Annotated in this window: 98 protein-coding genes (2 of these 98 cut by a window edge); 45 read left to right on the top strand and 53 right to left on the bottom strand. The window is 70.2% G+C overall.

Annotated features, from left to right (window positions below; all coding sequences use genetic code 11):
• Together ABD798_RS13200 and ABD798_RS13195 are read left to right on the top strand one after the other, a co-directional pair.
• Window positions 1–368, top strand: partial view of an AMP-binding protein gene (locus tag ABD798_RS13200; RefSeq protein WP_344874319.1) — the 3' portion only. 1,171 nt of this gene lie to the left of the window's left edge; 368 of the gene's 1,539 nt are visible here — the last part of the coding sequence; its start codon lies beyond the left edge, outside the window; the stop codon is at window positions 366–368.
• 299 nt (window positions 369–667) lie between these two features.
• Entirely contained in the window at window positions 668–2,035 is a 1,368-nt protein-coding gene (locus tag ABD798_RS13195) for an NlpC/P60 family protein (protein ID WP_344874317.1), read from the top strand.
• Between the two features lie 28 nt (window positions 2,036–2,063).
• Here the strand turns inward: ABD798_RS13195 and ABD798_RS13190 are convergent, their stop codons facing one another.
• A complete protein-coding gene (locus tag ABD798_RS13190; RefSeq protein ID WP_344874315.1) occupies window positions 2,064–3,848 on the bottom strand; it encodes a serine/threonine-protein kinase in 1,785 nt (594 codons plus the stop codon).
• 234 nt (window positions 3,849–4,082) lie between these two features.
• Here ABD798_RS13190 and ABD798_RS13185 point away from each other — a divergent pair, with 234 nt between their 5' ends.
• Window positions 4,083–5,291, top strand: a complete 1,209-nt coding sequence (locus ABD798_RS13185; protein WP_344874313.1) for a cytochrome P450 family protein — start codon at window positions 4,083–4,085, stop codon at window positions 5,289–5,291.
• Window positions 5,292–5,303: 12 nt separating this feature from the next.
• Complete coding sequence (mobA, locus tag ABD798_RS13180) at window positions 5,304–5,855, top strand: molybdenum cofactor guanylyltransferase (protein ID WP_344874312.1); 552 nt, start codon at window positions 5,304–5,306, stop codon at window positions 5,853–5,855.
• A 309-nt stretch (window positions 5,856–6,164) separates the two neighbouring features.
• Here the strand turns inward: mobA and ABD798_RS13175 are convergent, their stop codons facing one another.
• The 4 genes from ABD798_RS13175 to ABD798_RS13160 form a co-directional block, all read right to left on the bottom strand.
• Window positions 6,165–7,145 (bottom strand): VWA domain-containing protein, encoded by a 981-nt coding sequence (locus tag ABD798_RS13175; RefSeq protein WP_344874404.1) that lies wholly within the window; start codon window positions 7,143–7,145, stop codon window positions 6,165–6,167.
• A gap of 8 nt (window positions 7,146–7,153) precedes the next feature.
• Complete coding sequence (locus tag ABD798_RS13170) at window positions 7,154–8,035, bottom strand: DUF58 domain-containing protein (protein ID WP_344874402.1); 882 nt, start codon at window positions 8,033–8,035, stop codon at window positions 7,154–7,156.
• Window positions 8,036–8,127: 92 nt separating this feature from the next.
• Window positions 8,128–9,216, bottom strand: coding sequence for an AAA family ATPase (locus tag ABD798_RS13165; protein WP_344874310.1), 1,089 nt, complete (start codon window positions 9,214–9,216; stop codon window positions 8,128–8,130).
• A 142-nt stretch (window positions 9,217–9,358) separates the two neighbouring features.
• Window positions 9,359–9,733, bottom strand: a complete 375-nt coding sequence (locus ABD798_RS13160; RefSeq protein WP_344874308.1) for a hypothetical protein — start codon at window positions 9,731–9,733, stop codon at window positions 9,359–9,361.
• An 87-nt stretch (window positions 9,734–9,820) separates the two neighbouring features.
• On the opposite strand from ABD798_RS13160, the gene ABD798_RS13155 reads away from it, so the two are divergent.
• Entirely contained in the window at window positions 9,821–12,745 is a 2,925-nt protein-coding gene (locus ABD798_RS13155) for an AfsR/SARP family transcriptional regulator (protein ID WP_344874307.1), read from the top strand.
• Window positions 12,746–12,911: 166 nt separating this feature from the next.
• On the opposite strand, the gene ABD798_RS13150 is transcribed toward ABD798_RS13155, so the two are convergent.
• Entirely contained in the window at window positions 12,912–15,881 is a 2,970-nt protein-coding gene (locus ABD798_RS13150; protein WP_344874305.1) for a type 2 lanthipeptide synthetase LanM family protein, read from the bottom strand.
• A gap of 776 nt (window positions 15,882–16,657) precedes the next feature.
• Here ABD798_RS13150 and ABD798_RS13145 point away from each other — a divergent pair.
• Complete coding sequence (locus ABD798_RS13145) at window positions 16,658–17,020, top strand: beta/gamma crystallin domain-containing protein (protein WP_344874303.1); 363 nt, start codon at window positions 16,658–16,660, stop codon at window positions 17,018–17,020.
• A 51-nt stretch (window positions 17,021–17,071) separates the two neighbouring features.
• On the opposite strand, the gene ligA is transcribed toward ABD798_RS13145, so the two are convergent.
• On the bottom strand, window positions 17,072–19,075 hold the full coding sequence (gene ligA, locus ABD798_RS13140) for an NAD-dependent DNA ligase LigA (protein ID WP_344874301.1): 2,004 nt from the start codon (window positions 19,073–19,075) through the stop codon (window positions 17,072–17,074).
• 59 nt (window positions 19,076–19,134) lie between these two features.
• Between ligA and ABD798_RS13135 the strand changes: the two genes are divergently transcribed.
• Together ABD798_RS13135 and ABD798_RS13130 are read left to right on the top strand one after the other, a co-directional pair.
• Window positions 19,135–19,665 carry a hypothetical protein gene (locus ABD798_RS13135; protein WP_344874299.1) on the top strand — a complete coding sequence of 177 codons (531 nt, stop codon included), beginning with the start codon at window positions 19,135–19,137 and terminating at the stop codon, window positions 19,663–19,665.
• 10 nt (window positions 19,666–19,675) lie between these two features.
• Window positions 19,676–20,032: a hypothetical protein gene (locus ABD798_RS13130; protein WP_344874297.1), complete on the top strand. Its 357-nt coding sequence runs from the start codon at window positions 19,676–19,678 to the stop codon at window positions 20,030–20,032.
• A gap of 3 nt (window positions 20,033–20,035) precedes the next feature.
• Here the strand turns inward: ABD798_RS13130 and ABD798_RS13125 are convergent, their stop codons facing one another.
• Entirely contained in the window at window positions 20,036–21,013 is a 978-nt protein-coding gene (locus ABD798_RS13125) for a GlxA family transcriptional regulator (protein WP_344874295.1), read from the bottom strand.
• A 104-nt stretch (window positions 21,014–21,117) separates the two neighbouring features.
• On the opposite strand from ABD798_RS13125, the gene ABD798_RS13120 reads away from it, so the two are divergent.
• Both ABD798_RS13120 and mmuM read left to right on the top strand, forming a co-directional pair.
• On the top strand, window positions 21,118–21,708 hold the full coding sequence (locus tag ABD798_RS13120) for an isochorismatase family protein (protein WP_344874293.1): 591 nt from the start codon (window positions 21,118–21,120) through the stop codon (window positions 21,706–21,708).
• Between the two features lie 12 nt (window positions 21,709–21,720).
• Entirely contained in the window at window positions 21,721–22,659 is a 939-nt protein-coding gene (gene mmuM, locus ABD798_RS13115; RefSeq protein WP_344874290.1) for a homocysteine S-methyltransferase, read from the top strand.
• On the opposite strand, the gene ABD798_RS13110 is transcribed toward mmuM, so the two are convergent.
• Complete coding sequence (locus ABD798_RS13110) at window positions 22,592–23,209, bottom strand: LysE family translocator (RefSeq protein ID WP_344874288.1); 618 nt, start codon at window positions 23,207–23,209, stop codon at window positions 22,592–22,594. The genes mmuM and ABD798_RS13110 overlap by 68 nt on opposite strands.
• A gap of 109 nt (window positions 23,210–23,318) precedes the next feature.
• Here ABD798_RS13110 and ABD798_RS13105 point away from each other — a divergent pair, with 109 nt between their 5' ends.
• A complete protein-coding gene (locus ABD798_RS13105; RefSeq protein ID WP_344874286.1) occupies window positions 23,319–23,780 on the top strand; it encodes an Lrp/AsnC family transcriptional regulator in 462 nt (153 codons plus the stop codon).
• A 212-nt stretch (window positions 23,781–23,992) separates the two neighbouring features.
• Here ABD798_RS13105 and ABD798_RS13100 read toward each other — a convergent pair whose 3' ends face one another.
• Window positions 23,993–24,970: a hypothetical protein gene (locus ABD798_RS13100; protein ID WP_344874284.1), complete on the bottom strand. Its 978-nt coding sequence runs from the start codon at window positions 24,968–24,970 to the stop codon at window positions 23,993–23,995.
• A 21-nt stretch (window positions 24,971–24,991) separates the two neighbouring features.
• Complete coding sequence (locus ABD798_RS13095; RefSeq protein ID WP_344874282.1) at window positions 24,992–25,468, bottom strand: TspO/MBR family protein; 477 nt, start codon at window positions 25,466–25,468, stop codon at window positions 24,992–24,994.
• Between the two features lie 261 nt (window positions 25,469–25,729).
• Between ABD798_RS13095 and ABD798_RS13090 the strand changes: the two genes are divergently transcribed.
• On the top strand, window positions 25,730–27,103 hold the full coding sequence (locus tag ABD798_RS13090; RefSeq protein WP_344874280.1) for a M28 family peptidase: 1,374 nt from the start codon (window positions 25,730–25,732) through the stop codon (window positions 27,101–27,103).
• A gap of 36 nt (window positions 27,104–27,139) precedes the next feature.
• Window positions 27,140–27,943 (top strand): DUF3592 domain-containing protein, encoded by an 804-nt coding sequence (locus tag ABD798_RS13085; protein WP_344874278.1) that lies wholly within the window; start codon window positions 27,140–27,142, stop codon window positions 27,941–27,943.
• Here ABD798_RS13085 and ABD798_RS13080 read toward each other — a convergent pair.
• The 6 genes from ABD798_RS13080 to ABD798_RS13055 form a co-directional block, all read right to left on the bottom strand.
• On the bottom strand, window positions 27,940–28,866 hold the full coding sequence (locus tag ABD798_RS13080; RefSeq protein WP_425549214.1) for a TAXI family TRAP transporter solute-binding subunit: 927 nt from the start codon (window positions 28,864–28,866) through the stop codon (window positions 27,940–27,942). The genes ABD798_RS13085 and ABD798_RS13080 overlap by 4 nt on opposite strands.
• Before the next feature lie 23 nt (window positions 28,867–28,889).
• Window positions 28,890–30,281: a sensor histidine kinase gene (locus ABD798_RS13075; RefSeq protein WP_344874274.1), complete on the bottom strand. Its 1,392-nt coding sequence runs from the start codon at window positions 30,279–30,281 to the stop codon at window positions 28,890–28,892.
• Window positions 30,282–30,284: 3 nt separating this feature from the next.
• Window positions 30,285–30,944: a response regulator transcription factor gene (locus ABD798_RS13070; RefSeq protein ID WP_344874272.1), complete on the bottom strand. Its 660-nt coding sequence runs from the start codon at window positions 30,942–30,944 to the stop codon at window positions 30,285–30,287.
• A 22-nt stretch (window positions 30,945–30,966) separates the two neighbouring features.
• Window positions 30,967–31,500 carry a DUF4333 domain-containing protein gene (locus ABD798_RS13065; protein WP_344874270.1) on the bottom strand — a complete coding sequence of 178 codons (534 nt, stop codon included), beginning with the start codon at window positions 31,498–31,500 and terminating at the stop codon, window positions 30,967–30,969.
• 87 nt (window positions 31,501–31,587) lie between these two features.
• Entirely contained in the window at window positions 31,588–32,493 is a 906-nt protein-coding gene (locus ABD798_RS13060; RefSeq protein ID WP_344874268.1) for a hypothetical protein, read from the bottom strand.
• A 4-nt stretch (window positions 32,494–32,497) separates the two neighbouring features.
• Window positions 32,498–33,538 (bottom strand): trypsin-like serine peptidase, encoded by a 1,041-nt coding sequence (locus ABD798_RS13055; protein ID WP_344874266.1) that lies wholly within the window; start codon window positions 33,536–33,538, stop codon window positions 32,498–32,500.
• Between the two features lie 289 nt (window positions 33,539–33,827).
• On the opposite strand from ABD798_RS13055, the gene ABD798_RS13050 reads away from it, so the two are divergent.
• Together ABD798_RS13050 and ABD798_RS13045 are read left to right on the top strand one after the other, a co-directional pair.
• Window positions 33,828–34,646, top strand: a complete 819-nt coding sequence (locus tag ABD798_RS13050) for an AraC family transcriptional regulator (RefSeq protein ID WP_344874264.1) — start codon at window positions 33,828–33,830, stop codon at window positions 34,644–34,646.
• A gap of 36 nt (window positions 34,647–34,682) precedes the next feature.
• Window positions 34,683–35,438: a phytanoyl-CoA dioxygenase family protein gene (locus ABD798_RS13045; RefSeq protein ID WP_344874263.1), complete on the top strand. Its 756-nt coding sequence runs from the start codon at window positions 34,683–34,685 to the stop codon at window positions 35,436–35,438.
• 276 nt (window positions 35,439–35,714) lie between these two features.
• On the opposite strand, the gene ABD798_RS13040 is transcribed toward ABD798_RS13045, so the two are convergent.
• Both ABD798_RS13040 and ABD798_RS13035 read right to left on the bottom strand, forming a co-directional pair.
• The gene (locus tag ABD798_RS13040) at window positions 35,715–36,947 is read right to left on the bottom strand and encodes an HNH endonuclease signature motif containing protein (protein WP_344874261.1); all 1,233 of its coding nucleotides are present in this window, start codon (window positions 36,945–36,947) and stop codon (window positions 35,715–35,717) included.
• Window positions 36,948–37,535: 588 nt separating this feature from the next.
• On the bottom strand, window positions 37,536–39,371 hold the full coding sequence (locus tag ABD798_RS13035; RefSeq protein ID WP_344874260.1) for an FUSC family protein: 1,836 nt from the start codon (window positions 39,369–39,371) through the stop codon (window positions 37,536–37,538).
• 32 nt (window positions 39,372–39,403) lie between these two features.
• Between ABD798_RS13035 and ABD798_RS13030 the strand changes: the two genes are divergently transcribed.
• A complete protein-coding gene (locus ABD798_RS13030) occupies window positions 39,404–39,655 on the top strand; it encodes a hypothetical protein (RefSeq protein WP_344874258.1) in 252 nt (83 codons plus the stop codon).
• Window positions 39,656–39,755: 100 nt separating this feature from the next.
• Here the strand turns inward: ABD798_RS13030 and ABD798_RS13025 are convergent, their stop codons facing one another.
• From ABD798_RS13025 to ABD798_RS12985, 9 genes are all read right to left on the bottom strand, one after another.
• Window positions 39,756–40,367, bottom strand: coding sequence for a superoxide dismutase (locus ABD798_RS13025; protein WP_344874256.1), 612 nt, complete (start codon window positions 40,365–40,367; stop codon window positions 39,756–39,758).
• A 44-nt stretch (window positions 40,368–40,411) separates the two neighbouring features.
• Complete coding sequence (locus ABD798_RS13020; RefSeq protein ID WP_344874254.1) at window positions 40,412–42,685, bottom strand: glycosyl hydrolase family 95 catalytic domain-containing protein; 2,274 nt, start codon at window positions 42,683–42,685, stop codon at window positions 40,412–40,414.
• A gap of 257 nt (window positions 42,686–42,942) precedes the next feature.
• Window positions 42,943–43,929, bottom strand: coding sequence for a malate dehydrogenase (locus ABD798_RS13015; protein WP_344874252.1), 987 nt, complete (start codon window positions 43,927–43,929; stop codon window positions 42,943–42,945).
• Between the two features lie 97 nt (window positions 43,930–44,026).
• The gene (locus tag ABD798_RS13010) at window positions 44,027–45,040 is read right to left on the bottom strand and encodes an MBL fold metallo-hydrolase (RefSeq protein ID WP_344874250.1); all 1,014 of its coding nucleotides are present in this window, start codon (window positions 45,038–45,040) and stop codon (window positions 44,027–44,029) included.
• Window positions 45,041–45,073: 33 nt separating this feature from the next.
• Window positions 45,074–46,831 (bottom strand): glycosyltransferase family 39 protein, encoded by a 1,758-nt coding sequence (locus tag ABD798_RS13005; RefSeq protein WP_344874248.1) that lies wholly within the window; start codon window positions 46,829–46,831, stop codon window positions 45,074–45,076.
• Window positions 46,832–46,844: 13 nt separating this feature from the next.
• On the bottom strand, window positions 46,845–48,050 hold the full coding sequence (locus ABD798_RS13000) for a bifunctional glycosyltransferase family 2/GtrA family protein (protein ID WP_344874246.1): 1,206 nt from the start codon (window positions 48,048–48,050) through the stop codon (window positions 46,845–46,847).
• 65 nt (window positions 48,051–48,115) lie between these two features.
• On the bottom strand, window positions 48,116–49,954 hold the full coding sequence (locus tag ABD798_RS12995; RefSeq protein ID WP_344874244.1) for an ArnT family glycosyltransferase: 1,839 nt from the start codon (window positions 49,952–49,954) through the stop codon (window positions 48,116–48,118).
• Window positions 49,955–50,137: 183 nt separating this feature from the next.
• Window positions 50,138–51,637 (bottom strand): sensor histidine kinase, encoded by a 1,500-nt coding sequence (locus tag ABD798_RS12990; protein WP_344874242.1) that lies wholly within the window; start codon window positions 51,635–51,637, stop codon window positions 50,138–50,140.
• Window positions 51,615–52,355 (bottom strand): response regulator transcription factor, encoded by a 741-nt coding sequence (locus ABD798_RS12985; RefSeq protein ID WP_344874240.1) that lies wholly within the window; start codon window positions 52,353–52,355, stop codon window positions 51,615–51,617. Before ABD798_RS12985 ends, ABD798_RS12990 begins: the two co-directional genes overlap by 23 nt.
• Before the next feature lie 173 nt (window positions 52,356–52,528).
• Here ABD798_RS12985 and ABD798_RS12980 point away from each other — a divergent pair, with 173 nt between their 5' ends.
• The 5 genes from ABD798_RS12980 (at window position 52,529) to ABD798_RS12960 (ending at window position 56,995) form a co-directional block, all read left to right on the top strand.
• Entirely contained in the window at window positions 52,529–53,029 is a 501-nt protein-coding gene (locus ABD798_RS12980) for a hypothetical protein (RefSeq protein ID WP_344874238.1), read from the top strand.
• Between the two features lie 21 nt (window positions 53,030–53,050).
• Window positions 53,051–53,488 carry a GNAT family N-acetyltransferase gene (locus ABD798_RS12975; protein ID WP_344874236.1) on the top strand — a complete coding sequence of 146 codons (438 nt, stop codon included), beginning with the start codon at window positions 53,051–53,053 and terminating at the stop codon, window positions 53,486–53,488.
• 725 nt (window positions 53,489–54,213) lie between these two features.
• Window positions 54,214–55,437 (top strand): HNH endonuclease signature motif containing protein, encoded by a 1,224-nt coding sequence (locus tag ABD798_RS12970; protein WP_344874234.1) that lies wholly within the window; start codon window positions 54,214–54,216, stop codon window positions 55,435–55,437.
• A gap of 56 nt (window positions 55,438–55,493) precedes the next feature.
• Window positions 55,494–56,291, top strand: a complete 798-nt coding sequence (locus ABD798_RS12965) for a CoA transferase subunit A (RefSeq protein WP_344874232.1) — start codon at window positions 55,494–55,496, stop codon at window positions 56,289–56,291.
• Window positions 56,288–56,995: a CoA-transferase subunit beta gene (locus ABD798_RS12960; RefSeq protein WP_344874230.1), complete on the top strand. Its 708-nt coding sequence runs from the start codon at window positions 56,288–56,290 to the stop codon at window positions 56,993–56,995. Before ABD798_RS12965 ends, ABD798_RS12960 begins: the two co-directional genes overlap by 4 nt.
• Here the strand turns inward: ABD798_RS12960 and ABD798_RS12955 are convergent.
• From ABD798_RS12955 to ABD798_RS12930, 6 genes are read right to left on the bottom strand one after another with little or no spacing between them, the layout of a single operon-like run.
• A complete protein-coding gene (locus ABD798_RS12955; protein ID WP_344874228.1) occupies window positions 56,981–57,562 on the bottom strand; it encodes a 1,2-dihydroxy-3-keto-5-methylthiopentene dioxygenase in 582 nt (193 codons plus the stop codon). The two genes, ABD798_RS12960 and ABD798_RS12955, sit on opposite strands and share 15 nt — an antisense overlap.
• Window positions 57,559–58,167: a methylthioribulose 1-phosphate dehydratase gene (mtnB, locus tag ABD798_RS12950; protein ID WP_344874226.1), complete on the bottom strand. Its 609-nt coding sequence runs from the start codon at window positions 58,165–58,167 to the stop codon at window positions 57,559–57,561. The genes ABD798_RS12955 and mtnB overlap by 4 nt, the downstream gene beginning before the upstream one ends.
• Window positions 58,167–58,874 (bottom strand): acireductone synthase, encoded by a 708-nt coding sequence (gene mtnC, locus ABD798_RS12945; protein ID WP_344874224.1) that lies wholly within the window; start codon window positions 58,872–58,874, stop codon window positions 58,167–58,169. Before mtnC ends, mtnB begins: the two co-directional genes overlap by 1 nt.
• Entirely contained in the window at window positions 58,871–59,845 is a 975-nt protein-coding gene (locus tag ABD798_RS12940) for a translation initiation factor eIF-2B alpha/beta/delta subunit family protein (protein ID WP_425549212.1), read from the bottom strand. The genes mtnC and ABD798_RS12940 overlap by 4 nt, the downstream gene beginning before the upstream one ends.
• A complete protein-coding gene (locus ABD798_RS12935; RefSeq protein ID WP_344874220.1) occupies window positions 59,845–61,020 on the bottom strand; it encodes an acyl-CoA dehydrogenase family protein in 1,176 nt (391 codons plus the stop codon). The genes ABD798_RS12940 and ABD798_RS12935 overlap by 1 nt, the downstream gene beginning before the upstream one ends.
• Window positions 61,021–61,039: 19 nt before the next feature.
• Window positions 61,040–62,905 carry an acyl-CoA dehydrogenase family protein gene (locus ABD798_RS12930; protein ID WP_344874218.1) on the bottom strand — a complete coding sequence of 622 codons (1,866 nt, stop codon included), beginning with the start codon at window positions 62,903–62,905 and terminating at the stop codon, window positions 61,040–61,042.
• 174 nt (window positions 62,906–63,079) lie between these two features.
• On the opposite strand from ABD798_RS12930, the gene ABD798_RS12925 reads away from it, so the two are divergent.
• The 3 genes from ABD798_RS12925 (at window position 63,080) to ABD798_RS12915 (ending at window position 67,140) form a co-directional block, all read left to right on the top strand.
• Window positions 63,080–63,322, top strand: coding sequence for a hypothetical protein (locus ABD798_RS12925; protein ID WP_344874216.1), 243 nt, complete (start codon window positions 63,080–63,082; stop codon window positions 63,320–63,322).
• Between the two features lie 256 nt (window positions 63,323–63,578).
• Entirely contained in the window at window positions 63,579–65,690 is a 2,112-nt protein-coding gene (locus ABD798_RS12920; RefSeq protein WP_344874214.1) for an AfsR/SARP family transcriptional regulator, read from the top strand.
• 85 nt (window positions 65,691–65,775) lie between these two features.
• Window positions 65,776–67,140: a cation:proton antiporter domain-containing protein gene (locus ABD798_RS12915; protein WP_344874212.1), complete on the top strand. Its 1,365-nt coding sequence runs from the start codon at window positions 65,776–65,778 to the stop codon at window positions 67,138–67,140.
• Here ABD798_RS12915 and ABD798_RS12910 read toward each other — a convergent pair.
• Window positions 67,115–67,585 carry a hypothetical protein gene (locus ABD798_RS12910; RefSeq protein ID WP_344874210.1) on the bottom strand — a complete coding sequence of 157 codons (471 nt, stop codon included), beginning with the start codon at window positions 67,583–67,585 and terminating at the stop codon, window positions 67,115–67,117. The genes ABD798_RS12915 and ABD798_RS12910 overlap by 26 nt on opposite strands.
• A 302-nt stretch (window positions 67,586–67,887) precedes the next feature.
• Window positions 67,888–68,736, bottom strand: a complete 849-nt coding sequence (locus ABD798_RS12905) for an SDR family oxidoreductase (RefSeq protein ID WP_344874208.1) — start codon at window positions 68,734–68,736, stop codon at window positions 67,888–67,890.
• Between the two features lie 40 nt (window positions 68,737–68,776).
• Between ABD798_RS12905 and lnt the strand changes: the two genes are divergently transcribed.
• Entirely contained in the window at window positions 68,777–70,351 is a 1,575-nt protein-coding gene (gene lnt, locus ABD798_RS12900) for an apolipoprotein N-acyltransferase (protein ID WP_344874206.1), read from the top strand.
• 47 nt (window positions 70,352–70,398) lie between these two features.
• A complete protein-coding gene (locus tag ABD798_RS12895) occupies window positions 70,399–71,169 on the top strand; it encodes a polyprenol monophosphomannose synthase (RefSeq protein WP_344874204.1) in 771 nt (256 codons plus the stop codon).
• Window positions 71,170–71,248: 79 nt separating this feature from the next.
• Here ABD798_RS12895 and ABD798_RS12890 read toward each other — a convergent pair whose 3' ends face one another.
• From ABD798_RS12890 to ABD798_RS12880, 3 genes are all read right to left on the bottom strand, one after another.
• Window positions 71,249–71,596 carry an RNA polymerase-binding protein RbpA gene (locus ABD798_RS12890; RefSeq protein ID WP_086824644.1) on the bottom strand — a complete coding sequence of 116 codons (348 nt, stop codon included), beginning with the start codon at window positions 71,594–71,596 and terminating at the stop codon, window positions 71,249–71,251.
• Between the two features lie 910 nt (window positions 71,597–72,506).
• Complete coding sequence (locus tag ABD798_RS12885) at window positions 72,507–73,448, bottom strand: ACP S-malonyltransferase (RefSeq protein WP_344874199.1); 942 nt, start codon at window positions 73,446–73,448, stop codon at window positions 72,507–72,509.
• An 11-nt stretch (window positions 73,449–73,459) separates the two neighbouring features.
• Window positions 73,460–74,896 (bottom strand): class I adenylate-forming enzyme family protein, encoded by a 1,437-nt coding sequence (locus tag ABD798_RS12880; RefSeq protein WP_344874197.1) that lies wholly within the window; start codon window positions 74,894–74,896, stop codon window positions 73,460–73,462.
• A 214-nt stretch (window positions 74,897–75,110) separates the two neighbouring features.
• Here ABD798_RS12880 and ABD798_RS12875 point away from each other — a divergent pair, with 214 nt between their 5' ends.
• The 4 genes from ABD798_RS12875 (at window position 75,111) to ABD798_RS12860 (ending at window position 79,319) form a co-directional block, all read left to right on the top strand.
• Window positions 75,111–75,923 carry a carbon-nitrogen hydrolase family protein gene (locus tag ABD798_RS12875; RefSeq protein WP_344874195.1) on the top strand — a complete coding sequence of 271 codons (813 nt, stop codon included), beginning with the start codon at window positions 75,111–75,113 and terminating at the stop codon, window positions 75,921–75,923.
• Window positions 75,924–76,062: 139 nt separating this feature from the next.
• Complete coding sequence (locus tag ABD798_RS12870; RefSeq protein WP_344874193.1) at window positions 76,063–76,878, top strand: class I SAM-dependent methyltransferase; 816 nt, start codon at window positions 76,063–76,065, stop codon at window positions 76,876–76,878.
• Window positions 76,879–77,252: 374 nt separating this feature from the next.
• Window positions 77,253–78,365 (top strand): HNH endonuclease signature motif containing protein, encoded by a 1,113-nt coding sequence (locus tag ABD798_RS12865; protein ID WP_344874191.1) that lies wholly within the window; start codon window positions 77,253–77,255, stop codon window positions 78,363–78,365.
• Between the two features lie 18 nt (window positions 78,366–78,383).
• Window positions 78,384–79,319: a pseudouridine synthase gene (locus tag ABD798_RS12860; RefSeq protein ID WP_344874189.1), complete on the top strand. Its 936-nt coding sequence runs from the start codon at window positions 78,384–78,386 to the stop codon at window positions 79,317–79,319.
• Here ABD798_RS12860 and ABD798_RS12855 read toward each other — a convergent pair.
• Both ABD798_RS12855 and ABD798_RS12850 read right to left on the bottom strand, forming a co-directional pair.
• Window positions 79,279–79,680, bottom strand: a complete 402-nt coding sequence (locus ABD798_RS12855) for an anti-sigma factor antagonist (RefSeq protein ID WP_344874187.1) — start codon at window positions 79,678–79,680, stop codon at window positions 79,279–79,281. The two genes, ABD798_RS12860 and ABD798_RS12855, sit on opposite strands and share 41 nt — an antisense overlap.
• A 135-nt stretch (window positions 79,681–79,815) precedes the next feature.
• A complete protein-coding gene (locus ABD798_RS12850; protein ID WP_344874185.1) occupies window positions 79,816–80,367 on the bottom strand; it encodes a phosphoribosyltransferase in 552 nt (183 codons plus the stop codon).
• 272 nt (window positions 80,368–80,639) lie between these two features.
• On the opposite strand from ABD798_RS12850, the gene ABD798_RS12845 reads away from it, so the two are divergent.
• The 6 genes from ABD798_RS12845 to clpX all read left to right on the top strand — a co-directional run bounded on the left by ABD798_RS12845 (window position 80,640) and on the right by clpX (window position 89,772).
• Window positions 80,640–82,676, top strand: a complete 2,037-nt coding sequence (locus ABD798_RS12845; RefSeq protein WP_344874183.1) for a hydantoinase/oxoprolinase family protein — start codon at window positions 80,640–80,642, stop codon at window positions 82,674–82,676.
• Complete coding sequence (locus ABD798_RS12840; protein ID WP_344874181.1) at window positions 82,673–84,346, top strand: hydantoinase B/oxoprolinase family protein; 1,674 nt, start codon at window positions 82,673–82,675, stop codon at window positions 84,344–84,346. Before ABD798_RS12845 ends, ABD798_RS12840 begins: the two co-directional genes overlap by 4 nt.
• 131 nt (window positions 84,347–84,477) lie before the next feature.
• Window positions 84,478–85,833 (top strand): hypothetical protein, encoded by a 1,356-nt coding sequence (locus ABD798_RS12835; protein WP_344874179.1) that lies wholly within the window; start codon window positions 84,478–84,480, stop codon window positions 85,831–85,833.
• Window positions 85,830–86,921 carry a DUF917 domain-containing protein gene (locus tag ABD798_RS12830; RefSeq protein WP_344874177.1) on the top strand — a complete coding sequence of 364 codons (1,092 nt, stop codon included), beginning with the start codon at window positions 85,830–85,832 and terminating at the stop codon, window positions 86,919–86,921. Before ABD798_RS12835 ends, ABD798_RS12830 begins: the two co-directional genes overlap by 4 nt.
• Window positions 86,918–88,372, top strand: a complete 1,455-nt coding sequence (locus ABD798_RS12825) for a PucR family transcriptional regulator (protein WP_344874175.1) — start codon at window positions 86,918–86,920, stop codon at window positions 88,370–88,372. Before ABD798_RS12830 ends, ABD798_RS12825 begins: the two co-directional genes overlap by 4 nt.
• A 212-nt stretch (window positions 88,373–88,584) precedes the next feature.
• Window positions 88,585–89,772, top strand: a complete 1,188-nt coding sequence (gene clpX, locus ABD798_RS12820) for an ATP-dependent Clp protease ATP-binding subunit ClpX (RefSeq protein WP_425549211.1) — start codon at window positions 88,585–88,587, stop codon at window positions 89,770–89,772.
• On the opposite strand, the gene ABD798_RS12815 is transcribed toward clpX, so the two are convergent.
• Together ABD798_RS12815 and ABD798_RS12810 are read right to left on the bottom strand one after the other, a co-directional pair.
• Entirely contained in the window at window positions 89,717–90,991 is a 1,275-nt protein-coding gene (locus ABD798_RS12815; protein WP_344874173.1) for an AfsR/SARP family transcriptional regulator, read from the bottom strand. The genes clpX and ABD798_RS12815 overlap by 56 nt on opposite strands.
• A gap of 7 nt (window positions 90,992–90,998) precedes the next feature.
• A complete protein-coding gene (locus ABD798_RS12810) occupies window positions 90,999–92,114 on the bottom strand; it encodes a hypothetical protein (RefSeq protein ID WP_344874171.1) in 1,116 nt (371 codons plus the stop codon).
• Window positions 92,115–92,285: 171 nt separating this feature from the next.
• Between ABD798_RS12810 and ABD798_RS12805 the strand changes: the two genes are divergently transcribed.
• Together ABD798_RS12805 and ABD798_RS12800 are read left to right on the top strand one after the other, a co-directional pair.
• Entirely contained in the window at window positions 92,286–92,645 is a 360-nt protein-coding gene (locus tag ABD798_RS12805; RefSeq protein WP_344874169.1) for a hypothetical protein, read from the top strand.
• 116 nt (window positions 92,646–92,761) lie between these two features.
• On the top strand, window positions 92,762–93,175 hold the full coding sequence (locus ABD798_RS12800) for a hypothetical protein (protein ID WP_344874167.1): 414 nt from the start codon (window positions 92,762–92,764) through the stop codon (window positions 93,173–93,175).
• Here ABD798_RS12800 and pip read toward each other — a convergent pair.
• Entirely contained in the window at window positions 93,165–94,100 is a 936-nt protein-coding gene (gene pip, locus ABD798_RS12795) for a prolyl aminopeptidase (RefSeq protein ID WP_344874165.1), read from the bottom strand. The genes ABD798_RS12800 and pip overlap by 11 nt on opposite strands.
• A 112-nt stretch (window positions 94,101–94,212) precedes the next feature.
• On the opposite strand from pip, the gene ABD798_RS12790 reads away from it, so the two are divergent.
• The 4 genes from ABD798_RS12790 (at window position 94,213) to ABD798_RS12775 (ending at window position 97,259) form a co-directional block, all read left to right on the top strand.
• A complete protein-coding gene (locus tag ABD798_RS12790; protein ID WP_344874398.1) occupies window positions 94,213–94,623 on the top strand; it encodes a MarR family winged helix-turn-helix transcriptional regulator in 411 nt (136 codons plus the stop codon).
• Window positions 94,620–95,858 (top strand): MFS transporter, encoded by a 1,239-nt coding sequence (locus ABD798_RS12785; protein WP_344874163.1) that lies wholly within the window; start codon window positions 94,620–94,622, stop codon window positions 95,856–95,858. The genes ABD798_RS12790 and ABD798_RS12785 overlap by 4 nt, the downstream gene beginning before the upstream one ends.
• A gap of 9 nt (window positions 95,859–95,867) precedes the next feature.
• Entirely contained in the window at window positions 95,868–96,344 is a 477-nt protein-coding gene (locus ABD798_RS12780; RefSeq protein WP_344874161.1) for a hypothetical protein, read from the top strand.
• Between the two features lie 66 nt (window positions 96,345–96,410).
• Window positions 96,411–97,259 (top strand): TIGR04222 domain-containing membrane protein, encoded by an 849-nt coding sequence (locus ABD798_RS12775; protein WP_344874160.1) that lies wholly within the window; start codon window positions 96,411–96,413, stop codon window positions 97,257–97,259.
• Here the strand turns inward: ABD798_RS12775 and ABD798_RS12770 are convergent.
• The 4 genes from ABD798_RS12770 to ABD798_RS12755 all read right to left on the bottom strand — a co-directional run bounded on the left by ABD798_RS12770 (window position 97,256) and on the right by ABD798_RS12755 (window position 100,956).
• Entirely contained in the window at window positions 97,256–97,816 is a 561-nt protein-coding gene (locus ABD798_RS12770) for a VOC family protein (RefSeq protein ID WP_344874158.1), read from the bottom strand. The two genes, ABD798_RS12775 and ABD798_RS12770, sit on opposite strands and share 4 nt — an antisense overlap.
• Window positions 97,817–97,826: 10 nt before the next feature.
• Window positions 97,827–99,047 carry an HNH endonuclease signature motif containing protein gene (locus ABD798_RS12765; RefSeq protein ID WP_344874156.1) on the bottom strand — a complete coding sequence of 407 codons (1,221 nt, stop codon included), beginning with the start codon at window positions 99,045–99,047 and terminating at the stop codon, window positions 97,827–97,829.
• Window positions 99,048–99,664: 617 nt separating this feature from the next.
• Entirely contained in the window at window positions 99,665–100,300 is a 636-nt protein-coding gene (locus tag ABD798_RS12760; RefSeq protein ID WP_344874154.1) for a fibronectin type III domain-containing protein, read from the bottom strand.
• Window positions 100,301–100,359: 59 nt separating this feature from the next.
• Complete coding sequence (locus ABD798_RS12755; RefSeq protein ID WP_344874152.1) at window positions 100,360–100,956, bottom strand: hypothetical protein; 597 nt, start codon at window positions 100,954–100,956, stop codon at window positions 100,360–100,362.
• Between the two features lie 112 nt (window positions 100,957–101,068).
• Between ABD798_RS12755 and ABD798_RS12750 the strand changes: the two genes are divergently transcribed.
• On the top strand, window positions 101,069–101,971 hold the full coding sequence (locus ABD798_RS12750) for an aldo/keto reductase (protein WP_344874150.1): 903 nt from the start codon (window positions 101,069–101,071) through the stop codon (window positions 101,969–101,971).
• Here the strand turns inward: ABD798_RS12750 and ABD798_RS12745 are convergent.
• Genes ABD798_RS12745 through ABD798_RS12730 form a run of 4 tightly spaced genes read right to left on the bottom strand, consistent with a single transcriptional unit; the run spans window position 101,951 to window position 111,651 of the window.
• Complete coding sequence (locus ABD798_RS12745) at window positions 101,951–102,538, bottom strand: DUF4291 domain-containing protein (RefSeq protein WP_344874148.1); 588 nt, start codon at window positions 102,536–102,538, stop codon at window positions 101,951–101,953. The two genes, ABD798_RS12750 and ABD798_RS12745, sit on opposite strands and share 21 nt — an antisense overlap.
• 36 nt (window positions 102,539–102,574) lie before the next feature.
• A complete protein-coding gene (locus ABD798_RS12740) occupies window positions 102,575–103,408 on the bottom strand; it encodes an alpha/beta fold hydrolase (RefSeq protein WP_344874146.1) in 834 nt (277 codons plus the stop codon).
• Between the two features lie 3 nt (window positions 103,409–103,411).
• Window positions 103,412–110,677, bottom strand: a complete 7,266-nt coding sequence (locus ABD798_RS12735) for an SDR family NAD(P)-dependent oxidoreductase (protein WP_344874144.1) — start codon at window positions 110,675–110,677, stop codon at window positions 103,412–103,414.
• On the bottom strand, window positions 110,674–111,651 hold the full coding sequence (locus ABD798_RS12730; protein ID WP_344874142.1) for a prenyltransferase/squalene oxidase repeat-containing protein: 978 nt from the start codon (window positions 111,649–111,651) through the stop codon (window positions 110,674–110,676). The genes ABD798_RS12735 and ABD798_RS12730 overlap by 4 nt, the downstream gene beginning before the upstream one ends.
• A 231-nt stretch (window positions 111,652–111,882) precedes the next feature.
• Between ABD798_RS12730 and ABD798_RS12725 the strand changes: the two genes are divergently transcribed.
• Window positions 111,883–113,472 carry a class I adenylate-forming enzyme family protein gene (locus ABD798_RS12725; protein ID WP_344874140.1) on the top strand — a complete coding sequence of 530 codons (1,590 nt, stop codon included), beginning with the start codon at window positions 111,883–111,885 and terminating at the stop codon, window positions 113,470–113,472.
• Window positions 113,469–114,728, top strand: a complete 1,260-nt coding sequence (locus ABD798_RS12720) for a cytochrome P450 (RefSeq protein WP_344874138.1) — start codon at window positions 113,469–113,471, stop codon at window positions 114,726–114,728. The genes ABD798_RS12725 and ABD798_RS12720 overlap by 4 nt, the downstream gene beginning before the upstream one ends.
• Here ABD798_RS12720 and ABD798_RS12715 read toward each other — a convergent pair.
• Window positions 114,691–115,343, bottom strand: partial view of a MaoC/PaaZ C-terminal domain-containing protein gene (locus tag ABD798_RS12715; protein WP_344874136.1) — the 3' portion only. 256 nt of this gene lie beyond the right edge of the window; the window shows 653 of its 909 coding nt (coding positions 257–909); the start codon falls outside the window, past its right edge; its stop codon occupies window positions 114,691–114,693. The two genes, ABD798_RS12720 and ABD798_RS12715, sit on opposite strands and share 38 nt — an antisense overlap.

The raw sequence follows: 115,343 nt of genomic DNA, 5'->3' as shown, positions 1-115,343 counted from the left end.
TGGACGAGGAGGGCCACCTGACGATCTCCGACCGGAAGAAGGACGTGATCATCACCGGTGGCGAGAACGTCTCCTCCATCGAGGTCGAGGACGCGGTGTTCAGCCACCCGGCCGTCGCCGAGGTCGCGGTGATCGGCGTTCCCGACCAGAAGTGGGGCGAGACGATCAAGGCGCTGGTGGTCACCGCCGAGGGCGCTGAGGTCACCGAGCAGGAGATCATCGCGCACTGCAAGCAGCGACTGGCCGGCTACAAGGCGCCGACGTCGGTGGAGTTCCGCTCCTCGATCCCGCGCACGGCCACCGGCAAGATCCAGAAGTTCAAGCTCCGCCAGCCGTTCTGGGCTGATCAGGACCGCCAGGTCAACTAGGCTGGGCGAGTGCGTGCGAATGGCCCCTCCTGTGGCGGAGGGGCCGTTTTGCTGCCCGAAAGGGCTTCCCCACGGCGTCGCGCTGCGTAAGGTTCAGCGCAACGCTCCCGGGGGCGTGCCGTGACCGATTTGTAGCCTTTTGTGACACGAGTGAGGGACGGGGCGCGTGTTTCTGCTGCTACGAGTGGCAGGAGTGGGGACAGGGGTGCACAGTTGCGCTGCGTGTTCGGCGGGTGACACCGCGTCGGGCCGCTCAGCGGGACCAGGGACCACCGTGGTCCGCCGTGGGAGGTGAGTTGATGTCGACTCGAAGGAGCGGCAGCACGCTCGTCAGCGTGGCGCTCGCGATGGTCACCGCGGTCGGCATCGCGGGCACGGCCCATGCCGTCCCCCCGCCGCCGCCCAACCCCAGCGACGCCGAGCTCCAGCAGGGGCGGGTGGACGTCGACTCCAAGGCCGGTGAGGTCGGCAAGCTGACCAACCAGCTGACCCAGGCCGAGACCAAGCTCCTGGAGCTCTCGGCCGAGGTCCAGCTGAAGATGGAGGACGCCAACAAGGCGCAGGTCGACCTCGACGAGGCCGAGGCCGCCGCACTCGCGGCCAAGCGCGAGGCCGACGGGGCCAAGGCCGAGGCCGACGCGGCGGGGCGGGCCATCGAGGAGGTCCGCAAGCAGGTCGACGCCTTCGCCAGCAGCAGCTACCAGCAGGGCAGCACGGTCGGCTCGATCCGCGCGCTGATGGGCGTGCGCAGCGCCGACGAACTGCTGGAGCGCCTGCGGATGCTCGACGCGGCCAGCGGCTCGCAGCTCACCGCGCTGGACAACATGCACCGGGCGCGCACCGACAAGGCCAACAAGGACTCGCTGGCCCGCAAGGCGCTGGAGGTCGCGAAGTCCAAGGAGGACGCGGCCGAGACCGCCAAGCGCACCGCCGACACCGCCCGCAACGCCGCCGTCAGCGCGCGGGCCGGGCAGGAGCGCAGGGCCGAGCAGCTGGAGAACGAGCGCAGCTCGGTCGAACGGCAGCTGGAGGAGGCCCGCAACCGGGTCGGCGGGCTGCAGAACCAGCGTCGCAGCTTCGAGAACTGGCAGGAGGCCAAGCGTCGCGAGGAGGCCGAGCTCGCCCGCCAGGCCGCCGAGGCCGCTGCCGCCGCCGCGTCCGAGGAGCGCAGGCGCACCGGTGGTGCCGCCTCCGGCGGAGGCAACCGGGGCACCGTGCAGAAGCCGACCAGGGTCGCGGGCAGCGGTGCCGTGCAGATCGTGATCAACCGCGCGCTCTCGCAGCTCGGCGTGATCTACGCGTGGGGCGGTGGCAACGGCAGCGGCCCGACGCGCGGTATCCGCGACGGCGGTGTCGCCGACGCCTTCGGCGACTACCGCAAGATCGGCTTCGACTGCTCCGGCCTGATGATCTACGCCTTCGCCGGGGTGGGCATCAACCTGGCGCACTACAGCGGCTACCAGTACAACTCCGGCCGCAAGGTGCCGCTGTCGCAGATGCAGCCCGGTGACATGCTGTTCTGGGCCCACAGCGGCGGTCGCATCCACCACGTCGCCATGTACATCGGCGGCGGGCGGATGGTCGAGGCCCCGTTCTCCGGAGCCCGCGTGCGCGTCACCTCGGTGCGCTACGGCGGCATCATGCCGTACGCGACCCGCCTGCTCTGAGGTTCTTCCGCCGACTGCCCCCGCGCCCTCAGGCCGGGGGCAGTCGGCGTTCGACGAGCTTGGCCAGCTCGACGGCCTTGGCGCAGAGCGCGGGCAGCGGGTCGGACTTGGTCTCCACGGCCACGTTGACCAGCTCGTCCCAGCGGTCGTTCCACGCGGCCTTCTTGTCGTACTTGCGGTGCACGATCCGCGTGGTGCAGACGTCGGCGCCGTCGTTGCCCGCCTTGCTGGTCTCCACGAAGGCGGTGCGCGAGCCGATCGTGATCTGCTCGCCGTCCTCGTCGGGGCCGGGGGAGAGCTGCCAGTTGCGCGAGAAGGTGATCTCGGCCTCGACCTTGCCCTTCTCCCACCAGCAGGTCCAGCCGCCGAGCTTGGGCTCGACGGGCATCCCCGCGACGCCGAGCACCTTGGTCAGATCGGCGTCCTCCAGCAGGGAGCACGCGTCGAGCCGCGCGAGCGACTCCTTCGCGAACGGCTCGTGGCGGCGCGGGATCTCGCCCCGGGAGAGCACGGCGAGCGCGTTGCTGAACGCGGCCTCGGCGACGGCACACAGGGGAGCGGGCTTCTTCTGCTTGTGCTCGGTGGTGATCTTGACCTGTCCGAGGTCGGGCAGCGCGATGGAGCGCACGCACCGGCCGTTCTTCTCCGGCGGGCGTTGCGGGAGCCCGAGCTGACCCGGCGTGTACGGCTGCTCCGCGTACTCCTCGCGCTGGTCGAACTCCGCCGCCACCGTGATCAGGTCCTGGTCCTCGGCGCTCTGCTTGATGTAGAGGCCGCAGCGGAGGAACTCGCCGTACTCGGAGTCGGAGGTGACCTCGCCGAAGGAGGCCACCGCCGCCGCGTCGAGCAGGGAGCACGGGTCGGCGGTGCGCGGGTCGCCGAGCGAGCCGGGGACCGCGGTCTGCCGCGTCAGGTAGACCGCCGCGCCCGCTACCAAGGCGATCGCGACGGCAGCTGCTCCGAGGGCGAGGGCGCGCCGCTTTCGCTTGCGGGGCAAGGAGAACACGGGTGTCGAGTCACCGGTGATCGCGTCGAGCAGCTCCTTCGCCCGCTCCGCGCTCGGTCGCCGCGCGGGGTCCTTGTCGAGCATCCGCGCCAGCACGGGCTCCAACGGGCCCGCGCGCTTCATCGGCTCGGTGACTCCGGAGGCGGCCCGGCGCAGCTGCGCGAACGGCCCGCGCGTGGACTCGCCCCACGGAGAACCGCCCTCGACGGCGGCGAAGAGCGTGGCGCCCAGGGAGAACACGTCGGAGGCGGACTTCGCGTCGTGCCCGTCGGCCACCTCGGGCGCGAGGTAGCCGGGCGTGCCGCCGACCTGGCCGCTGGTGGTGTGGGTGACCTCCGCCCACTGCGCGATCCCGAGGTCGGTGAGCTTGGCGGTGCCGTCCTCGGTGAGCATCACGTTGCCGGGCTTGATGTCGCGGTGCACCATGCGGCGCTCGTGCATCGCGGTGAGCGCGGCGGCGAGCTGGGCGCCGATCCGCGCGGTGGTGCCGGGGTCCAGCGGGCCGTCGGCGTCCAGGACCTCGGCCAGCGTGCGCGCGGGCAGGTACTCCATCACCAGCCAGCGCTCGTCCTCGTCCACCTCCTTGTCCACGACGACGTCGAAGACGGTGACCACGTGCGGGTGGTGCAGCCCGGCGCCGATCCGCGCCTCGCGGCGGATCTGGCCGTTGTCGCCCTCCTGCGAGCGCTTGAGCGCCACCACGCGCCCCAGCTCGGTGTCGGTGGCCCGCCACACCACGCCCATGGCGCCGGAGCCGATCCGCTCGTCGAGCCGGTAGCGCCCGGCGACCACCCGCTCATTCCCCATGGGCGGGCATCTTAGGCGTCCGCCCGTGATTACCGTTCGGCACGGCCCGAAAATCTGGTGTTCGCCTTAGTCCGATGGGGTGCGTGATTCGCGGGGAACCTTGTTCGGCGGAATGGTGACGAGGATGCTTGCCAGCCCAGAGCGAGTGCGACCGCATATTTGTGGTTGATCTACCGATCGCTTCACGGTCATTTCGCGTGTCCCGAAATGTTCGGCATACAGAAGGTGTTTTCGATGACGACTGGAATTCCCTCGTTCCCGGCAGCGGACGAGTCCGTGCTCGACACCTGCACCCGCCTCAGGGAGATCGGCCCCGTCGTCAAGGTCGCCTACCCCGGCGGGGTGCAGGCCTACCTCGCGCTGTCGCAGGCCGCCGCGCGCCAGATCATCGCCGGGGACAACAAGACCTTCCTCCGCGAGCCCGAGCACTGGCCCGCGCTGCACGACGGCACCATCGCGGAGGACTGGCCGCTGCGCGCGATCGTCCAGGGCAAGCACATGTCCACCACCGACGGCGAGCAGCACCGGCGGCTGCGCGGGCTGATCACCAAGGCGTTCACGCCCGCGCGGGTGCAGGCGCTGCGCCCCCGCGTGCAGGAGATCGTGGACGAGCTGCTCGACGGCCTGGCGGAGGCGGGCGACGGTGTCGACCTCGTGCCCGCCTTCACCGAGGCGCTGCCGATGTGGGTGATCTGCGAGCTGTTCGGCATTCCCCGCTCGGAGCGCGCCCAGGTGCGGCGGTGGACGACGCTGCTGCTCTCGCACACCACGCCGCCGGAGGAGGCCTTCGCGACGCAGAACGCCTACCTGGGCTACCTCAACGAGCTGGTGGCGCGCAAGCAGGCCGAGCCCGGCGACGACCTCACCTCTGGGCTCGTCCAAGCGCACGACGCGGGCGATCGGTTCACCACCGACGAGCTGGTCGGCGTGCTGTGGCTGATGGTGCTCGCCGGGCACGAGACCACTGTGCACATGCTGGGCAACGCGATCGTCGCGCTCGCGCAGAACCCCGATCAGCTGGAGCTGGCCAAGTCCGAGGACCGCTGGGCCGACGTGGTCGAGGAAACGTTGCGGTACCGGCACTCCGTGATGTGGACCAGCTTCCGGTTCACCGCCGAGGACGTCACCATCGACGGCGTGCCCATCCCCAAGGGCAACGCCGTCGGCGTGTCCTTCCAGGCGGCCGGGCTCGACCCGGAGGCCTACGGCGAGACGGCGGGGGAGTTCGACATCACCCGCGACCAGGGCGCGCACCTCGGCTTCGGCCACGGTCCCCGGTTCTGCGTCGGGGCGCACCTCGCCCGGCTCGAAGGGCAGATCGCGCTCGCCTCGCTCTACCGGCGGTTCCCGCGGCTGGGCCTCGCGATCGATCCGGCCGCCATCCCGTACTCGCCGTCGTTCATCACCATCGGCCCCACCTCCATCCCGGTGAACCTCGGCTGAGACCCTCCGGGGGTGGAGCTGATCGTGTTGGCGGGGGGCCAGGGGCGGCGCCTCGGCGGGCGGGACAAGGCGGCGATCGTGCTCGGCGGGCGGACGCTGCTGGACCGCGTGCTCGACGTGGTGCCGCCGGGCTCGCGGATCGTCGTGGTCGGGCCGCCCCGGGAGACCGCCCGGCCCGTGGTGTGGACGCGCGAGGAGCCGCCCGGCGGCGGTCCGGTCGCGGGGCTCGCGGCGGGCTTGGCGCTGGTGGACTCCGACCTCGTCGCGGTGCTCGCCGTCGACCAACCCGGTGTCACCGCGTCCACTGTGGACAGACTGCGCACCGCGCTGACCGCCGGTGTCGACGGGGTCGTTCTCGTCGACGCCGACGATCGTCCACAGTGGACTGCTGGTGTGTGGCGCACGCGGGCGCTGCGGCGCTGTCTGCCGGATTCCCCCGCAGGCGCCTCACTCCGCCGCGTCCTCGCCGCCCTCACCGTCCACCGCCTGCCTTCGGAGCACTCCGAGACCGACGACATCGACACCCCCGCCGACCTCACCCACTGGCACGCTCAATCCGACTAGCGCCTGTCCTGCAAGTGATTGCGCTGTGTGTTCCGGTCACGGTGTCGCTGGGGTCGGGGTGTCTTCAAGACCAGCAAACCCCGCTGTTGATCATCGTTAACCGCCGCAAACCCTGCGGTGTTGCGGGGTTTGCTGTCGTTGAAGACGGCTGGGGTGGGGGTTGGGTGGTCTTGAAGAGCAGCGAACCTGATGACGTGCGGGACAGGCCTCAGCCCCACCGTCCGCGCCCACTCAACGCCCCCCGGGGGAGGTTGGGTGGGCGGCGGGAGGCGTGGTGTTCGTGGGTCTTGAAGACCGCGGAACGGCGCCTCAGGGGATGCGTTGGCCGAGCACGAGGGAGACGGCGGCGGCGATGAGCAGGGTCAGCGTGCCCAGCACCACCCACGGGCGGCTGGCGTCGGCGCGCTTGGTCTCGTAGCCGATCTGCTCGCCGAGGTTGTCGTAGACCCGGCGCAGCTCGCTCTCGGTCGCCGCCTTGTGGAAGTCGCCGCCGGAGAGCGTGGCGATCTGCTTCATCGAGTCGTCGTCCACCGGGACGAGCTGCGAGCGGCCGTCGATCTCGATGCTGCCGTACTCGGTGCCGAAGGAGATGGCCGAGATCGGCATGCCCGCGTTCTTGGCGTTCTTGGCCTCGGCGAAGGCCCCGCGCGGTTCGTCCAGGCTCGCGGGGATGGTCTGCTTGCCGTCGGACATCAGCACGATCCGCGACGGAGGGCGGCCGTCGGGGCCGGTGATGAGCTTGCCGAAGGAGTCGACGGCGGCCACGGCCGAGGCGATGGAGTCACCGGTCGCGGTGCCCGCGCCGAGGCGCAGGTTGTCGATCGCGTGCTTGACCGGGGCCCGCTCCGCCGTCGGCGCGACGACCACGGCGGCCGAGCCCGCGAAGGAGATCAGCCCGAGGTTCACGCCGGGGGTGAGCCCGTCGGCGAAGGCCTTGGCCGCGTTCTGCGCGGCGGTGAGCCGGTCCGGCTTCACGTCGGTGGACTTCATCGACAGCGACACGTCGATCACCAGCATCACGGTCGCCCGGTTGCGCGGCACCCGCTGCTCGCCGGTCGGGCCGGTCATCGCCACGGTCAGCAGCGCCATCGACACCAGCAGCAGCGCGGGCGCGACGTGGCGCACCCAGCCCTGGCGCTTCGGCGCGACCTTCTCCAGCAGCTCCAGGTTGGTGAAGCGCATGACGTTGCGCTTGCGCCGCCGCTGCGCCCACAGGTACCAGCCCAGCAGCGCCACGACCGCGACGAACAGCAGGAACCACCACGGGTGGGCGAAGCCCGTCACGCTCAGGCCGAACATCAGGCTCCCCCTCCCGACCAGCGCTGCTTGCGGCGCACCACGAAGCGCAGGATGTCGGCGATCCAGTCAGAGTCGGTGCGCAGCACCAGGTGCGAGGCCCCGACCCCGCGCAGCGCGGCGGCCACCTCGTCGCGGTGCGCGGCCGCCGCGGCGGCGAACTCCCTGCGCAGCAACGGGGTCGCGTGCACCTCGCGCTGGCCGCCGGTCTCCGGGTCGGCCAGCACCACGGTGCCCACGTCGGGCAGTTCCACATCGCGCGGGTCGAGCACCTCGATCGCGAGCAGGTCGTGCCGGGCGGCCAGTCCGCGCATCGCGCGCAGCCAGTCCACCGGGCCGAGGAAGTCCGAGATGATCACGGCGAGCCCGCGCCTGCGCGGCGGGCGGCGCAGCTGCTCCAGCGCGGCGGCGAGATCGCCTCGCGTGCCCTCGGGCGCCGAAGGCTGCTCGGCCGCCTTGCGGACAAGGCCGCGCGCGTACGGCAGGCCGCCGCGCGCGGGGAAGCGGACCGTGCTCTCGCCGTTGGCGACGACCGCGCCGATCCGGTTGCCGCCGCCCCTGGTCAGGTGCGCGACGGCGGCCAGCGCCGCGATGCCGAGGTCGCGCTTCTCGCAGCCCGCCGTGCCGAAGTCCATGCTCGGCGAGCGGTCCAGCACGACCCAGGTCTCCAGCTCGCGGTCGGCTACGGTCTCCCGGATGTGCGCCTCGGTGGTGCGCGCGGTGACCGACCAGTCCATCCGGCGCACGTCGTCGCCGGGCTGGTAGAGCCGCGCCTCACCGGGCTCGGTGCCGGGTCCGGGCACCAGGCCGAGGTGGTTGCCCTGGAGCAGGCCGTCCAGCCGCCGCATCACGGTCAGCTCCAGCGTGCGAAGCCCGGCCTCCATCCGTCCGCCCCGCAACGACGGGGGCGCCCAGGACGGGCGCGCCTCCTGCTCGACGTTCTGCGGGGTGCTCTGCGGGGTGTTCTGCGCGGGGCTCACTGCCTGGGCGCGGCCTGCGCGGGTGCCTGCGGCATGGGCTGGCCGGGCGGCGGGCCCTGCTGCGGCCGCGCGGAGACCTGCGGCAGCGGCACCGTCTGGAGCACGCGGCTGATGATGTGGTCGACCGGGACGCCGTCGGCGAGCGCGTCGTAGGACAGCACGAGGCGGTGGCGCAGCACGTCCGGCACCACGTCCACCACGTCCTGCGGCAGCACGTAGTCGCGCCCGCGCACCAGGGCCAGCGCCCGGGACGCGGCGACGATGCCGAGGGTGGCGCGCGGCGAAGCGCCGTAGGCGATCCAGCCCGCCACGTCGGTCAGGCCGTGCTCGGTGGGCTGGCGGGTGGCGAGCACGACGCGCACGACGTAGTCGACGAGCGCGTGGTGCACGAACACCTGCGCGGCCACGCCCTGGAGCCGAACCAGCTCCTGCGCGGTGAGCACCTGGTGCGGGGCCGGGGGCTGCACGCCCATCCGGTAGACGATCTCGCGCTCCTCCTCGGCGGAGGGGTACTCGACGAGGATCTTGAACAGGAAGCGGTCGCGCTGCGCCTCGGGCAGCGGGTAGACGCCCTCGTTCTCGATCGGGTTCTGGGTGGCCATCACCAGGAACGGGTTGGGCATCGGGAAGGTCTTGCCGCCGATGGAGACGTGCCGCTCGGCCATGACCTCCAGCAGCGCCGACTGCACCTTGGCCGGGGCGCGGTTGATCTCGTCGGCGAGCACGAAGTTGGCCACGACCGGGCCCAGCTCCACGTCGAAGCTCTCGCTGCCCTGGCGGTAGATCCGGGTGCCGAGGATGTCGGCGGGCACCAGGTCGGGGGTGAACTGCAGGCGGTTGAAGGAGCCGCCCACCACGCGCGCGAAGGTCTCCACGGCGAGGGTCTTGGCCACACCGGGCACGCCCTCCAGCAGCAGGTGGCCCTTGGCGAGCAGGCCGACCAGCATCCGCTCGACGAGGCGGTCCTGCCCGACGATCACCCGCTTGACCTCGAACACCGTGCGCTCCAGCAGCTGGGCGTCACGGGCGGGGGTCTGCGGTGCGGCGGGGGCTGCCGTGCCCTCGGCGTGCCCGGGGTCGGTCACAGGGGTTCCTCCTCGACGAGAACGCTCAAAGCTGTTCGGGGACGACTTTAGGCACCATGTGACCACGCGCCCGACGCACCCCGGCGTGTAGCAAACCCCTCGGGCGGTGTGACCGCTGTGAAAGCGCGATCCTCTCCCCTGATCAGGTCGGCAGGACCGCGTGCCTGAGGTCGACGCCGCGCAGCGAGACGCCCATCTCCCGGCTCGCCCCGTACGCGAGGAATCCTCCGAGACCAAGGCTGAGCGCCACCACCGGCGCGGTCAGGCCGAAGAGGGCGACCGGGACGGCGAGGCAGGCCAGCGAGGCGGCCCACCGCAGCGACCGCCTCGCGCGCGTCGCACGCACGCAGCGAACGGTGAAGGCCAGCGGTTTGGCGCACACCGGGCAGCGGGTCGACCTGCGCACCGCCGCCGCCCCGTCCTCGGGGCGCTCGACCAGCCACGTCGCGCCCTCGTGGACCCCGGAGGCCCAGTGCGCGACGATCACCCACTGGTCCCGCTCCAGCATGATCGACACCGGTGCTCGTCCTTTCGCGCCAAGGGGATGGGGCACGGTAGGGAGCGCACCCCGGGACCGGTCCCCGGGCGGCACTAAGCTCGCTGCGTGGAGACGCCGAGGTTCCGCCTGCTCGGACCGCTGGAGGTGCGCGCGCCCGACGGCTGGCGCGGTGCCAGGGCGGCGAAGCAGCGCTCGGTGCTGGCCCTGTTGTTGCTGCACGCCAACCAGGTCGTCTCGGTGGAGCGCCTCGTCGCCGAGGTGTGGCCGGAGGAGCCGCCCGGCTCGGCGGTCAACGCCGTCCAGGTCTACGTGCACCAGATCCGCCAGCTCCTCGGCGGCCCCTGCCTGTTCACCCGATCCGGTGGATACGTGCTGGACGTGGGCGCGGGTGAGCTGGACGCCGACCGCTTCACCCAGCTCGCCGCGCGCGGCCGGGCCGAGCTGGACCGGGGCGAGCACGACCGCGCCGTCGCCACCACGGGCGAGGCTCTGGCGCTGTGGCGCGGCACCGCGCTCGCCGACGTGCCGCACGGGCCGACGGTCTCCGCCGAGCGCACCCGCCTGGAGGAGCTGCGCTGGTCGGCCCGGCAGACGCTGGTGGACGCGCGGCTCGGCCTCGGCCACTACGCGGAGGTCATCGGCGAGCTGCGCGCGCTCACCGCTGAGCAGCCGCTGAACGAGGGGCACTGGGCCAGGCTGATGACGGCGCTCTACGGCGCCGGTCGGCAGGCCGACGCGCTGGAGGCCTACCGGCAGGCCCGCGAGACGCTGGTGCACGCGCTCGCGGTGGAGCCGGGAGAGCGGTTGCGCCGCAGGCACGCCGACATCCTCGCCGGAGTGCCCGCCGCGACGCTCGTCGGCTCCACCAAACCGTCCACTGTGGAGGGACAGGCGGCCTCGGCCGTCGCGTGGTCGGAGCTGCCAGCGGAGCTCCCCGCCGAGCCCGCGGGCTTCACCGGCCGCGAGGAAGAGATTTCCCTGCTGGAGCAGGCGATCCGGCGCGGCACCCAGGTGGTGGCCATCGACGGACCGGCAGGAGTCGGCAAGACGGCGTTGGCCGTCCACTTCGGACACCGGACGGCCGCGCGGTTCCCCGACGGTCAGCTCTACGTCGACCTGCACGGCTACAGCGCCGAACCGCCGATGACGCCGGAGGAGGCCATCGGCCGGTTGCTGCGCTCGCTCGGCGTGCCCGAGGGGCGGGTGCCCACCCGCCGGGACGAGGCCGCCGCGCTGCTGCGCAGCACGCTCACCGGCAAGCGGCTGTTGCTCGTGCTGGACAACGCGCGCGGCACGGAGCAGGTCCGGCCGCTGCTGCCCGGCACGCCCGGCTGCACGGTGCTGGTGACCAGCCGCAGCAGGCTCGGCGGGCTGGTCGCGCTCAACGGCGCGGAGTCGGTGAGCCTCGGCATGTTCTCCACGGAGACTGCGCTGCGGTTGCTGGCGCGGCTGATCGGCGCGGATCTCGTGCGCGCCGACCAGGAGAAGGCGCGGGAGCTGGCCGAGCGCTGCGGGCACCTCCCGCTCGCGCTGCGGGTGGCGTGCGGGCAGCTGCTGACCAACACCCGCGTCGGGCTCGGCGAGTTCGTCGAACGGCTCCGCGGCGCCGAACGCCTTGCCGCGCTGGAGATCCCCGACGATCCGCACGCGGCGGTGCGCGCGGCCTTCGAGCGCTCGTACCAGATGCTGGAGCCCGACGAGCGCCGGGTTTTCCGCCGCCTCGGGCTCATCCCGGGAACGGACTTCCCGCTCGCCGCGGCCGCGTGCGTGTCACCGGGCCAGGTGGACGTGCCGAGGACGCGGGCCTGGTTGCGGCGGCTGCTGGAGGGGCACCTGATCGAGGAGGTGCTGCCCGGCCGCTACCGTTTGCACGACCTGCTCCGCGAGTACGCCGCGCAGCTGGCCGTCGCCGAGGACGGTGAGGACGGCAGCCGTGCCGTGCTGCGCAGGCTGGTGCTGTGGTCGATGCACAGCGCGCGGATGGCGACCGAGACCGACCTCGGCGGCCAGGCCAACGCGCTGCTCTACACCGAGCCCGACCCGGAGTGCCCGCCGAAGGACTTCACCTCGGTCGCCGAGGCCTTCCGGTGGCTGAACGCCGAGCAGGACAACCTGGTCGCCAGCGTTGTGAGGGCCGAGTCCGCCGGGTTGCCCGAACTGGCGTGGCAGTTCGCCGTCGTGCTGACCCCGCACTTCGACCGCACCAGGAACTACCAGCACTGGATCACCGCCAACGAGGCCGGGCTGCGCGCCGCGCGGCGCACCGGTGACCCCTGCGCCGAGGTCAGCATCGTGACCGGGCTGGGAAGCGCGGCCCACCAGATGCACCGGCTCGACGAGGCGCTGCGCCACAGCCTCCGCGCGCTGGAGCTGACCGTCGAGCTGGACCGGCCGCGCGGTCTGCGCTCCGTGCTGCACAACCTCGGCGGGGTCTACCTCTCGCTCGGGCGGATGGTCGAGGCCGAGGACTGCCTGATCCGATCGCTGGAACTCTCCCGCCAGCTCGAGGACGAGGGCACGGCCGCGCTCAGCAGGCTCAGCCTCGGCGAATTGTGCGCGCAGACCGACCGGCCGACCGAGGCGCTAGAGCACTTCGCCGACGCCCTGAAGGTCTTGGAGCGCCTGGGAAACCGGTGGTCGGCCGCGCTCGCGCGCCTGCACCTCGCCGAGGCGCAGGCGCGCGTCGGAACGCCGGTCCCCGCGCGGGCCAACAGCGAGCTGGGACTGGCCCAGATGCGCGAGCTCGGCAACGAGTGGGGCGAGGCGCTGGCGCTGCGCGTGCGGGGCCTCGTGCACCGGGCGGAGGGGCGCGCGCACGAGGCGATGATCTGTTCGCTGCGCAGTTCGCGGATGTTCCACGACAGCGCCGACCGCTACGAGCACGCACTGTCCACAGTGGAGCTCGGAAGGGCGTTCATGGCGCTGGGCAAGCCCGGCGAGGCCGACCGCGCCTGGCGGGAAGCTCTGGCGATCTACCAGGAGATCGGCAGCCACCAGGCCGCGCGGGTCCACGAACTTCTCGGTGGCTAGAGCCTGTCCCGCACGCGGCTGAGCTGTGTGGTCCCGTCACGGTGCCGCTGCGGGTCGGGGTGTCTTCAAGACCACCAAACCCTCCTGTTGATCATCTCTAACTGCCACAAACCCTGCGGCCGGGGGTCTTGAAGACCGGCGAACCTGACGACGTGCAGGACACCGGCTAAGGCATTCTCGGCGGTTCCAGCAGCAGCACCGACGGCACCAGTTCCGGCGCGACCAGCCGCAGCAGGTTGTAGCCGATCCCGGCCCTGCCGTGCATCAGCCCCGGCACCGACTCCGGACGCGCGGGCCCGGTGCTCCAGCCCGCTTCGCGGCCACGGTCGCGCACCGCGCGCACGGCCTGCCCGCACCGCCGCTGACCGTCCACATCGGAGCGTCGGTGCGCCGCGAGCACGAGCAGCTCCAGCGCGCCGAGGTCGCCGTGGCACAGGCCGTGATCGCCCACGGAGGCCAGCAGCCCACCGGTCTCCCCGAACAGCGCGAGCGCGGTCGTTCGCTCGGTCGCGTCCAGGTCGTCCTCGACGTCCCAGCGCGAGCCGAGCGCGGCGATGCCCGCCCTGGCCAGGCCGACCCCGGGAACCCCGTGGCACCAGCCCAGCAGCGGGGCGTCGCCGTCGGCCGCCGTGCAGCCCTCCGCCCTCGGCGCGGCCCAGTCGTGGCGGTCGGGGTGCAGGTGGTCGCGCTCGTGGCGCAGCGCGGCCCGCACGGTCTCGGCGTACTCCGGGCGCGGGTCGACCGTGTGCAGCCGGGCCAGCGCGTAGGCGATCCCGCTCGCCCCGCGCGAGAGCCCGATGGCGGTCCCCGGCACCAGCGCGGGGGCGCGCACCAGCCGCGTGCCCGCCGCGTGCGCCACCTCCAGCGCCTGCGAGCCCGGGAGCACCTCGTGCAGCCCGAGCGCGACGAGTATCGCGCCGACACTGCCGCTGACCAGGTCGAAGCGCTGGTCGTGCTGGACGTGCGCGGCGAGCGGGCGCAGCAGCGACTGGGCGAGGCCGAGCAGGTCCTGCCGGTCGAGCAGGACCGAGGTGTGCGTCAGGTAGTGGATCAGCCCGCCGACCGCGCCGAATGCTCCGGCGTCGGGCCGGTCCAGCGCGCAGCGGCCGAGCCCTTCGGCGGCGCCGCGCCCCCATCGCGCGAGGTGGTCGGCGACGGCGTGCGCGGTCCCGGTGACCTCGGTGTCCCTGGTGTAGGCGGAAACCGTGGACAGGAACAACCCGATGCCCGCCGTTCCCGAGCGCAGGTCCTTGGGCGCGGGCCCCAGCTCCCAGTGCCCGCCGCCTGCTGGGTTCAGTGCGATCCACCCGATCGCGCCGTTGCGCCGCACCGCCTGGCGGCACAGCCCCTTGGCCAGGTCGACCGCCTCCGCGACCGCCTCGGGGTAGCGCAGCGGCTCCTCCGGCAGCGCCTCCGGCGGCGGCGCGGGCCGGGACCGCGCGAGGCGTCCCGGCGCCGGCACGTCCAGCGCCTGCCGGATGAGCGAGAGCTGGCGCAGCATCCCCGGCTCGGTCAGCTCGCTGATCCGGCGGATCGCGATGTCCAGCGGCGGCTCGGCCAGCATCGGGCCCAGCGCCTTGCCCTCGCGGTTCCACACGAGCGTGCTGTGCGCGCGGGAGAAGTAGCTCGGCAGCACCCCCGCCCGCAGCGCGTACAGCTCGTCGTTGCACAGCAGCTCGCGCGGGCTGTCGCCAGAATCGTTGGCGGACAAGGACACCAGGCTCCGGTCGCGGTCGACGCCGTCGCGCAGGTGCTCCGGCCGCAGGCTGTCGGCGAGCACCTCGCGGTAGCGGTCGGGATCGCGCGGCACGTGCCGCACGGGCACCTCGGTGAACGTCGAGAGCAGTCCGCCGACGGCCAGCCACGCGCCCCAGTCCACGGCGACCGCGCGGTAGGTCCACTCGAACCCGGCCAGCATGTCCTCGCGGTGCTCGCGCGGATCGACCGGCTCACCCCCCAGGCTGGTCAGCGGCTTGGTGCCGATCACGCCGACGCCGAGGACGCCCTCGCGCATCAGCTCCACCGCCGGGTCCTGCCGCCCCGGCCCGCGCATCGAGTCCGCCGGGCGCCCGCGCAGCAGCACCTGCGCGTCGACCAGCACCGGGTGCTCGCCGTGCGCGATCACGCCGCGGTGCGGCGCGTCCGAGCCGTCCAGCACGTACATCAGCGCGGTGAGCGCGCCGACCCGCCAGTGGAACGCGCGCGCCTGCGCCTCCGTGCGGCACGGCTTCGCGGCGACGTGGCACATCCAGCCGTAGTTCTCCTTGCGCAGCACGGGAACCGGCAGCAGGTCGTGCTCGGGCTCGCGCTCGTTGAACCACGCGCAAACCGACGCCCACGCGTGGTCCGCCTCGACCCCGTGCGGGCGGTGGACCACGCTGAGGTTCTCGAAGGCCAGCACGGTGCTGCGCTCGCCGAAGTCGACCGAGACCAGCTCGCCCAGCGGTTCACCGCAGACCCGTTGCAGCTCGACGTGGTCCCGCACCAGGCGCTGCGCGAAGGCCGTGCGCTCGTGCAGCCAGGTCCGCAGCACGTCGTTGACGTAGCGCAGCAGCACGGGATAGGTGTTCCAGACGTGCAGCTGCTCCTGCACGGTCGTGGCCTCGTCGGCGCCGGGAACACCGGAGACCGCGTCGGCGACCCGCTGGCGCGGCCACGCGGACACCAGGAGCTCCGGCAGCCGCGCCAGCCCGGGCGCTCCGCTCGTCGCGGGCAGCCGCCGCAACCGGTTGTGCAGCACGCGCTGGTAGCCGCGCACGATCTCGGTGACCGCGCGCATCCCGGTCAGCTCCTCGTCCGAGGCCAGGTGGCCGTCGTTCCCGGGCGGCCCGCCGTAGCAGCGCGCCCGCTGCACCTGGGTCAGCCAGTCCGGCACCGGGGCGCGGTCCTCGCGGCCCGTCGGCGAGCCGAACGTGCGCCACAGCGAGTCCAGCTTGAACCCCAGCACCCCCGCCGCCCGGCGGCTGGCCGCCGAACCGTCCACGAAGGACGCGTTCCACCGGCTCATCCGGCGCTCGGCGCGCTTGGTGTCGCGCACCGGGGCGGTGGGCAGCTCGTGCAGGTAACGCGCGTCGGCCCAGCGCAGGTCGGCGGTGGACCAACCCGCGTCGAGCGGGGACACGGGCGGGACGGTCATGGCACTCCTCGGCAGACGATGACCGGCCCGAGCGGTTCTCTGAACGTTTTTCGGAGAATTCCCCGGACCGGCGGTCGCCGGCCCCGCCCCACGCGGCTGTTGCCCCTGCATCACCCGGCGCACAGGACCGGCGACCAGCGGGGGACTCCCCCGCGAGAAGCAGCCTCAACAAAGGCCTTGAAGTAGCGCTTAAGCGACGCTGAACCGCCCGCGAAATAGGTGAGCGACCGCTTCTCGGAGCGCGCGCATGATCTGTTCTTAACAATTTCCGGGTCGCCTGCACCGGTCCGCGCCGCCGTGCCGTGGTCATGCCCGCTCCCACGCTCGCCCGCTGGTCTCTTGGCTGCTCAGGGCGAGGGCGGGTGGGGTTGCCGGGCTAGTGGTGCCGGGTGATGTCGATGCTTTCGCACGTGTTCCTGCCGTGTGCAGATGGTGGCAACGGGGAAACTGCCGGCGCTGCTTCCGGCTGGACGCACTCCGGCCCTGGCGGGCCACCGGATCGCGGTGGCTCGCCTCCACGCCCGCCCGATCCGCTCCGTCCGGCGCAATGGCGGCCAGGGTATTCAGGCGACGATATCTCCGCGACACCCTTCTGAATACAATTCATGTTGAGCGGCGGGGTCGCCAGGGTCTTTCCGTCCTTCAGGTGAGGGGCTTCGCCTGCGTGTGAAGTCTGTGACCGCGAGCGGGGCGGAGTCGTGATTATTTTGCCGACCGAGCGTTCGGCGAGAGTCGTCAGATGTGATTTCTGCTCGTGTACGGAGGATGTTGTGAGAATGAGGACGCTGTCTGCGGCGCTCGCGCTGTGCGCGGCCACGGTCGGCCAGACCGGTGTGGCTCAGGCGGCACCTGCCAGTGAACGCGCTGCGGGAACTGCGGCTAACTCGATCCAGAGTGTCCGCTGCGGTGACCCAGCGTTCTTGACGATCATGCGCTACGACGGCCCGCTCCATTGCTTCGCCTATGCGGGAACCATGTCGGTCGCGCTCTACGACGTCTTCGCGATCGACACCGGCAACAACAGCGTGCGGATCACTTACAAGACCATTCAGGGGCGGGTGCTCGAAGCTCGGTTCGGCAAATGGACCCGGAACGACCTCGATTCGCTGGTCGCTGTGACCGAGATCCAGATCTACTGACCCCCGTTCGCGCTGTCCCTTGTGGACGTCCACAAGGGACAGCGCGAGGGCTCAGACGATGTTGGCGGCGATGAGCTGCTGCCAGATCTCGGCCTGGTCGACGACCTCGACACCGAGCTTCTCCGCCTTGGCGAGCTTGCTCTCGCCGACCCCGGCCCCGGTGATGAGCAGATCGGTGTTGGCCGACACCGAGGTCGCGGTGGTCGCGCCCGCCTTCTCGCACAGCCGTTGGAAGGTCGGCCTCGCGACCTTCTCCCCGGAGCGCGGGTCGTTGATCGCGCCGGTGATCACCACGCTCTTGCCCGCCAGCGGCGCCCCAGCGGCGACCACCGGCGGCAGGTCCTCCTCGCGCACGTCCAGCGAAACACCCGCCGCGCGCAGGCGCTCCAGCTCCGGGCGCAGCCGGGTCAGGTGCTCCACCAGCGAGGCGGCCACCTTCGGGCCGATGTCTTCCACGGCGACCAGTCCGTCGACGCCCGCGTCGAGGACCTCCTCAAGCGAGCCGAAGCCGGAGCGGCACAGCCGGGCGGCGGTGCCGTCGGAGGCCATCGGGATCGCCAGGCCGATCAGCGCCCTGCGCAGGCCGACGCCCCGGCTGGCGTCGATGGACTCGATCATGCGCGTCGCCGAGACCTCGGCGATGCGGTCGAACTCCAGCAGGCGCTCCTTGGTCAGCGCGTAGAAGTCCGACGGCCGCTCCAGCAGGCCCGCCTCGGCCAGCCGCTCGATCCACACCTGCCCGATGGCGTCGATGTCGGCGGCCGCGCGCGAGGCCCAGTGGATCAGCCTCCGCACGGTCTGCGCGGGGCAGGAAACGTTGGTGCAGAACAGTTCCCGGCTGTTGCCCTGCTCGGTCAGCGGCTGCTCGCAGGACGGGCAGGCGCTCGGCGGGACGATCTCGCGCTCCTCGCCGGTGCGCTTGGCGGCGTCGAGCACCCCGGCCACGAACGGGATCACATCGCCCGCGCGGCGCACCAGCACGGTGTCGCCGATCTTGATCCCGCGAGCGCGGATGACCTCCTGGTTGGCCAGCGTCGCCCTGGTCACGGTCGTTCCGCCGACGAAGACCGGCTCCAGGTGCGCGACCGGAGCGATCTTGCCGGTCTTGCCGACGTCCCAGACCACGTCGGCGAGCACCGTGGTCTTCTCCTCGGCCGCGAACTTGTACGCCAGCGCCCCGCGCGGGGAGTTGGAGCGCGTCCCCGCCGCCCTGTAGGCGTCGCGGTCGGCCAGGCGCAGCACCGCGCCGTCGAGGTCGTAGTCCAGGTCGTTGCGCTGCCGCTCGATCTCGGCGATGACCTCCTGAGCGGCTTCGGCATCCGCGCAGCGGCGCATGTCGGCCGCGGTGAACCCGAGCGCGTTCAGCGCGCTGCCGAGGTCGGCGTCCGTGCTGTCCGGGTCGGTGGCCAGGTCGAAGGCGAAGAAGCACAGCCGCCGCTCGGCGACCGTGGCCGGGTCCTTCGCGCGCAGCGTGCCCGCCGCCGCGTTGCGCGGGTTGATCAGCGGCTTGTCCGGGTGCGCGGTGTTGTAGGCGGCGAAGGTGGAGCGCAGCATGACCGCCTCGCCCCGCACCTCCACCCGGCCCGGCGCGTCGACGCGCTCCGGCACCCCGTCGGTCAGCGCGCGCACCAGCGGCGTCACATCGTCGCCGGTCGTGCCATCGCCCCTGGTGACAGCCCTGGCCAGCCTGCCGTCCTCGTAGACCAGCGCCAGCGACAGGCCGTCGAGCTTCGGCATGACCACCACCGGCTGGCCTGGGAAGCGGTCGAAGAACGCCGCGACCTGCTCCGGCTTGGTCGCCTTCTCCAGCGACAGCATCGGCCGCGAGTGCCGCACCGGCGCGTGCAGCACCGACGGCGCGCCGACCTGCTCCAGCGGGTTCGGATCGGGTGCCAGCTCCGGGTGCGCCTCGATCAGACCGCGCAACTCGTCCTCGATCGCGTCGTACTCCGCGTCCGCGACCAACGGCGAACCCCGATAGTAGGCGTCGCGCAACGCCACGATCTGGTCCGCAAGCTCAGTGATTCTCTGGGCGATCCGCTCCTCTACCTGCACAGGGAGGACGCTACCTGTCCCCACCGACACCGGGACCGGTCCCGGCCGGGGGTGGTTTCGTGTCGCGCGTGAAGAAGCTCCTGTGCGCCGGACTCGTCCTCGCTCTCGCTGGGTGCGGCAGCGCCCCTCCACCCGCCGAGCCGCCGCCGACCCAGGCTCCGACGACCCAGACTCCGACGACCACGCCCGCTCCGACCACCACGACCACTCCGCCGCCCCCGCCCACCCTGTCGGTCGCCGCCAACGGCTCGGACTACAAGGTGTGCGCGAGCGGCAGCTGCGAGGTCGCGCTGGCGAAACCGGTCACGATCCGCTTCGGCGGCTCCGCGCCCGGCAAGATCGTCATCAAGTCCGTCTCGGCCGACAGCGCGGAGTTCGAGCTGACGCTGAACCGCGGCGGCGGCGGTTCGGGCACGCTCAAGCCCGGGTGCTCCGCGTTCTCCTTCGGCGGCGGTGGCGGGTTCGGCAGCCTCGCCGGTCCGAGCAAGGAATGCGCGAGCAGCGGGCCCGAGGCCAAGCCCGGATCGGTCACGCTCCAGATGCCCGGCGTGCAGGACGGCGCGCCGATCCTGCGCATCGTGACCGCGTGAGGAGGTGCGCGTGAGAGTTCGCTACAACCCCTTCGCGGGCACGGTTCTGGTGGTGCTGGGCGTGCTCTGCCTTTTCCTCGGCGGATGGCTGACCCTGCTCGGCGAGTTCACCCCGACGCTCATCGTCGGCGCGATCACGACCCTCGTCGGCGTGCTCCAGCTGACGCGCCCGTACTTCGTGGTGACCCCGACGTCGATCGTGGTGCCGTCGCTGATCGGCCCGCTGAAGCGCGAGATCCCATACGGGCGACTGGTGTTCGAGGACGGCAAGCTCTTCGCGGTCGGTGTGGACGGCGACCGCAAGCGCCTTCCCGTCTCGCGTTGGCTCGCGAACGCCACGGACTGGAAAACCGCTGTGCCGCGTTGAGAACTAGGTGGGGCGGAAGCGTCTGCGGTACTCCGTCGGCGTCATGCCCAGCTGGCGGCGGAACGCGCGGATGAGCGTGTCAACGGTGTTGAAGCCGCACGTGGACGCGACGCGTTCGAGGGCGTCGTCGGTGGATTCGAGCCGGTTGCGCGCGGCCTCGACGCGGGCGGACTCCAGGTAGGCGGCGGGCGTCATCCCCAGGTCCGCCTTGAAGATCCGGGTCAGCTGCCGTTCGCTGACGTGCGCGTGCGCGGCGAGGTCGGCGACGGTCAGCGGCTCCGCGATGTTCCTGGTGATGTGGTGGCGGAGGTCGTCGACGCGCCGCGTGGTGGAGACGGGTTCGAGCGGCACGCTGAACTGGCTCTGCCCGCTCGGCCGCTTCAGGTACATCACCAGCTGCCGTGCGACGCTGAGCGCGGCTGCCTCGCCGAAGTCGTCTGCCACCAGCGCCAGCGACAGGTCGAGGCACGCGCTGATCCCCGCGCCGGTCCAGACGTCGCCGTCGCGGATGAAGATCGGGTCCGGGTCGACCTCGACGGCGGGGTGCTCGGCGGCGAGCTGGCGCGCGGTGGACCAGTGGGTGGTGGCGCGCTTGCCGTCGAGCAGCCCTCCGGCCGCGAGGATGTGCGCGCCGACGCACACCGAGGCGACCCGCCGCGCCCGTGCCGCGAGCACGCGAACCCGTTGCACCACAGCGGGATCGACGAGGGCGCGCACGCGGAGCCGGTCGTCGACGTCGACCGCGCCGGGGACCACGAGCGTGTCGATCTTGCGCCTGGCGAGCTGGTCGAAGGTCGCGTCGGGCAGGACGCGGACCCCGGCGGAGGTCGTCACGGGCTCCGCCGTCTCGGCCGCGAGCACGACGCGGTAGGTCGTCGCATCGCCCAACTCCCTGCGCAGCAAGGAGAACACCTCGGGCGGGCCGGTGACGTCGAGCAGGTCGACGCCGTCGAAGAGCACGATGACGACGAGGCGGCTCACGAGATCTCCCGATGTCCGGATCTGCAAGTTGGACGTCATTGCCGACATCCGCGCCCGATCGTAGCGTCGAACCCGACACGAACTCCTGCGAGGAAAGGGCACTCATGCCTACGACGACCCTGCGCGAGCTGAACGGCCTCGACCAGACCCCGGCGGCCCTGGCGACGGCGACCCTCGTGCTCGTCGACTACCAGAACACCTACACGCGGGGCGTGATGGAGCTCGAGGGGTGGCAGCCCGCGCTGGAGGAGGCCGCCGCCGTGCTCGCCGCCGCGCGGAAGGCAGGCGCGACGGTCGTGCACGTCATCCACGACAGCGGCGCGGGCACCCCCTACGACATCAGCGACGACATCGGCAGGATTCACCCGCGCGTGGCGCCGATCGACGGTGAAGACGTTGTGGTCAAAGCGTTTCCGAACTCCTTCATGGACACCTCGCTCGGCGAGCTGGTCGACGCCACCGGGAACTCCGACGTGGTCGTCATCGGCTTCATGACCCACATGTGCGTCGCCGCGACCACTGCGGGTGCGTTCCTGCGCGGCAACCGCCCCACGGTCGTCGCGAACGCCTGCGCGAGCCGCCCCCTGCGCACCGCCGTCTCCGACGTGCCCGCCGAGCAGGTCCACCACGGCGCGCTGGCGATGATCACCGATCTCTACGGCGTGGTCGTTCCCACGCACGCTGACCTGGCCTGACAGGATGGCGGTGTGGACACGGTGAGCGCGGTGGTGCAGCGGCGCGCGGTGGTGCTCGACGGCGGGCTGTCCAACCAGCTCGCCGCCGCAGGGCACGACCTGGCGGACGCGTTGTGGTCGGCTCGGTTGCTGCACGACGACCCGGGCGCGATCGCCGCCGCGCACCTCGCGTACTTCCGCGCGGGAGCCGAGGTCGCGATCACCTCCAGCTACCAGGCCACGTTCGAGGGCTTCGCCGCGCGCGGGCACTCCAAGGCCGACGCGGCGGTCCTGCTCCGGCGCAGCGTCGCACTCGCGCGGAGTGCGGCGTCCGAAGTGGACGGTCAGCGGTGGGTGGCGGCCTCGGTCGGCCCGTACGGGGCGATGCTCGCGGACGGGTCGGAGTACCGGGGCCGCTACGGGCTCAGCGTCGCGGAGCTGGAGCGCTTCCACCGCCCCAGGATGGAGGTCCTCGCGGCGGCGGAGCCCGACCTGTTCGCGCTGGAGACGATCCCGGACGTCGACGAGGCCGAAGCCCTGCTGCGCATTGCCGACGACATCGGCATCCCGGCGTGGTTGTCCTTCAGCACCAAGGGAAATACCACGAACGCCGGGCAGCCGCTCAGGGAGGCGTTCGCGCTCGCAGCGGGCTCGACGGCGCTCATCGCGACCGGCGTCAACTGCTGCGCGCCCGGCGATGTCCTGCCCGCGGTGGAGATCGCCGCGCGGCTCACCGGCAAGCCGGTCGTGGTGTACCCCAACGGCGGCGGCGCGTGGGACGGCGCGAGCAACACCTGGAACGGAGCGCCCGGCTTCGACATGACGCCGCTCGCCGAGTGGATCTCGGCCGGGGCGAGGCTGATCGGTGGTTGTTGCCGCGTCGGCCCAGCCGAGATCGCCGAACTCAGTGCGCGGATTGGACCAGCAGCAGCACGCCGATCAGCACCATCGCCGCGCCCGAGATCCGGCTGACCACGCGCGCGGCGGCCGGTCTCGCCCGCAGCACGACGCGCGCCAGCACGCCGACGCTCAGGTAGACCGCAGCGCAGGTCAGGGTGTGCACCACGCCCAAGGCGCCGATCTGCGCGGCGAGCGGCCACGAGCCCGAGGGGTTGGTGAACTGCGGCAGCAGGGCGAGGAAGAGCAGCAGCGCCTTGGGGTTCAGGCCGCTGATGCCCGCGCCTTTGAGCACCCGCGCGAGCCGCGGCGTCTGCCCGGGGGAGTCCACCGAAGCTCCGGGAACGGCGGGGCGGGCGAGGGTCGTCGCGCCGATCCACACCAGGTACAGCGCGCCCACCGCCGTCAGCGCCGTGAGCACGAACGGCGTGCTGGCCACGAGGGCCGCGACCCCCGCCGCGACCACGGCGGTGAGCCCGACGTAGCCGAGCAGCAGGCCGCTCACGGCGGGCAGCACCGACCGGTCCTGGAGCCCGGCGGAGATCGTGTACGCCCAGTCAGCCCCCGGCACGAGGATGAGCAGCACGGACACCGCCCAGAACGCGGCGATGGAACTGACGGCCATGGCGGTGAACCCCTCTCGAACGGTTTCAAGAAGGAGATTAGGTCGGCACAGGCCAAAGGTGTTTCCAAGTATTGTCGCTGATCAGCGCATATGTGGAAGAATCTTCTTCGTGGACGAGGTTGACAGGAAGATCCTTGCGGAGCTCCAGGACAACGGGCGGCTGACGGTCACCGAGCTGGCGGCGCGCGTGCGGCTCAGCTTGTCGCCGTGCCACCGCAGGCTCCGCGAGCTGGAGCGAGGCGGGGCGATCCTCGGCTACCGCGCGGTCCTGGACGCCGGAGTGGTCGGGCTGGCCTTCCAGGCGCTGGTCTTCGTCACCATGCGCCAGGAGGACCGCGACACCGTGGCCGCGTTCGAGCAGGCGCTCGTGGACATCCCGCAGGTGATCCAGGCGCAGCGGCTCTTCGGCGACCCCGACTACCTGCTGCGCATCGCCACCGCGGACCTGGAGTCCTTCCAACGGCTCTACGACGAGAAGCTCGCGACGCTGCCCGGAGTGCAGCGGCTCAGCTCCACCCTGGTGATGAAGCACGTCGTGCACGAACGCGCACTTCCGCTAGAACACCGCTGATCGGTTCGCCGGTCTTCAAGACCACCCAACCCCCACTCCCGCCGTCTCCAACGACAGCAAACCCCGCAAGACCGCAGGGTTTGCGGGAGTTAACGATGATCAACAGCGGGGTTTGGTGGTCTTGAAGACACCCCAACCCCCCGGCGACATCGTGACCGGAATACACAGCGCAACCACTTGCAGGACACGGCCCAGGGCACCGCTGATCGGTTCTACAGAGCGCCAGCCCACGCGCCGAGCAGCCGTCGCGCAGATCCACCGACTGGCCCGACGGCGTCGGCCAGGACCTCCGGATCGGGCAAGCGCGCGTCACTGACAGCGCTCACGGCCTGCCCAGCTTCGGCGATCGTCGAGGAGCACACGGCGCGCAGGTACTCCGGCACGGTGAGCGCGGGATCGGTGCAGCCGACGAGCGGGGTGCCGACGGCCGCGATCAACGGGAACACGGTGCCGGGAATGCCGATCGCCGCCTCCGCGCGCGCCGACGCCACGAGCGAGCTGACGGAGCTGATCTCGTACTTCTCCCACAGAGCGCGGTTCTCGCGCGGGTGCAGGCCGACGAGGACGCGCTTGCCCGCGGCGGCGAGTCGCCCCGCCGAATCGAGCAGGAGCTGAGTTCCCGGCGCTGAGGTGCCCGTGCCGTCCGGGTGCGTGACGCTGGTGAGGACCAGCACGAGGTCCTTCTCCGGCGCACGAGCTGGAAGATCGTCGGTCTGCGGCGAGCCCACGACCTCGATGCGCCTGCGCGTGCCGAAGTACGCGCCGAAGGACCGCGCGTCAGCGGCCGAGGACGCGGTGATCAACCGCAGGCGGGGGCGGATCTCCTTGGCGCGCGGCGCTTCCACGGGCACCTGGTAGGCGAGCGCGCTCGCGGCCAACGGCGTCCGGCGCAGCCTCGCGGCGCAGTCGGCGGGCCAGTCCCCGGCGCCGGTCACCACGAGCAGATCGGCCTTCGGCGCGTCCGCGAGCGTCGCGACGGGCACGGGATCGCCGGGAGTGATCTTGGAGCGGTCGGGCACCAGCTGCGTCAGCCGCCACCCGCGCCGAGCGGCCTCGGCCAGCAGGGGCTTGACGTGGTAGGTCGCCCACGGCTCGTTCGTCGCGACGAGGACCTCACGCCCGCGCCCGGAACCGAGGGCCAGGGTGAGCGCTCCGCCGAGGACCGCGCGACGGGACAGCGGGATCTTCACACCGCGCACCCTAGAGGCCGCTCAGTTGAGCACGACGATCGCGAGGTTGAGCGCCGAGGTGTAGACGATCCACAGCAGGTAGGGGACCTGGAGCAGCGCGGCGCTCTTCGAGCGGCGGTGGAACAGCCAGATGGTGGCCAGCACCACGAGGTCCAGCGCCAGGATGTCCAGGAACGCCACGAACGACATGCCCGCGCCGAAGAACATCGGCACCCACACCGCGTTGAGCACGAGACCGAGCCCGTACACGCTCACGCCCGAAGCCCGTCCGCCCGCACGCCAGTAGTACCAGCCGGACAGCGCCAGCAGCACGTAGGCGATCGTCCACGCGGGGCCGAACACCCAGGACGGCGGCGCCCACTCCGGCAGCCGCAGCGCCGCGTAGGTCTCCTTCGCGCCCCCGCCGAAGGAGGCGCCGATGACCGCGACGACCGCGACCGCGCTGCTGAACCCGGCCAGCGCGAAGGGAAGGGACGGGGCTCGGATCGGGGTCGCCATGCTCGCCTTCGTTCGCTCGGGGCGGCTCCGCGACGGCTGGGGATCACCCACCCGGCGGCAGAGTCGATCTCCCAGACGATGGTAGAGCGTCCGCCCCGCGCCGTCCTGCCTGGAGGAGGTGGGTTCCGGAGGAGCGGCTCGTGCTCTGGCGCTTGCCTGAGCGCACCTGTGGCTTCCACTGCTGCAAAAGGCCGTTGGCACGGCCGTTGTCGCGACATACGGTCACGGCGGCAGGGTTGGACTGGGGAAAGGACCTTCACCATGGCAGTGCGCCGCCGTGACCTCCTCGCGGGTGCCGCCGCGTTAGCCGGGATCGCCACCGTCGGGCTCGTCCCCGGAACCGCCGCCGCGGCGGCCCGGCAGCGCCCGGGAGCCCTCCAAGCGCCGGCACTGGCGCTCGGGGACCGCGCCATCGTCGGCCGGGCGAGCGCCCGCAAGGCCTTCGAGCACCTCGAAGTGCTCAGCAACCGGATCGGCCCGCGCGTCGGTGGCACCGCCGCCGAGAAGCAGGCGGCGGACTACATCGCTTCCGTGCTGCGCAAGCACCGCTACACCGTGACGTTGCAGCCCTTCCCCGTCGCCGACAAGTACCTCGCCGAGATCAGCGTCGTCGGCGATCGCGGGCGGAAGTGGCAGACCGGAGCCGCACCGCAGGGCAAGCTCGACGTGACCGTCTCCGGCACCGTCGTCGACATCGGCAAGGCCACCCCCGCTGACCTTGCCAACGTGCGCGGGCAGATCGCCTTCGTCCCGGACTCGCAGACCGCCAGCGACGCGCCCCGGCTCGCGGTGGAGGCGGGCGCCATCGCGGTCCTGCTCTCCCGGCCCGGCAGCCCTGAGCGCAAGCTCGGCGCGTTCACCCCCTCCCTGCTCGCACCGCTGCCCGTGCCCGTGCTGGGCCTCGCGCAGGTCCAGGGCGAGAAGCTCAAGCAGGCGCTCGCGGCCGGTCCGGTCCGGCTCAGCCTGACCGCGACCCACCACAAGAACCTGACCTCCTACAACGTGATCGCCGAGCGCGCCGCGACGCTGCCGAACCCCGACCACCAGGTCGTGATGATCAGCGCCCACTACGACAGCGTCCCCGGCTCGCCCGGCGCCAACGACGACGGCAGCGGCACCGCGCTCTGCCTGGAGCTGGCCAGGGTGCTGCGCTACCTGCCGACGCAGAAGGCGATCCGCTTCGCGCTGTGGGGCTCCGAGGAGCAGGGCCTGATCGGCTCGCGCGCCTACGTCAAGCAGCTGTCCGACCCCGACGCCAAGCGCATCGCAGGCTGCTTCCAGAACGACATGGTCGCCACGAGCTGGGACCCGGCGATCGTGTACTGGCTGCTCTCGGTCGACGGCGGGGAGAACGCCACCACCAGCACGCTCGGGCGCGCGGCGCGGCGGCTGGGCTACCAGCCCCGGACCAAGGGCCCGGTGGCGCGCGGCTCCAGCGACCACGTGCCCTTCCACGAGCGCGGCATCGCCTCGGCGAACTTCAGCTGGCGCGGCGAGAGCGGCCCCGCGCTGCTGGAGCCGACCTACCACACGCCGGAGGACACCATCGCCGACAACGTCAGCAGCGAGCGCCTCCAGGTGTCGCTGGAGCTGATCGGCTGCGCCGCCTACGAACTGGCCAGTCAGCGCGATTAGCCGCTCGGCCGCGTTCCGCGCGGCTACTGTCGCCGCGTGGAGTACGCGCAGGTGACAGGGATGCTGTTGGTGATGATCGGCCTCGCCGTCGTGGGCGGTGCCTGGTGGGCCTCGCGCGTCAGCGCCGCCCGTCACAGCCAACGGTTCCAGGTGGTGGTGAAGAGCTCCGACAACTACGTCGACGACCGCGTTCTGGTGCCGCTCATCCCTCGGCCGGGCGGGGTCCTGGCGCTCCGGCTGACCGAGGAACGGGAGATGGCCGCGGTGACGGTGGGGGACGTGTTGTGGGTGTACCCCGATCCGGACATGCCCTCCAGGGTCCGGCTGGACCGCTCCGTGCTGACGAGGTTCTGGACGGCGCTGATGGCGACCGGTGCCGTGCTGGCGGCCACGGGCGTGGTGGTGCTGCTCCGTGGCGACGTCGGAATGCCGGTCCACACCGCGAACGGCGCTGTCGCGGGCGCGTTCTTCTTCAGCGGCCTGGTCTGCACCGGCACGGTGGCCTTGGTCGGCCTCGCTGAACTCGTCCTCAACTGGAAGAGCTCACGCCGGGTCAACGGCACCGTGGTCGCCGTCGAGGAGTACTTCGCGTATCGCAAGAACGGCTACCAGCCGCTGGTGGAGTACGTCGACGAGGACGGCACCGTGCGCAGGGTGTGGGGTATGAAGCGCGGGTTCCGGCCGCGACTCGGACGTCGGATCGCTGTTCGCGTTGCCGGGCGGCCGCCGCACGAAGCCATGCACACCACGCCGCTGTTCCTGGTGATGCTGCTTGTGCTCCTGCTGTTCGGCCTGCTCGGCTGGAGCGGGTTGGCCGTGATGTTCGGAGTCGTGCGCTAGCCGTGCAGGGCGCGGTAGACGGCGGCGGCTCCCGGGTGCAACGGGATGCCCGCCGTCCCGATCAGCGCGCGCACGTCGAGGAACTGCGCGCCCAGAGCCTCTTGCGGCACAAGGCGATCCGCGCGTTCGGCGAGCACGGTGGTGACCTCGGCGGCGATGTCCTCCGGCAGATCCGGCAGGCACACGACGAGGTTCGCCACACCGACCGTGGGCAGTGACCGCACCTGGCGGTAGCCGCCTGCGGGCACCGTGACCTGCTCGTAGACCGGGCCGTGCGCGGCGCGCAGCTTCGGGTACACGTCCTCCAGCGGCAGCAGGCGCACGCCCACGCGCTCGTCCAGTTCGGCGATCGCGGGCGTCGGCACGCCACCGGACCAGACGAGCGCGTCGACCTCGCGTCGCTCCAGAGCGGTCACCGCGTCGGCCAGCCGGAGCTGTCGCGTGCGCAGGTCGGTCAGCTCCGCCACGGCGGCGAGCCTGGTCGCCAGCAGTGCCGCGCCGGAGCCCGGGGCGCCCATGGACACGCTGCGCCCCTTGAGGTCCGCGACCCGTTGCACGGGGGAGTCGGCCCGCACCACGACCTGGAGGTAGTTCTCGTAGATCCGGCCGAGCGCGCGCAGTTGGGTCGCGAAGCTGAACGGTGCTCGCCCGGTCGTGGCCGCTTCGGCGGCGTCGGCGTGCGTCAGCGCGAGGTCGGTCCCGCGCGCGGCGAGCAACGCCAAGTTCGCCACGCTGGCCTGGGTGGTCAGCGCGGTGGCTCGCAGCAGCGGTTGCGCTTCGCGGATCTGCTCGGCCAAACGCTCGGCGAACGCGAGGTACGGTCCGCCGGGCTCACCCGCCGCGATCTTCAGCTCCCGCGCGGCGCCCCGGTACGCGGAATCGGTGCACGCCACGCCGAACGCGCCGACCAGCGCGCCGACCATGAGCCCCCGCCTGCTCACCCGTGTCACGTCGCCACCCCCGGAAGCTCCAGCCGGACGCTGAGCCCGGTCGGTGTCGCCCTCGCGACCGTCAGCGTGCCGTGACGAGCGCGCGCGAGCTGGTCCGCGATCGCCAGCCCCAGCCCCGTTCCCCGGCTGCTCTGATGCTGGGTTGAACGCCAGAACCGTTCTGTGGCAAGGGAAACCTCGTCCTCGCTCAAGCCTGGGCCGTCGTCGGTGACGTCGAGGTGGACGAGCGCGCCGGACCGGCCGTGCAGCACGCGCACGGTGCTGCCCTCGCCCGCGTACTTGATCGCGTTGTCCAGCAGCACGTCCAGCACCTGGGCCAGTTCGCCCTCCTCGCACTCCGCGAGCAGCGGGTGCTCCAGCGGTGGCGGCGCCGGCAGGTGGACCCCGGCGTGCTCGGCGGCGGCGTGCCAGGCGTCGAGCCGGTCCGCGACGACGAGCGCGACATCGCAGCTCGGCGTGTCCTCTGTGGACAGAGCGATGGTCGCGGCCTTGTTCTCCGCGCCCGCCAACGCGAGCAGACTGTCCAAAAGGGACTCCAGGCGCTCGACCTCGCCGACGACCGACCGGTAGGAGCGCTCCGCACCAGGGTTCAGCGCGCCTTCGAGGCCGTCCACCCGCAGGCGCAGCGCCGCCATCGGATTGCGCAGCTGGTGGGATGCCTCGGCGATGAGTCTCCGTTGCCGCTCAAGGGAATCGGTCACCGCGTCGGACATGAGGTTGAACGAGCCCGCCAGCGAGCGCAGCTCTGTCGGCCCGCGCACCTCCACGTGCGCCCTCGGCTCACCCGAGGCGACCGCGTGCACGCCGCGCTCCAGCTCCCGCAAGGGACGCAGCACCCACCGCGCCAACCCCGACGCCACCGCCGCGAAGACCACCGCGGCGGCGACAGCGCCCGCGAGGATGATCGCCCAGCGCTGAGCGACATCGGCGGCGGCCGAGGTGACCGACGCGCGCAGCACCACCGCCCCGGAGACCCGCGTGCCGGTGCCCGCCGGACGCGCGAGCAGCAGCGGTTCACGCGACCACGGCCGCAGATCAGGGGTTCCGCGCCACCTCTGGTTGCGCAGCGCGCCGTCCACCAGCGCCCGCACTCCGTTGTCCTGCTCGGAAATGCCCGCCTGCACGACGAGGCGCCCCCTGCCGTCCACCACGAGCAGGCCCTCGCCGTAGAGCTCGGTGTAGCGCCCCGCCTCCGCCAGCAGCTGGCCGGTGTCCCCGGAGGTGTCGGCCTGCTCGGTCAGCGTGGCGAAGCGGTCGAGGTCGGCGGTGCGGTCGATCACCAGCCGCTGCGTGCGCTCCGCCGAGGTGCTGAGCAGCAACGGAACCGCGAAGGCCGCGACGGCGGCGAGCGAGAAACCCAGCAGCACCAGCAGCAGGCGGGCGCGCACGGCCTACACCTCCAGCCGGTAGCCGAACCCGCGGATGGTGGTCAGCAGGCCCGGCCTGCCGAGCTTGGCGCGCAGCTGCGTCATGTGCACGTCCAGCGAGCGCGACACCGCGACGAAAGCGTCTCCCCAGACCTCGTCCATCAGCTGCTGGCGGCTGACCGCCGTGCCCGCGCGTGCGGCGAGGACGGCGAGCAGGTCGAACTCCTTGGCGGTCAACGAGATCGGCTCACCGCCGACGGTCACCGAGCGCGCCCGCACGTCGATGTCCACATCGGACACCCGAACGACCTCGTCGGCGCTGGAGCCGCGCGCGGCGGCCCTGCGGGTCACCACGTCCATCCTGGCCAGCAGCTCCGCCAGCCGCACCGGCTTGACCAGGTAGTCGTCCGCGCCGAGCCGCAGGCCCCTGACCACCGAGCGCTCGTCACCGCGCGCGGTGAGCACGACGACCGGGGTGTCGGCGACCTGGCGCAGCTTGCGCAGCACCTCCATGCCGTCCCCGTCGGGCAGGCCCAGGTCCAGCAGCACCACGTCGGCGCCGCGGTGCGCGATCAGCGCGTCGGAACCCCTCGACACCCGGGTCGGGGTGTGGCCGTGCGCGCTGAGGACCTCCAGCAGGGCCTGCGCGACCCCGTCGTCGTCCTCCACCAGCAGCACGCGCACGGCCGTCCCTCTGCTCGTTTACCTACTTGGGCTGGCCCACGACGTACTCGCCCTTGTCGTTCTCCACCTTGATGACGGAGACCTTCTCCTTGCCGTCGATGGTCACCTTGCACTGGAACGACGAGCCCGCGGCGATTTTGTTCTTGGTACCGCAGTTGATCGCGCCGACCTTGGACTCCGCCACGCCGAAGCTCTTGACGATGGTGTCCTTCACACCCGACTTCAGCGCGTTGTCGTCGAAGACGGTGGTGCTGAAGAAACCCATGAAGTACAGCGCCGCCGCCGCGCCACCGGCCAGCACGAGCAGGCCGAGCGTGATGAACAGGCCCTTCTTGCTCTTCTTCTCCTTGGCGGGAGCAGGGATCGGCGCCTGGCTCGCGCCCCAGCCGCCCTGCTGCTGGCCGTGACCGGGCTGCTGGAACTGGCCCTGCTGCTGGGGGTGCTGCTGCGGGTGCTGGCCGCCGGGGCCGAAGCCCGGCTGCGGACCGGTCGGCTGGCCCTGGCGCGGGAACTGGCCGGGCTGCTGGGGCTGGTACGGGCCCTGGGGAGTGTTCATGGCTGCGCTACCTCGTTGGCTCGGTTCTGGCCTGCTGCTGGACGGTGCTGCGGCGTCGCTAGCGCGCCGCAGTGATCTGTGGCGTCGCTAGCGCGCCGCCACCTTGTCCAGGAACTCCTTGCGCGCGGCCTCGGTACCGAGCGCGGTGACGTCGAAGTCGGAGATCGGCGGCGGGAAGTCCTTCGCCGCGCTCTTGCCCGTGACGTCGTAGGCGATGGCGATCTCCAGCTTCTTGCCCTCCTTCTCCAGGGTGGCGTTCATCGTCATCGACTTCAGGTCCCCGCCGGGAGCGACGGCGATCTTGGTCGGGATGAAGGAGTCCATCATCGACTGCGGGAACTGCTTGCGGAGGTCTTCGGGGATGAACAGGACTCGGCCGTCGATGAACGCCTTCAGCGTCACACCGGTTTCCAGCACCGCGCTGCCGTCGGCCTGCTCCTTGTAGCGCTTGAAGACGTTCTGCGCGTTCTTCTGCGTCAGCTTGATCGCGTCCTGCATGGCGCACACCGTCTGGATGCCCGCGATCGCGCAGACGTTGAAGCCCTTCTTCGGTGAGAACGTCGGGTAGGACACCCACGGCGTCGGCGCGAGGTCCTTGAACCGCGCGCCCAGCAGCGCGTAGTCCCGCTCGGAGCCGCTGGGGTGGTAGACGTCGTAGTTGTCGCCGGCTTCCTTGGTGGTCCTGGACTTCGTGAAGATCGCGGGCGGCTCCGGCTTGCCCTTGTCCGCCCCCTGGTACCAGACGATGTCGATCTCCTTGAGCGCCTTCTTGCCCGCGAAGGCGGCCAGCGTGGAGATCGTGGACTTCTGGTCCCTCGGCTTGGTGAACTGCTCGTCCAGCTTCGCGTACGCCTCGTCGAAGCGGACCGCGTTGAACGCGCTCACCTCGGCGTCGTCGGCGCGCGCGGATGGGGTGATCTTCTGTCCGCAACCGGCGAGCAGCAGCGCGGTCGCGCCGAGCGCCACCAGTCCGGTCAGTCGGTTAGTGCGCATCTGGTCATGCCCCCGCGTCGGCGCTCTTGTAGAGGTTGTAGGCGATCTTGCCCATCACCGCGCCCCAGGCGGTGACGTCGTTGCCCGTGGAATGGCTGGAGATCATGTACCCGGCGCCCGTGCTGTCGTTGAACCGCGTGAACCACCCACCGCCGGAGCAGCCACCGGTCATCACGCAGGGGATGGAGAGCGTGTTGTTGCGCGCCCGGTTCTCGGTGTAGGTCGGCGCGGAGCACGTGCGCATCGTCCTGCCGTCGAAGGGCGGACCCGCCGGGTAGCCGAGAGTGCGAATGCTCTCGGCCTTGGTGTCGAACGCGATGCCCTGACCGCCGACCGCGTCCTCGATGTTCCTGCCGCCGAGCGGTCGCATCCGCAGGAACGCGTAGTCGTAGGACCAGCCGGTGCCCTGCGCTCCCCGCGCACCGTCGGTGGCGTCCCTGCGGAACTCGGTCGGCGCGTAGATCGACTCCGCTGCCCACTTGCCGTACGGGGACGAGCCGTTGGTGTCGCCGGGGATGAACATGACGTTGCTCGCCCACTCGCGGCCCTCGTGGGTGTCCCAGATGCAGTGCGCGGCGGTGGCCACGATGGTCCCGGACTCCGAGTTCACCACCTGGGCGGAGCACACGTAGTTCATGTTGCCGTAGCTCATGTACAGCCTGCCGTTGGCGCTCCCGCTCAGTCCGGCCTTGCTCCACATGCCGCCGCTGCCGTCGGCGGGCTGCGGCTTGGACGGCGGCACCGGCCCGGTCGTCGGGTGGATGACGACGCCGACGGGCTCGTCCTTGGGGACGTCGGTGGTCTGACCCGGCTGAGGTTGACGCGGCTTCGCGTTCTTCATCCGGTCGCTGTTCCAGTAGTCGTTGACCTGCTGCGGGGTGCTGGTGAACACCTTGCGGAGGTCGCTGGACTTGGTGCCCGCCAGCTCTTCCTCGACGTTGCGCGTCGACGGTCCGGCCTTCGGTGTGCCGGGCAGGGCCGTCGTGCACGCGGCCAGCGCGGTGATCGCGGCGAGTACCGCGAGCGCGGTACGCAGATGTCGCATCAATCCCCCAGATCGATTCAAGTTCGTGCTCACTGCGATGAGGCAGGTTAGCGCCCCGTCGGCACAGCTCACCGGGCGTGTCCCCGCGGGCAGGCTAGTACCGCGTTCACCCGGACGGCGCACGGAGGCTCCAACCTCACCCGAGAAGGGCACCGGCTTCGACGCCGGGAGCCGCCGAGCCGTTTCACCCGCCCCGAGCGGTCCGCATTGTCGAGGTGCGCCCGCGACGGCTTCCGGGGCTTCCGCGTCTCCGTGACCAAGTCGTTGCCGTCGGAGCTACCCTCGGCGCGTGAGTGCCGTGTGGACGATCAGGTACGCCACGGTCGCGCCCGGCGACCCGTACCACGCGCGCCTGATCGACATGCCCAAGCACCGGGTCGAGCGGCACACCCACCACGACTTCGTCGAGCTGATGTACGTGCTGGAGGACGGCGGCGTGCACGTGTTCGACGAGCAGCCGGAGCGCATGGTCCGCGACACCCTCTACCTGTTGCACCCGGGCGAGGCCCACTCCGTGCACACCGACGACGAGCTGAGCTACGTCAACGTCGCCGTCCCCGTCGCGACGTGGGGTTCGCTGCTGGACGTCTCCGGCATGTCCGGCTCGGTGGGCGGGAAGGTCCACGTCCGCGTGCCCGGGGTGGCCGAGGCGTTCACCGATCTCGCCCGTTCCGGCGAGCGCGATCCCGCCGGGCTCGACCTGTTGCGCTTCGCTTCGGTGGTGCTGCCCCTGTTCGCCGGTCACGCCGCGACCGCCACGCTGCCGGGCTGGCTGCGCGAGGCGTGCGCCGGCTTCGACCGCGAGCGGGAGCGGTGGAGCGAGGGCGTCTCGCTGCTGCTCGCGCTCGCCGCCGTCAGCCACGGCCACCTCGACCGGAGCATGCGCCGGTTCCTCGGTGTCACGCCGTCGCAGTGGGTCGAGAGACGTCGCATGCGCCTCGCGCGCCAGCTGCTGGTCGGAACGAGCGATTCGATCTCCACCGTCGCCCTGAGGTGCGGTTACGGCACCGTCACGTACTTCTCGCGGCGCTTCGCGATGGTGCACGGCGTCCCGCCCCGCGACTACCGCGACAGGTCAAGAAAAGTCGGATTCCCGCGCAGCTGGTGACACACGTCCGCGTCCGCCTGCGCCAGCATGGGCGCCATGAGCCACGCCGCCGAAGTGCTGTCCTTTGAGGACAGAGGCTACGCGGTCTTCCGCGAGGTCCTCGATCCTTCACTCATGGCTGAAGTCGGTGAGCACGTCGACTGGCTGCACCGCGAGCACCCCGACCGGCGCGGCGAGCAGCTCTCCCACGAACTGGTCGCCAGGGACCCGTTCTGGGTGAGGCTCGTCAGCGATGACCGGCTGCTCGACATCGCCTCGGCTTTCCTCGGCGAGGATCTGGCGCTGTTCGCCTCGCACTACATCAGCAAGCCGCCGTACTCCGGCCAGGCCGTGCTCTGGCACCAGGACGGTGCTTTCTGGCCGCTCGACCCGATGCGCGTGATCACGCTCTGGCTCGCCGTCGACGAGTCCACTCCCGACAACGGCTGTCTGCGGGTGATCCCCGGCTCGCACCGCACGGCCATCGGCGCCACCCGCGAGCGCACCGACGTCGACAACGTCCTCGGCGCTGAGACCACCGTCGCCGTCGATGAGTCCCACGCCGTCGACCTCGTGCTCCGCCCCGGCGACGTCGAGGCGCACCACCCCAACATCGTCCACGGCAGCAACGCCAACACCTCGCCGAAGCGGAGATGTGGTTTGACGATCCGGTACATCCCGACCTCCACGCGGATCACCAGCGCGGAGCAGCCGTTCCCGAGTGCTTTGCACCTTCGCGGTGAGTTGGGGGTGAACGTGTACCAGCCACGTCCGGTCATGCCCGCGCGGTGGGCTTGGGAAGGTGCGGCGTAACCCTTTTTGGGGACAGCCGGTTCCAGCTCGCGTCGGTTCCTGCGCGGGGTCGGCTTGACCTGGGGACCCCTTGCGCGTGCCCGTGGGCCTCTTACGGGCACGGAAGGGATTCCGGCCCTCGCGGGGAAGCGTATGGCACGCGCACCCCAGGTAAAGCCTCGGTTGTGTTGTGCGGCTTGCGTTCCGGCCACCTCTGAAGCCGTTCGGCGGTCGCGGGCAGCTGCACCTGTGCGTCGTTCGTGTCGCGCGCATGTCGAACACGCCCTCCCTTCTCGGTTACGCCGTCAGTCGTGGGTCGACCCTGATGTTGCGCATCGGTTTCTGCTCCGCATCCACCCACGTCGGCGGGATGAAGTCCGGCCGCCCATCCTTCGCGAAGACGATCTTCCAGTCTTCTTGGTGGATCACGTGATGGTGGTGCGAGCACAACAACGTCATGTTGTTGAGGTCGGTCGGCCCGCGATGCTCTACCCAGTGCAATACATGATGGGCTTCCGTCCACGCCGGTGGCCGGTCGCATCCGGGGAAGGCGCATCCCTTGTCCCGCACCGCCAACGCCCTGCGTAGGGGAGCAGGCGCGGTCCGGGCGGAGCGCCCGTAGTCGAGGGGGACGCTCTCCCCGTTCAACACCACCGGGATCAGCTCAGCATCGCAAGCAAGCTGTCGAATCAGCGACGCGGTGGCTTCACCGTCCCAGTCGGTGTACCCCGACCGAAGCTTCTCCTCCAGATAATCCAACCTCATCGTAACGACCATCTGCGGTCGAACACCACCACTAGCCGGAAGATCATGGGTTGCCATCGCGACCGCGACCAACTCGCACAACCCGTCGGCATAGCGTTGTTCGACCGTCCGAGGGTCTTGCTCGCCGTTGCTGGGGCGGGGTTTCGACACTGCGTGCAGGGCTTCTTCGAAGATCGCGCCTTCTATCGGCGGCAGGCATCCGTTGAAGAACAACGATCCGTGTTGGTCCTTGCTCATCCGGAACGACCGCGCCTCCACGGCTTTCTGCTCGTCTGCGAAGGCACCCGCCTGGTCGAAGTGGGAACGGACTCGTTTGCCCGCTTGCGCCAACTCGCGCGCGGTCAGCTCGGGTGCGTAGCTCAACAAGATCTCTTCAGCCTCGTCGGCCGCATCAGCGGGAATGTTCTTGATGACATCGGCGATGACCGCCGCGTGATCACCGCTGATCGTTCCTGCGTACAGGGCGTCCTTCGTGGAAGGTACGCCGGGGAGGTCTTCTACGAGCAGCGAGCGTCGCTTCGCTTCCGCCGGAGAAATCTTCAAGTGTGACCGCAACAGCGTCGCGAGGTTCCTGCACCCTTGCGCGGTGTGCAGGCCACGATCCTCCGCATACTCAGCGGCGTCGATCTTCGCTGCCGTCACCAGATTCGTGAGCGTCTCCAGCTCGACCAGGAACGCCAGATGCTCTTTCTCCGACAACGTGTAGACGTCGTGTGATTTGAGATGATCTACCAAGAGAGACTTCACTGCCTTGATATCCAACATGATTCACCCCCTCACCCGTTGGCTACCCCTAATTTTAGCAACTCCTCCAGCAGCGTCAAATCCGTTGCAGGCTAAGGAGAAACGGAACTGTCAGCCGTGAGCGAAACTGGGGTCGGCTTTACCTGGGGTGCGCGTGCCATACGCTTGTCAGCGTGGCCGGGATTCATCCCGTGCCCGTCCGGCCCACTACGGCACGCGCAAGGGGCCCCAGGTCAAGCCGACCCCCGCGCTGGAACTGCCACGCAACACGCACCCCACCGCCACTGGCATCCGGTGCCACCTGAAACCCCCAGCCGTCCCCGACCTGGAAGCGCAACCGTACCCCGCTGGAAAGAGCTAAAGGCTCCAGCCTTCCCCGAGCTGGAAGCCCAGCCGTCCCCGACCCGGAAGTCCAGCCGGTGCAAGCTGGAAGTTCAGCCGTCCCCGACCCGGAAGTCCAGCCGGTGCAAGCTGGAAGTTCAGCCGTCCCCGACCCGGAAGTCCAGCCGGTGCAAGCTGGAAGTTCAGCCGTCCCCGACCCGGAACCCCAGCCGTCCCCGACCCGGAAGCCCCGTCCCGGCCCGGAATCCCAGCCGGTGCCAGCAAGAGCTACGCCAACTCGCGCTGCGCCTCACGGAGCCGCACCAGGTCAGCGGCCATCGCGTCGAACAGCAGCCGCTGCTCGGGATCGGCGGCGTCCACCAACTCCACGAAACGATCGCTCTCGTCGTCCTGCTCGGATTCCAGTGACAACGCCAACGAACCGAGAGCGTGCCGCGTCGAACTCTCCGTCTCGGGAACAGCGGCGCGGTGCACCATCAGGCCCGCGATGCCACTCAGCAGACCGGCGAGCGCCTCCCCGGCCTTGGTGACCGCAGCGCGCTCGGGCTCGTTGGCGCGACGGCCGACGGTCGGCGGGTTGAGGACGTCGTTGATGCGCCGCACGAGTTCGCGGCGGCCTCGGCGCGCGGAGCGGCCGGTGGGGTCGACGGGGGTGGTGCCGGTGAGCGCGATCAGGCCGGAGCGCAGGGCGTTGACGGCGTCGGTGACGCGCTCGGCGGGGGTGGGTTGGCGGGTGCCGGGCACGACGGCGAAGCCGAAGAGCAGGCCGATGGCGGCGGCGAGCACGGTCAGGACCAGGTATTCGACGAGCACGGCGGCGGGGTCGAGGTGCTTGGTGCTGGCGTACATGCCGACGAGCATGAGCACGACGCAGGCGTTGAAGATGATGGGCTGCGACTTCTGGAAGCCGAAGCCGATGACGAGCGCGAGCAGGCCGATGGGCATCAGCAGGTGCTCGGGCGCGAGGGCGAGGACGCCGAACATCGCGACGGAGCCGAGCACGGTGCCCGCCGTGCGCTGCCAGGCCCGGGTCGCGCTGGCGCGCCAATCTGGCTGGGTGATCAGGAAAACGGCCATCAGGAACGACGTCATCAGAGGGTCGTCGGGCCGCTGCGTCGCGAGGACCAACGCGACGAGGATGCCGAGCGCGCAGCGCAACGCGTGGCGGAACTGGGCGGAGCGCCAGCTGAACGCGCCGGCCAGCGCGTCGCCGAGGTAGCCGCTGCCGCGCTGTCGCCAGTCGACGGGCGTGCGGTCGCGGTCGGCCAACGCGGCGTGCAGGCGGTCGAGCGCTTCATGAAGGCGCGCGACCAAGCGCCCGGTGCTGCCGGGGAGGTTCTTCAGCAGGGAAGGCCGTTGCGGCACAACGAGATCCGCAGGGGTCTCCTTCGCTGTGACAGCCTCGGCGAGCGCGGAAGCCTCCTCCTTCGCGGCCTCAAGGACCTCGCGGGCGTCGGGGCGGCTGCTGAGCACGGCAGCGGAGGCGCGGTAGCGCAGCGTCGCGTCGAGGACGTGGCCGAGCCAGCGGCGTTGCTTGTCGGAGCGCCACGCCTGCACGGCGCTCTCGGGATCGGTGAGCTTGGGCGCGGCGAGCAGCTCGGCGACGGCCTTGCGGGTGGGGCCGTCGGGGTCGCGGAGCCCGGCGAGCACCCGCACCAGAACGGTCACGGCGGCGGCGAGCGCGGGCGCGGCGAGGATCTGCCACCACGCGGCGGTCCCGGTGAGCTGGAAGGTGTAGCCGAACAGCGCGGCCATGCCGAGGCCGAGCGCGGGCGTGACGAAGCGCGGCCCGAGCGCGGGCAGCAGTCCGGCCACGAAGATCACCACGGTCAGCAGCGCGATCGCGGCGGGCACGCTGAGGTGCGCGAGCAGCCGGGGCGCGGCGGCGGCGACCACGACGGTCGGGGCGAACCACGCGAGCAGCTTGAGGTCGGGCCACAGCGCCCCGCCGAACGCGGCCATCAGGCAGAACATGGCGGTCAGCGCGCCGAGCATGGCCGCGGGTCCGAGGCCGAGCAGCGTGCCGAGCCCGGACACCCCGCCGACCACGACGACGATCAGCACGATCGGGGTGAGCACGCGGGCGACGGCCGAGCCGGTCACGGGTCCTCCAAGATCTCGAATCCGGCCGAAGTATGGATCACTCACCGTGGTCACCGCTCAGCGACCCAGGAGGACGCGACCCGGTCCTGCGCCACGCTGGGCAAGGCCGTCGGGCTGTCCACGACCTGGTCGACGGCACCGCGTGGATGGGTGAGGCCGCCGTCGGCGAAGCGCTGGCCGAGATCGCGGAGATCGAGCAGGCGCACGTCGTCGCCGGGACGAGGACGATCGTCGTGCTGGAAACGTTCTTCGAGCGCGCTTTCGACCCGAGAGAGCAGCCGTGACGAGTTCACAGTGGACGGTGCGGAGCTGCCGCATACCCGTCCACTGTGGACTCGAACGGAGGGGGCTCAGTCGAGGGTTGTCTGGTGCGCGAGCGGCTGGCTACTGCTTGAACGGCACGGTGAAGCAGGCGAGCCTGCCACCGGCGGTCCCGGCCTGGCCGTGGTGCGTGGCGGTGGTTTCCTTCTCGTGCACCACGATCGAGGCGGGCGCGCGGTCGGTGAAGCCGAACGGAACGCTCGCCTTCGAGGTGCCCGCGCCCTGCGCGTCGGTGCGGAAGTCCAGCCAGATCTCGTTGCGCGGGTTGGCGTAGGCGGGATCCGCCGACGGCTTCTCCGGGGTGGCGGCCGGGTCGATGGTGTTCTGGTAGTGCGGCCCGGCGTCCGCGCCCGTGGCACCGCACGGCTTCGTGTGCGCGTGCACCGCGTAGCCGCGCGAGGGCTGCATTCCCTTGGCGCTGAACTCGACCGTGGTGTCCTTCTCCCCGGCGGCGACCTTGACGACGAGCTGCGCTCCGACCGGCGCGGCGGCGTTGTAGCTCACCGCGGTGCCGGAGCCGGGCGCGGCGAGGGTGCCGGTGAACTCCGCAGCGGCGGGCTTCGGCTGTTCGGCGCTGGTGCTGGGCGAGGTGTTCGCGGGCTTGGCGGGCTGGGAGCACGCGGTGACGAGGGCGGCGGAGACGAGCACGGCCATGGCCAGCAAGCTACGAGGCATGTCCTCAGTCTTCCCCCTCATCGCCGCGTGCACACCCGCGGGTCTTACGGCAGGCCCCACGGCGGAGGCGGGGTGGTGGGTGATGTGACGTCGCGAGGGGACAGGGACGGCCGCGTGCCGCGCCGGGTGATCAGGGCGGACTCGCCTCGGCGGAGCCGGACGGAGATGCGGTTCGGAGCGACCTGGCGCCAGGGCACGGGCCGACCTCGGCCGTCGCGGACGTCGATCTCTCCTGGTACTCCGTGCTGCAGCACCAGCGGTTCACCGGCTTCGCTGTGTACGCGGACCCACTCGGTACTGCCGTTGCGACGCGAGGCGTCGACGAGGAAGGCGCCCTGCGTGCGCAGCGACTCGATCGAAGCGTCCGGCCACGCGTCCGCGACCGACGGGAACACCTTGACCACACCGTCTGCGCTCTGGATCAGCATGTCCAGCACGGATTGCGCTGCGGTCAGCGGGCTCTCGATCGCCAGATTGGTGCCCTCGCGGTACATCGTGTTCGGCGTCAGCTGGGTCTCGTGCACGATCGAGCCGTCCAGGAAGCCCATGAGGTTCGCCAGCGCCTCGGTGGGCGAGTCCATCAGCGAGCACATCGTCGACGCCGCCGCGAAGCTGTAGCCGTGCCAGTTGACCCGCAGGCTCGACCAGTGGTCGTAGCTGGTGCGCATCAGGGCGCGGTCGGCCGGGCGGTCCCATTGGTACTCGCGCAGCGGGTAGAGCCAGAGCAGGTGCGAGAAGTGGCGGTGCGACTCGGCGAGCGGCACTCCGTCACCGATGATCACGCCCTGCACGGTGCGGTGGTAGGGCACGAGCCTGGTCAGCGTGTCGCGCCACATCGGCAGCCTGGAGTCGTTGACGCGCAAGCGAAGCGCCGTGTCGATCAACGTGCTGCACCCCCACCTGATCAGCGACAGGTCGTAGGTGCAGTCGGCCGCGTCGGCGTACTCCGGTGAGCGCGTCAACGGCAGGTGGAGCTCGCCGTCGGAGCCCTCGACCAGGAAGTGGCGGTAGAAGTTGACCGCCTTCGCCAGGATCGGGAACAGCACGTCGCGCAGCACGCGCTCGTCCATGCTGTGCCGGTAGGCCAGCCACACGTTGTGCAGGCCCCAGATCAGGTTGCCGGTCTGGTCGGTCTTCGAGCCCGTGCCGGGAATCCCGACCGTGCGCGTGCCACCGGGCCGGAGCGTGCGATCACCCGGGTGGGACAGCGCGTAGGTGTCGCCGTCGCGGTAGGCGGGCGGCACCGACTGCTCCAGGTTGTGGTGGTAGCGCCGGAAAGTCGGCGTGACCGCGTCGAGCTCCGGGTGGTTGGAGCCGTTGACCATCGGATAGGCGACCTGGACGTTGAGGTTCCACCACACGGCTGTCCAGCTGTTGCCGACCTCGGGGAACCACGGGCCCCACTCCGCGAGCACCGGCGCGTTCTCCCGCGTCGCGGCTGCCATCTTGTAGAGCTGGATCCAGTAGAAGCGCTGCACGAGCTTGTCCGGCACAGAGACGAAGCTCTTGCGGTAGTAGCGGTTCCACCACCGCCGGTGCACGGCGACGAGGACGTCCGGGCTCTCCGCGAGGGTGCGGCGGACCGTGCGCAGGGCCTCCTCGCGGCCGGTGGAGTTCGGGAAGCCGTAAGCGATCGAGGCCACGAGCAGGCGCCGCGTGCCGACGCGTTTCTCCTGCCAGGCCGTGGTGTAGCCGCCGCCCGCGTGCATGGTCTGCTCGACGAAACCGGCTCCGACCGTGGGGTCGGGGTTGCCGGTGTAGTCGGTGGGCACGCGGACCTTGCGCGTGGTGTGCGAGGGCAGCGGCGTGAAGCCCCACGCGGCGGACTCCTCGCCCGCCGTGGTGGTCAGCGACACCAGCAGCACGTCGCGGTCGTTGTGCACGAGCGCGGTGAAGGTCAGCCCGCCCCGGGTGGTGGTGATCGTCCCGGTCAGCTCCGCGTTCCACAGGTCCAGCCGCCAGTCCACCGCGGTGATCGCGCCGGCCGTGGTCAGCGTGAGGAACCCGATCGGCAGCCGGGACAGGCCGATGCCCGCCTCCCACTGCACGCGCTGGTCCTGCACGAGGCCGTGGCTGAGCACGACCTTCAGGACGTTGTCGGCCTCGGCGCGGTAGAGCTGCGCGCCGAGGAAGCCGTTGCCCAGGAACGGGCCGTTCTGCCAGCTGTCGGGAATCCTCCGCCAGCGCATCGCCGCGTCGGCCGCGGTCCGCTCGTGGGTGTCGTTCCCCGGCCCGGCCGCCGCCCACGCCACGGGGGAGGCGACGACCGCGAGCGCGGCGGAAGCGCCCAGGAACGTCCTTCTGGAGAGAGCCGTCATGAGCCCCTGTCCTCACTGCACCGTTGCGGCGGCACCGCGAAACATACGACCTCTGGCCCTCAAGTGCGAGTATTTGCCGCCAAAAAACCCCTATTCATCCGATGTCTGCATCGATGCGGCGGGTTCACCAGTCTTCAAGACCGCCAAACCCCCACCGCGGCCGTCTTCAACCGCCCCCTACCTCGTGGCGGGAACCCCCGAACGCGCGACGGCCCCCGACCAGGTCGCGGTCGGGGGCCGTGCGGAGTGCGGGTGGATCAGATGAGGCCGAGCTGCTTGACGGCGTCGCGCTCCTCGACCAGCTCCTGCACGGAGGCGTCGATGCGCTCGCGGGAGAACTCGCCGATCTCCAGGCCCTGGACGATCTCGTAGCGGCCGTTGCGGGAGACCACCGGGAACGAGGAGATCAGGCCCTCGGGCACGCCGTAGGAGCCGTCGGAGACCACGGCCGCCGAGGTCCAGTCGCCCTCCGGGGTGCCGTTCACCCAGTCGTAGACGTGGTCGATGGCCGCGTTGGCCGCCGACGCCGCCGAGGACGCGCCGCGCGCCTCGATGATCGCCGCGCCGCGCTTGGCCACGGTGGGGATGAAGGTGTCCTTCAGCCACTCCTGCTCGACCTGCTCGGCCGCGACCTTGCCGCCGACCTCGGCGTTGAACAGGTCGGGGTACTGGGTCGCGGAGTGGTTGCCCCAGATGGTCAGCTTCTTGATGTCGCCGACGGTGACGCCGAGCTTGGCCGACAGCTGCGACAACGCGCGGTTGTGGTCCAGGCGGGTCATCGCGGTGAAGCGCTCGGCGGGCACGTCGGGGGCGTGCGCCTGCGCGATCAGGGCGTTGGTGTTGGCGGGGTTGCCGACGACCAGCACGCGCACGTCGTCAGCGGCACCGGCGTTGATCGCCTCGCCCTGGGGCTTGAAGATGCCGCCGTTGGCCGCGAGCAGGTCACCGCGCTCCATGCCCTTGCTGCGCGGGCGGGCGCCGACGAGAAGGGCGACGTTGGTGCCGTCGAAGGCCTTCTTGGCGTCGTCGGTGATCTCGATGCCCTGCAGCAGCGGGAACGCGCAGTCGTCGAGCTCCATCGCGGTGCCCTCGGCGGCCTTCACGGCCTGGGGGATCTCCAGCAGACGCAGCTTGACCGGGGTGTCCGCGCCGAGCAGCTGGCCGGAGGCGATGCGGAACAGCAGGGCGTAGCCGATCTGTCCGGCCGCTCCGGTAACGGTGACGTTGACGGGAGCTTGGGCCATGACGATCTCCTCGTTGAGAGTGGTGAGCGGGCGTGGGATTGCCAACCCGGCGATGCTATCCACTCGCGTTCTCCCGGCGGTCGGACGGGGGCGCACGTCACAGGAGTCCGTAGTGGACGACGCCGTCGAGGCTCTCCGACCGCGCCCGTCCGCGCAGCGCGAGCAGGTCCAGGTGGGCGCCGGTCTCCATGACCGCGAGCATCTGGTTGAACACGTCGAGGTCGTCGAAGTGGCGCTCCCGCCGCGTCCAGCCGATCAGCCGCGACACCTCGTAGGCCGTCGCCGCGCCCTCCGCCAGCGCGCCCGCGATCGCGTCCAAGCGCCGTTCGTGGTGGTCGAGCAGCTCGTCCACTCGGGCGTGCGTGCTGTCCGACACCTGGCCGTGCGCGGGGAGAAGGCGCAGGTCGGGCATGGCGCGCACGAGCTTCAGCGAGCCCAGGTAGTCGCGCAGCGGCAGCTCGGGCAGCTTCGCCTCGAAGCCGATGGACGGCGTGATGTGCGGCAGCACGTGGTCCCCCGCGAAGAGCAGGCCCGCCGCCTCGTCGACGAACACCACGTGCCCCTGCGTGTGCCCCGGCGTCTCGACCACGCGGAGCGCGCGGTCGGCGAGGGTGATCACCTCACCGTTGCTGAGCCATTCGTCGGGTTCCTCCCACACGCCCGGCTCCGGCCTGATCTCGATGGCTTTGCCGATGCGGTCGACCACGACCTTCGCGCCGAAGCTGAGGAGCTTGTCCGCGTACTGCGTCAGGGTCTTCCCGCTCAGCAGCTCGTCGGTGAGCGACGGCTGCTCGCCGATGCCCAGCGCGATGCGGTGGCCGAACTCGCGGCGCAGCGCGACGGCCTGCGTGTAGTGGTCGCGGTGGATGTGGGTGATGAGGAACCTGGAGATGTCGTCCAGGTCGCGGTCGAGCCGGCGCAGCGCCGTGGTCAGGGCCTCGCGGCTCTCCTGGAGCGCCCAGCCCGAGTCGATCAGCACGAGCTGCCCGCCGTCCTCGATCGCGTAGACGTTGACCGCGTGCAGCGCGTCGTTGGGCAGTGGCAGGGGGATGCGGTGCACCCCCGCCGCCACCTCGACCGGACCGGGCTGACCCCACTCGTCGCGCGCCATGCCCCGAGCCTAACCAAGCGGTTGCTTGGTTGACTAGGTCAGCTGGTAGACGGTGTTGTCGCCGTAGCTGACCGGGGCGAAGTTCTCCTGCACCCACGCGGCGATGTCGCTGTTCCCGCCGGGGCCGCCCATGCCGCCGCCGCTGACGAAGTAGCCGACCTCGCCCCGCGCGACGAGCGCCTTGAACTCCTCCAGCGTCGGTGCCGGGTCACGGCCACTGAAGCCACCGATCGCGATCACCGGCCGCCCGCTGGCCAGTTGCAGGCTGCCGGAGCCCTGCGCGCCACCCGCCGCTGCCGCCCACTTCGTGGTGGTGGACCTCAGCAGCTCGACGAGCCTGGCGTCCGTCTCCGGTTCCCGGCCTTCCTGTGCGCGCGGGCCGGACATCGGGATGGAGCCGGTGTGCGGCACGCTCGCGGTCACCGCCGCGTAGGCCGCCGTGCCGCTCAGCCCGCCGATCACCGTCACCGCGAGCAGGACCGCGCTGAGCCTGCGCACTCCGACGAGGACCCCGGTCGCCGCGACCACGCTCAGCCCGAACGCGGCCCAGCCGAGGTAGGTGTACCAGGAACCGTTGCGGCTCAACAGGACCGCGCCCCACACGCCGGTGGAGACGATCATCAGCGCCAGCGCGGCGCGGGCGGAGGTGTTCTTGCGCCCCAACCACAACTGCCGTCCGGCGATCGCCACCAGCGCGCCGATCGCCGGGGCGAGCGCGACGGTGTAGTACGGGTGCACGATGCCGCTCATGAAGCTGAACACCAGGCCGGACACCACGAGCCAGCCGCCCCAGACGATCAGCGCGGCGCGGGTGCGGTCGGTGCGCGGCGCCCTGCGGGTGAACCACAGCCCGGCCACGAGCCCGATCAGCGCGGCGGGCAGCAGCCAGGAGATCTCGGCGCCCATGCTCTCGCCGAAGAGCCGCGTGATGCCGGACTCCCCGCCGAAGCCGAGGTTGCCACTCCCGCCGCCGCCCATCAGCACGCGCTCGCCACCGCCTTCGGGTGACCCCTGCCCGAAGATGCGCGACAAACCGTTGTAGCCCAAGGCGAGTTCGAGCGCGCTGTTGGTGGTGGAGCCGCCGATGTAGGGCCGGTCGGCGGCGGGCCACAGCTCGACGAGCGCGATGAACCACCCCGCCGAGACGATCACCGCGCCGAGCGCGCCGAAGAGCTGCGCGATCCGTTTGCCCAGCCCGGTAGGCGCGGCGATCAGGTAGGCCAGGCCGAACGCGGGCAGCACCAGGAACGCCTGCAACATCTTGGTGAGGAAGCCGAAGCCGATCGCGGCTCCGCACAGCAACAACCAGCCCGTGCTCGCGTTCTCCAGCGCCCGCACCAAGCAGTACCCGGCCGCGACGAGCAGCAGCACCAGCAGCGCGTCAGGGTTGTTGAAGCGGAACATGATCGCGGCGACCGGGGTCAGCGCGAGGACGGCTCCGGCGAGCAGTCCCGCGCCGTGACCGGACCAGCGCTTCACCGTCGCGTAGAGCAGCGCGACCGAAGCGACTCCCGCCAGCGCCTGCGGCACGAGCATGCTCCACGAGGAGAAGCCGAACAGCCGTGCGGACAAGCCCATCAGCCACAGCGCGGCCGGTGGCTTGTCGACGGTGACGATGTTGCCCGCGTCGAGGGAGCCGAACAGCCACGCCTTCCAGCTCTGCGTCCCAGCCTGGACGGCCGCCGCGTAGTAGGAGTTGGCGTTCCCGGACGAGCCGAGGTCCCACAGGTACAGCAACGCCGTCCCGAACAGCAGCGCGCCCAGTGCCACGCGCTGGCGAGTGGTGGTCATCAGATCTCCTAGATCAGGCGTTCCGGGCGCGGAACACCCAGTGCCGCAACAACAGGAAGCGAAGGACGGTGGCGAGCAGGTTGGCCAGCACGAGCACGCCCAGCTCGACGAGCTGCGCCGGTGCCGTCACCGCGTGCAGCACGGCGAGCGAACCGCTGGTCAGCGCGAGCCCGAGCGCGAAGGCCACAAGGCCTTGGAGGTGGTGCCGCGTAGCGCCCGCCCGGCCCCGCACTCCGAAGGTGAAGCGCCGGTTGGCCGCTGTGTTGCCGACGGCGGTCACGAGAAGCGCGACCAGGTTCGCGGCCTGCGCGCCGATCCCGCCGCGCAGCAGGCTGAACAGAAGCAGGTAGGCCAAGGTGCTCGCGATGCCGACCGCGGCGAAGCGCACGGCCTGGTTGGCGAGCTTCGGCGGGAAGCCGGGCAGTGGCTCGCGGCCGATCCCGGTGATCTTGAGCGAGCCGGTGGCGAGTCCTTTGGCAAGGCGCGCGACACCTTTGAGGTCCGCGATCGCGGTGGCGACGATGTCGACGCGGCTGTCCGGGTCGTCGACCCAGTCCACCGGCACCTCGTGGATGCGCAGACCCGCCTGCTGTGCGAGTACGAGCAGCTCGGTGTCGAAGAACCAGCCGTGGTCCTCGACCAGTGGCAGCAGTCGATCGGCGACGTCCTTGCGGATGGCCTTGAAACCGCACTGCGCGTCGGAGAACCGTGCGGCGAGCGCCCCGCGCAGGATCAGGTTGTAGCAACGGGAAATGAACTCGCGCTTGGGTCCGCGCACCACCCTCGCACCGCGCGCGAGCCGCGTGCCGATCGCAACGTCGGAGTGCCCGGAGATCAACGGTGCGATCAGCGGGAACAGCGCGGCGAGATCCGTCGAGAGATCCACGTCCATGTAGGCGAGCACGGGGGAGTCCGATTCCGACCACACCCGCCGCAGCGCGCGGCCCCGGCCTTTCTCCGGCAGGTGCACGACAACGACTTCGGGCAGCTCCGCCGCGAGCCGGGTGGCGATGGCCAGGGTCGCGTCGGTGCTGGCGTTGTCGGCGACGGTGATCCGGAACGAGTACGGCAGGCGCTCGGTGAGGTGCGCGTGCAGGCGGCGCACGCAGGCCGCGAGGTCGGCCTCCTCGTTGTGGACCGGGACGACCACGTCGAGCAGCGGGGTCCGGTCACTGGGATCGATCGGGACTGGGGAGCTCTTGGCGAGGGCGGTGGTCATGTGATCGACAGTGCTGGCGCCGACTGTGCCGCCGTTGTGGCGTTCCTGTGCGCCCACTGTGAGCATCACGTCGTCAGGTCGTAGGTCGTCACGCCGTCCACGGTGGACGGTTCGAAGGCCGAGGCGACCCATTCCGCGATGCGACGGGACTCCTCGCTGCCGGACTCGGCACGCACGCCCGCTCCGCCGAGGAAGTAGTGGATCTGTCCTTTGTGGACGTACTCCTGGAACTGTTCCAGCGTCGGCGCGGGATCGGTGCCGTTGAAGCCGCCGACGGCCAGCACGGGCGCCCCTGCGGCCAGCTGGAAACCCGCCGCGCTGTTGGAGCCGACCGCCGCTGCTGCCCACGTGTACTTCTCGGCGTCCTTCTTGAGGAGTGCGGTGATCTCGGGGCCCGGTGTCCCTGCGTTGAGCAGGCTGCCCATGCTATTGGTAGCAAGCATGTTTCGCGCTGGACCGGCCGACGGCAGTGCTCCGCTGTGCGGGGTCGCGGTGGTGGCGACGGAGTACGCCGCGGGTGCTGCGAGGGCTCCGACGAGTCCGGCGACGATCGCGCCGCGCACGAGGTTCGACGGCAGATGTCCGGCGAAGAGCAACAGCACCGATGCGCCGAGCCCGACCGTCGCGATCACGATAGCGAGCGTGAACATGCTGCTGCTCAACAACATCGCGGACCACAGCGCCGTCCCACCGACCGCGAGGAACAGTGCGACGGAGCCGCCGCGTCCGCGTTCTCGCCAGGCCACGGCGGAGCCCGTGCCGACGAGCGCCGCGATCGCGGGGGCGAGCGCGACCGTGTAGTAGGAGTGGATGATCCCGTTCATGTAGCTGAAGACCAGTGCTGTCACCACGAGCCAGCCGCCCCAGAGAACGAACGCCGTGCGCTCTCTTCTCGTCGCCGCGTAGAGGCCGAAGGTCAGCAGCACCAACGCGGCGGGCAACAGCCACGCGATCTGCCCGGCCATCTCGGCGCCGAAGAGCCTGCCGATGCCAGTGGAGTTGAACCCACCGCCGACCTTGCCGACCTCGTCACCGGTGAGGCGGCCCAAACCGTTGTAGCCCAAAGTGAGTTCGAGAACGCTGTTGTTCTGCGAGCCGCCGATGTACGGCCTCGCCGACGCGGGCCACAGCTCCACGAGTGCCACGTACCAGCCCGCTGAGACGATCAGCGCGCCCAGCCCCGCGAAGAGCTGCGCGACGCGCTTGACCGTCGGTTCACTGATCAGGAAGGCGAGCGCGAACGCCGGTAGCACGAGGAACGCTTGGAGCATCTTCGCCAGGAACGCGAAGCCGATCGTGCTGCCGCACAACAGCATCCACCGCGTGCTCCCGTCCTCCGCCGCTCGCGTGAGGAAGTGGGCGGCGGCGATCAGCAGGAACACCAGCAGCGCGTCCGGGTTGTTGAACCGGAACATCAGCACCGCTACGGGCGTCAGAGCGAGCACCGCCCCGCTCAGCAGCGCCGCGCTCGCCGGGAACCACCTGCGCACCGTCGCGTACAGCAGCCACACCGACGCCACGCCGAGAAGTGCTTGCGGGACAAGGACGCTCCACGAGCTGAGCCCGAGCAGGCGCACGGCCAAGCCCATGATCCACAGCGACGCCGGGGTCTTGTCCACGGTGATCCCGTTCGCGGCGTCGGTCGAGCCGAAGAACCACGCGGTCCAGCTCTCGCCCCCGGCCTGCGCCGCCGCCGAGTAGTACGCGTTCGCCCACCCCGAATCGCCCAGCGCCCACAGGTACAGCAGCGCGCTCACGCCGAGCAGGGCGACCAACGCCGGGCGTTCCCACCGGGCGGGCGTCGCTGTGGCGGACACCGCGCTCGTGGGCGGCGCGCTGCCGGACGCTGCGCCGGTGCGTGTCGCTCTGGCGGATGCTGCGCTGGTGGGGACTGCTGCGGCCATGCGGCCAGCCTCCGACCTCCGCCTGTGCCGACCGTGTGCCCTCCCTGTGCCCCCGCTGTGCGCCGGCGCTGATCACCCACAAGTGGGAGGCGGGGGCTGGGCGGTGTCCTGCACGTCGTCGGGTTCGCCGGTCTTCAAGACGCGCACACCCCCGCTCCAGCGGTCGTCAACGACAGCAAACCCTCACGGAGTGCCGGGCTGGGCGGAGGCGTGCAGCGGCAGGTGGACGGTCAGGGTGGTGTCACCGGGGCGGCTCGCCAGCTCCACGCGGCCGTGGTGCGCGGCGGCCACGGCGGCGACGATCGCCAGGCCGAGGCCGGTGCTCCCGGCGGCGCGCGAGCGCGAGGTGTCACCGCGAGCGAAGCGCTCGAACACCTCGGGCTTCAGCTCCTCCGGGATGCCTGGCCCGTCGTCGTGCACGCTGAGCACCGCATGTCCTTGTGCGGTCGTGAGTTTCGTGGTCACCACCGCGCCGGGCGGGGTGTGCGTGCGCGCGTTGGTGAGCAGGTTGGTCACCACCTGGTGCAGTTGGCTCGCGTCGCCGCTGACGGTGATCTCGGTGGGTGGCAGGTCGAGCAGCCAGCGGTGGTCCCGGCCCGCGACCTGCGCGTCGGCGACGGCGTCGACCACGAGCCGGGTCAGGTCCACCGGGCTGTGCACCACAGGACGATCGGAGTCCAAGCGCGCCAACAACAACAGCTCCTCGACCAGCGCGGTCATCCTGGTCGACTCCGACTCGATGCGGCCCATCGCGTGCGCGACGTCGGGCGGAACGGCCTCGGTGCCGCGCCTGGTCAGCTCCGCGTAGCCCCGGATCGAGGCCAGCGGGGTGCGCAGCTCGTGGCTGGCGTCGGCGACGAACTGGCGGACCCGGCTCTCGCTGGCCTGGCGCACCGCGAGCGCGTCCGCGACGTGGCTGAGCATGTGGTTGAGCGCCGCGCCGACCTGGCCGACCTCGGTGTTGGGGTTGGTGTCGCGCTCCGGCACGCGCACCGACAGCGCGACCTCGCCCCGGTTGAGCGGCAGCTCCGCGACGCGGCGCGCGGTGGTCGCGACCCGGTCCAGCGGGCGCAGTGTGCGCCGGACGATCCACGCGCCGACCAAGCCCGCCACCAGCAGCCCCGCCGCCGCGACCCCGCCGATGATGAGGCCGAGCCGCACCAGCGTCTGCTCCACCTCGGTCAGCGGCATCGCCACGGCGCGACCGCGTCCGGAGACCTGCGCGCGGAAGCGGCCGAACTCGCCCAGCGTGATCGTCTGCGGCCGCTCGCCCGCGCGCAGCGCCGCCAGCGGGGCCAGCGCGTCAGCGGGCAGGTCGCGTTCGAGCGCCTGCGATCCGGTGTCCACGAGCTGCCTGGCGCGGACGATCCGGCCGTCGACGACATCCGCGGAGATCGTGCCGAGCGGCAGACCGGGGTTGATCAGGAAGAGCGCGCCCCTGGTGCCGGGTGGCGGGGACGGCAGCCGGGGCGGGCGCTGCATCTCGGCGGCGATCCTGCGGTCCAGCTGGTTCATCAGGAAGCCGCCGAGCGCCACCTCGGTGATCACGCCGACCATCAGCAGCACCAGCGCGAGCAGCGCGGTGACCTGCACGACGAGCTTGCGGCGCAGCGACCAGTCCGCCGTCGAGAACTCGAACAGGCGGCGCCAGCCCCCGCGCTCACCCCGCGGGCTTGAGGACATATCCGGCGCCGCGCATCGTGTGGATCATCGGTTCCCGGCCCACGTCGATCTTCTTGCGCAGGTAGGAGATGTAGAGCTCGACGATGTTGGCCTGGCCGCCGAAGTCGTAGCTCCACACCCGGTCCAGGATCTGCGCCTTGCTCAGCACCCGCTTGGGGTTGCGCATCAGGTAGCGCAGCAGCTCGAACTCGGTCGCGGTCAGCTCGATCTGGGCGCCTGCCCTGCGCACCTCGCGGCTGTCCTCGTCCAGCACAAGGTCACCCACCACCAGCTCCGCGCCGTCGGCGGCCTTGGCCACTCGGGTCCTGCGCAGCAGCGCGCGCAGCCGCAGCACGACCTCCTCCAGGCTGAACGGCTTGGTGACGTAGTCGTCCCCGCCCGCGGTCAGCCCGGCGATCCGGTCGGCGACGCCGTCCTTCGCGGTCAGGAACAGCACCGGCAGCTCCGGCGCCTCCGCGCGCATCTTCGCCAGCACCTCCAGCCCGCCGAGGTCGGGCAGCATGATGTCCAGCACCACCACGTCCGGCCGGAACTCGCGCGCCAGGCGCACGGCCGTCATCCCGTCGCCCGCGCTGCGGACCTCCCAGCCCTCGTAGCGCAGCGCCATCGAGACCAGTTCGGCCAGGCTCGCCTCGTCGTCGACGACGAGCACGCGCACCGGCTGCCCGTCCGCGCGGCGGAGGTCCGAGCGCGAGGTCTCAGCGTTCACCGTGGCCATGCTCCCAAGGTCGTGCGCGTGGTTGTGCCCGAGCTATGCGGTTCCTGTGTATCAGCTGTGCGCTCGCCGCACGCGGTGACAGCACAGCGTGTCCCCATCCTGCGCACAGCCGACGCACAGGCTCCGCCGGTGTTGTTGTTGCGGTCAGCTTCGAACGAGCACAGGGAGCCCCGATGAGCACTGAGACGCAGGAGCCCGGCTGGGGCGGCCCGCAGCCCGAGCCCACCCGCACCTGGTCGGCCCGCAAGACCGCCGTCGCCGCCGCGATCGCCGTCGGCATCGCCGTGGCGGGCGGCGTCACCATCTACGCCGTCGGCGGCGAGACCCCTGCGGCGTCCCAGGGGCCTGGCGGTCGTGGCCCGATGATGTTCGGGCCTGGCGGCGGGCCAGTGCGGGAGTCGCTGCACGGGGAGTTCGTCGTCTCCGACGGCAAGGGTGGTTACAAGACCGAGCGCACCCAGACCGGTTCGGTGACGGAAGTCAGCGCCACCTCCATCACCGCCAAGAGCGCCGACGGGTACACCCAGGTCTACACGGTCGACGCGGCAACGGTCGTCAACAACGGCGCGAAGATCGACAGCGTGAAGACCGGAGCGTCGGTGACGATCACGTCGGATGTGTCGAACCGGGCGGTGTCCATTGTGGACAGTTCTGGGCGCGGTCCTCGGCGTTGATCGCTGGTCGCGGCTGAGAGCATGGCTGATCTCCGTGTCCTGCCCTTGAGCGCCGAGCACGCCGAAGACATTCTCACCTGGCGCTACCCGGGCCCGTGGAGCTTCTACGACTCCCGCCCGGAGGACGGGCCGCTCACGGCGGAAGAGGGGTACTTCGCCGTCGTGTCCGACTCGCTCGTCGGATTCCTGTGCGTTGGCGAGGAAGCACGCGTGCCCGGCTTGGCCGAGGCGGACGGCGTAGTGGACGTCGGCGTGGGGATGCGCCCCGATCTGGTCGGGAAGGGGAACGGGGCGCGGTTCGGCGCGGCGGTGGTTGAGCACCTCCGGCGGAGCGGGGTGACGCAGGCCCGGTGCGTTGTGCAGACGTGGAACGAGCGGAGTTTGCGGGTGGCTCGGGGGATGGGCTTCGTGGACAGTGGGGTGCACGGGGAGTACGTCGTGTTGAGGTTGGTGTTGTAGGGGTTGGCTTTTGGGGCGTTGTGTTTGGGGCGGCTGGGTTTTTGGGTGGGGTACGGCTGGGCTTCCAGAGGGGGAACGGCTGGGCTTCCGGGTGGGGTACGGCTGGGCTTCCAGAGGGGGAACGGCTGGGCTTCCGGGTGGGGTACGGCTGGGCTTCCAGAGGGGGAACGGCTGGGCTTCCGGGTGGGGTACGGCTGGACTTCCAGCTCGGGGACGGCTGCGTTTCCGGGTCGGGGACGGCTGGGCTTCCAGTAGGGGTACGGCCGGGCTTCCAGCTCGGGGACGGCTGGGCTTCCAGCGGGGGAACGGCTGAACTTCCAGCTCGAGGACGGCTGGACTTCCAGCAGGGGAACGGCTGGTGTCTTAGCTCTTTCCAGCGGGGTGGGGCTGCGCTTCCAGGTTGGGTTGGGTGCGTGGGGCGCGGGGGTTGCTGCGTGGGGGTCGGCTTGACCTGGGGGCCCCTTGCGCGTGCCGTCATGGGCCGGACGGGCACGGTGAAGGATCACCGGCCCACGCCAGCAAGCGTATGGCACGCGCACCCCAGGTAAAGCCGACCCGGTTTCGCAGGCGACCGGCGGTTTCGTTGTGGGTAGCTGTTTTTGGGGTGATGTCGACGGAGTCGACGAACGGAAACCGTTGTCGCTCAAGGGAATTCACTCGTTGGGGACAGGATCTCGATCTTCGAATTTGAGACAATAGAGAGGAGTCGAAAGAGGGGGATTCTGTTGAGTGCCAAGGCCATTATCGCTTTGCTGAAACGCTACCTCGCGCGCGGGGACACTTACCGGTTCACCGGCGATCCGCTGTTGGATGAGCTACGCGACTTCGAGAAGATCGCCACCCTCGCTGTCGCCGCGAGCACCGATCTTGCGACCGAGGCTCAGTCCCAGGGCTTGTATGCCGATCAGGGGTGTAAGGATCTGACGGTGTTACTGCGGACGGCGTTGAAACTGGCGCCTGAGGATGCTCAGCGCCGCAGTCGTCTTGTGCGGGAACTCCCGTCGCTGCCGTTGGCGAAGGAAGCGATGTATGCCGGGACGATCAGCCCCCGCCATGCTCTGGTCGTCTCCGACGCGGTGGCGAAGATCCCGGAGGATCGTGCGGTTGAGGCCGAGGAAGCCCTGGTGAAGCATGCGCCCCTGTTGAATCCGCGTCAGTTGATGTATGTGGGCAAACGCATCCGCACCCAACTCGACCCGGAAGGGGCGTATCGGGATGAACAAGAGGACATCGCTCAACGGTCGGTGAAGATGGGGAAAGATCACAACGGGTGGTTGCACTTCACCGGCATCCTCCCGCCCGTCGAAGGCGCCGCCGTGGAAGCAGCCCTGCACGCGTTGGCCAGCCCTCGCAGTGGGGAAGACACCCGGACACCCGCACAGCGCTACGCGGACAGTTTGACTGAGGCGATGAAGATCGCTCTCGCGACGAGGGAGTTGCCGAGCAGCGGTGGACTGAGGCCGCAGATCATCATCACCATCCCCTACCACGCGCTCCTGACCGCGATCGGGTTCGGCGACACCTCCTGGGGCGGCCCCCTCTCCGCCCACCTCATCCGCGAAATGGCCTGCGACGCCAACATCCTCCCCGCCGTCTTGAGCGGGAAGAACGTGCCGCTGAACCTCGGGCGCTCGAAACGAACCGCCTCACCCGGGATACGGACCGCACTCGCCGTGCGGGACAAAGGATGCGCCTTCCCCGGATGCGACCGACCCCCGGCATGGACAGAAGCCCACCACGTCGTGCACTGGCTCGACGGCGGACCGACCGACCTCGACAACATGGTTCTCCTGTGCAGCCACCATCATCATGTGATGCATCAGCAGGGGTGGGAGATCGTCTTCGAGCAGGGGTTGCCGACCTTCATCCCACCACGCTGGGTCGACCCGGACCAGAAACCCCTGCGCAACATCAGAGTCGAACTCGACCTTGCCATATCTGCGGGATAGGGGAGCCGAGGCGAACGGTATTGGACGGCGCGCCGGCGGCAGGGGAAGGTGGAGGCGTGCGAGAGATCGGGCTGGCCGAAGCGGTCGCGGAACTGGTGCGAGACGGGGACTCGGTCGCACTGGAAGGGTTCACCCACCTCATCCCGGTGGCAGCGGCGCACGAGATCGTGCGACAGCGCAAACGGGAACTGACCCTGATCAGGATGACGCCGGACCTCGTCTACGACCAACTCATCGGAGCGGGGTGCGCGCGCAAACTCATCTTCTCCTGGGGTGGAAACCCTGGCGTGGGGTCGCTGCACCGGTTCCGGGACGCGATCGAGAACGGGTACCCGCACCGCCTGGAAATCGAAGAACACAGCCACGCGGGAATGGCCAACCGGTACGTCGCGGGAGCATCGGGATTGCCGTTCGCGGTGCTGCGCGGCTACATCGGCACAGATCTGCCAGCGGTGACGCCGACGATCAAAACAGTGCGATGCCCGTTCACGGGGGAAGAACTCGCAGCGGTGCTCGCGCTCAACCCCGACGTGGCGATCGTGCACGCGCAGCAGGCGGATCGGCGCGGCAACGTGGCGTTCTGGGGGATCACGGGAGTGCAGAAGGAAGTCGTGCTCGCCTCGAAAAAAGCCTTGGTGACAGTCGAAGAAATCGTTGACGAGATCGAGCCGCACCACGGGCAAGTCGTACTACCGGCGATGGCGGTGGACGCGGTCGTGAAAGTCGAGCGCGGAGCCCACCCCTCCTACGCGCACGGGTACTACGAGCGGGACAACGGCTTCTACCGGGAATGGGACGCGATCAGCCGCGACAGGGACAAGTTCGCGGCGTGGATGCGGGAGCACGTGGGATGACGGCGACAACGGACGAGATCATGACAGTGGCGGCCGCGCGAGAACTGCGGGACGGAGTCCTGTGCTTCGTCGGCATCGGACTGCCCAGCGCGGCAGCGAACCTGGCCAGGGCCACGCATGCGCCGAACTGCGTGTTGATCTACGAATCGGGGACGATCGGCGCGAAACCGACGCGGCTTCCACTGTCCATCGGGGACGGTGAACTCGCGGACACCGCAGACGCGCTGGTGTCGGTGCCGGAGATCTTCAACTACTGGCTGCAAGCGGGACGCGTGGACGTGGGATTCCTCGGCGCCGCACAGATCGACAAGTACGGCAGGCTCAACACCACGGTGGTCGGGGACTACGCCGAACCGCGAGTACGCCTGCCAGGAGCCGGGGGAGCACCGGAGATCGCGGCATCGGCCAAGGAAGTGATCATGGTGCTGCGGCACAACACGCGGGCCTTCGTGGAGGAACTGTCCTTCGTCACCTCGGTGGTCAAGGGGCCACGCGTGGTGTTGACGGATCTTGGGGTGCTGCGGTCGGACGACACCGGAGAGCTGGTTCTCGTTGCGGTACACCCGAATGTCACCGTGCAGCAGGTGAAAGCCGCGACGGGGTGGGACCTCCGGGTGTCCGACAACGTCACCGTGACGGAACCGCCGACAGAGCGCGAGCTGGCCGTGCTGCGCGCGCTGCATCAAGGATCAGTAAGAGCGTGAGGCCGCGAGCGTGTCGTAGTCCGGGAACAGCGAGGCGATCGGGCTGCCGGTGAAGTTGCCGACCCACCCGTCGTCGTCGTGGAAGAACCGCACCGACACGTAGTCCGGCCGCGTGCCCATGTCGAACCAGTGCGTGGTGTTCGCGGGCACGCTGAGCAGGTCGCCCGCCTCGCAGAACACCGCGTACACGCGATCGCCGACGTGCAGGTAGAACACGCCCGAGCCGCGCGCGAAGAAGCGGTCCTCGTCATCGTCGTGCGTGTGCTCGGCGAGGAACTTCTTCCTTGCGGCAGCAGCGTTCTCACGCCACGCCGGGTCGTCGGAGGGCGTCATGTGCATGGCGTCGACCAGCACGTAGCCCTCGGCCTCGACCACCCGGTCGACGTTCTCCCGGTAAGCGGCCAGGACCTCCTCGGAGGTCGGCGTCGGGGGCAGCCCGGAGACCACGTCCCACCGCTCGAACCGCACGCCGAGCCGCTTCAGCTCGGACTGGATCTCCGCGCCGTCCTCGGTGCGCAGCACCACCGTGCCGGGGTCGTTGTCCGGCCAGACCGTCAGCAGCGTCATCGCTCACTCTCCACTTTGAAGCGCAGCAACCATTCCAGGCACTCCGCGCGGTGCCGGGCCTGGAGCAGGTCCGCGCCCCACACGTACAGCCCGTGCCGCGCGACGACCAGCGCGGGCGTGTCGGCGCGGAAGGACTTCTCGAACGCGTCGCCCAGCACCCGCATGTCCTGCCCGTTGGGCACCACGGGAATCGTCACCAGGTCATCGTGCGCCGCGCGACCGAAGCCCTTCAACATCTCCAGGTCGATCAGCTCGATCCCGTCCGGCCAGCGCTCCGCGGCCAGCACCGGCGCCATGACGTGCACGTGCACCACCGCCCCGGCCCCGGACACCGCCGCGATCCGGCCGTGCAGACCGGCTTCGGCCGACGGCACCTTCGAAGGGTGCGGCTGGTCGGGGACCGCGAGGCCGTCGGCGTCCACCACCACGACGTCGTCCTCAGTCAGCTCGCCCTTGTCCAAGCCGCTGGTGGTGACAGCCAACCGCAGCGGCTCATCACGAAGCCGCACCGAGAGGTTGCCGGAGGTGCCGCGCATCCAGCCGAGCGCGGTGTAGCGCGCGGACTCCGCCGCCAGCGCCCGCCCTGCCTCGCGCAGCCCCTCCATCAGGAGATCTCCACGTCTTCGAGCGAAGCCAGCGCCGGGTGCGGAGCGAAGTCCGCGTCGGCGAACGGCTCGCCCGGACGCGCCAAGCCGACCGTCTGCCAACCCGCCTCGGCCGCAGCGTGCAGCTCGGCCGGAACGTCGGAGAGGAACACCGTCTCAGACGGAACCGCGTCCAGTGCCGCGGTAATCGCCTTGTACGAAGGAGCTTCTTTCTTCGGGCCCGCGTTCACCGTGTCGAAGTGCGCCGAGAACAGCTCGCGCAGGTCGCCGTCGGTGGTGCGCGAGAAGAACGCGATCTGCCCCGGCACCGAGCCGGAGGAGAACACCGCCAGCGTCAGGCCCGCCGCCTTCCACTCGCGCAGCCGCTTCGCCACGTCCGGGAAGAACTCGGCGGTCAGCTCGCCGATGGCGTAGCCGCGCTGCCAGATCAAGCCCTGCAAGGTCTTCAGCGGCGCGATCTTCTGGTCGGCGTCCATCCACCCGTGCAGCACCGCGACCAGCTCGTCGGTCGTCGCGGTCGCGGAAAGCCCGCCCAGCGAACGGATCTGCGCCACCGCGCCGGCCACCACCGGGTCGTCGCCGTGCTCGTCGATCCACGGGCCGAGCCGGGGCCGCGCGTAGTCGTAGAGGGTCACGTGCACCTGGCTGGTGGGCGTCAGCGTGCCCTCGATGTCCACGACGACCCACCGGGCGGTCAGCGAGATCACTGGTTCTGTTCTCCTTCTTCGTAGTACGAGTGGACATCAGCCGGAGCGAACGCGCCCCGATCGGTCACAACAGTCGTGACCAGGCGTGGGGGAGTGATGTCGAACGCGGGATAGACCCCGCGCACTCCGGAAACCTTGTAGGACAACACGTCCTCGCCGGAGCGGTACTCGATCGGCACGGATTCGGCGCTGGGTGCGTCCTGGTCCGGAGCCTGCACGAGCGCGTGGAACGGCACGTCGAACGCGTGCGCCGCCGCCGCGAGACCGAGCGTGCCGACCTTGTTGATCACGTGACCGTCCATCGTGACCCGATCGGCGGCCGTGACCAGCGCGTCCACCCGGCCGTCCGCGATGAGCGCCGCGCCCATGCCGTCGGTGACGAGCGTGGTGTCCACGCCCATCTCCGCGAGCGTCGGCGCGGTCAGCCGGGCGCCTTGGAGGTACGGCCGGGTCTCGGTGCAGGTGAAGCTGAAGTCCTTGCCAGTCTTGCGAAGCGAGACCACCAGTTCGATGAGGTAGATGTCCGCCCAGCAGTGCGTGAGCACCCGCGCGCCGTCCGGCAGCAGCGATGCCGCGGCCTCGGCGAGAGCACGGCTTCGCGCGCGGTACAGCTCGTCACCGGCCTCGGCCGCCGCCAGCACTCCGGCAACCGATCTGTCCGAAGTGGACAGTACACAGTGGACTGCCTTGCGGAGGTGGTTGTTGGTGCGCCTGGTGTTCACCAGCACCTGACCGGCCGCTTCGAGGTCTTCCCCGGCACGCGCCGCGAGCACCATGCCGTACAGCGCGGCGAAGTACGGGCCGGAGGACTGCGTGACCATGTCCTTGATCGCCTGAGCGACGTCGGCGACGGTCTCGCAGCGCACCCACTCGCGCTCCAACGGGAGCTTGCGGCGATCAAGGATGAGCACGGCGTCCGCGGTGAGGCGGACGCTGTGTTCGATCAAGGGGGGCTCCAACAAAGGACCCATCAGCTGTAGCCCGTGATCGGCGGCAGCTCGCCGGTCAACAGGTGCGCGCCCAGCTCGCGGGCCTTGTAGCTCACCGGGTCGTGCAGCGTGATCGTGCGGGCGTTGCGCCAGAACCGGTCGAAGCCGTACTTCGACGCGGTCGCCCGCGCGCCGACGAACTCGAAGATCTTCGACGTGACCTCGTTGACCACCCGCGTGGACACGACCTTGGCGGAGGAGATCGTCAGCGCCGCCGCCGCGCGCAGCTCCAGGGTCAGCTCGGGCTCGGCCGCCGCCGCGTGGAGCAGGGCGCTGGCGTGGTCGGCGAGCAGGCCAGCAGCTTCGGTCGACGCGACCAGCTCGCCGTAGCCGACCAGCACGTACAGGTCGTCGCTCGCCTTCTCGACGCCGGAGAGGAACCACGGCCGCGACATCGTCCGCGTGTACTCGGCGGCCTGCTCCAGCGCGCCCTCCGCGATGCCGACGTGCAGCTGCGACAGCACGGCCTGGAACGCGATCTGCGCCAGTGACAGCCGCAGCGCCTCCGGCGAGTCCTCCTCGGCGGACGTCGGGTGCACGCCCAGCACGTCGTCAGCCGCGACCGGGGCGTCGGTGAACACCACGCCGCCGCTCTCGGTGAGCCGCTGGCCGATGTTGTCCCAGTCGCCCAGGTACTTCACGCCGTTCGCGCGGGCGTCCATGGTGAAGGTCAACTTTTCGCCGGTGTCGGTCCGCGTTCCGCTCACCACGAGCCGGTCCGCGACGCTCGCCCCGGACGCGAAAGTCTTGCGCCCGTTGAGCAGGAAGCCGTCGTCGGTCGGCGTCAGCTCCAGCGCCGCGTCCAGCGGATTGGCCACCCCGCCCCAGAACCACTGGTTCGCCGCGGTCTCGCGCCTCAGCCTCGTGGAGCGCTCAGCATCGCCGAACAGCTCGGAGCGCCAGACGTGCAAGTAGTGGTAACCGAGCAGGTGCCCGAGGGACGCGTCCGCCGCAGTGATGATCCGCGTGACGGCGTCGGTCGTCGCGGGGTCCCCGTCACCGCCGCCCAGCTCCTCCGGGATGAACGCGCTGAGCAGGCCGGAGGACCGCAACAGCTCGATCTCGCCCTCGGGCGCGACGCCACCGCGATCCCGGGCGGCGGCGTCCTCGCGGAGCTTGGCCGCGACCTCCTCGGCGACGGTTGTCCACACACTCATGGCGCGTACTTTGCCAGCTTCACCGCTGAGCGATGGGCGCTGTGATCCACTCCATGGGAACGCCGAACGCTTCGACCAGCTCAGCGGCGCGCGGGCGCAGTTCGGCGCACAACGAGTTGACCTCGCTGGTGATCGACTTCGCCTTCGCGGTGGTGAGCCTGCCGTGCCCGAGGAACCACGCCAGGTCCTCCTCGACGTTGGCCAGCACGTGCAGGTCGCAGACGCGTTCGAGCAGCTCAGCGGTGTCGCTGTCCGGGCAGCGGTCGATCGCCGCGACGAAGGCCTCCAGCACGATCCGGTCCACGTGCGTCCGCGCCGCGCGCAGCACGTGGTCCTGCGCGTTGTTGAACACCTCGAACGCGTCGTCCTCGCCCGCGTTGCGCAGCCGTCGAACCAGGCCGTCGAGCACGTGCTCCTCGCGATCGGTGAAGAGCTTCAGCTGCCAAGCGCGGTCGCGCACATCGCCACCGAGCAGCGCGCGCACGGGAGTCCGCTCGATGACCGCGCCGACGAGCTGAGTCGCCACGAAGCGCGCCATGCCGAGCGTGTCGAGGTCGCCGAGGTGGTCCCGGTAGCCGGTGAGCAGGCCCTTCGCCACGAGCTGGAGCAGCACGGTGTTGTCGCCCTCGAACGTGGTGAACACGTCCGTGTCGGCTTTGAGCTGCGGCAACTGGTTCTCGGCCAGGTAGCCCGCCCCACCGCACGCTTCTCGGCAGGTCTGGATCGTCCGCGTGGCGTGCCAGGTGGCCACCGCTTTCTGCCCGGCGGCCTGTGACTCCAGTTCACGCTTCCTCTGGTCGTCGCTCTCGTCACCGCCGAAGACCGCGTGAAGCTCGCTGACCAGCGCTTCCTGGGCGAAGTTGAGCGCGTAGGTGGTCGCGAGCGCGGGCAGCAGGCGGCGTTGGTGGGCGAGGTAGTCCAGGACCGGGACCTCGGTGCCGTCGGGCTTGGCGAACTGCTTGCGCGTCTCACCGTGGCGGACCGCGATCGTCAGCGCCTTCTTCGTCGCGCTCAGCGCACCGCCCGCGACGCTGACCCGGCCGCGCACGAGCGTGCCCAGCATCGTGAAGAACCGCTTGCCCGTGCCCTCAACTGGACTGGAGTACGTGCCGTCCTCGGCCACGTGGCCGTAGCGGTCCAGCAGCGCCTCGCGCGGAACGCGCACGTTGTCGAAGGTCAGCCGCCCGTTGTCCACGCCGTTGAGCCCGGCCTTCTCGCCGCAGTCCTCGATCGTCACGCCCGCGCGCGCCGACCCGTCCGGCTCGCGGATCGGCACGACCAGCGCGTGCACACCGTGCTCCTCGCCGCCCGTGATCAGCTGCGCGAACACCACGGCGACCTGGCCGTCGCGCGCCGCGTTGCCGATGTAGTCCTTGCGCGCGTGCACGTTCGGCGTGTTCACCACGAACTCGCCGGTGTCCGGGTCGTAGGTGGCGGTGGTGTTGAGGCGCTGGACGTCGGAGCCGTGGCCGGACTCCGTCATCGCGAAGCAGCCCAACAGGTCCAGCTCGATGATCTCGCGCAGGTACCGCTCATGGTGCGCGTCCGTGCCGAGGGCCTGCACCGCGCCGCCGAACAAGCCCCACTGCACGCCCGCCTTGACCATCAACGAGAGATCGCCGAAGCCGAGCATCTCGAAGGCCACCACCGAGCCGCCGAAGTCGCCGTCACCGCCGTGGCGCACGGGAAAACCGGCAGTGGAGTGCCCGGAGGAGGCCAAGGCGCGCAGTTGGCGCAGCACGTGTTCGCGGTGTTCCTCGCGACTCAGGCCGGGCGCGGGCGCCTCCAGGACGCCGAGCCGTTTGCGGGTGCGCTCGCGCAGCTCCGCCCACCGGCCGTCGAGCAGGGTCCGGAGCGTGTCGTTGCCCGTGGTGTTGACGCCCATGCTGCGGAAGCTTGCCCGGAGACCGGCCGCTCCGCAGCCTAGCGCCGCGCGCTTTCATTCGGTTATCGCTTCCGGAAGTGATGACAAAAGTCATGGTGATATCGGCCCGAAAATACGAGTTGATAACTTTTCGCCCCGTTCACCGCGTCGGCCGTCGGCGCACGAGGCAAGGAGATGGCTGTGCCTCAGGAGGGCAACGAGATCACGCGCACCGCCCTTGCGCTGTTCGCCGGAGCGGCTTCGGTCTGGGTCGTCGAACGACTGCTGCGCATTCATCGGCAGCGGGTGGCCGCGCTCGCCGAGTACGACAGGGTCCGCGAGCGCTCCGTCGTGCGTGAGCACGCGCTGTGCGTCGAGCTGACCCAGGTGAACCGCAGGGTGGCCGAGATCCAACGGCTGCTGGAACAGCCGGTGTGAGCCGTGCGGATCGGCCGAGCGCGTTGGGCCGAAAGGTCGCAGGATATCGGAGAATTCGATATCTGGTTTTCTGTGAGGAACTGCGCCCGTGACAGATCTCGGTACCGTTGTGATCGCCAGGTAGGGCCAGCTCGGAATGTGTGTAACCGTTACCAGAACAGGTTCCGGAACACGGTTGCCGAACCCCTATTTCGGACAACCCGCACATGGTTGACTGCATGCGCACACATCAGGTTTCCCGAGAACTGGGGGTTCAATGGGCGACCGCTTGGAATTCACCGTGCTCGGACCGCTGGACGTGCGGTCGGACACCGGTCCCGTTCCGATCAGCGGCCAGCGGCAGCGCACCGTGCTGGCCATGCTGCTGCTCAGTCCGGGCCGGGTCGTCTCCGTGGACAGCCTCGTCGAGGCGGTCTGGGACGACCGTCCGCCCGCGACCGGGCGGACGCAGATCGCCATCTGCGTCGCCGGGCTGCGCAAGACCTTCAAGGCCGCCGGCTGCGCCGACGACGTCATCCTGACCAGGGCGCCCGGCTACCTGCTGCTGCCGGAGGCGCACGACATCGACGCCAGCGAGTTCGAACGGCAGCTCGACCAGGCCCAACGCCTTGAGCAGGAGGGCCAGTACGCCGAATCCGTGCGCGCCTACGCCGCCGCGCTCGGCCGCTGGCGCGGGCCCGCGCTCTCCGGAGTGAGCGGGCGCTTCGCCGAGTCGGCGGCGGCGCGGCTGGAGGAGTTGCGGCTGACCGCCTACGAGCAGAGCGCGGCGCTGCGCCTGGCCGAGGGCGAGCACCGCGAGCTGATCGGCGAGCTGACCGGGTTGGTGCGGCAGCACCCGTTGCGCGAGCAGGTCCGGGCGCACCTGATGCTGGCGCAGTACCGCTCCGGCAGGCGCGCCGAGGCGCTGGAGAGCTTCCGCGAGGGGCGCTCGCTGTTGATCGACGAGCTCGGCCTCGAACCGGGCCGGGTGCTCAGGGAGCTGCACGAGGCGATCCTGGCCGACGACCCGGTGCTCACCCCGGTCCCCGTGGCGAAGCCGACGGCGCGGGCCGAGGCGCGCGTGGTGCCCGCCCAGCTGCCGCCGAGCACCGCGCGCTTCACCGGCCGAACCGCCGAACTGTCCACTCTGGACGATCTGGTTCCCTGGAGCGGCAAGGGTTGCATGCTCCCGGTCGGCTACCTCACCGGGATGCCCGGCGTCGGCAAGACCGAGCTGGCGCTGCACTGGGCGCACCGCGTCGCCGAGCGCTTCCCGCACGGACAGCTCTTCGTCGACCTGTGCGGCTACGACCGCGACCGGGCGCCGCTGTCCTCCACCGAGGTGCTCGCCGGGTTCCTGCGCGCGCTCGGCGTCCCGGACGCGGAGCTGCCCGGCGAGCTGGGCGAGCGCGCCGCGCTCTACCGCAGCCTCCTCGCGGGCAAACGTGTGCTCGTGGTGCTGGACAACGCCGCCTCCTACGCGCAGGTCCGGCCCCTGCTGCCGGGCACCCGTGAGTGCTGCGTGGTGGTGACCGGCCGGGACCAGCTGCCTGAGTTGGCCGGCGGTGCGGACTCCGTACGAGTGCGGCTGAAACCGTTGAGCACCACAGAGTCCGTGGAGTTCGTGCGTCGCGCCCTTCCCGTTCTCTCGCCGGAGAGCGCCGCCGAGCTGGCCGAGCTGTGCGACGGGCTCCCGCTGGCGCTGAGCGTCGCGACCACGCGACTGCTGGCCAAACCGCACTGGAGCGCGGACCGGTTGGTGCGGATGCTGACCGACGAGCGGCGCAGGCTGGACGAGCTGAGCTGCGACGAGCGCGGCGGGCTGCGCGCGGCTTTCGAGTCCAGCTACCACCGGCTCTCCCCGGAGGCCGCGCGGCTCTACCGGGGGCTGGGAACCCTCGACGTGCCGCACTTCGCCGCATGGGTGGGCGCGGCGCTGCTGGACTGCCCGGTGTCCGAGGCGGAGGCGTGGCTGGAGGAACTGCTCGACGCCAACGTGATCGACGTCGACGTGTCCACAGTGGACGGATCGGTGCGTTACCGGCTCGCCCGGCTGCCGCGTGTGTTCGCCCGCGAGTGCGCGCTGGTGCAGGAAGCGCCGGTGGAGCGCACCGCCGCGTGCGAGCGCGCTTTCGCCGCGTGGCTGGAGCTGGCCGGCTCCGCGTCCGAGCTGGCCGAGGGCGTCGCGACCGTGGCCACCGACCGGCTCCGCAGGTGGCTCGCGCAGGAGGAGATCACCGCGCTCGCCGAGAACCCGTTGCGGTGGTTGGAGATCGAGCACGAGGCGCTGCACGCGGTCGTGCACCAGTCCACGGGGATGGGGCTGGTGCTCTACGCGTGGAACCTGGCGACGTGCGCGCAGAAGCTCGACAGCGCGTTGGCTTCGTGAGCGCCGCTCAGCTCGGCGATAACGGGAAGAAACCGGCGTTCGTCAGGGTGGGGCGGCGACGACCACCCTGGCGAACGGACCCGAGATGACCCTCGAAGCGACCAAGAAGGCCAAACGGCACGCTGTCCCGCTTGGCGCGTTCGGCAGCCTCATCGCGCTCGGCCTGGTGCTGACCGTGTGGGGTCCCGAGCTGTTCACCAGCGAGACCGGCCCGCACGGCGGCTTCGACCCGATCGCCCGGTTCCTGCTCGCAGTCGCGGTGATCGTGCTTGTCTGCCACCTGATCGCCGCGCTGCTCGGCAAGTTCGGCCAGCCCCCGGTCGTCGGTGAGATCCTCGGCGGGCTCGTGCTCGGGCCCTCGGTGTTCGGCGCGCTCTGGCCGTCCGGGCGGGCGTGGCTGTTCCCGGCCGAGGTGCTCTCCACGCTCCAGGTCACCGCGCAGCTGGGCCTGGTGACGTTCATGTTCCTGCTCGGCTGCGAACTCCGGCTCGACGAGGTGCGCAGGCACCAGAAGACCGTGTGGATCACCGTGGCGGGCAGCATGGGCCTGCCGTTCGTCGCCGGGGTCGGCGTGGCGCTGGCCGCCGAGGGCATGCTCGCCGGGCGCTTCGGCAGCACCACCGCCTACGCGCTGTTCTTCGGCCTGGCCATGGCGATCACCGCGCTGCCCGTGCTCGCGCGCATCCTCGTCGACCTCCGCTTGGACGACACCGTGATCGGCAGGCTCGCGCTGACCTGCGCGGCGGTCGGTGACGGTGCCGCGTGGGCCGCGCTGACCGTGCTGCTGGCGCTGACCGGGCTCAGCGGAAGCGGCTCCGTCGAGGCCGTCGTCGGCATGGCCGCCGCCTTCATCCTGGTGACCGTGCTCTGCGTTCGCCCCGCCCTGGCCGCCGTGGTGCGCCGCTGCGAACGGACCCCGGCGGGGGAGCAGCTGCTGCTTCCCGTGCTCGCCGCGGGCGCCATCGGCTTCGCTTCGCTGAGCCAGGTCATCGGCCTGCACCCGGTGATCGGCGCGTTCCTGTTCGGTGTCGTGGTGCCCCGCGATTCGCTGGCGGTGGAGCGGATCAGCAAGCAGCTCCAAGGCTTCGCGGTCACCATCCTGCTGCCGCTGTTCTTCGCCGGGGTCGGCCTCAGCACCTCGCTCGGCCTGCTCAGCGGAGTCGGGCCGTGGCTGCTGTTCCTCGGCCTGCTGCTCGTCGCCTCCGTCGTCAAGTTCGTCGGCGCCGGTGGCGGGGCGAAGCTCGCCGGAATGTCCACAAAGGACTCGCTGAGGATCGGCACACTGATGAACTGCCGAGGCGTCACCGAACTCGTGATCGCCACCATCGGCCTTCAGTACAAGCTCGTCAACGACCTCGGCTTCACGATCCTGGTGCTGATCGCGCTCATCACGACCGCCGTGACCGGTCCGCTGATGCAGCTGCTCAATCGTCGCGAATCGTCCCGTTGATCGTGCCCGCCTGAATCACGATCCCGCTGACGTCACCGGTGACCGTGTTCCGGACGCTGCTCCGGTGCGGCCGCTCAACCGCCTGTGCGGTCGTGGCCTGTGCTGCCGTGGACTGTTCCGCTGTTGGCACCGCTGAAGTGGGCTGTTCCGCTGTTGGCACCGCTGCCGTGGGCTGTCCCGCCGTTGGCACGGCTGACATTGGCTGTTCTGCCGTCGCCGTCGATGTCGTCGCTGTCACCGTTGGCGCTGCCGTCGGCGTTACCACTGCTGTCGGCGTCGCCACCGGTGCCGCCGTCCACACCGCGATCCCGGCGGCGGCGAGCGTCAGCACCGCGACCGCCACCCAGGCCCACGCGTTCGCCCCCTGGTCCGTCGCGATGTTCACCGCGATCCCCACCCCGGTCGTCACCACCGCGACCGCCAAGGCCGCCAACCACCGCCGCATACCCCCAACCCTACTTCCGCCCCACACCCCACGGCCCCCGCGCTCAACGCCCCGAATGACTCATTCAGGCCCCCCAACTCCCCGAATGACCCCTTCAGGTACCTCAACTCCCCGAACGGCCCTTTCAGGTACTTCAACGCACCAAACGACCCGTTCAGGGTCCTCAACGCACTGAACGGGTCATTGGGGGAGTTGAGCGCACCAAACGGGTCGTTCACGGGACGTCGTGCGCCCTGAATGACTCATTCAGGTACCTCAACGTCGTGAACGACTCGTTCATGTGGTTGAGCGTGCTGAACGAGTCATTGGGCACGGGCGAGGGCGCTGAGGACGCGGTGGGCGCGGTCGCGGGCGGTGTCTTCGAGGTCGCCGTTGGGCAGCGCGTAGAGCTCGTCGCGCTCCACGGCGCGCAGGATGCGCTCGACGGCGGTGGGCGCGGAGATGGCGGTGTCGACGAGCGTGCGCATCTGCTCCAGGAACTCCTCGACGGAGCGCCCGGCGGGCAGGCCGCGCGCGAGCGACTCGTAGGCCTCGGAGCCGGGCTCGGCCTTCGGAGCGGCGAGCAGGTCGGCGACCAACGGTGTGTCCACGAAGCCGGGGCACGCCACGGTGACCCCCACGGCCGCGCCGACCTGTTCCAGCTCTCCGGCCAGGATCTCCGACACCGCGACCACGGCGTGCTTGCTCGCGGCGTAGGCGCTCTGCCTCGGCGCGCCGGACAACCCGGCCAGCGACGCCACGTTCACCACGTGCCCGCTGCCTGCCTTGATCAGGTGCGGCACGAACGCGCGGATGCCGTTGACCACGCCGAGCAGGTTCACGCCGAGCACCCGCTCCCACTGCGCGGCGGGCATCTCCCAGACCGGCTCCCCGGAGCCCCTGATCCCGGCGTTGTTGATCACCAGGTCGACGCGGCCGAAGCGGTCGAGCGTCTGCTTCGCGAGGTCGGCGAGCACCTCGGGCTCGCTCACGTCACCGGCCACCGCGAAGGCGCGTTCGCCCAGCTCAGCGGCTGTTCGCTCGACGGTGTCCCGGACGAGGTCCAGCAGGACCACGGAGAGCCCGCGTGCGGTGAGCTCCGCCGCGAACGCGGCACCGATGCCCTGCGCGGCTCCGGTGATGACGGCTACCTGACCCGACTCGATACGCACCCCCGAAGTGAAACACGAACGAGGTACGTAGGGTTGTGAGGTGGTCGCCCCCGCCGTGACGCCCGAGCCCGAGCACGCAGCCCCCGAGCCCGCCAGGCGGAGATCTTCGCGATCGGTCCTGCTCCGCGTCGTGGGCGCCGTCCTGGCGGGCGGACTGCTCTACGCGAGTTCGCCGCCGCGCACCCTGTGGTGGCTCGCCCCGATCGCGTTCGCGCTGCTCGCGGCCGTCCTGTGGGGGCGCCGCGCGCGGGCCGGATTCGGGTACGGCCTCCTCTTCGGCCTGGCCTACCTGCTGCCGCTGCTGTTCTGGCTGGAGCACTTCCTGGGCTCGGCGTTCGGTCCGTGGCCCTGGCTGACGCTGAGCCTGATCGAGGCCCTGCTGATCGCGGTCGCCACCACGGGCATGGCGGTGGTCAGCACGTTGCCGCTCGCTCCGGTCTGGATGGCCGCGGTCTACGTGTGCGGCGACCTGCTGCGCGCGTCGTTCCCGCTCAACGGCTTCCCGTGGGGCCGCGCGGGGTTCACCCAGCCGGAAGGCCCCTACCTCGCGCTCGCCTCGATCGGCGGCTCGGCGCTGGTGGGCTTCGCCGTCGTGCTCACCGGCTGCGCGCTCGCCGCCGTGGCCCGCGCGCGGTACTCCTCGATCGCGCTGGTGGTGTTCCCGCTGGTGGCGGGACTGATCACCTGGCCGTCCGTCGGCGTCCTCGCGCAGAACGGCACGATCACGGTGGCCATGGTGCAGGGCAACGCGCCCGATGCCGGGCTCGCGCTGATGGAGCAGATCGGCGACATCCGCGCCAACCACCTCGCGCGCACCCGGCAGCTCGTCGAGGACATCCGCGAGCAGCGCGTGCCCCGGCCCGACCTGGTGGTCTGGCCGGAGACGGCCACCGACCTCGGGCGCTCGGCCTCCCAGGACGCGGAGCTGGACGAGGTGCTGCGCTCGCTGGGCGTGCCCGCGCTGATCGGAGCCCGGCTGGCCAATCCCGACGGCACCACCAGCAACGTCACCGTGGTGTGGTCGCCGACCACCGGGCGCGGCCAGACCTACGCCAAGCAGGAGCTCGTCCCGTTCTCCGAGTACGTGCCGCTGCGCGCGGCGGCCCGGTTCTTCACGCCCTTCGTCGACGGCTTCCGCGACATGACGCCGGGCACCGGAACCAGCTTCCAGCAGGTCGGGAAGGTCCCGGTGGGCGTGGGCATCTGCTACGAGGTGGCCTACGACGGCGTGCTCGGCGAAGCCGCCCGCGCCGGCGCCCAGCTGCTGGTCGTGCCCACGAACAACGCCTGGTTCGGCCGCACGGAGATGACCGAGCAGCAGCTGGCGATGTCCCGCCTGCGCGCCGTGGAGCACGGTCGCGCGGTGCTGGTGACCGCCACCAGCGGGGTCAGCGCGGTGGTCATGCCGGACGGCTCGGTCACCCGCAGGGCTGAGCTGTTCACCTCGGACGTCCTAGTGGCGGCGGTCCCGCTGAGGTCGACGACTACGCTGGCCACTCGGCTCGGTGGCTGGCCGCAGGGGACCGCGGTGGCCATCGCGGTGGCGGCGCTGCTGTTGTGCGCGGTCTCGGCGTTGCGGCGCCGTCGTGCCACGCGGACCGGGTCGGACGGCTAGTGGAGCAAGACAGGGAAACGCCGGGGTCCCCGGCGGGGAGGAAACGGATGTCGGACCAGCGCGACAGCGTCGACGGCGATCTCGGCCGGGTGCTGGTGGTGATCCCCACGTACAACGAGCGGGAGAACATCGGGCCCATCATCGAGCGGCTGCACAAGGCGCTGCCCGAGACCCACGCGCTGGTGGTGGACGACGGCAGCCCCGACGGGACGGGCGAGTTCGTCGACAAGCTCGCCGCCGAGGACGAGCGCGTGCACGTGATGCACCGCACGGAGAAGGCCGGGCTCGGCGCCGCCTACATCGCGGGCTTCGGCTGGGGCCTTGAGCGCGACTACGGCGTGATCGTGGAGATGGACGCCGACGGCTCGCACGCGCCGGAGGACCTGCCGCGGTTGCTGGAGGCGCTCAGCGACGCCGACCTGGTGATCGGCTCCCGCTACATCCCCGGCGGCAAGGTGGTGAACTGGCCGAAGCGGCGCTGGGTGCTGTCGAAGGTGGCCAACACCTACGCGAAGGTCGCGCTCGGCGCGCGGATCAACGACATCACCGCGGGCTTCCGGGCCTACCGCCGCGAAGCGCTCGAGAAGATCACCCAGACCGACGTGGACTCGCTGGGCTACTGCTTCCAGATCGACCTGGCCTGGCGCACCGTGCTCGCGGGCTTCCGGGTCGCCGAGGTGCCGATCACCTTCGTGGAGCGCGAGATCGGCGTCTCCAAGATGGGTGGCGGCATCATCGGCGAGGCGCTCTTCCGCGTCGCGCAGTGGGGGATCAAGCACCGCGCCTCCCAGGTGAAGCGGTTGTTCACCAGGTCCTGAGCGCCGGAGTTCTCAGACACGCGAAAGGGCCGTCCGGGCGGGAGATCCGGACGGCCCTTCCTGGTGCGCGCTGAGGGTGTCAGGCGCTGGATCGCGTGCGCCTGCCGCGCAGCTGCTCGAGCCGCTCGGAGAGCAGCTCCTCCAGCTCGGCGATGGAACGCCGCTCCAGCAGCATGTCCCAGTGCGTGCGCGGCGGCTTGCTCTTCTTCTGCTCGGGCTCCTTGCCGTCGATCAGCTTGGACTCCAGCCCGTGCAGACGGCACTCCCAGATGGGCGGGAGTTCCGCGTCGTCGGCGAAGGGCACGTCGAAGTCGTGCCCCTTCGGGCAGGCGTACCTGATGGTGCGGCGTGGTGCGAGGTCGTGGTCCCGATCGGTCTCGTAGCTGACCGCCCCGAGCCGGCTGCCCCGCAGTACGCGGTCGGCCATGACGGTGTCCTTTCGCTCGGCTCAAGGCCGCCCGCCTTGAGTGTCGTGCTTACTGAGTGCAACGACGGAGGGAGCTCTGTCGTTCCCGTGCTGGTCAATCGGTCGCCCTCAGTGATGTAGTTCACCGGTCAACGAGGGCCACACATGTAGGGATGTCATCGCGCGGCAGGTGTGACGCGTTATCCGCCCCTTCAGCTACGGGTCCACCCAAACGGGGGAACCCTACTGTAAAAGGTACGAGCTGGGTGAGGTGTAGTTCGCCAAACTGGACTGCTCGCGCCGGGGTGCCCTTAGTTCATTTGGGCTAAAACCTTTGATTTTCATCACAGAGCGTAGTGGCATGCTTGCCAGCTGCCCTTCTACGCTCCGTGTCACCGGCGGCGAACACCTCGTCGCCGCGCTCCGCCGCCCGGCCCGGCTACCGCCGCCCCCGATCGTCGGTGCCGGTCCCGCCGTCCGTCGTCCATCGCCACGTCCCCCGGGGTCATCCGGTCCCAGCCCTTCCGCCACCTGTCGCGGGTGTCTCGCGGATCATGTCCCGAACACCCTCCGCCACGGTCGCGCCTGCGCTGGAGGAACTCGTGCGGTGACCTTCGCGTGACCGGATCGCGACACCGTCCACTGTGGTCAGATGAGGCGGGACGCCGCGCCGGATCCGCGCGGGACCGGTCACACCGATGCTAACCACGGGCGCACCGGATTTGTTCCCGGAGTGGAGAACCACCCGGACCCCTTGTCCGCCTTGTGGATTCCCGACCACTTGCGACATCGTTGACAGCGGGGGTTCCCCGAGCGTGCGAAAGCCACCCTCGCACGCCTGCGGTGTGCGCGGGTGGCGTTCAACCGTCCTCTGTGGACACTCGGCGCGGGGCGAGGGCCCCGGGGGCGTCCGGGGCCCTCGCGGTCGGCCTCAGCGGGCGACGACGTGTCGCCGGGCGGGGCGACGAGGGCGCATCGCGTCCTTCGGGCCGACCGAGACGAGCTCGAAGGTCTTCTTCAGCGTGCCGAGGCGGTGGATCAACAGGTCCGGCCCCGCCACGCAGAGCCGGGTCACGCCCCGCTCCAGCAAGGTCCGCGTGATGTGGCCCCAGTGCACCTGGTTGACGACGGAGTCCACGAGCAGCGTCCGCACGTCCGTGCCGGTGGTCACCAGCGAGCCGTCCTGGTCGGAGATCACCGGCAGCGCGGGCGGGGTGAAGGAGAAGCGCGGGAACACCTCGTCCTGCACGCGCTTGCGCAGCGGCTGGAGGACCTGGGCGTGCGCGGGCGGGCTCATCGTGGTCAGCGAGTACCCGCCCAGGTCGCGGACGTGCCGCTTGAAGCCGTCCAGGTGCTCCTCGGCCATGGTGACCAGGTGGACGTCCTCGTCGAAGTACGCGGAGATCTCGTGCCACTCACCGCGCTCGGTCATCCCGGCGAGCACCTCGTGCAGGCCCGCCAGCGGCGTGCGCACGATGAACTGGCTGACCAGGTCGGAGTGCTCGGTGCGGTAGTACTCCAGCTCGCACTCGGCCAGCTCGGCGGTCAGGCGCACCAGCTCGGCGAAGGGCAGTGCGCCGGAGTAGGCCGCCGCGGCGCGCTCACCGAAGCTGGGGCCGACGCACAGCTCCGGCCGCTCGCCGAGGACGTCCTCGGCCCAGTCCGCCATGGCCAGCGAGTTGACCACGAAGGCGACCTGCGAGGCCGCCGTGTAGCCGTCGCCGGACTCGCGCAGCGCCTCCAGCACGGAGAAGCCGAGCGCGGCGTCGGCCTCGGCGAGCCTGCGCCTGGCGTACGGGCTGACCATCATGAACCGGCCGACCTCGGAGAAGCGCGAGGGCCCCATCCCGGGGAAGACGATCGCGGTGCTCATGCCGAACCCCCTCAGGCCGCTTCGGCGACGGCGAGCGCTTCGAGCTGCTTGCGGTCGAACTTGCCGTTGCGGTTGAGCGGGAAGCGCTCCAGCACGCTCACCCGGTTCGGCTGCTCGGAGGGCGGCAGCACCGAGCAGATCAGCTCGCGCCAGTACCCGCTGTCGCGGCCGTGCTCGTCCTGGACGAAGAAGGTCAGGCTGGAGCCCCTGCGCTCGCACGGGGTCGCGACGATCTTGGCGACGCAGCCCTTCGCGGCGAGGCCGTGCTCGATGATCTCCGGGTGCAGCGTGTGCCCGTTGCGGTGCACGGCCATCTTGCGCCCGGCGATGAACAGGTTGCCGTGCTCGTCGAGGTAGCCGAAGTCGTTGGTCTTGTACCAGTCGCGGCCGACCGGCTCGATCGCGCCGTCGGCGTTGAGGTAGCCCTCCATCAGGTCGGGGTCGAGCACCTCGATCTCGCCGATCTCGCCAGCGGGCAGCACGGCGCCGTCCTCGGCGGTGATCCGCAGCCGCAGCCCCTCGACGGCCTGGCCCGCGCCGACCGGGTTGTCCACGGTGGCGAAGGCGACGTTGCCCATCTCGGTGCTGCCGTAGCTGTCCAGCAGCGGCATCCCGAAGGTCTCCACCGCGCGCTCGACCAGGCCCGGCTCCAGCGGGGCGGCGCCGCTGCACAGCATGCGGACGTTGCTGAACTCGCCGACCGCGCTCGGGCGCTTGCCGACGATGTTGAGGATGCTGCGGTAGGTCGAGGGGGCGGCGTCCACCACGGTCGCGCCGGTCATCCCGGCGATGCGCAGCGCGCGGTCGAGCCTGCGGTACGGCGCGACCACCAGCGAGCAGCCGACCAACCACGAGATCAACACCATGGACAGGCCGTACTGGTGGTTGAACGGCAGCAGCGGCAGCAGCACGTCGCCGGAGTTGTGCCCGACGAGATCGGCGTTGCGCTGGAGGTTCTTGAGGAAGCGCCCACCGTTCTTCACCACGCCCTTGGGCACGCCGGTCGAACCGGAGGACCACATGATCAGCGCGTCCGGGAGCTTCTCCCACGCGCTGAAGTCCAGGCGCTCGTCGATCGGCTCGCGGCCGGCCGCGGAGACCGCGAGCTCGTAGGTGTTGACCACCTGCTCGCCGACCGCGATCGGGGCGTCGTCGTCGACGATGACCAGCTTGACCCCGGACTGGCGCGTGGTGCGCTGCGTCTGGTCGGCCTTCTCCTGGTGGTCCACGAGCACCACCGAGGTGCCCAGGTGCATCAGGGCGAACAGGGTCGAGAGGTAGGCGATGGAGTTGTCCGCCTTGAGCAGCACGCGGTCCCCGTAGCCGACGCCGCGGTCGCGCAGCGCGTCGGCCACCCGCAGCGCGGACTGCTCGAACTCGGCCACCGTGAGCACCGCGTCGGGCGCGAAGATCTTCGCGGACTTCCTTGAGGACTTCCCAGCTGACATCACTATCGAACTCCTTTCCTGGTCCTGATCGAGGCGGATACCCCTCGGAAGAAGAATCAGGTGATCCGTCGTTCGATGTCGACGCCTTGACCCATGTCCGGTCAAGTATCGCCAAAACCGAGGTTATGCCGGTGCCGGGAAGCGCTGAAGGGGCGGCGTTCCACCTGGCGCCCATCGTGAAGTAACTGGCGGGGCGCTGCTGATAGTGTTCGCCGTGGAATTCGCCGCGAAGGGAACGCACTCGATGAGGATCGCCTGCTGGCAGGCCACCGCCCGCCGAACCGACGTGCCCGCGACCCTTCTCGCACTCAGCGAGCGTGCTCGTGAAGCGGCGGACGCGGGAGCATCGTTGCTGGTCACGCCGGAGATGTCGCTGACCGGCTACCACCTCGGAGCGCGCAGGCTGCGTCAGCTGGCCGAGCCCGTCGACGGCCCGATGTGCGAGGCGGTCAGCGAGATCGCGGCGAGCGCGGGCATCGCGATCGTGCACGGGTGGCCCGAGCTTTCCGCTGGCGAGGTGTACAACTCCGCGCGTTTGGTCGATTCCTCGGGTTCGGCGCTGGCGACTTACCGCAAGGCGCACCTTTTCGGCGATATCGACCGGAATGCGTTCAGCGCCGGAAACACCGGAGTGGTGCGCGCCGAACTCGACGGCGTCCCGGTCGGAATCATCATCTGCTACGACGTGGAATTCCCCGAGTCGGTGCGCGCGCACGCGCTCGCGGGCACGCGGCTGCTGCTCGTGCCCACCGCGCTGATGTCACCGTGGGACTTCGTCGCGCAGACGCTCGTGCCCGCGCGCGCGTTCGAGAGCCAGCTCTTCCTCGCCTACACCAACTGGGTCGGCAGCGAGCGCGAACTGAGCTACTGCGGCCGGACCCGTGTCGTCGGCCCGGACGGCGTCGTGGTCGCCGGGCGCGACTCCGGCGAAGGTCTCGTGGTCGCCGACCTCGACCTGTCGCTGGTGGACAAGGCGCGCGCGGAGACGACCTACCTCACCGACCGGCGCCCGGAGCTCTACTCCTGACCCACTGGGCGGTAATCGGCGCTCGGGAACCGAGTGGGCACCCGTGTGGTTCGCGTCCGGTGCCGCACGGTTCTCGCTTTTGTCCGGTTCCGCGACCTAGCTTTCGAGCAGGACAAACTCGATTGCTGGGAGCGTGCACATGCGTCGGACGTTCACCGACTTCACCGTTGAGGTCGACATGAAGCGCCCGGATTTCCTGCGGGCGAAGGGAAATGGTCAGCGCAACCTGCTGCTCGGCCGGGCGGTCGCGGAGTTCGCGTCGGACCTTCACCATTTGGAAGCCATTCAGCAGGAGTTCGTCGACGGTGCGTCGCGGCCGCTGATCCGGAGTGATTGGTCATCGAGCGGGGCGGACTACAGCGATTCGTCACAGCTGCTCATCGAGGGCCAGCAGGTGATGCAGGACTGGGAACACCCGCTCATGCACAAGCTCGCGGTGAACGCCTGTGAAAGCGGCGGAGACATTCTCGAGGTCGGGTTCGGAATGGGGATCTCGGCTGGCTATGTGCAGGACTGCGGTGTTCGGTCGCACACGATCATCGAGATCAACGAGGGTGTGGCTGAGCGGTTCGCTGCCTGGCGTGCTGAGCGACCTGGTGCGGACATCCGGCTGGCGTTCGGCGGGTGGCAGGACGTCATCGGTGGGCTGGGGCAGTTCGACGGAATCCTGTACGACACGTACCCGACGAACGAGGACGAGTTCGTGAAGACGCTGGGACCGAAGGTGGTGACGCTGGCCGCGAACTTCTTCCCGGCCGCGGCTGCCCATCTGAAGCCTGGGGGGATCTTCTCGTACTACACGAATGAGATCGATTCGTTGAGCCGGGCGCATCAGCGGGCGCTGTTGGAGCACTTTTCGTCGTTCAAGGTGGAGTTGGTCACGGGGTTGCAGCCTCCGGCGGACTGCACTTATTGGTGGGCGGATCGGATGGCTGCTGTCACTGCTTACAAGTAGTTGGGGTTTTGGTGGGGTACGGCTGGGGTTCCGGCGGGGGTACGGCTGGATTTCCGGGGCGGGGACGGCTGGGCTTCCAGCTTGCACTGGCTGGGCTTCTTGGTGGGGGGCGGCTGGGCTTCCAGCCCGCGTCGGTTCCAGCGTGGGGGTCGGCTTGACCTGGGGCCCCTTGCGCGTGCCGTGGTAGGCCGGGCGGGCACGGGATGGATCCCGGCCCTCGCGGACAAGCGTATGGCACGCGCACCCCAGGTAAAGCCGACCCGGTTTCGTGTGCGGCTCGCTTTAGTCTGGGGTTGCGTTTTCGGCGTTGTCGGCGCCTGGCAATTCATCCTTTAGGGCCATGATCCACTATTTTATTCACGTAGAATAGGAGTATGGACCCTGACGCCGTCCTCAAAACGGCCTTCGCGGGCATCGGTAAAGCCGTGGCTGAGTTTTCGGTGACCCTGCTCAACTATGTATCCGATCTTGAGCCTCGTGATCGGGAATTCTCTGAAGAGCTGTTGATGCGTGAACTGCGCGTATCACGGGTGAAAGCGGGTTGGTTGATCGACCGTGCCACGGACCTCACCTCCCGCCCGGGAGTGTTGAAGGCGATGGTCGAAGGCCGGGTCGATGAGGGCAAAGCGCTCATGATCATCGATCTGTTGCGGGTTCTCTCGGTCGCGCATGCGGCGATCGCCGAAGAAGCCCTGCTAGCGCATGCGGAGAAGAACTCCTACTCGACCACCCGTCAGTACGCGGTCCGGTTCATCCACCGACTCGATCCGAAGGCCGCTGAGCGTCGGTTCACGGAGAAGCGCAAGGCCCGCATGGTCGAGAAGATCAACCTGGACGACGGTATGGCTCTGCTCCGGTTGATGATGACCGCCCATGATGCGGCGATGGTGTATGACCACGTGAACCGCATCGCCCGTTCCCTGCCGAAGGATGACCGGACTCTGGATCAGAAGCGCTCCGATGTCGCCCGGGACTTGTTGTTGGGCCATGACACTCCGGCGCCGCAGGGTCAGACGATGGTGTACCTGACCATGCCGATCACCTCGGCGTTCGGGATGACCAACGATCCGGCGATCCTTGGTGGTTACGGGCCGATTCCTGCCCGGATCGGCCGGGATATCGCAGCGGGTGGGATCTGGAAGCGGATCTTGACTGACCCCATGACCGGCATGGCTGAAGAGATCAGCCACGTCTACCGGCCGTCCCCGAAACAGCGGGAGTTGATCGCCGCCAGGTATCCGACGTGTATGGCGATCGGGTGCAACCAGCCTGCTCATCGCTGTGACCTGGATCATTGCTGTCCGTTCGACGGGACGAACACGACACTCAAGAACCTGCGGCCGAAGTGCCGTAGGCATCATCGGATGAAGACGCATTCGAACTGGAAGTGCGCCAACCGACCCGACGGGACGCATACCTGGACGACGCCGAACGGGAAGACCGAGGACGTGCACCCGGTGCCGATCGCGGAACCGGCGCCGTTCTGAGCGGGCTAGGGTGACGCGGTGAGACGTCGGCCCACACCTCCGTTGCCGCAACGCAACGGGCTCGATCCCGCGCGCCTGCGGTTGCCCGCCGAAGGGGAGTGGGCGACGGTGCGGGACCACCTCGTGGAGCGGTTGCCGAGGGTGGCGCCGGAGCGGATTGACATGATGCTGCGCGAAGACCGCATCGTGGGGCTCGACGGGCCGATCCGGGGAGACACGCCCTACCGGCCAGACTCCTACGTGTGGTTCCACCGGGACCTGCCGGTGGAGGTGCCAGTGCCGTTCGATATCGGGATCGTGCACCGGGACGACGATCTGCTCGTGGTGGACAAACCGCACTTCCTCGCCACGATCCCGCGCGGGCAGCACGTGATGGAGACGGCGCTGGTGAAGCTGCGGCACGACCTCGGGTTGCCGGAGTTGGTGCCCGCGCACCGGTTGGACCGCGTGACCGCCGGGCTCGTGATGTTCGTGGTGCGACCCGAACTGCGCGGCAAGTACCAGACGATGTTCCGGGATCGGTTGGTGCACAAGGAATACGAGGCTATCGCGCGGCACGATCCCGGCCTGGAGCTGCCGTGCGTGGTGCGCAGTCACATCGTCAAGGAGCGCGGCGTGATCACGGCGACCGAAGTTCCCGACGTGGCGCCGAACAGTGAAACGCTCGTCGAGCTCGCGGAGCGCCGGGGCGAGGTCGGGCGCTACCGGTTGCAGCCGAGGACGGGGCGCACGCACCAGCTGCGCCTGCACATGAGCGGGCTGGGCGTGCCGATCCTCGGCGACGACTTCTACCCGGTGCTGACCGAGAAACCGTTGGACGACTTCACGCGGCCACTGCAACTGCTGGCGAAGGTGCTGGCCTTCACCGACCCGGTGACCGGAGAACCCCGGCGCTTCGAGAGCCGCCTCGAACTCAGCGCCTGGAACCGTCCCGGGGAGTGGGCGGCAGGCTGAGCGCCTCGGCGACGCTGCCGAACACGTCGAGGGTGCGGTCCAGGTCGGTCAGGCTGATCGGGCGCAGCACCGGCGGCGTCGTGGCGACCACGCGCAGCGGCGTGCGCTGACCGGCGCAGACCTCGTGGTGGTGGGCCAGCAGCGTGAGGCCGTCGGAGGAGAAGAACTCCACCCGGGTCAGGTCGAGCACCACCGGGGCGGGCGGGGTGGCGAGCGCGGAAGCGGTGGCGACCTCGGTGTTGAGGACCGGCCCGCTCGCGAGATCGACCTCGCCGAACACGGTGACCACAACGGCGAAACCGCGCAGCTCGCGCTGGACGTGCATGTTCAGGCTGAGCAAAGTGCTGTCGACGGGAAGCACCGCGACCCTCTCCCTTCGCAGCCGCCGGCGACAGCCGGAACGGGGGAGGGGCTGTCGGGGCGACGCCCTAGGACAGTAGTTCGGCCTGCGCCAACGTCAAGCCGCTGAACAGGGAAAACGTTGCGCCCGATCGGGTCATCTGGTGTAGGCGAGCGCCGTCATCGGCACTCCGGCCGCCTCGACGACCCGGCGGCCGACACCGGCGGGGTCCTCCGACAGGCACGCGACACCGACAACGGTGGCGCCCTCCTCGCGCAGCACGCCGACCAGGCTGGCGATCATGTGGCTGTCCGACAACGCCGCGTCGACGACCAGCACGCGGGTGCCCGCCAGCTGGTTGTAGGTGAACAGCTCGGCGCCGCGCGGGCTGGGCAGCCGGCTCTGGTTCAGCCGCCACGCCAGGTGGTACGGCAGCCCCGAGGCCAGCGACAACGCCAGCGTGGGCACGATCCCGTCGCCTTCGAGGCCGAGCAGCACCTCGGGCTTGTCGTGCTCGGGATCGGCGGTCCACTGCGACCACATCGCGTGCCCGACCTCCAGCAGTCGCGCGGGCCGCACCGGGCTCGCGACACCGTCCAGCTCGTGCACGACCCGGACCGCGGGCATCTCCGGCGGCAGGTCCAGGCACAGGATCTGGCAGGCCTGGAAGTCCACGTCGGTGGCCTCCGCGCGGTCAAGAGCGGTCATCGTGCTGCTCTCCCTTCCGGCCTGCCAGGTACGACCGAGGGCACACGGTCGGCTACAGACAATGAGGTCATCACTCTATGAAGTGACACCACTCCGGGAGTGGGCGTTGAGCACAGCGTGAGTCGGCCGCACTGTGCGGGCCGCTAGACATGGGATGTCTAGGTGTCATGTTCGAGGTTCGCCGCCCAGGTAGGCGCGATGCACTGCGCGGGCGCACCTGGCTGTCGTTCGTGCACAGAAGATCCATTCGGCCGCTGTCTACCCTCCGCGCCATGGGCGGAGCACGGGTCTCGATGGACATCGGCGGCACGTTCACCGACGTGGTCGTTTACGACGAAACGGGCAAGCGGTACCGGATCGGCAAGTACCCGACGACACCCGCCGATCTCGCCGAGGGCGTGCTGGAAGCGGTCTCCTCGGTGGTCGAGCGGCCCGCCGACATCTCGTTCCTGGTGCACGGGACGACCCAGGGGCTCAACAGCCTGTTGCAGCGGCGCGGCGTGCGCGTGCTGTTGCTGGCCTCGGCGGGTGCGCGCGACGTCTACCAGATCGCGCGCGGGCCTCGGACCAGGATGTACGACCTGCACTTCCGCAAGCCGGAGCCGCTGGTGCCGCGCCGCGACATCGCCGGGATCGGCGGCAGGCTGGACGCTTCCGGTGCCGAGCTGGAGCCGCTGGACGAGCGCGCCGTGCGCACCGCCGCCACGCGCTACCGGGACGAGGGCTTCGGCGGGATCGCGGTGGCCTACCTGTTCAGCCACCTCAACCCGGCGCACGAGCTGCGGACGCGGGAGATCTTGGCCGAGGAGCTGGGCGAGGACGTCGCGCTGTCGCTCTCGCACGAGACGGCCAACGAGTGGCGCGAGTACGAACGGACCTCCTCCGCAGTGGTGGAGTCCTACATCGGACCGGCCGTCCGCACGTACTTGGCAAGGCTCGGCAAGGAGTTGGCGCGACGGGGGACGAGCGTGCCGTTGCACGTGATGCAGTCTTCCGGAGGCATGATCACCGCGGAGTCGGCGCGGCGGCGGCCGTTGCAGACGCTGTTGTCGGGGCCGGTCGGCGGGACCATGGGCGGCGTCGCGCTCGCGCGGGCGATGGCGCGGCCGAACCTGATCTACGTGGACATGGGCGGCACGTCCTTCGACGTCTCGATGGTCGTGGACGGCAAGCCCGACGTGGCGCCGGAGGTGCGGCTGGACGGGCTGCCGATGCTGATGAGCGCGGTCAACATCCACACCGTCGGCGCCGGTGGCGGGTCGGTGGCGTGGGTGGAGGCGGGTGGTCTGCGGGTCGGTCCGCGGTCGGCGGGGGCGCGGCCCGGTCCTGCCTGCTACGGCGGCGGTGGGGAGCAGGCCACGGTCACCGACGCGAACCTGGTGCTCGGCCGGATCGAGCCGGAGTCCTTCGCGGGCGGGCGCGTCACGCTCCGCCCGGAGGCAGCGCACGAGGTCGTCACGGAGTTCGGCGGCGCGCTCGGGATGGACACGATCGCTGCTGCGGAAGGGATCTGCGCGGTGGCGAATGCGAAGATGGCGCAGGCGATCCGCACCATCACAGTGGCGCGCGGCATCGAGCCGAGGGACTTCGGACTGGTCGCTTTCGGTGGTGCGGGGCCGATGCACGCGGTGTTCCTCGCGCGCGAACTGGGCATCCGCGAGGTCGTGGTGCCGCGCTTCCCCGGGGCGTTCTCCGCGTGGGGCATGCTCCAGACCGAGATCCGCCGCGACCTCACCGAGCCGTACTACCGCCTGGACGCGGACGTGGACGGCGTCGAGCTGGCGAGCCGGCTGGTCGGGCTCGCCGAGCGCGGGCTGAGCGCGCTGGACAGCGAAGGCGTTCCTGAGGCTGCTCGGCGTGTTGAGCACGCGGTCGATCTTCGTTACGCAGCACAGGAATACGCGCTCACCGTGCCGTTGACGAGCGCCGACGAGCCCGTGCGGCCGGAGTTCCTCGACGTGATCGCGACGCGCTTCGGCAAGCTCCACGAGCAACGCCACGGGCACGCCAACCCGGGTGCTCCGGTGGAGTTCGTGGCGTTGCGCACCACCGTTTACGGCGACCTGGGCAAGCCGGACTCCGAGCGGCTGGCCACTGCTGAGGGGGAGTTCCCGCGCACCCGCCGCGCCGTGGTCTTCGACGGTGAAGCGGTCGAGTCGCTGATCGTTCAACGCGCGGATCTGCTTGCTGGACATGCCTTTCAAGGCCCAGCACTGGTGCTCGAAGCCACTGCGACGACCGTGGTCCCGCCGGGGTACGGGGTGCGCGTGGACGAACTCGGCTCGTTGGTGATCGAGGAGACAAGATGAGCATTGACCCGGTCACAGTCGAGATCATCCGCAACGCGCTCACCTCGGCGGCCGAGGACATGAACGCGATGCTCATCCGCTCCGCGTACACGCCGGTGATCTACGAGTGCGGTGACTGCGTCGTCGCCCTGCTCGACGCCGAGCACCGGGTGCTCGGCCAGTCGGCGGGGCTGCCGATCTTCCTGGGGAACCTGGAGGTCTGCACGCGCTTCACCGAGGAGCGCTTCGGCGCCGACGTGTGGCGGCCGGGGGACGTGTGGATTCTCAACGACTCCTACCTGGGTGGCACCCACCTCAACGACGTGACGGTGTTCGGGCCGGTCTTCACCGGCGGGCGCCTCGTCGGCTTCACCGCGACCAGGGCGCACTGGATCGACGTCGGCTCCAAGGACCCCGGCGGCTCGATGGACTCGGTGACGATCTTCCAGGAGGGCTTGCGCCTCGGCCCGCAGAAGCTGATCTCCGGCGGCGAGCCGGTGTACGGCGTGCTGGACACGGTGCGCACCAACGTGCGTTTCCCGTACCCGACGATGGGTGATCTCAACGCGATGACCGCGACCATCGAGATCGGTCAGCGGCGGCTCGCCGAGATCGTCGAGCGCTTCGGCGCGGAGGTGCTGCGCGCGGCGGCCGAGGAGATCTTCGACCAGACCGAGCGCCTGGAGTGCGCGGTGGTGCGCGAGATCCCGGACGGCGTCTACCGCGCGGAAGGCTTCCTGGACAACGACGGCATCGACCTGGAGACGCCGGTCGCGGTGCGGCTCAAGATCACTGTCTCCGGGGAGGACGTGGTCTTCGACGTCACCGAGTCCGCCGACCAGACCGTCGGGCCGGTCAACTGCGGTGTGGCGCAAGCGGTCTCGGCGTGCCGGGTCGGCTACAAGATGCTCGTCAGCCCGGACATCCCCGGCAACGGCGGCTCGTTCCGCCCGCTCACCGTCGAGGTGCGCGAGGGCTCGGTGTTCGGCGCGCAGGCTCCGGCCGCGTGCCAGTGGTACTTCTCCCACTTGGGCCTGCTAATCGACCTGGTCGCGCGAGCGTTGGCGCCCGCGATGCCGGAGCGCGTCGCTGCCGCCAGCCACGGCGATTCGATGATCGTGCAGTACGCCGGGGCCGATCCGCGCACCGGCCGCGACTACGTGAGCCTGGAGGCCACGCTCGGCGGGTGGGGCGCGTGGGACGGCGGCGACGGGGAGACCGCGCTGATCAACAACGTCAACGGCTCGCTGAAGGACATGCCGATCGAGGTCTTCGAGACGCGCTTTCCCTTGCGCGTCACGGAGTACGGAATCCGCACGGACTCCGGCGGGGCCGGGCGGTGGCGTGGTGGCAACGGTGTGGTCCGCGAGTACGTCGCGCTGGAGGACTGCTCGCTGTCGCTGTGGTTCGAGCGCTCCGTGACTCCCGCGTGGGGGCTCTTCGGCGGTGCGGGCGCGGTGGCTCCGGAGGTGGTCGTCAACCCCGGGCGGCAGGATGAACGGCGGTTGCTCAAGTGCAACGGCCTGCGCCTGCGCGCCGGCGACGTGGTGCGCTGCCTCACCGGCGGAGGCGGTGGCTACGGTCCCGCCGCCGAGCGTGACGTCCGCCTGGTCGACGCCGACCTGCTCGACGGGAACGTCAGCCCCGGCCACGCGCTCCGGCAGTACACCGCCCGCACTCCGCCCACCTAGCCCCGCACCTCCGCCGGGAGGGCGGGAGCCGGGGTTGGACTACTCAGGACGGTTGACAGCGGTTCGACAGGGGAGCCGCCACGGTGTATTGATCTCTGCCGGGAGCCGACGAACGGCCATCGGGGGAGTTCATGCGCATCGGGGTCCGGCTGGGCGCGTCCGGTGCCGAAGCCGCACTCGCGCACTCCGGCCAGGTGCTCGCCGCCGCGCGCCGTTCGGACGGGGGTTGGCGCGGCCTTCCCGCGCTCGTGCGCGAACTCGCCGCCGCCGCACCGTCCACAGTGGACTCCGTCGTCTGGAGCGTCACGGAGCTGTTCGAGCACGCCCTGCTGGCGGTCGGTCCACGAGCCCCTTCCCCGCCGCCGTTCACCGTCCTGCCCGCAGTGCCGGTCGCATCGCTGCTGGTCCTGCCGCGCGCGCCGCGAGCGCTCGCGCATCCTTCCGAGCTGGTGCGCTCCCTGGTGTCCTGGCGCGGAGCGGTCACCGGCGGACACGACCTCTTCGGCTCGGAGCTGGTTCCGGTCGACCTCGACGCGGCGGTGCGCGCGGCCACCGAGGCGCGCGCGGCGGGACTGGGCACGCTCACGATCACCGCGACCGGGGCCTCCAACAGCGTCGCGCACGAGGAAGCCATCGCGGCCCGGCTCCGCGAGGAGTTCCCTGACCTGCGCATCCGCCTCTCCGGTGACGCGGGCGGGCTCGGGCTGCTCGAACGCGACGCCACGACGATCATCAACGCCGCTCTGCTGACCACCGCCGAGGATCTGATCGAGCGCTGCGAGCGCGTGACGGCGGCGGTGCCCGGTTCGCCGAGCTGCTGGTTCGCCACCGGGGATGGTGGAAGGGTGTCGGCGAAGCGGCTGCGCTCGGTCCCGGTGCGCAGCCTCGGCTCGGACGCCGCGACCGTGCTGACCGGCTCCGCCGTGCTGACCCGCAGGCTGGACGCGCACGTGGTGCTCGCCGCGCGCGGGCTCATCTCGCTCGGCCGCGTGGACGCCGGGCTCCCCATGATCGCCCCCGACCTGGCGGGCAAGCTCAGCGTCCGCACGGTGAGCCCGATCCCGGTGCTCAACGTCCGGGGAAGTGCCGCCGAACCCGCGCTCGCCGCCGAGCTGCGCACGCTGGTCGGTCCGCGCGTGGTCGCCGCGTTCGACCGCGAGGGCACGGAGGTCGCCGACCGGTTGTGCGCCGACATCCCCGAGCTGGTGCCGATGCGCTCGGAGGCCAACGCCAGCGCGGTCGGCGCCGCGTGCAGCGAACCGAGCGCCTGGCTGGACATCGTGGTTCCCGCTGACACGCTGGAGGAACTCCAACGGCAGCAACACCTCGCCGAGCGCCAGGCCATGACCCTGGTCGCCGCCGCGGGCGCTCACCCCGGCAGCGAGCGCGTGATCAGCTCGGTCGCGACGGCGCTGGCGTTCCTGGGGCGCGACGTCTACCGGCTGCACGTGCGCGCGAGCAGCGAGCCGGAGGGGGAGCGGGCGTGATCACCGAGATCACCGTTGACGACCTGCCCGCGCTGGAAGCGGGCAGCCAGCTGACGTGTTCTTCCGCCGGCAGCACGCACTTCGACGGCGCGCTGGCCAACATCGCCGAACTGCTGCGCGAGCGCGGGCCGGTGCGCATGGTCGGCCTCGACGAGCTGGACGGCGACGCGCTGTGCGTGGCCATCGGGGCGATCGGAGGCTTCGGCCCGATGCTCGAACTGCCGCCCTCCGGCGACGAGGCGGTCGCCGCGGTGCGCGCGCTAGAAGCCCGGCTGGGCCGTCGTGTCGACGCGATCGTCTCGCTGAACGCCAGTGGCCCCAACGCTTTCGCGCCCGTGGCCGCCGCCTCTGCGCTCGGTCTGCCGCTGGTCGACTGCGACGGCATGGGGCGCGTTCTGCCGCTGGTGAGCCAGACCACCTACGCGCTGGCCGGGCTGCCGATCGGTCCGCTCGCCGCCGTCAGCCTCGCCGGGGATGTGATGGTGCTGGACACCTCCACCGCGCGCTCGGAGCTGCTGCTGCGCTCGGCGATGCAGGCCGCGGGCGGGTTCATGCTGTGCGCCACTTATCCGTCCACTGTGGACGAACTGGCGAAGTGCGCGATCCGGGGCTCGACCAGCAGGGTGGTGGAGGCGGGCAGGCTGCTGCTCGGCGCCCCCGACCGCGCCACGCTGCTGGCCGGGCTCGCTTCCGTTGCGGGAGCGCGGGTTCTGGGCGGCGGACGGGTCGTCGAGCTCGGCCACGCGACCAGGACCGTCGGAGCGCGGCAGTACCCGGCCGCGCCGACCAGCGTCGTGGTCGCAGAGCCTGGACCGGCCGGGCGGATGATCAGGCTGGAGGGCCAGAGCGAGATCTTCCTCGCGGTGGTCGACGGCGTGGTCAGCGCGGCCGTCCCGGACGTGCTGTGCCTGCTGGACCAGCGCGAACCGCACATCGTCGGCCTGGAGCGGGTCGCCGTCGGCAACGACGTGGACGTGCTCGTCATGCCCGCCGACCCGATGTGGCACAGCGGCGCCGGACTGGCGCTGGCCGGGCCGCGCGCGTTCGGCTTCCCGGTCGAGCACCCACGCGAGGAGGGCGCCAGGTGATCCGCAAGGACGTCGTCGAGCAGCTCAGCGTCGCCGAGCTGGTCCAGTTCGGGCCGCTCGGCCAGGCCAAGGTGTTCGCGGGGGAGGAGCTGGACCGCCAGGTCGCGGGCGTCGTCCTGGTCGCCGAGCTGGAGGAGATCCGGCAGTGCGAGCCGCACTCCGCCGTGGTGCTGCACGGCACCGCCGCGCAGGGCGCGTGGGCGTTGGAGTCCGCGCTGCGGTTGGCCTGGGAGCGCAACGCCTCCTGCGTGATCGCCCCCGCCGACATCGCCGTCGGCAACCCCACCGCGCAGCTCGCCGAGCGCCTCCGCGTGCCGCTGTTCGTGGTCGCCGACCCCGCGCGGCACGCGCTGGAGCTGTCCGCCGCCGTTGCCGACACCGATGCGGCGCGCGCACGGCTGACCGCGCGCTGCGCCGTGCTCTTCGGGGAACGCGGCACCCTCCGCGACATCGTCGGAGTGATCAACACCGAGGTCCCCGGCGTGCAGGTCGCGCTCATCGCCGAGGACGGGCACGTGCTCGCCGGGCGCGCCGCCGCTGATCAGGCCTCCGGAGAGCGTCGCGTCGAGGTGCACGTGCCCGGCCCCGACGGCCGACCGTGGGCGCGGTTGGTCGGACAGCTCGCCGCGTGGTCGCCGTCGTGGTCCCTGACCGTGCGCACGGTACTGGGCCTGGCGCGTGCTCCGCTGGCCGCGTGCGTCGGTCGCGCGTGGCTGCGCCCCGTGCAGCAGTCGGCGAGCGATCGCGTGCTGCTCAACCAGCTGCTCGGCGAGAACGGTGATGCCGAGGCGGCGCGTGCGGCCGGGTGGTCGGTCGACGGCACGCACATCGCGGTGTTCCTCCAGGTCCGCGAGGCCGCTGACCTGGAGGCGGCGGCGCCCCGGGTGATCGCGGCGTGGCAGGAGGCTTTCCCGCACCTGCCGCTGATCCCGCGCGGCGAGGGTTGGGTGAGCTGGTGGACCGGGGCGGAGGGGCCGTCCGCTCTCGCTTCGCTGCTCCGCCCGTACCTGTCGGCCACGCGTCCCTTGCAGCTCGCCGCGGGCGTTGGCCTTGCGGGAGAAGGAGTTCCTGGCTTGCGGCGCTCCGTCGACGAGGCCCGGCTCGCCGCTGCCGTCGCCGGTCGCCGTGACGGTGAGACCGTTGAGCTTTTCGGTGCTCTAGGTCCACGTGCCGTGCTCGCCTGCATTCCCGTGTCCGATGTCGCCGCCGCCGCGCGCGTCGCTCTGGCCGACCTGCTCGCGGCTCCGGACGCTGACGTGCTGCTCGCCGCGTTGGTCGCGCTGCTGGACTGCGCGGGTTCGACCGGCCAAGCCGCCGCTCGGCTCGGCGTGCACCGCAACACCGTGCTCAGCCGGATCGAACGCATTCGCGCGCGTGGCGTCGACCTCGACTCGCCCGAGCAACGCCTCGCCCTCCACCTCGCCTGCTACTCCCTGCTCAGCGCCCACTGACCCGCGCGCGGTGGCACTCCGCTCCCCGCGCTGCCGCCCGCGAGCCACCGCGTCGCCCGCGAACGCCTCGTTTGGTGCGCTGAGGGCACTGAACGGGTCGTTTAGTGCGCTCAACGCACCAAACGACCCGTTCAGGGCTAAGTGGACTTCGGGGGTGGGGCGGGGGGAGGTAGGCTGGATGATCTGAACATCTGGGCGCATCATCTCAGTGCGTGACTCAGGAGGCTGCCGTGCGTCAGGACCTGCCGAAATGCTCGTTCTGCGGCATGGGGCAGGAGCAGGTGCGCAGGCTCATCGCGGGGCCTGTGGGCGTCTACATCTGCGACGGCTGCGTCGGGCTGTGCACGGAGCTGGCCAACGAGGAGGAAGCCGCGCCCGTCCCGGAAGCGCGCCTGCTGAGGCCGCGTGAGCTGCGGGAGAAGCTCGACGAGTACGTGATCGGCCAGGACGAGGCCAAACGCGTTCTCTCGGTGGCGGTCTACAACCACTACAAGCGAGCCGGAGACAGCGGAGACACGGAGCTGGGCAAGTCGAACGTGCTGCTCATGGGGCCGACGGGCTGCGGCAAGACCTACCTCGCGCAGACGCTGGCGAAGCTGCTGGACGTGCCCTTCGCGCTGGTGGACGCGACCTCGCTGACCCAGGCGGGCTACGTGGGCGAGGACGTGGAGAACATCCTGCTCAAGCTCATCCAGGCGGCCGACTACGACATGGAGCGGGCCGAGCGCGGGATCGTCTACCTCGACGAGGTGGACAAGATCGGCCGCAAGAGCGAGGGCGCGTCGATCACCAGGGACGTCTCCGGTGAGGGCGTGCAGCAGGCGCTGCTGAAGATCCTGGAGGGCACGGTCGCGAGCGTGCCGCCGCAGGGTGGCCGCAAGCACCCGCACGAGGAATTTCTCAAGATCGACACGAAGAACGTGCTGTTCATCGCGGCGGGCGCTTTCCCCGGCCTGGAAAGGAAGACCGGCACCTCGATCGGGTTCGGGAGTGTCCGCCAAGAGCCGGAGAGCGACCGGCCGACCACGCGCGAGCTGGTCGACTTCGGGCTGATCCCGGAGTTCGTCGGCCGCCTGCCGGTCGTCACCTCGGTGCGGCCGATGGACCGGATGACGCTGACCCGCGTGCTGACCGAGCCGCGCAACGCGTTGGTGCGCCAGTACCGCGAGCTGTTCCGCTACGACGGAGTGGAGCTGGAGTTCGCCAGGGGCGCGCTCCCGGCGATCGCCGAGCGGGCGCTGAACCTGGGCACGGGCGCGAGGGCCGCGCGGGCGGTGCTGGAGGAACTGCTGCTGCCCGCGATGTACGAGGTGCCCAGCCGCGACGACGTGGCCAAGGTCCTCGTCACCCGAGACTGCGAAGTCGTCCTGGTTCCCCGGGAGCTGCGGGCGACTGGTTGACCGTCAGCACGACGCGCAGGTTCAGCTCAGCGTCGTCGGCGTCCAGCCAGGCCAGCTGCGCGGCGTACTCGCGCAGCTGCTTCGCCAGCTCCGCCAAAGGAGCCGCACCTGCGCGCGCGGTGATGATCCCGAGCGAGAGCGGCAGTCCGTCGCAGTAGCTCAACAGCTCGTTCACCGCCGCCGGTTCGGCCTGGACGCGTTGTGCGCCAAGGTGTTCGGTGATCAAGTCCCGCGCGTGGCGCTCGCCGAGCGGATCGAGCCGGAGCGGTTGTGCGCCGCCGACGGTGATCGCCTCCCGGCTCGTGACGAGCACGGTGCACGCGGGATCGTCGGGCAGGAACGGTTGCAACTGCGAGACTTCACGCGCGTTGTCCAGCACGAGCAGCATCCGCCCCTCGGACTCCGCAGGCTCAACGGAAGGCCCGCTGAGATCGACGTAGCGTTGCCCATCTGGAAAGCGATCCAGGTTGTCGTGCGCCCACCGCAGCGCGAGCCAGCTCTTGCCGACCCCGCGCCGCCCGTGCACGGACAGCGTGACGGCGCCCTCCTCGCGCTGGATCGCGAACCGCCGTTCGAGCGCGGCCAGCTCACCGCCCCGACCGACGAAACCCGTTGGTGCTTCAGGGAGTTCTCGCGGGACCGGGCCGGACGGTGCTGACCGCGAGCCGTAGAGCCCGAGCAGGACCTGACCGATCTGCCGCTCGTGCGCGGGGTCCTCGACCTCGCAGGACAGGAGGTTCGGCAGCAGGCCGCCGTGCCCGGCGTCGCGGAGCTGGACGTCGTTGTGGTCCAACGCGACGCTGAGCCGCTCGGCGAGCAGCGCGGTCCGCGCGTCATCAGCCCACGGGCTGTCCACTTCGGACAGTGGGGTTCCGCGCCACAGCGCCAGAGCGGCGCCCGGGTCCCGAGCAGCCAACGCGCGGAAGCGGTGCAGGTCGACGTCCTCCTCCGGCACGCTGAGCCGGTAGCCGTCGCCGGTGCGCTCGACCTCCACACCGGGCAGAGCCTCCCGCAGCCGCGAAGCGTAGGCGCGCAAGGTGTTCCCGGCCCTGGGCGGAGCATCGGGCCCCCACACGCGCTCGCTCAGCACGCGGAGCGGGACCACCTCGCCCAGCTCCACGAGCAGCACGGTGAGCATCGCCCGCGCGCGCCCGGCGGGCAGCTCGACGCGCCGCCCGTCCCGCAGCGCGAGCAGCTCGCCGAGCACTCCGAACCACACGCGCCCATTAGAGCAGGCGATCCTGCCGGGCGAGCGCCTCCTTGCGGACGCGGTCGAAGAACGCCTTGTCGCGGTCGGCGCGCTGCGGGGCCGGGGTGTTCGGCGGAGCGGCGTCGTCCTCGTACGCGCGGTAGAGCAGCCAGCAGCCCCTGATGCCGTCGAGCAGGTCCTCCAGCAGGTCGTGGGCGGGGCGCACGGGGTCCAGCGGCGTGATCCGGTCGGGCACCGTGGCCTCGAAGTCCTCGTCGTCGGCGCTGAGGTCCTCGCCGGCCTGCACGAGCATCACCATCAAGCCCTCGACATCGGGGATGCGACCGTCCGCCACGGCCATCGCGTCGCCGACCAGGTCCGTCACCACCTGGCGCGGGGTCTCGCCGTTGGCCAACCGCTCCAGCACCAGCGTCGGGGTGTCCACGGCCAGCGGCTCCAGGTCGTCGGCCTCGATCACCACCTCGGTCGGCGCGGTCTCGGCCATCTCGGCGGCGATCTCCGCGGCCACCTGGAGCCAGTGCGCGGCGGCCACCGACGCGGCCGTCGCGTCGACCTCGCTGAACAACGCCGTCGAGCCCAGCGGGTCGTTCTGCAGCAGCGCGTCCGCGGCGGCCACCTGCAACGGCGAGGCGTCCGCCCTGGTCAGGCGCACGGCCTGGCGGGCGCGCCCGGTGAGGTCGCCGCGCTCGGCCGCCTCGATGGCGGCCAGCTCCGCCTCCACCTCGGTGACCAGCTGCTCGGTCAGCCCGGCGTCGGAGATGCCGTGCAGTTCCCTGCCGACGCGGTGCGCCGACTCGATCACCGGGCTGTAGGACTCCAGCAGCATCCCGTCCTCGGGCAGGTTCGGCGAGCGGATCGCCTCCACCACGTCGGCCAGCGCCGCGCGCTCGTCGACGCGTTCCCAGCCCTCGCCCTCCAGGTCCAGCTCGGCGTCGTCCAGCGGGCTCGCGGGATGGGTGTAGGTCCGCCACGCCGCCCTGGAGAGCCCGTTGAGCACGTGCGTCAGCAACAGCGCCTGGTCGGTGGTGACCTTGTCGGGGAGGTCCGCGGCGGTGTGCGCGGTGTTGCCCAGGCCCGAGCTCCACATCGCCACCAGTGCGTGCCGGTCGGTGTCGACGCCGTAGTCCGTCATGACGACATCGTTGCGAAGATCGGGCGCGCGCGGGGGCAAACCGGCGATGGACACGCGGGTGGTGTTCGACGCGCTCCTGAGCAGCGTTCGGAGCCCTGTTCAGCGCCCTGTTCCGCACGACGTCACCGAACAACTGGATAGCGCCGTTATCACTCTGGTCTGCTCTCGATCATGACTACGACTCGCGCGGTCCCCCGCCCGGTGACCGCCGCCTCGACCCTCCTCTTCCTGCTCTCCGCGCTGGCGGCCTTCACGGCCGTGGTGTTCTTCGGCGGGGTGCTCGGGGGCGCACCGTGGGTGCTGGTGCCGTGCGTGGGTTCCTTCCTGCTCGCGGTGATGGGTTTCGTGGGCGCGGCGCACCTGAGGCGCGGGGCGAGGTGGGCCAGGGCGGTCGCGGTCGTGATCGCGATCCTGACGGTCCTCGTGACGAGGGGCGACGCGCTCTTGCCCTGGCTGGCCGGAGTCCTCGCCGTGCTGGTCGTCGGGTTGCTGGTGCTGCCGTCGGAGTCCCGCGAGTTCTTCAGGAGCTGAGCTTGTCGGGGGCGGCGGGTGTTCGCCGATCCCGTGACCTGCGTTCGGGGCCTTGTTCGGCACTACGTCGCCGAACGACTGGATAGCGCCGTTATCGCTCTGGTCTGCTCTTGATCATGACTACACCTCGCGCGGTCCCCGGCGCGGTGACCGCCACCGCGATCGTGCTCTTCGTGCTCTCCGGGCTGACGGTCTTCATGGCCGTGCTGTTCGGGCTCGGCGCCATGCTGAGCAGCGCGGTCTCCGAGCTGCCCCTCGTGGGCTTCTACACCACCAAGCTGACGCTGCTCGGCGTGAGCGGTGCCGCGCTGCTCGTCCCGTTGGCGCTGCTGGACATCGTGCTCGGGCTGTTCCTGATGCGCGGGGCGCGGTGGGCCCGGCTGATGACGATCGTGATCGCGGTCGTGCTGGTGCTCTCGTCGCTGTTCAGCGCGACCCCGCCGGTGATCCTGCTGTTCGTCGCCGTCGCCGGGGTGATCGTCGGACTGGTGACGCTGCCGTCGGCCTCCCGCGCGTTCTTCAGGGGCTGAACTCGTCGATGGCGGCGACGATCGCCTCGGTGGTGCCGGTGCCGTGCGCGCCGCGCTCGACGATCACCAGCTCGGAGCCCTCCCAGGCGTTGTGCAGCACCCACGGGTTGCCCGCGAGCGCGCTGAGGTCGAGCTGGCCGTGCACGATCACGCCGGGGATGTCCTTGAGCGCGTGAGCTTCGCGGGCCAGCTCGTCGTCCTCCACCCAGCAGCGGTTGCTGAAGTAGTGCGTGACGAGCCGGGCGAAGGCGAGCTGGAACCGCGGCTCCCACGGCTCGTGCTCGACGTCGCGGCCGGGCGGCACGGTGGCGATCGCGTCCTCCCACGCGCACCAGTCCTCGGCGGCCTTGCGGTGCACGGCGGGATCGGGGTCCATCAGCAGGCGGTGGTAGGCGGCGGAGATGTCCTCGCCGGGATCGGGCACTCCGGCGCGGAAGCGCTCGTAGGCTTCGGGGGCCAGGGCGCCGAAGCCGCGGATCAGCCACTCGATCTCGCTGTGCCTGCCGGTGGCCACGGCGGTGATGACCATCTCGGAGACGCGCTCCGGGTGGCGCAGCGCGTAGGTCACCGACAGCACCGCACCCCAGGAACCGCCGAACACCAACCACTTCTCGATGCCGAGGTGCTCGCGCAGCTGCTCCATGTCGCGGAGCAGGTGGTCGGTGGTGTTGGCGGAGAGGTCCACGACCGGCTCGCTCGCGTGCGGGGCGCTGCGCCCGCAGTTGCGCTGGTCGAACAGGACGACGCGGTAGACCTCTGGGTCGAAGTACGTGCGGTGACGTGGGCGGCAACCGCTGCCGGGGCCGCCGTGCACGACGACCGCGGGCTTGCCGTTCGGGTTGCCGCAGACCTCCCAGTACACGTGGTGGCCGTCGCCGACGTCGAGCATGCCGTGGTCGTACGGCTCGATCTCGGGGTGGCTCACGACGTCCTCCACACTATGTAACAGCACTAATATAAGTGCTGTTACGATAGCTCCCGTGACCGATCCGACCAAGCACAGCAGGTGGCGCCCGTTGCGACTCGTGCTCGCGGCGATGGACGACGACATCGGCCGCCTGTACACCGATCGCGGGATCGACGGGGTCCGCCCGCGCTACGTGATGCCGCTGATCCGGCTCGGCCACTCCGGTCCGATGACGATCCGCGCGCTCGCCGAGGACTTGGACGTCACGCACTCCGCGATGAGTCAGACGGTCTCCGCGTTGCGCCGCGAAGGCCTGGTCACGAGTGTGCCCGGGGCCGACGCGCGGACACGGCAGGTCCAGCTGACCGAGCGCGCCAAGGAGCTGGTTCCCTTCCTCGAAGCCGAATGGCGTGCCACTGAGCGCGCCGTCGCGGAGCTGGAGGAGGAGATGCCTTACGCGCTCAGCCAGGCCGTCCGCGACATCGAGAAGGCCCTGGCGAAGCGATCCTTCCGCGACCGCATCGAAAGGCACCTCGAATGAAGCTGTTCATCGACGTCCGCCCGCTGCGCGCCAGCCCCGAGTTCCGGCGGTTGTGGATCGGCGGCACGGCCTCGGTGCTGGGCGGGCAGCTCACGGTGGTCGCCGTGCTCACGCAGGTGTGGCAGCTGACGCAGAGCACCGTCGCGGTCGGCGCGATCGGCATCGCCAATGCCGTGCCGATGGTCGTGTTCGGCCTGATCGGCGGCACGCTCGCGGACACCGTCGATCGCCGCAGGCTGGTGCTGTTCACCACGATCGGCCAGATCGTCACGGCAGGTCTGCTTGCCACACAAGCACTTCTGGGCTTCCAGTCGCTCGCGGTCGTGCTCGGGCTCGTCTGCCTCCAGGGCACGTTCAGCGGGCTCGGTGCCCCGGCGCGCCGGACCTTCGCCGCGCGCCTGCTGCCGGAACACCTGGTGCGCGCCGGGATCGCGTTGATCCACATCAGCTTCCAGGCGTCCATGCTGGTCGGCCCGGCGCTCGCGGGCCTGATCACGGCGCAGTGGGGGGTCGCCACCTGCTACGTGATCGACGCGGTCACCTTCACCATCGGCCTGTACGGCGTGGTCAGGCTGCCGTCGATGCTCCCTTCGCGGCCCGAGGGTTCGTCACGCCCGGGACCGCGCGCGATCGGCGAGGGCATGCGGTTCCTCGCCGGGCAGCCGGTGGTGCGCGGCGCGCTGCTGACCGATGTGATCGCGACGGTGCTCGCCATGCCGATCGCGTTGTTCCCCGCCATCGCCGCCGAGCGCTTCGGCCGCCCGGAAGCCTTGGGGCTGTTCATGTCCGCCATCGCTGTCGGCGGCATCGCGGCGAGCGCGCTGTCCGGCGTTGTCACGCGCGCTGCGCGCCCGGGTGCCGTGATGCTCGCCGCCGCAGGGGTGTGGGGTGTCGGGCTGGCCGGATTCGGCCTGGCACAACCACTGTGGCTCGGCATCGCGTGCCTGGTCATCGCGGGTGCTGCCGACACGATCTCGGTGATCTCGCGTGGAGCGATCGTGCAGATCGCCACGCCCGACGCCTTCCGCGGCCGTGTCGGAGCCGTCGAGCACATCATCGGCGTCTCCGGCCCCGACGTCGGCAACTTCCGGGGCGGGCTCGTCGCCGGGGTCAGCTCTCCGGCGTTCGCGCTGGTGTCCGGCGGGGCGCTCTGCGTCGTGGGCGTCGCCCACCTCGCCGGCCGGAACAAGGCGTTGCGGCGGTTCAGCACGGCCACCGTCCCGGCGCCGCAGTAGCCTTCGGTCATGCGCATGTTCTCGCTCGTGCTCGCCGGTGTCGCCCTGCTCGCGGCCTGTGGTGACGGTGGCGCGGCCGGATCGGCCTGTCCCGCGCTCGCCGCTCGTTCCGGGCTCGGCATCGACATCGAGCCGCCCTTGGCCGCCAAGGTCGCGAAGGCTTCGGTGAACGGCAAGGACGTCCACCTCGACGACTCCACCAAGGCCGTTCCCACCCCGTGCGACAGCAAGGACCCGAACGGCGCGTGCGGTGCCAGCATGGTGCCCACCGGCGGGAAGAACGGCTTCCTCGACATGGCCGACCTGAAGCTGGCACCGATGAAGGTCAGCGTCCGGCTCACCGACGCCGCCGGTGCGGTGGTCGTCGAGAAGGACATCGAGGTCACGCCGAAGCAGGTCTTCCCGCACGGCCCCGAGTGCGGTGGGGGACAGCCGCAGGCGGGCGTGATCGTCGCCGCCGACGGCACCCTGCGCGCACGCCCCTGAGCGCCTCGGCCGGTCGGTTTCGCGGTTCCGGTCCCGGCGCTGTCCGCGTCCGCTACGGTGCTGCCCGTGTTGGAGATCCTGTGGTTCGCACTGTTCGCCTTGGACGTGGTGCTGCTCGTTCGACTGCGCCGCAGGATTCGCTCGCGTCCGTCCACTTCGGACTTCGAGCTGTCGGCCTCTGAGGCGGCGTTCCTGTTCGGCCAGCAGGACCGCGTCGTCGAGACGGCTGTCGCCAAGCTCATCCGGGACGGTCACATCCGTGCCACCCGCTCCGTCGGCTTGGTCCGCGTCGAGGGCGCTCAGTCCTCCGATCCCGTCGAGGCCACCGTGTTGTCGGGCTTGGGTGCGCCCATGTCGGTCAACGCCATCGTCAAGGCGCACCGCGGCTCAGAGAAGGTCCTGTCCGTCGGCGAGGAGCTGGCCGATCTCGGTCTGTGCACCACCGACCGCGATCGGGCTTCTGTCAAGGAGTTCTACGGGCACCTGGTGATCCTCGCCCTGCTGTGGGTTCCGATCACTCTCACGTCCACCATCAGCGGTCCGGGTCTGTTGGTCGCCGTCGTGCTCGTGCTCTACGCCGTCTCGATCCGTTCCGGCGTCTCACCTCTGACCAAGGCGGGCGAGGACACGGTGGCCGGAATCCGCTCTGGTTCTGTGAAGGTGCCGGGCTTCGACGACCTCACTGTCGCGGATGTCGCGATGCGTGGTTTCCGCTTCTACCCGGACGCTGAGGCGCGTGATGCCGCGTACAACGGCCGCCCTCCGTCTCGGCGCGCGCGGAGTTCCTGCGGTGGCGGCTGTTCGTCGTCGTGCTCTTCTTCGTCCTGCTCGTCCTCCTCCTCGTGTTCTTCGTCTTCTTCGTGTTCGTCCTCGTCTTGTTCATCGTCTTCGTCGTCGTGTTCGAGCAGCAGCTAGCTGAGGCGCTTCCATGACACGTCACCTTGCGCTCGCTCGACTCCGAGGTCGACGTGGATGTGGTTCCGCAAGCTGTCCACATCGGCCGTGCGAAGGAACTCCAGGTACGGCCCTTCGCTCGCCCGCAGCCTCGCGAAGTCGTCGTTCACTTCGTGCACGTCCCACCCCGTTGCGCCGCCCCACTTTTCGGCCATGGCACGCGGGTTTTCGCAGTTGACCACCACCGCTGCGATCGGCCCGGTGTCCTGGTAGACCGGTCGGGGCTCCAGTACGCAGAAGAGGTTTCCCTCCGGATCGGCGAGAACTGTCCACGGCACGTCACCCTGGCCCACGTCCGCGTCGGTCGCGCCGAGTTCTTTGAGGCGCGCCACCAGTTCCGCCTGATGCTCCGCTGAGGTCGTCGCGAGGTCCAGGTGCACTCGCCCGTTCACCGTCTCCGGGTTCGGCTCCGCGATGACGTCGATGCCGAGTTCGTGCCCGAGCGCTTCAGCCCAGAACCGGCTGAGCAATACGTTGTCCCTGGCCAGAATGTTCACTTGGAAGTGTCGCAGCGCCACGCGTCGAACCTTACCCGTGCTCCGCGAGGTCGAGTTCGATTCTGATGTTGCGCAGGGGTTTCTGGTCCGGGTCGACCCAGCGTGGCGGGATGAAGGTCGGCAACCCTTGCTCGAAGACGATGTCCCACCCCTGTTGGTGCATCACATGATGGTGGTGCGTGCAGAGCAGGACCATGTTGTCGAGGTCGGTGGGTCCGCCGTCGAGCCAGTGCACGACGTGGTGGGCTTCCGTCCACGCCGGGGGCCGATCGCATCCGGGGAAGGCGCATCCTTTGTCCCGCACCGCCAACGCGGTCCGCATCCCCGGCGAGGCGGTCCTCTTCGACCGTCCGAGGTTCAACGGCACGTTCTTGCCGTTGAGTACGGCGGGGACGATGTTGGCGTCGCAGGCCATTTCGCGGATGAGGTGGGCGGAGAGGGGCCCGCCCCAGGAGGTGTCGCCGAACCCGATCGCGGTGAGCAGGGCGTGGTAGGGGATCGTGATGATGATCTGCGGCCTCTGTCCGCCGTTGCTCGGCAGCTCCCTGGTCGCGAGGGCGATTTTCATGGCTTCGGTGAGGCTGTCGGCGTAGCGTTGTTCGGGGGTGCGGGTGTCTTCCCCGCTGCGAGGGCTGGCCAACGCGTGCAACGCCGCTTCCACGGCGGCGCCTTCGACGGGCGGGAGGATGCCGGTGAAGTGCAACCACCCGTTGTGGTCTTTCCCCATCTTCACCGACCGTTGAGCGATGTTCTCCTGCTCGTCCCGATACGCCCCCTCCGGGTCGAGTTGAGTGCGGATGCGTTTGCCCACATACATCAACTGACGCGGATTCAACAGGGACGCGTGCTTCACCAGGGCTTCCTCGGCCTCAACAGCACGATCCTCGGGGATCTTCGCCACCGCATCCGAGATCGTCAACACGTGCTTCGGACTGATCGTCCCGGCATACATCGCTTCCTTCGCCAACGGCAGCGACGGGAGTTCCCGCACAAGACGACTGCGACGCTGGGCATCCTCAGGCGGCAGTTTCAACGCCGTCCGCAGCAACACCGTCAGATCCTTACACCCCTGATCCGCATACAACCCCTGGGACTGAGCCTCAGTGGCGAGATCGGTACTCGCGGCCACGGCGAGGGTGGCGATCTTCTCGAAGTCGCGTAGCTCATCCAACAGCGGATCGCCGGTGAACCGGTAGGTGTCTCCGCGCGCGAGGTAGCGTTTCAAAAGAGCGATAATGGCCTTGGCACTCAACAGAATCCCCCCTCTTTCGACTCCTCTCTATTGTCTCAAATTCGAAGATCGAGATCCTGTCCCCATAGAGTGAATTCCCTTGAGCCACAACGGTTTTGTTCGTCGACTCCGTCGACATCACCACAGAAACCACAACGAAACCGCCAGGCGCCTGCGAAACCGGGTCGGCTTTACCTGGGGTGCGCGTGCCATACGCTTGCTTGCGTGGGCCGGTGATCCTTCACCGTGCCCGTCCGGCCCATGACGGCACGCGCAAGGGGCCCCCAGGTCAAGCCGACCCCACGCAGCAACCCCCGCGCCCCACGCACCCAACCCAACCTGGAAGCGCAGCCGTACCCCGCTGGAAAGAGCTCAAGGCTCTAGCTGTTCCCCGACCTGGAAGCCCAGCCGTCCCGACCTGGAAGCCCAGCCGTCCCGACCGGGAAGTTCAGCCGTCCCCGACCGGGAAGCGCAGCCGTCCCCGAGCTGGAAGTTCAGCCGTTCCCCTGCTGGAAGTTCAGCCGTACCCCACCAGGAAGCCCAGCCGTCCCCGACCGGGAAACCCAGCCGTACCCCACCCAAAAACCCCACCCAAAAACCCAGCCATCCCCCCAAACCCCAACTACACCACCAAAACCTCAACCGCCCGTAACCAGCCGCACCACGTTCGACACCTCCCCCGAGTAGTAAGCCCGGACGCGGTACTCCGCCACCTTCTCCTCCTCCAACGTCACCAGTCCGAACGAGTTCACGTCGGCGTCCAGCACCGCAGCCACTCGGAACTCCGCAGCTCCCTCGGCGCGGACCTCCACCAGATACCCCTCTTCATCCGACGCGTTGTCCGTCCATGTGAACAGAATCCCGTTGGCGTGCTTGACTTCCGCGCGGAGATCCGTCGGAGCGGCGCCGGGAGACCGGACAGCCCCGGAGAGCACCACGCGCGGTGGAGCCCACGAGTGGTCAGCCGACTCGTCGAAATCGCCAGGCGGCAAGGAAACGGGGACCAACCCCGAAACAGGGCCGTGGATCGTCCGGAGGCGGTAGTAGAACGGAGTCCTGGGCATCAGGTCGGGATGCTTGTACGTGTTCTGGCTCGGCGGCGCGAACTGGAGAACGGTGTACGGGCCATCAGGCGAAGTCGCGAACTCGACGGCGCGCATGGCTGAGCCGCGCCACTCCAGGGCGATGTCGTTGGGGGACAGCATCTCCGCTCGAAGTGCGGGTGAACATCCGGTGAGCAGAAGTGCTGACAGGGCAAGGAGAACTCGCAACACGGGCACCACCTGGCGCGGAGGGCGGCGGCCCCGCAGCGGGACCGCCGCGTCGGGAAGGGTTACTTGCGCCAGAACCCGATGTTGCTCCACGTCACGGTGGCGGGGCCGTTGCCGCTGTTGGTGCGGTACGCGCCGAACTTGTCGTAGAAGCTGCCGCCGGGGCTGGAGGTCCGGTGCCGCAGCGAACCGTTGACGTAGGTGCGGTGTTCGCTGCCGACCTGGTGCACGGTGTTGACGCGCACCGTGGTGCCGACGGTGGCTCCGCTGGCGACGGTGTCACCGCCGTGCACGGCGTAGAGCCGGCCGCCGCGCTCCACGGCGAGCATGAAGAACGGGCCGCTGGCTGATTCGTGGAACGTCTGCTTGAGGCTGATCCGGGTACCACCCATGCTGGTGATCCGGAACGAGCCCTCGAACTGGCGGGTACCGCCGGTGTAGGTCGCGTAGCGCCGTTCGGCGCGCTGGTCTCCGCTCGCGGTGGAGCACGACAGCGAGAAGGTGAGCCCGCTGACGCTGCCGCACCCCCTCTCCTGCACGGTGAACGAGGGCGAGTGGGACGTCCATCCGCCCGGCTCGACCTCGGCTCCCGCGGTGCCCGGCGCGAGCAGTAGCAGTCCGCCGACGAGCGCGGCCCCGGTCAGTGCGCGTGGCCTCATCGCCATCACCAAACCTCCGGTGTGAAGCAGGGAACGCGGCGGTCCGGCAAGGGTGACAGCCGATCGCGAATGTGACAAGCATTCACGTATGTGGACAACTAGGCTGGTCGGCATGCTCGACCGCATCGGACTCGGCCTGGCCGCGCTCGGCCGCCCCGCCTACATCAACCTCGGCCGCGAGGACGCCCTGCCGCGAGAGCGCACGGTCGAGGCGATGCGCCTGGCGTGCTGGGAGGTGCTCGACGCGGCCCACGCGCGCGGGGTCCGCTGGGTGGACGCGGCGCGCTCCTACGGCCGCTCCGAGGAGTTCCTGGCCGGGTGGCTGGCGGACCGCGCGATCACCGACGTGACGGTGTCGAGCAAGTGGGGCTACGCCTACGTGGCCGACTGGCGCCCGGACGCCGAGGTGCACGAGGTCAAGGAGCACTCCCTCGCCCGCTTCACCGCTCAGTGGGCGCAAACCCAAGCGCTGCTTGGCAATCAGGTCGGTTACTACCAGGTCCACTCACTCACACCGGACAGCCCGCTGTTCACCGACGAGCCGCTGCTCGAAGCACTCGCCGCGCTCGCGGAGTCCGGGGTGCGCGTCGGCTTCTCCACCTCCGGCCCCGCGCAGGCCGCGACGGTGGAACGCGCGCTGGAGCTGGGGATCTTCACTGTCGTCCAGTCCACGTGGAACGTTCTCGAACCGTCGGTCGGCCCCGCGCTGAGGCAGGCCCACGAAGCCGGAGCGCAGGTGCTGCTCAAGGAAACCGTGGCCAACGGCAGGCTCATTGCGAACCCGCCCGCCCGCATCGCCGAGCTGGCCCAGCGCCACGGAGTCGGCCCGGACGCCATCGCGATCGCGGCGGCGCTGGCTCAGCCGTGGGCCGACACCGTCCTCAGTGGAGCCGCGAGCACCCAGCAGCTCGACGACAACCTCCGCGCGCTCGACGTCGACATGGAGGATCTGAGCGACCTCGCCGAGCCCGCGGAGCAGTACTGGGCGACGCGCTCACGCCTGATCTGGAACTAGGTGGCTCAGCGCGGCCGGATACGGCTCCTCGACCGGGAGGAGTTCCCGCGCCGCGTCGTGGCTCCCCTCCCGGACGAGGCCGTGCACACGACGGGCCAGCCCGGTGACGTCGGTGATCGACACGATCCACTCGTCGGCATACCGCTGAGCAGCCTCGCCGCCGAGTCCTAGCTGCAAGGCGCGGTGCGGGAGCGGATTGAGCCCGAGGTCGCGCTCCGGGTCCCACTGGACGCGCGCGTGCGAGCGCCGCAACTGCCGCTGCCAGTCGGCGCGGGACTCGTGCAGGCCGTGCTGGTAGTGGGAAAGGCAGGCGTTGGCCAGCGCCCAGTCGAAGCCGTCGCGCGTGATCTCCACCGCCAGCACAACCTCCTGTCCCTCCTTGCTCGCCCAGCCGCAGCGGTACATCATCCAGAGGAACGAGGGCTTGATCCACGTCATCCGATCGCGCTTCCACACCTCCGGGAAGCGACCGTCTCGGGCAGCGGGAAGACCGATCAGCGGCGAGTACGCCTGGTAGACCGTGATCGTCGACGGCGTGTGCGCCGCGCGGATCTCGTGCTGGAACATGCGCTCAGGATGGACGGCACCGGAAACTCGTACCAGCTAATTTCCCAGGAACCCCCGCACTGCCTCAGCCACCGGGTCAGGGTTCTCGACGTGCAGGTGGTGCCCGCCCGCGAGTCTCACCTTGGTCAAGTTGGGCACGGCGGCGAGCCTGCCGGGGTAGTAGTCCTCGCGCAGTGCGGTCCGCTCGGCCTCGACGAACAGCACGGGCGCGGTGATGGCGCCGAGGTAAGCGCGCACCTGCTCCTCGGTGAAGGTCATGGTGAACGGGTGGCGGAGCCGGTTGTCGCTGCGCCAGGAGAAGCCGCCCGGAACTTCCCGCAGATCGCGCTCCAACAACAGAGAAGCGGTGTCGAGCAGGATGTCGGCGAGCTGCACACGCGCCTTCAACGCCTGCGAACGGGTGCGGTAGACGGGCGCGGGCTCGTCGGCGAGGTAGGCGGACAGGTAGCGGCCGACGCTCTCCCGCCCGACCTCCGGAGAGGCCGACAGCGGGCCGATTGCATCGATCAACACCAAACGTTCCACCAGCGACGGTGCCGCGCCCGCGATGAGCGCGGACAGCGCGCCACCGAGCGAGTGCCCGATGAGCTGGAGCCGCTGCCAGCCCTGGACGCGCGCGAGTTCGAGCACGCACGCGACGTAGTCCAGGTACTGGCAGGTCGGTGACGGGACCGGGTCGGAAAGGCCGTGCCCCGGCAGGTCGATGGTGACCAGCTCGAAGCCGTCGAGCCGCGAAGCCATCGGCGTGAAGCTCGCGCAGTTGTCCAGCCAGCCGTGCAGGCACAGCACAGGCAGTCCGCCCGGCGAGCCGAAGCGCCTGCCCCGCACCGTGATCCCAGCGCGAGGCAGGCGGATCTCGATCTCCTCCACGTGCTACCGCTCCACCATTCGCTCCAGCAGCTGGCCCGCGAGTTGTTCCACGCTCGGCCCCTTCATCAGTTCCATGATCGTCACCTTGGCGCCCAGCTCGCGTTCGAGCCACGAGCTGATCTCCACCGCCAGCAGCGAATCCAGGTAGTCCATCAGCGGCTTGGTGTCGTCCAGATCCGTCGACGGCATGCCGAGCACGGTGGCCACCCGCGCCCGCAACACCTCGCGGAGCAGGAGTTCGCGCGCGTCACCGGTCTGCGTGCGCAACCGCTGGCGCAGCGATCCGGACACCGCCTGCTCGGAGCTCGCCGAGCCGTGCAGTTCGACCTGCTCGGCGTAGCGGGGCGGCACGTCCTCGCCGTACTGCTGGAAGAACCTGGGCCAGTCCATCGGCAGCACACCGACGTTGGAGTGCGTCGTCGACAGCAGCTCGCTCAGCACGCGGAACGCCTCGTGCGTGGTGAAGTCTCGCATGCCGGAAGCCGCGACGAGCTTGGCCACATCGGCGTGCCGCGCGACGTAGCCCGCGTCGGAGATCGCGCCCCAGTTCACCGCGAGCGCCGGAAGCCCTTGGGCGGCACGGTGTTCGGCGAGCTGGTCGAGGAAGCTGTTGGCCGCGGCGTAGTTCGCCTGACCACGGTTGCCGATCATCGAGGCCGCCGAGGAGAAGAGCACGAACGCACGCAGCGGCAGCTCCTTGGTCAGCTCGTGCAAGTGCCACGCGCCCAACGCCTTCGGCGCGTACACCCGCTCCATCCGCTCACTGTCCAAGTCTGCAAGCAAGACGTCGTCGAGGACCATCGCGCAGTGCAGTACTCCGGCGAGCGGTGGGAGATCGCGGGCGATCCGCTCCAGAACGCCTTCCATGGACGACCGCGAACTCACGTCAGCCGCTTCGACGACGACCGAAACACCCTTGGCGCGCAAAGCTTCCACGCGGTCAGCAGCCTCCAGGCGAGAAGCGCCGGAGCGGCCGAGCAGCACGAGGTGCGAAACCCCTGCGGAGGCGAGCGAGTCGGCCATGGCCAGGCCGACCCCGCCGAGGCCGCCGGTGATCAACCACGTCCCGCTCCAGTCGATCGGGCGAGGCTGAGGGCGCACGGTCACATCGCGCTCGTCCATCGCGAGCACGAGCTTGCCGACGTGCTTCGCCGCGGCCATCTGGCGGAACGCCGCCTCGGCCTGGCGCGGGTGGAACACCCGGTACGGCAAGGGGTTCAGCTCGCCAGAGGCCAGGAGCCCGACGAGCCGCTCCAGCTCGGCGCGCACCTCGGCGGGGCGGTCGACGATCAGCTGGCGGAGGTCGAAGCTGAGGTAGGCCAGGTTGCGCAGGAACGGACGAAGCCCGAGCCGCCGGTCATCGAGCAGGTCGCGCTTGCCGATCTCCACGAACCGCCCGTAGGGAGCGAGGCAGTCGAGGCTCCGCGTGGCCGCCGCGCCGGTCAACGAGTTGAGCACCACATCGACCCCGGCACCACCCGTGACGGCCCGGACGTGCTCGACGAAGTCCAGCGACCGCGAGTCCATCACGTGCTGGACTCCCAAGGACCGCAACAGTGCGCGCTTCTCCGGGCTGCCCGCCGTCGCGAAGACCTCAGCACCCGCGCGGCGCGCGATCTGGATCGCCGCCAAGCCCGTGCCACCCGCTGCGGAGTGGATCAGCACGCGGTCGCCGGGCCGCACCCGAGCCAGCCGCTCCAAGGCGTACCACGCGGTCAGGAACACGATCGGCGTGGACGCGGCCTCCTCGAAGCCGAGCGCGGCGGGCTTGGCCACCACGTTGACCGCGTCGAGCGTGACGTGCGAAGCGACCGCCAGCTGAGCGCTGCTGACCGCGATCACGGGGTCGCCGGGGCTGAGACCGGTGACGTCCGCGCCGACACGGGTCACCACACCGGAGCACTCCGCGCCGAAGCGGTAGGACGACGTGGTCTCCAGCGCCGGAACCTGGTCGAGCGCCGTCATCAGGTCGAGGAAGTTCAGCCCCGCCGCGACGACCTCGATCTCCACCTGCCCGGGACCGGGCTCGTGGAACGGGACGGAGACGAAAGCCAGCGAATCGAGCGCGCCGGGCGTGCCCAGCTCCAACGCGTACGCATCCGCTCCGGCGGAGACCCGTGGTGCAGGAAGGGAACGCAGCCGCCGCACGAAACGCGTCCCCGCGCGCAGAGCGATCTCCCGCTCAGCACCGGGGGAGACCAGTTCACGCCACACAGCTTCGATCTCGCCGGGCTCCGGCGAAGCGGCCAGGTCGATCATCGTGCACTTCGACGACGGGTGTTCCAGGCCCGCGACCGTGCCGACACCCCACACCGGTGCTCCGGCGAGGTCCACCGAGTCAGCACGGACCGCGTGCGTGCCCCTGGTCAGCAGGAAGACCCTGGACGACTCGAACTGGAACAGCCCTGCGATGTCCATAGTGGACTGTCCACAGAAGACGATCCGGACGGGTGCGGTCACCTCCGGCTTCTCGCCCGGAGCCGCGAGGACCGCCCGGCCACCGTCAGCCGTCACCCGGGCGGCGATCTGCGACGCGAGCGCGTCACCCGGCTCAGCGACGATCAGCCACTCGCTGACATCGCCCCAAGCCTCGGTGACCCGAAATCCGGTGGAGCTGGCAGGAGTGCGGGCGAGCAGCACGGCCTGTGCGCCCGCGCCAGTGTGCCCGGGATCGCCGAGCGCCGCGACGTCCTCGAAACCGGCCGAGCGCAGCACTTCTCGCCAGGCGTCGACGCCGAGCAGCGGGCCGTCCTTGCGCAGCGCGAGGTCCCGGAAAGCCCACCAGCCCGTGGTGAGCCCGAACGTCAGGTCGAGTTGACGGTTCCCGGGCAGCGCCTCGATGAGGCCGAGCACGCCGCCCGGCGCAAGAGCGTCCTGGAGGTGGAACAGCGTGCGCTTCAGGTCGCTGGTCGCGTGCACGACGTCGGAGGCGAGCACGATGTCGAAGGAGCCCGGCTCGATGCCCTGCTCTTCGAGATCCCGCTCAATGTCCAACGTGCGCGCGGTGACGAAACCGTAGGTGCCGAAGCGATCCCGGGCCGCCTGTGCGAACGCGGGGGAGACATCGGTGAACACGTACTCCGTGCGCTCGGGCGGCAACACGCCGAGCACGTTCACCGTCAAGCCGCCCGTACCACCGCCGACCTCAAGCACCCGCAACTGCCGCCGAGGATCAGTGGCGGCGACGAAGCGCTCCAGTGCGCGCTTCATCAGGATGTTGTAGAGGCGCGACACCGGCGAACTCTGGTAGATCGGCTCGGTCTCCTCCTGCGAGCCCGCCGGGAACAACAGCTCCAGGGGATCAGCCTCGCCGGTGAGAACGTCGTACAGCCGCGAGCCGGTCTTGCGCAGCAACAACAGCTCCCACGCCGCCGACGGGTGGCGGGTGAAGGTGCGCGACCAGAGCGCCTCAGTGTCCACAGTGGATGGACCGGTCCGACGGAACCGCTCCCCGTCCTGACCGAGCAAGCCATCGGAGACCAAGAAGGCCAGGTAGCCCGCCATCGCCTGACGCAGACGCGGTTGCAGTCCGGAGAGGTCGTCGAGGCCGAACTCGTGGCCGACACCGAACCGTGCGAGGCAGTCCAGCACATATGCGGAGCACAGCTCGTTGAGGTCGCCCTGGTACTCGGTCGCGTAGCCGTGCCGTGAGAGCCGGACCGCCGTGGTGGCGGCCTCTTCGTCGAGCGCAAGCTCCGATGGCGCGAGCGTGATCGCGCTGGCCACAGCGGTGCCCGCGCCGTCGGACTCGCGGTCGACCTCCCAGGCGAGGTGGTAGAGGTGGTCCTCGATCCCCGAGCTGTCGTGCCGAAGGACCTTGCCCTCAAGGCGCAGGTACTCCGCGAGCAGTTCGCCGGAAGCGCCCAGCACGCGGATGTCGACGGACAAGCCGTTCACGTCGTGCTTGTGCGCGATGGTGTGGCACCACGCGGCCTTCGAGAGATCGCCGTGCACGCGCACGTTCGCGATCGAGGTCGGCAGATAGGTGTGCGGCAGCAGCTCCAACGGCTTGTCGGCGGTCGGGTGCAGGATGCCGCTCTGGAAGCACGCGTCGAGCACGGCGGGGTGGAACAGGTAGCCGTCGAGGGCTCGGCGCAGCAGGCGCGGCACGACGATGCGGGCGAGCGACTCGCCGGGGCCGACGTGCAACCGGTCGATGCCGCAGAACGTCGAGCCGTAGCGGTATCCCTTGTCGCTCAACACCTTGTAGACGTCGGTGGCCGCGAAGCTCCGATCACACCGAGCCCTGATCGCCTCGACGCTCTCCGAGGTGTCCACGGTGGAGGACGCGGCGTGGAACCTGCCGTGCACGGCGCGAATCCACGTCGACCCGCGCACGGAGCGGTGGTGGACCTGGAAGGTGCCGTCATCGGGGTTCAGCTCGATCCGGCTCAGCTGCGGATCTTCCTCGTCCAGCACGCACGCGCGCTCGAACGCCACGTAGTCCAAGCCACAGCTCTGCCCGGTCAGTTCGCGCGCCGCGACGAGCGCAGCCTCCACGTAGGACGCTCCGGGAACGATCACCGAGCCGAACACGTCGTGCTCGCCCACCCAGGAGAGCCTGTGGTCGCTCCAGCGGATCTCCCACGTCGGCCGGACCGCGTCGACGCGCTTGAGCATCGGGTGCTCCTGCCCGCCTGCCCGGTAGCGCAGCGACACCTCGCTCTCGTTCCAGTAGCTCTCGCGCACCCACGGATTCGTCGGCAGGTCGAGCACGTCGGCGGCCGGGTAGCGCCGCGCCCAGTCGATCTCGTGACCCGCCACGTACAGCTCGCCCAGCGCGCCCAGGAACGACGGCCAGTCCTCGCTCTTGCGGGACAACGAGGCGAGCACGAGCGCGTCCTCGCTGATCTCCTTGAGGGAGTTGGCCAGCACCGGGTGCGGGCTCAGCTCGACGAAGGTGTCCACGCCGTCAGCGACCAGCGCGCGCACGGCGGGCTCGAACAGCACGGGCTGGCGGAAGTTGCTCCACCAGTAGTCCACGCCCAGCTCGGCGCCGTCGATCCGAGCCCCGGTGACCGTGGAGTACATCGGGATCGTGGTCGCTCCACCGGACATGCCGTCCAAAGTGGACAGAAGCTCCTCGCGCAGCGGGTCCATGTCCTGGCTGTGGCACGCGCAGTTGACCTTGAGCACGCGGGCGAAGACTCCGCGCTCGCCGAGCTCGGCCGCGACCGCGTCGAGCACGGGCAAGCGGCCGGAGAGCGTGCTGGCGCGCGGGCTGTTCTCCGCTGACAGCCACAGTTTCCCCGGGTGCGCCTCGCAGAGGGCGAGCGCCTCGTCCTTGCCGAGCGCGACGAACATCATGCCGCCGGTCGGATCGGCCTTCTCCTGGATGCGCGAGCGGTGGCAGATCACGCGCAACGCGGTGTCGAGGTCGAGCGCGCCGCTGACGTGAGCAGCAGCGATCTCACCCATGCTGTGGCCGAGCACGGCGTCCGGCACCACGCCCCAGGACTTCCACAGCTCAGTCAGCGCGACCTGGAGCGCGAACATCGTCGGCTGGAGGCAGTGCGTCTCGTGAACGCGCGAGGATTCTTCCTCGGCCACAAGGGCTTCGTAGATCGACCAACCGAGGTACTTGTGCGCCAACCGATCGCACTCAAGGATCTTCTCCCGGTACACCGGACTGGTCTCCAGCAGCTGGCGCCCCATCGCGTACCACTGCGGACCCTGGCCGTTGTACAGGAACGCGATCCGTCCGCGCTGCTTCAGAACGTCCTTTGTGGACACATCGCGTAACGCGGTGACGAGTTCGGGAACCGTGGAGCCCGACACCGCGAGCCGGTGGCCGTGGTGGGACCGGCGGAGCGCGAGGTGCCCGGCCAACCGCTCGGGTTCGATCGGCTCGCGTTCCAAGCGGTCCGCGACCTGCGCGGCCAGCTCCCGCAACGCCGTGGAGTTCCGCGCGCTCAACGTGATCAGGCTGGGGGAGGGCGACGCCGCGACAGCAGGAGCTTCGACGGACGGAGCCTCGCCCAGCACGACGTTCGCGTTGGTGCCACCGAAGCCGAAGGAGTTCACGGCGGCCACCGCACGTGGGTACCGGCTCGGCCACGGCTGCACGGCAGTCGGCACCGCGACGTGCAGCGCCTCCAAATCGATGTCCGGGTTGGGCGCGCGGTAGTGCAGGCTCGGCGGAATGCTGCGGTGGTGCACGCTCAGCGCCGCCTTGATCAAGCCAGCGATCCCAGCGCCCGCCTCAAGGTGGCCGATGTTGGTCTTGATGGAGCCGATCAGCGCGCTGTCCCCGTCGCCGCGACCTTCGCGAAGCACGCGGCCCAGCGCGTTCGCCTCGATGGGATCACCAACCGGCGTACCGGTTCCGTGCGCTTCGACGTAGCCGATCTCCGAGGCCGCGACACCCGCACGCTCCAGCGCCACGCGGAAGTTGGCCTCCTGCGCGTCACCACTGGGCAGCGTGATCCCCTGCGTGCGGCCGTCCTGGTTCACCGCAGAGCCGTGGATCACCGCGTACACGCGGTCGTTGTCGGCCAGTGCACGACTGAGCGGTTTGAGCACGACGACGCCCGCGCCCTCGCCGCGCACGTAACCGTTGGCGCGCGAATCGAAAGCACGCGAACGGGAGTCGGGCGAGAGCATCGCGGCCTGGCTCAACGCGATCGCGAACTGCGGCGTGAGCATGACGTTCACCCCGGCCGCCAACGCCAGCTCGCTCTCGCCGCTGCGCAGGCTCTCGCAGGCGAGGTGCACCGCGACCAGGGAGGACGAGCACGCGGTGTCGATGGTCATGCTGGGGCCGCGCAGGTCCAGCGTGTAGGACAGGCGGTTGGAGACGATGCTCATGAACGTTCCGGTCGCCGAGTGCGGGCCGAGCCCCTCGACCTCGCCGGGCGCGGACTGCAAACCGCCGTAGTCCTGGCTGCACGCACCGACGAACACGCCGGTCTGCCCACCGGCGAGCTTCGCGGGGACGACGCCCGCGTCCTCCAGCGCCTCCCACGCGACCTCCAACAGCAGCCGCTGCTGCGGGTCCATCTGCTCCGCGACCCGGCCGGAGATGCCGAAGAACGCCGCGTCGAAGGTGTCGACCTCGTCCAGGAAGCCGCCCTCGCGCGCGTTCATCCGGCCCGGCTGCTGGGCCTTGGGTGCGTAGAAGCGCTCGACGTCCCAGCGCTGCGGGGGAATCGGGCCGATCGCGTCGACGCCGTCGCTGAGCACGCGCCACAGCGACTCGTGATCAGCCACGCCGCCGGGCAGGCGGCAGCCGATGCCGACGATCGCGACCGGGTCGGGGGAATGGGTCATGTCGCGGCCTCCAGCTCAGCGAAGCGCTTCAGGGTGGAGAGCACCTGAGCGGTGGTGAAGATGTGTTGGGTGGCCCGGAACGACGCGTAGGAGCTGGTCGCCGGGTAGGGGTAGGAACCGCCGTCCCACGAGCCGTTTTCGCGTTGGCGCTCAAGAAGCCACGCGAGCCCCCTGCGCACTGCGGGGTGGTCGGTTCCGGTGCGCGCGTGCGCCAGGGTGCCCAGGGCGAGCGCGGTGTGCTGCTCGGGCGAGGAGTACTCGCCGAAGCCTTCGACCTGGTGGAACCAGCTGCCGTCGGAGCGCTGGTCGGACAGCGTGAAGTCGCGTGCGGCGGCGACGGCGGCGTGGTGGCCGAACTCGGCGAGAGCCGCGACGGCCGGGCGCATCAGGTAGTAGTGCGTCCCGTAGTAGTACCAGTTGATCCCGAAGTGCCCCTCCGGCCGCTGCGCCGCGACCAGGAAGTCCAGCGCTTCCTTGAGGTGCGGCGGGTCCATGTCGAGCCCGAGCAGCGCTTGGAGCGCGAACCCGGTCACCGAGGGCTCGGTCTGGAAGGCCTTGGGGATGTGCGAGTGCACCTCCTCCCACGGTCCTTCGGGAAGCTGCTGGGAGCACAGGAACTCCGCGCTCGAACGCGCCTCGTCGGTGCGGTCGAGCATGGTCAGCGCCGAGACGTACTCGCTGCTGGTCTCCGTGCAGTACTCGTCAGGAGTGGTGTCCAGCACGCCCCAGCTCAGCACGCCGCCAGGTTTCGCCTTGGCCCGAAGGAAATCCAGCGCGGCGTCGGTCGTGCCGTCGTCGGAGAACGGCGCGTCGTGGCGCCACGTGCCGATCGCCTTGAGCGCGTTGACGGTGTCCCACTCCTGGAAGACCAACGTCCCTGGATCGTCCACAATGGACCCGTCGGGAAGCTGCCTTCCCTTGAGCCAGCGGAGTGCGGCTGCCGCTGCCCCGGTGGCCTTGGCGCGGTTGAACATCGCTGGGGACTCCTGTGTCGGGGGTCTGCGGCCGAAGTATGCATCGAGCACGTGCCGGAATCCGAACGCCGAAGGCCGAATGCGCACAACCTTTCGGGTCAGGCCGACGCGGACCACCCGGCCTTTCGGCTACACCCGTTCGGCCGTTGACACAGGTGTTCGCCTGACGGAGGGTTCCTTGCCCAGCAGGGTTTTCCCACCCTGTGCCCACCTGCGGACGAGCGAGGTCACATGGCTGAGTCGGTCAACGGCCGCTGGATCGAGGCCACGACGCTGGGCGACCTGCTGGACCGGCGAGCCGAGGAATACCACGATCGGGTGGCACTGTCGTTCCCCGCCGAATCGGCGACGTACGGTGTGCTCGCCGAGCGGGCGAACCTGTTGGCGCGCGGGCTGATCGGCGCCGGTGTCGGTCGTGGCGACCCGGTCGGCATCATGCTGTCCAACCGCGTCGACTCGCTCGCCGCGCTGTTCGCCGTCGCGAAGATCGGCGCGATACCGGTGCCCGTCAACGCGCGCTTCAAGGGCTACGAGCTGAACCAGGTCGTCGCGCACTCCGGGCTGCGCGTGCTGGTCACCGAGCCCGCGTTCACCGACCTGCTCGCCGAGACGCTGACCGACGGCCCGCGCCTGGTGCTGCCGGATGATCCCGAATTCCTCGATCTGGCTGGAAGAACACCAGCCGATGAGGTGCGCCGACGGCAAGCTCTCGTCCGCGTCCGCGACACCGCGGTGGTCATGTACACCTCGGGCACCACGGCCAGCCCCAAGGGCGCGATGCTCAGCCACGAGGCGTTCTGCCGGTTCGCCGCGGCGACGGTGCACGAGCGCTTCGAGCTGACGCCGGAGGACCGCATCTGGACCGCGTTGCCGCTGTTCCACATCGGCGGGATCGCCTTCGCCATCGCCTCGATCTACGGCGGATGTTCCTACGTGCACACGGGTTTCTACGATCCTGTCGTGGCGCTCGACCAGCTGGAGTCGCAGCGCTGCACGGTCGCGTTGCCCGGCTTCGAGACGATCTGGCTGCCCGTGGTGAACCAGCCCGACTTCGCTTCGCGTGATCTGTCCGCACTGCGCTTGGTGATGGCCGTCGGCGTGCCGGAGCGCTTGCGCGACATGGCTTCCCGGCTCCCTTCCGCGACGCAGGTGTCGTGCTTCGGCATGACCGAGGCCTGTTCGTTCCTCGCGGTGAACCACCGGGACGATTCGCTGGAGGAGCGCGTCACCACAGGCGGGCATCCGTTGCCGGGCATGGAGTGCCGCGTCGTCGACCCGCAGACCGGCGTCGACCTTTCGCCGGGTTCCGAGGGCGAGCTGCTGTTCCGCGGCTCCAACTGCTTCGACGGCTACTACAAGGACCCTGAGCTTTCCCAACGGGTTTTCGATGCCGACGGGTGGTTTCACACCGGCGACATCGCCACGATGGACGCCGACGGCAGGGTCACTTTTGTCAGTAGGCTCAAGGACATGCTCAAGGTGGGCGGCGAGAACGTGTCCGCCGCCGAGGTGGAGGGCTACCTGCTGCGGCACGACGCCGTGCTGATGGCGCAGGTGGTCGGCGCGCCCGATGGCCACTACGTCGAGGTTCCCGCGGCGTTCGTGCAGCTCAAGCCCGATGCTTCGGTCGAGGAGCAGGAGCTGATCGACTTCTGCCTCGGCGCGATCGCGACCTACCGCGTGCCCCGCTACGTCCGCTTCGTCACCGAGTGGCCGATGTCCGGCACGAAGATCAAGAAGTACGTGCTGCGCGAGCGCATCGCCGAGGAGCTGCGCGAGCGCGGTATCACCCGCGCGCCGAAGCTGGTGTCGTCGCGGTGATCCGGGAGGCGTTGCGGCTGTACAAGGGCAAGGCCAGGCTCGTTCGCTCGGCGGCCCAAGGCGATCCTGTGTCACGCGTGCTCAACCTGCCGCGCGGTCGAGCGGGTTACGACCGCTACGAGGACATCCGCGCGGCCGGAGATCTCGTGCGCGGGCCGAGCGGCTTGTACATGACGGCCTCGCACGCCTTGTGCGGCAAGGTTTTGCGCTCCTCGGACTTCGGCGCGGTGCCGACCACGGTGTCGAAGCGGACGCTGCGCCCGGTCGGCGGTGGTGCTGGGCGGTTGGTGCACCCGCTGGACGACTCGTTCGCGTCGATCGACCCGCCGGAGCACGGCAGGCTGCGCAAGATCGTCGCGCCCGCGTTCACGCCGCAGGCCATGCGCGCGCAGGAGGAGTTCGTCACCGGCGTTGTGTCAGAGGAACTGGAACGGCTCGCTGGACAGTCCACTGTGGACCTCATCGGCGAGTTCGCCGTGCGCGTGCCGAGCCGGGTGATCTGCGAGATGCTCGGCATGCCCGTGGCCGACCACGAGCTGTTCGTGCGGTGGGGCATCGAGTTCGGCGCGATCGTCGACGGCGCGCGGACTCCGGGCGAAGTGCGCAGAACCCGCAAGCTGCTCACCGAAATGGCCTCGTACTTCAGCGATCTGTGCGACCGCCGAGCCGCCGATCCGGGCGAGGACCTGGTGTCGCGGATGGTGCGGGCGACCGAGGCGGGGGAGATGAGCCGCGAAGGCCTCGTCGCCACCTGCGAGGCGTTGCTGATCGGCGGCTTCGTCACCACCGCCAACATCATCGGCAACGCCGTGGTCGGCCTGTTCGACGAACCCGTTCAGCACCAACGCTTTCTCGCTGATCCCGCTGGCCTGGCGGCGACCCTCGTCGAAGAAACCCTGCGGCTGGACGCGCCCGCGCAGTACGGTGTTCGCATCGTGCGCGCGCCGACCACGCTCGCGGGGCGGGACCTCGCGGCGGGCTCGCCGATCGTGACGTTGCTGGCCGGTGCCAACCGCGACCCCGAGGTGTTCACCGACCCGCACCGGCTCGACCTCACGCGCCCCAACCCGCACGATCACCTGTCCTTCGCGGCTGGCATCCACTACTGCATCGGCGCGAGCTTGGCGCGGCTCGAAGGGCGGATCGCGCTCCAGGCGTTGTTCACGCGCTATCCCGATCTCCGCATCGCGGGCCGCGTCCGCTATTGCCCGTCGCGTGTCATTCGCGGTCCCGCGCATCTGCCGGTGCGCACGTGATCCGACAGTCTGCGAGCACCGGCCGTTCCGGCTCTCCGGGCACCACGGTGGCGAACAGGATTTCTTTACTGGAGCGCCAGATGCGTGTTTCCAACGCCTCTCCCGGGAACACCACGCCCGCGAACCTGGCTTCATAGCGACGAATTCGCGTCGGGTCGGCGCCGAGTACGGCATCCGTGACCGCCTTGCACACCATCCCGTACACGCACACGCCTTGGAGCGTCGGCCCGGGAAAACCGGCTGCGCGGGCGCGCTCGGGGTCGGCGTGCACCGCGTTGCGCTCGCCGCACAGCCGGTAGAGCAAAGCCTGCTGCGGCAAGGTCTTCGTCACCACCACCGCATCCGGCGCGCGGTCCGGCATCGGCACCGCGAGCTCAGCCGCCGAAGGCCCGCGCTCCCCGCCGAAGCCGCCTTCGCCACGCGCGTGAATGCTCGTGCGGAAGCTCAACAACGGCTGCCCGGCGGTGGTCAGCGACGCCTCCTGGACGATGATCGCCGCCGAGCCCTTGTCGTGCAGCGCCGTGATCCGGCTGCTCGCCGTCCCCGCGCCCGACGGAGGCATCGGCCGGTGCACCACGATCTCCTGGCGCGCGTGAACCAGCTTCGCCAACTCCA

This window comes from Allokutzneria multivorans (genome assembly GCF_039537405.1).
In the GTDB taxonomy this organism is placed as follows: Bacteria; Actinomycetota; Actinomycetes; order Mycobacteriales; family Pseudonocardiaceae; genus Allokutzneria; species Allokutzneria multivorans.
The sequence above is the reverse complement of the archived record's forward strand: the minus strand, read 5'-3'. Positions and strand labels throughout refer to the sequence as shown.

Coding starts and splice junctions, on each gene's coding strand:
- ABD798_RS13195 (WP_344874317.1), top strand. CDS start 668: ATGTCGACTCGAAGGAGCGGCAGCACGCTCGTCAGCGTGGCGCTCGCG.
- ABD798_RS13190 (WP_344874315.1), bottom strand. CDS start 3,848: ATGGGGAATGAGCGGGTGGTCGCCGGGCGCTACCGGCTCGACGAGCGG.
- ABD798_RS13185 (WP_344874313.1), top strand. CDS start 4,083: ATGACGACTGGAATTCCCTCGTTCCCGGCAGCGGACGAGTCCGTGCTC.
- ABD798_RS13170 (WP_344874402.1), bottom strand. CDS start 8,035: ATGGAGGCCGGGCTTCGCACGCTGGAGCTGACCGTGATGCGGCGGCTG.
- ABD798_RS13150 (WP_344874305.1), bottom strand. CDS start 15,881: ATGACCGTCCCGCCCGTGTCCCCGCTCGACGCGGGTTGGTCCACCGCC.
- ABD798_RS13145 (WP_344874303.1), top strand. CDS start 16,658: ATGAGGACGCTGTCTGCGGCGCTCGCGCTGTGCGCGGCCACGGTCGGC.
- ABD798_RS13120 (WP_344874293.1), top strand. CDS start 21,118: ATGCCTACGACGACCCTGCGCGAGCTGAACGGCCTCGACCAGACCCCG.
- ABD798_RS13110 (WP_344874288.1), bottom strand. CDS start 23,209: ATGGCCGTCAGTTCCATCGCCGCGTTCTGGGCGGTGTCCGTGCTGCTC.
- ABD798_RS13095 (WP_344874282.1), bottom strand. CDS start 25,468: ATGGCGACCCCGATCCGAGCCCCGTCCCTTCCCTTCGCGCTGGCCGGG.
- ABD798_RS13090 (WP_344874280.1), top strand. CDS start 25,730: ATGGCAGTGCGCCGCCGTGACCTCCTCGCGGGTGCCGCCGCGTTAGCC.
- ABD798_RS13080 (WP_425549214.1), bottom strand. CDS start 28,866: ATGGTCGGCGCGCTGGTCGGCGCGTTCGGCGTGGCGTGCACCGATTCC.
- ABD798_RS13065 (WP_344874270.1), bottom strand. CDS start 31,500: ATGAACACTCCCCAGGGCCCGTACCAGCCCCAGCAGCCCGGCCAGTTC.
- ABD798_RS13060 (WP_344874268.1), bottom strand. CDS start 32,493: ATGCGCACTAACCGACTGACCGGACTGGTGGCGCTCGGCGCGACCGCG.
- ABD798_RS13055 (WP_344874266.1), bottom strand. CDS start 33,538: ATGCGACATCTGCGTACCGCGCTCGCGGTACTCGCCGCGATCACCGCG.
- ABD798_RS13045 (WP_344874263.1), top strand. CDS start 34,683: ATGAGCCACGCCGCCGAAGTGCTGTCCTTTGAGGACAGAGGCTACGCG.
- ABD798_RS13040 (WP_344874261.1), bottom strand. CDS start 36,947: ATGTTGGATATCAAGGCAGTGAAGTCTCTCTTGGTAGATCATCTCAAA.
- ABD798_RS13030 (WP_344874258.1), top strand. CDS start 39,404: ATGGATCACTCACCGTGGTCACCGCTCAGCGACCCAGGAGGACGCGAC.
- ABD798_RS13025 (WP_344874256.1), bottom strand. CDS start 40,367: ATGCCTCGTAGCTTGCTGGCCATGGCCGTGCTCGTCTCCGCCGCCCTC.
- ABD798_RS13020 (WP_344874254.1), bottom strand. CDS start 42,685: ATGACGGCTCTCTCCAGAAGGACGTTCCTGGGCGCTTCCGCCGCGCTC.
- ABD798_RS13015 (WP_344874252.1), bottom strand. CDS start 43,929: ATGGCCCAAGCTCCCGTCAACGTCACCGTTACCGGAGCGGCCGGACAG.
- ABD798_RS13010 (WP_344874250.1), bottom strand. CDS start 45,040: ATGGCGCGCGACGAGTGGGGTCAGCCCGGTCCGGTCGAGGTGGCGGCG.
- ABD798_RS13005 (WP_344874248.1), bottom strand. CDS start 46,831: ATGACCACCACTCGCCAGCGCGTGGCACTGGGCGCGCTGCTGTTCGGG.
- ABD798_RS13000 (WP_344874246.1), bottom strand. CDS start 48,050: ATGACCACCGCCCTCGCCAAGAGCTCCCCAGTCCCGATCGATCCCAGT.
- ABD798_RS12995 (WP_344874244.1), bottom strand. CDS start 49,954: ATGGCCGCAGCAGTCCCCACCAGCGCAGCATCCGCCAGAGCGACACGC.
- ABD798_RS12990 (WP_344874242.1), bottom strand. CDS start 51,637: ATGTCCTCAAGCCCGCGGGGTGAGCGCGGGGGCTGGCGCCGCCTGTTC.
- ABD798_RS12985 (WP_344874240.1), bottom strand. CDS start 52,355: ATGGCCACGGTGAACGCTGAGACCTCGCGCTCGGACCTCCGCCGCGCG.
- ABD798_RS12980 (WP_344874238.1), top strand. CDS start 52,529: ATGAGCACTGAGACGCAGGAGCCCGGCTGGGGCGGCCCGCAGCCCGAG.
- ABD798_RS12975 (WP_344874236.1), top strand. CDS start 53,051: ATGGCTGATCTCCGTGTCCTGCCCTTGAGCGCCGAGCACGCCGAAGAC.
- ABD798_RS12960 (WP_344874230.1), top strand. CDS start 56,288: ATGACGGCGACAACGGACGAGATCATGACAGTGGCGGCCGCGCGAGAA.
- ABD798_RS12955 (WP_344874228.1), bottom strand. CDS start 57,562: ATGACGCTGCTGACGGTCTGGCCGGACAACGACCCCGGCACGGTGGTG.
- mtnB (WP_344874226.1), bottom strand. CDS start 58,167: ATGGAGGGGCTGCGCGAGGCAGGGCGGGCGCTGGCGGCGGAGTCCGCG.
- ABD798_RS12940 (WP_425549212.1), bottom strand. CDS start 59,845: ATGGGTCCTTTGTTGGAGCCCCCCTTGATCGAACACAGCGTCCGCCTC.
- ABD798_RS12935 (WP_344874220.1), bottom strand. CDS start 61,020: ATGAGTGTGTGGACAACCGTCGCCGAGGAGGTCGCGGCCAAGCTCCGC.
- ABD798_RS12930 (WP_344874218.1), bottom strand. CDS start 62,905: ATGGGCGTCAACACCACGGGCAACGACACGCTCCGGACCCTGCTCGAC.
- ABD798_RS12925 (WP_344874216.1), top strand. CDS start 63,080: ATGGCTGTGCCTCAGGAGGGCAACGAGATCACGCGCACCGCCCTTGCG.
- ABD798_RS12920 (WP_344874214.1), top strand. CDS start 63,579: ATGGGCGACCGCTTGGAATTCACCGTGCTCGGACCGCTGGACGTGCGG.
- ABD798_RS12915 (WP_344874212.1), top strand. CDS start 65,776: ATGACCCTCGAAGCGACCAAGAAGGCCAAACGGCACGCTGTCCCGCTT.
- ABD798_RS12910 (WP_344874210.1), bottom strand. CDS start 67,585: ATGCGGCGGTGGTTGGCGGCCTTGGCGGTCGCGGTGGTGACGACCGGG.
- ABD798_RS12895 (WP_344874204.1), top strand. CDS start 70,399: ATGTCGGACCAGCGCGACAGCGTCGACGGCGATCTCGGCCGGGTGCTG.
- ABD798_RS12890 (WP_086824644.1), bottom strand. CDS start 71,596: ATGGCCGACCGCGTACTGCGGGGCAGCCGGCTCGGGGCGGTCAGCTAC.
- ABD798_RS12885 (WP_344874199.1), bottom strand. CDS start 73,448: ATGAGCACCGCGATCGTCTTCCCCGGGATGGGGCCCTCGCGCTTCTCC.
- ABD798_RS12880 (WP_344874197.1), bottom strand. CDS start 74,896: ATGTCAGCTGGGAAGTCCTCAAGGAAGTCCGCGAAGATCTTCGCGCCC.
- ABD798_RS12870 (WP_344874193.1), top strand. CDS start 76,063: ATGCGTCGGACGTTCACCGACTTCACCGTTGAGGTCGACATGAAGCGC.
- ABD798_RS12865 (WP_344874191.1), top strand. CDS start 77,253: ATGGACCCTGACGCCGTCCTCAAAACGGCCTTCGCGGGCATCGGTAAA.
- ABD798_RS12850 (WP_344874185.1), bottom strand. CDS start 80,367: ATGACCGCTCTTGACCGCGCGGAGGCCACCGACGTGGACTTCCAGGCC.
- ABD798_RS12845 (WP_344874183.1), top strand. CDS start 80,640: ATGGGCGGAGCACGGGTCTCGATGGACATCGGCGGCACGTTCACCGAC.
- ABD798_RS12840 (WP_344874181.1), top strand. CDS start 82,673: ATGAGCATTGACCCGGTCACAGTCGAGATCATCCGCAACGCGCTCACC.
- ABD798_RS12835 (WP_344874179.1), top strand. CDS start 84,478: ATGCGCATCGGGGTCCGGCTGGGCGCGTCCGGTGCCGAAGCCGCACTC.
- ABD798_RS12810 (WP_344874171.1), bottom strand. CDS start 92,114: ATGACGGACTACGGCGTCGACACCGACCGGCACGCACTGGTGGCGATG.
- ABD798_RS12805 (WP_344874169.1), top strand. CDS start 92,286: ATGACTACGACTCGCGCGGTCCCCCGCCCGGTGACCGCCGCCTCGACC.
- ABD798_RS12800 (WP_344874167.1), top strand. CDS start 92,762: ATGACTACACCTCGCGCGGTCCCCGGCGCGGTGACCGCCACCGCGATC.
- ABD798_RS12790 (WP_344874398.1), top strand. CDS start 94,213: ATGGACGACGACATCGGCCGCCTGTACACCGATCGCGGGATCGACGGG.
- ABD798_RS12785 (WP_344874163.1), top strand. CDS start 94,620: ATGAAGCTGTTCATCGACGTCCGCCCGCTGCGCGCCAGCCCCGAGTTC.
- ABD798_RS12780 (WP_344874161.1), top strand. CDS start 95,868: ATGCGCATGTTCTCGCTCGTGCTCGCCGGTGTCGCCCTGCTCGCGGCC.
- ABD798_RS12755 (WP_344874152.1), bottom strand. CDS start 100,956: ATGAGGCCACGCGCACTGACCGGGGCCGCGCTCGTCGGCGGACTGCTA.
- ABD798_RS12750 (WP_344874150.1), top strand. CDS start 101,069: ATGCTCGACCGCATCGGACTCGGCCTGGCCGCGCTCGGCCGCCCCGCC.
- ABD798_RS12745 (WP_344874148.1), bottom strand. CDS start 102,538: ATGTTCCAGCACGAGATCCGCGCGGCGCACACGCCGTCGACGATCACG.
- ABD798_RS12735 (WP_344874144.1), bottom strand. CDS start 110,677: ATGACCCATTCCCCCGACCCGGTCGCGATCGTCGGCATCGGCTGCCGC.
- ABD798_RS12730 (WP_344874142.1), bottom strand. CDS start 111,651: ATGTTCAACCGCGCCAAGGCCACCGGGGCAGCGGCAGCCGCACTCCGC.
- ABD798_RS12725 (WP_344874140.1), top strand. CDS start 111,883: ATGGCTGAGTCGGTCAACGGCCGCTGGATCGAGGCCACGACGCTGGGC.